Annotated in this window: 98 protein-coding genes, 1 tRNA gene and 1 other RNA gene (2 of these 100 cut by a window edge); 53 read left to right on the top strand and 47 right to left on the bottom strand. The window is 61.2% G+C overall.

Going from position 1 to position 115343, the window contains the following annotated elements; genetic code table 11:
* Together secD and secF are read left to right on the top strand one after the other, a co-directional pair.
* Positions 1-870: the 3' end of a protein translocase subunit SecD gene (gene secD, locus BUA36_RS23025; RefSeq protein ID WP_072787830.1), read on the top strand. The gene continues 999 nt to the left of window position 1, outside the view; 870 of the gene's 1869 nt are visible here — the last part of the coding sequence; its start codon lies beyond the left edge, outside the window; the stop codon is at positions 868-870.
* 15 nt (positions 871-885) lie between these two features.
* Positions 886-1908 (top strand): protein translocase subunit SecF, encoded by a 1023-nt coding sequence (gene secF, locus BUA36_RS23020; protein WP_072787828.1) that lies wholly within the window; start codon positions 886-888, stop codon positions 1906-1908.
* Between the two features lie 111 nt (positions 1909-2019).
* Here secF and BUA36_RS23015 read toward each other — a convergent pair whose 3' ends face one another.
* The 6 genes from BUA36_RS23015 to BUA36_RS22990 all read right to left on the bottom strand — a co-directional run bounded on the left by BUA36_RS23015 (position 2020) and on the right by BUA36_RS22990 (position 8062).
* Positions 2020-2868, bottom strand: a complete 849-nt coding sequence (locus BUA36_RS23015; protein ID WP_072787826.1) for a hypothetical protein — start codon at positions 2866-2868, stop codon at positions 2020-2022.
* A gap of 105 nt (positions 2869-2973) precedes the next feature.
* A complete protein-coding gene (locus BUA36_RS23010; protein ID WP_072787824.1) occupies positions 2974-3273 on the bottom strand; it encodes a hypothetical protein in 300 nt (99 codons plus the stop codon).
* A gap of 41 nt (positions 3274-3314) precedes the next feature.
* Positions 3315-3659 (bottom strand): hypothetical protein, encoded by a 345-nt coding sequence (locus BUA36_RS23005; RefSeq protein ID WP_072787823.1) that lies wholly within the window; start codon positions 3657-3659, stop codon positions 3315-3317.
* A 106-nt stretch (positions 3660-3765) separates the two neighbouring features.
* On the bottom strand, positions 3766-5088 hold the full coding sequence (locus tag BUA36_RS23000; protein WP_072787822.1) for a hypothetical protein: 1323 nt from the start codon (positions 5086-5088) through the stop codon (positions 3766-3768).
* An 81-nt stretch (positions 5089-5169) separates the two neighbouring features.
* Positions 5170-5541 carry a nuclear transport factor 2 family protein gene (locus BUA36_RS22995; RefSeq protein WP_072787821.1) on the bottom strand — a complete coding sequence of 124 codons (372 nt, stop codon included), beginning with the start codon at positions 5539-5541 and terminating at the stop codon, positions 5170-5172.
* A 70-nt stretch (positions 5542-5611) separates the two neighbouring features.
* Positions 5612-8062 (bottom strand): TIM-barrel domain-containing protein, encoded by a 2451-nt coding sequence (locus BUA36_RS22990; protein WP_072787820.1) that lies wholly within the window; start codon positions 8060-8062, stop codon positions 5612-5614.
* Positions 8063-8236: 174 nt separating this feature from the next.
* On the opposite strand from BUA36_RS22990, the gene BUA36_RS22985 reads away from it, so the two are divergent.
* From BUA36_RS22985 to BUA36_RS22975, 3 genes are all read left to right on the top strand, one after another.
* Positions 8237-9556 (top strand): MFS transporter, encoded by a 1320-nt coding sequence (locus tag BUA36_RS22985; RefSeq protein ID WP_072787818.1) that lies wholly within the window; start codon positions 8237-8239, stop codon positions 9554-9556.
* A gap of 100 nt (positions 9557-9656) precedes the next feature.
* On the top strand, positions 9657-11288 hold the full coding sequence (locus BUA36_RS22980; RefSeq protein ID WP_072787816.1) for an alpha-D-glucose phosphate-specific phosphoglucomutase: 1632 nt from the start codon (positions 9657-9659) through the stop codon (positions 11286-11288).
* A gap of 20 nt (positions 11289-11308) precedes the next feature.
* Positions 11309-12988, top strand: a complete 1680-nt coding sequence (locus BUA36_RS22975; RefSeq protein ID WP_072787814.1) for an alpha-amylase family glycosyl hydrolase — start codon at positions 11309-11311, stop codon at positions 12986-12988.
* On the opposite strand, the gene BUA36_RS22970 is transcribed toward BUA36_RS22975, so the two are convergent.
* Positions 12904-14727: a sensor domain-containing phosphodiesterase gene (locus BUA36_RS22970; protein WP_072787812.1), complete on the bottom strand. Its 1824-nt coding sequence runs from the start codon at positions 14725-14727 to the stop codon at positions 12904-12906. The genes BUA36_RS22975 and BUA36_RS22970 overlap by 85 nt on opposite strands.
* A 152-nt stretch (positions 14728-14879) precedes the next feature.
* On the bottom strand, positions 14880-17159 hold the full coding sequence (locus tag BUA36_RS22965) for a GH92 family glycosyl hydrolase (protein WP_084560302.1): 2280 nt from the start codon (positions 17157-17159) through the stop codon (positions 14880-14882).
* A gap of 175 nt (positions 17160-17334) precedes the next feature.
* On the opposite strand from BUA36_RS22965, the gene BUA36_RS22960 reads away from it, so the two are divergent.
* Positions 17335-17787 (top strand): winged helix-turn-helix transcriptional regulator, encoded by a 453-nt coding sequence (locus BUA36_RS22960; RefSeq protein ID WP_072787808.1) that lies wholly within the window; start codon positions 17335-17337, stop codon positions 17785-17787.
* Here the strand turns inward: BUA36_RS22960 and BUA36_RS22955 are convergent.
* From BUA36_RS22955 to BUA36_RS22945, 3 genes are all read right to left on the bottom strand, one after another.
* Complete coding sequence (locus BUA36_RS22955; RefSeq protein WP_072787806.1) at positions 17784-18140, bottom strand: PKD domain-containing protein; 357 nt, start codon at positions 18138-18140, stop codon at positions 17784-17786. The two genes, BUA36_RS22960 and BUA36_RS22955, sit on opposite strands and share 4 nt — an antisense overlap.
* A gap of 3 nt (positions 18141-18143) precedes the next feature.
* Positions 18144-20867, bottom strand: coding sequence for an alpha-1,6-glucosidase domain-containing protein (locus tag BUA36_RS22950; protein WP_072787804.1), 2724 nt, complete (start codon positions 20865-20867; stop codon positions 18144-18146).
* A gap of 155 nt (positions 20868-21022) precedes the next feature.
* Entirely contained in the window at positions 21023-22567 is a 1545-nt protein-coding gene (locus tag BUA36_RS22945) for a POT-type proton-dependent oligopeptide transporter (protein WP_139260675.1), read from the bottom strand.
* Positions 22568-22803: 236 nt separating this feature from the next.
* Between BUA36_RS22945 and BUA36_RS22940 the strand changes: the two genes are divergently transcribed.
* From BUA36_RS22940 to BUA36_RS22925, 4 genes are all read left to right on the top strand, one after another.
* Positions 22804-24441 carry an alpha-glucosidase gene (locus BUA36_RS22940; protein WP_072787902.1) on the top strand — a complete coding sequence of 546 codons (1638 nt, stop codon included), beginning with the start codon at positions 22804-22806 and terminating at the stop codon, positions 24439-24441.
* Between the two features lie 102 nt (positions 24442-24543).
* Entirely contained in the window at positions 24544-26418 is a 1875-nt protein-coding gene (locus BUA36_RS22935; protein ID WP_072787799.1) for a glucokinase, read from the top strand.
* 207 nt (positions 26419-26625) lie between these two features.
* Positions 26626-27165, top strand: coding sequence for a PadR family transcriptional regulator (locus tag BUA36_RS22930; protein ID WP_072787797.1), 540 nt, complete (start codon positions 26626-26628; stop codon positions 27163-27165).
* Positions 27162-28409, top strand: coding sequence for an MFS transporter (locus BUA36_RS22925; protein WP_072787796.1), 1248 nt, complete (start codon positions 27162-27164; stop codon positions 28407-28409). The genes BUA36_RS22930 and BUA36_RS22925 overlap by 4 nt, the downstream gene beginning before the upstream one ends.
* A gap of 6 nt (positions 28410-28415) precedes the next feature.
* Here the strand turns inward: BUA36_RS22925 and BUA36_RS31325 are convergent, their stop codons facing one another.
* Positions 28416-28994 carry a hypothetical protein gene (locus tag BUA36_RS31325; RefSeq protein WP_229215639.1) on the bottom strand — a complete coding sequence of 193 codons (579 nt, stop codon included), beginning with the start codon at positions 28992-28994 and terminating at the stop codon, positions 28416-28418.
* Positions 28995-29208: 214 nt separating this feature from the next.
* On the opposite strand from BUA36_RS31325, the gene BUA36_RS22915 reads away from it, so the two are divergent.
* The 5 genes from BUA36_RS22915 (at position 29209) to BUA36_RS22895 (ending at position 33172) form a co-directional block, all read left to right on the top strand.
* Positions 29209-30099, top strand: coding sequence for a 2-dehydro-3-deoxygalactonokinase (locus BUA36_RS22915; RefSeq protein WP_072787795.1), 891 nt, complete (start codon positions 29209-29211; stop codon positions 30097-30099).
* A gap of 2 nt (positions 30100-30101) precedes the next feature.
* Positions 30102-30722 (top strand): 2-dehydro-3-deoxy-6-phosphogalactonate aldolase, encoded by a 621-nt coding sequence (locus BUA36_RS22910; RefSeq protein WP_072787794.1) that lies wholly within the window; start codon positions 30102-30104, stop codon positions 30720-30722.
* Between the two features lie 32 nt (positions 30723-30754).
* The gene (locus tag BUA36_RS22905; RefSeq protein ID WP_072787793.1) at positions 30755-31636 is read left to right on the top strand and encodes an SMP-30/gluconolactonase/LRE family protein; all 882 of its coding nucleotides are present in this window, start codon (positions 30755-30757) and stop codon (positions 31634-31636) included.
* A gap of 92 nt (positions 31637-31728) precedes the next feature.
* A complete protein-coding gene (locus BUA36_RS22900) occupies positions 31729-32709 on the top strand; it encodes a glycoside hydrolase family 53 protein (RefSeq protein ID WP_072787792.1) in 981 nt (326 codons plus the stop codon).
* Between the two features lie 37 nt (positions 32710-32746).
* Positions 32747-33172, top strand: a complete 426-nt coding sequence (locus BUA36_RS22895) for a DUF7684 family protein (RefSeq protein ID WP_072787791.1) — start codon at positions 32747-32749, stop codon at positions 33170-33172.
* Between the two features lie 4 nt (positions 33173-33176).
* On the opposite strand, the gene BUA36_RS22890 is transcribed toward BUA36_RS22895, so the two are convergent.
* From BUA36_RS22890 to dgoD, 7 genes are all read right to left on the bottom strand, one after another.
* Positions 33177-33608, bottom strand: coding sequence for a VOC family protein (locus BUA36_RS22890; RefSeq protein WP_072787790.1), 432 nt, complete (start codon positions 33606-33608; stop codon positions 33177-33179).
* 197 nt (positions 33609-33805) lie between these two features.
* Entirely contained in the window at positions 33806-34963 is a 1158-nt protein-coding gene (locus tag BUA36_RS22885) for an MFS transporter (protein WP_072787789.1), read from the bottom strand.
* Positions 34964-35052: 89 nt separating this feature from the next.
* On the bottom strand, positions 35053-36702 hold the full coding sequence (groL, locus tag BUA36_RS22880) for a chaperonin GroEL (RefSeq protein ID WP_072787788.1): 1650 nt from the start codon (positions 36700-36702) through the stop codon (positions 35053-35055).
* A 47-nt stretch (positions 36703-36749) separates the two neighbouring features.
* Entirely contained in the window at positions 36750-37040 is a 291-nt protein-coding gene (gene groES, locus BUA36_RS22875; RefSeq protein WP_026637491.1) for a co-chaperone GroES, read from the bottom strand.
* A 222-nt stretch (positions 37041-37262) separates the two neighbouring features.
* Positions 37263-38036, bottom strand: a complete 774-nt coding sequence (locus BUA36_RS22870) for an SDR family oxidoreductase (protein ID WP_072787785.1) — start codon at positions 38034-38036, stop codon at positions 37263-37265.
* Between the two features lie 9 nt (positions 38037-38045).
* The gene (locus tag BUA36_RS22865; RefSeq protein WP_072787783.1) at positions 38046-40553 is read right to left on the bottom strand and encodes a beta-galactosidase; all 2508 of its coding nucleotides are present in this window, start codon (positions 40551-40553) and stop codon (positions 38046-38048) included.
* A gap of 2 nt (positions 40554-40555) precedes the next feature.
* Positions 40556-41704, bottom strand: a complete 1149-nt coding sequence (dgoD, locus tag BUA36_RS22860) for a galactonate dehydratase (RefSeq protein WP_072787780.1) — start codon at positions 41702-41704, stop codon at positions 40556-40558.
* A gap of 206 nt (positions 41705-41910) precedes the next feature.
* On the opposite strand from dgoD, the gene BUA36_RS22855 reads away from it, so the two are divergent.
* The 7 genes from BUA36_RS22855 (at position 41911) to BUA36_RS22825 (ending at position 48046) form a co-directional block, all read left to right on the top strand.
* Positions 41911-42810 (top strand): SMP-30/gluconolactonase/LRE family protein, encoded by a 900-nt coding sequence (locus BUA36_RS22855; protein WP_072787777.1) that lies wholly within the window; start codon positions 41911-41913, stop codon positions 42808-42810.
* Between the two features lie 52 nt (positions 42811-42862).
* Complete coding sequence (locus tag BUA36_RS22850; protein ID WP_072787775.1) at positions 42863-43831, top strand: LysR substrate-binding domain-containing protein; 969 nt, start codon at positions 42863-42865, stop codon at positions 43829-43831.
* A gap of 139 nt (positions 43832-43970) precedes the next feature.
* Positions 43971-46574 (top strand): TonB-dependent receptor, encoded by a 2604-nt coding sequence (locus BUA36_RS22845; RefSeq protein WP_072787773.1) that lies wholly within the window; start codon positions 43971-43973, stop codon positions 46572-46574.
* 174 nt (positions 46575-46748) lie between these two features.
* The gene (locus BUA36_RS22840; protein WP_072787771.1) at positions 46749-46991 is read left to right on the top strand and encodes a hypothetical protein; all 243 of its coding nucleotides are present in this window, start codon (positions 46749-46751) and stop codon (positions 46989-46991) included.
* On the top strand, positions 46988-47299 hold the full coding sequence (locus BUA36_RS22835) for a cell division protein ZapA (protein WP_072787769.1): 312 nt from the start codon (positions 46988-46990) through the stop codon (positions 47297-47299). The genes BUA36_RS22840 and BUA36_RS22835 overlap by 4 nt, the downstream gene beginning before the upstream one ends.
* 46 nt (positions 47300-47345) lie before the next feature.
* Positions 47346-47524, top strand: a non-coding RNA gene (gene ssrS / locus BUA36_RS22830) — 6S RNA.
* Between the two features lie 63 nt (positions 47525-47587).
* Positions 47588-48046, top strand: a complete 459-nt coding sequence (locus BUA36_RS22825) for an EVE domain-containing protein (protein ID WP_072787766.1) — start codon at positions 47588-47590, stop codon at positions 48044-48046.
* On the opposite strand, the gene lgt is transcribed toward BUA36_RS22825, so the two are convergent.
* Positions 48030-48893: a prolipoprotein diacylglyceryl transferase gene (lgt, locus tag BUA36_RS22820; protein WP_072787764.1), complete on the bottom strand. Its 864-nt coding sequence runs from the start codon at positions 48891-48893 to the stop codon at positions 48030-48032. The two genes, BUA36_RS22825 and lgt, sit on opposite strands and share 17 nt — an antisense overlap.
* Positions 48887-49795: a LysR substrate-binding domain-containing protein gene (locus BUA36_RS22815; RefSeq protein ID WP_072787762.1), complete on the bottom strand. Its 909-nt coding sequence runs from the start codon at positions 49793-49795 to the stop codon at positions 48887-48889. Before BUA36_RS22815 ends, lgt begins: the two co-directional genes overlap by 7 nt.
* Positions 49796-49952: 157 nt before the next feature.
* On the opposite strand from BUA36_RS22815, the gene ilvD reads away from it, so the two are divergent.
* Positions 49953-51815 (top strand): dihydroxy-acid dehydratase, encoded by a 1863-nt coding sequence (gene ilvD, locus BUA36_RS22810; protein WP_072787760.1) that lies wholly within the window; start codon positions 49953-49955, stop codon positions 51813-51815.
* 72 nt (positions 51816-51887) lie between these two features.
* Here the strand turns inward: ilvD and BUA36_RS22805 are convergent, their stop codons facing one another.
* The gene (locus BUA36_RS22805; RefSeq protein WP_072787758.1) at positions 51888-52109 is read right to left on the bottom strand and encodes a TIGR04438 family Trp-rich protein; all 222 of its coding nucleotides are present in this window, start codon (positions 52107-52109) and stop codon (positions 51888-51890) included.
* 141 nt (positions 52110-52250) lie between these two features.
* Here BUA36_RS22805 and BUA36_RS22800 point away from each other — a divergent pair, with 141 nt between their 5' ends.
* Positions 52251-52571 carry a c-type cytochrome gene (locus BUA36_RS22800; protein ID WP_072787755.1) on the top strand — a complete coding sequence of 107 codons (321 nt, stop codon included), beginning with the start codon at positions 52251-52253 and terminating at the stop codon, positions 52569-52571.
* A 69-nt stretch (positions 52572-52640) separates the two neighbouring features.
* Here the strand turns inward: BUA36_RS22800 and BUA36_RS22795 are convergent, their stop codons facing one another.
* The 5 genes from BUA36_RS22795 to folD all read right to left on the bottom strand — a co-directional run bounded on the left by BUA36_RS22795 (position 52641) and on the right by folD (position 57871).
* Entirely contained in the window at positions 52641-53777 is a 1137-nt protein-coding gene (locus BUA36_RS22795) for a branched-chain amino acid ABC transporter substrate-binding protein (RefSeq protein ID WP_072787753.1), read from the bottom strand.
* Between the two features lie 177 nt (positions 53778-53954).
* Complete coding sequence (locus BUA36_RS22790) at positions 53955-54332, bottom strand: DUF2486 family protein (protein ID WP_072787751.1); 378 nt, start codon at positions 54330-54332, stop codon at positions 53955-53957.
* Positions 54329-54760, bottom strand: a complete 432-nt coding sequence (locus BUA36_RS22785) for a DNA polymerase III subunit chi (RefSeq protein WP_072787748.1) — start codon at positions 54758-54760, stop codon at positions 54329-54331. Before BUA36_RS22785 ends, BUA36_RS22790 begins: the two co-directional genes overlap by 4 nt.
* A gap of 80 nt (positions 54761-54840) precedes the next feature.
* Complete coding sequence (locus BUA36_RS22780; protein ID WP_072787745.1) at positions 54841-56919, bottom strand: M3 family metallopeptidase; 2079 nt, start codon at positions 56917-56919, stop codon at positions 54841-54843.
* 103 nt (positions 56920-57022) lie between these two features.
* Positions 57023-57871, bottom strand: a complete 849-nt coding sequence (gene folD, locus BUA36_RS22775; RefSeq protein WP_072787742.1) for a bifunctional methylenetetrahydrofolate dehydrogenase/methenyltetrahydrofolate cyclohydrolase FolD — start codon at positions 57869-57871, stop codon at positions 57023-57025.
* 260 nt (positions 57872-58131) lie between these two features.
* On the opposite strand from folD, the gene aceE reads away from it, so the two are divergent.
* From aceE to BUA36_RS22755, 4 genes are read left to right on the top strand one after another with little or no spacing between them, the layout of a single operon-like run.
* Complete coding sequence (gene aceE / locus BUA36_RS22770) at positions 58132-60822, top strand: pyruvate dehydrogenase (acetyl-transferring), homodimeric type (protein ID WP_072787740.1); 2691 nt, start codon at positions 58132-58134, stop codon at positions 60820-60822.
* A 21-nt stretch (positions 60823-60843) separates the two neighbouring features.
* Positions 60844-62493, top strand: coding sequence for a dihydrolipoyllysine-residue acetyltransferase (gene aceF / locus BUA36_RS22765; RefSeq protein ID WP_072787738.1), 1650 nt, complete (start codon positions 60844-60846; stop codon positions 62491-62493).
* Positions 62494-62502: 9 nt separating this feature from the next.
* Positions 62503-64281: a dihydrolipoyl dehydrogenase gene (lpdA, locus tag BUA36_RS22760; protein ID WP_072787735.1), complete on the top strand. Its 1779-nt coding sequence runs from the start codon at positions 62503-62505 to the stop codon at positions 64279-64281.
* A gap of 54 nt (positions 64282-64335) precedes the next feature.
* Positions 64336-64659 carry a TfoX/Sxy family protein gene (locus BUA36_RS22755; protein WP_072787732.1) on the top strand — a complete coding sequence of 108 codons (324 nt, stop codon included), beginning with the start codon at positions 64336-64338 and terminating at the stop codon, positions 64657-64659.
* A 4-nt stretch (positions 64660-64663) separates the two neighbouring features.
* On the opposite strand, the gene BUA36_RS22750 is transcribed toward BUA36_RS22755, so the two are convergent.
* The 4 genes from BUA36_RS22750 to BUA36_RS22735 all read right to left on the bottom strand — a co-directional run bounded on the left by BUA36_RS22750 (position 64664) and on the right by BUA36_RS22735 (position 67149).
* Positions 64664-65080 carry a type II toxin-antitoxin system VapC family toxin gene (locus BUA36_RS22750; RefSeq protein ID WP_072787730.1) on the bottom strand — a complete coding sequence of 139 codons (417 nt, stop codon included), beginning with the start codon at positions 65078-65080 and terminating at the stop codon, positions 64664-64666.
* Positions 65080-65322 carry an AbrB/MazE/SpoVT family DNA-binding domain-containing protein gene (locus tag BUA36_RS22745; RefSeq protein ID WP_072787727.1) on the bottom strand — a complete coding sequence of 81 codons (243 nt, stop codon included), beginning with the start codon at positions 65320-65322 and terminating at the stop codon, positions 65080-65082. The genes BUA36_RS22750 and BUA36_RS22745 overlap by 1 nt, the downstream gene beginning before the upstream one ends.
* 66 nt (positions 65323-65388) lie before the next feature.
* On the bottom strand, positions 65389-66687 hold the full coding sequence (locus BUA36_RS22740; protein WP_072787725.1) for a M20/M25/M40 family metallo-hydrolase: 1299 nt from the start codon (positions 66685-66687) through the stop codon (positions 65389-65391).
* 39 nt (positions 66688-66726) lie between these two features.
* Positions 66727-67149, bottom strand: coding sequence for a PACE efflux transporter (locus tag BUA36_RS22735; RefSeq protein WP_072787723.1), 423 nt, complete (start codon positions 67147-67149; stop codon positions 66727-66729).
* Positions 67150-67244: 95 nt separating this feature from the next.
* Here BUA36_RS22735 and BUA36_RS22730 point away from each other — a divergent pair, with 95 nt between their 5' ends.
* Together BUA36_RS22730 and BUA36_RS22725 are read left to right on the top strand one after the other, a co-directional pair.
* Complete coding sequence (locus BUA36_RS22730) at positions 67245-68150, top strand: LysR family transcriptional regulator (RefSeq protein WP_072787721.1); 906 nt, start codon at positions 67245-67247, stop codon at positions 68148-68150.
* A gap of 34 nt (positions 68151-68184) precedes the next feature.
* Positions 68185-68847 carry a thiol:disulfide interchange protein DsbA/DsbL gene (locus BUA36_RS22725; protein WP_072787719.1) on the top strand — a complete coding sequence of 221 codons (663 nt, stop codon included), beginning with the start codon at positions 68185-68187 and terminating at the stop codon, positions 68845-68847.
* A 3-nt stretch (positions 68848-68850) separates the two neighbouring features.
* Here BUA36_RS22725 and BUA36_RS22720 read toward each other — a convergent pair whose 3' ends face one another.
* The 4 genes from BUA36_RS22720 to BUA36_RS22705 all read right to left on the bottom strand — a co-directional run bounded on the left by BUA36_RS22720 (position 68851) and on the right by BUA36_RS22705 (position 71286).
* On the bottom strand, positions 68851-69363 hold the full coding sequence (locus tag BUA36_RS22720) for a GNAT family N-acetyltransferase (protein WP_072787718.1): 513 nt from the start codon (positions 69361-69363) through the stop codon (positions 68851-68853).
* A complete protein-coding gene (locus BUA36_RS22715) occupies positions 69360-70298 on the bottom strand; it encodes an alpha/beta fold hydrolase (RefSeq protein WP_072787717.1) in 939 nt (312 codons plus the stop codon). Before BUA36_RS22715 ends, BUA36_RS22720 begins: the two co-directional genes overlap by 4 nt.
* 2 nt (positions 70299-70300) lie before the next feature.
* Positions 70301-70483: a hypothetical protein gene (locus tag BUA36_RS22710; protein WP_072787716.1), complete on the bottom strand. Its 183-nt coding sequence runs from the start codon at positions 70481-70483 to the stop codon at positions 70301-70303.
* A gap of 89 nt (positions 70484-70572) precedes the next feature.
* Positions 70573-71286 carry a TetR/AcrR family transcriptional regulator gene (locus BUA36_RS22705; protein WP_072787715.1) on the bottom strand — a complete coding sequence of 238 codons (714 nt, stop codon included), beginning with the start codon at positions 71284-71286 and terminating at the stop codon, positions 70573-70575.
* A 131-nt stretch (positions 71287-71417) separates the two neighbouring features.
* Here BUA36_RS22705 and BUA36_RS22700 point away from each other — a divergent pair, with 131 nt between their 5' ends.
* From BUA36_RS22700 to BUA36_RS22690, 3 genes are all read left to right on the top strand, one after another.
* On the top strand, positions 71418-72533 hold the full coding sequence (locus BUA36_RS22700) for an HlyD family secretion protein (RefSeq protein ID WP_072787714.1): 1116 nt from the start codon (positions 71418-71420) through the stop codon (positions 72531-72533).
* A gap of 14 nt (positions 72534-72547) precedes the next feature.
* Positions 72548-74173 (top strand): DHA2 family efflux MFS transporter permease subunit, encoded by a 1626-nt coding sequence (locus tag BUA36_RS22695; protein ID WP_072787713.1) that lies wholly within the window; start codon positions 72548-72550, stop codon positions 74171-74173.
* A 62-nt stretch (positions 74174-74235) separates the two neighbouring features.
* On the top strand, positions 74236-75711 hold the full coding sequence (locus tag BUA36_RS22690; RefSeq protein WP_072787712.1) for an efflux transporter outer membrane subunit: 1476 nt from the start codon (positions 74236-74238) through the stop codon (positions 75709-75711).
* An 11-nt stretch (positions 75712-75722) separates the two neighbouring features.
* Here BUA36_RS22690 and BUA36_RS22685 read toward each other — a convergent pair whose 3' ends face one another.
* Positions 75723-76643 (bottom strand): LysR family transcriptional regulator, encoded by a 921-nt coding sequence (locus BUA36_RS22685; protein WP_072787711.1) that lies wholly within the window; start codon positions 76641-76643, stop codon positions 75723-75725.
* A gap of 96 nt (positions 76644-76739) precedes the next feature.
* Between BUA36_RS22685 and BUA36_RS22680 the strand changes: the two genes are divergently transcribed.
* From BUA36_RS22680 to BUA36_RS22665, 4 genes are all read left to right on the top strand, one after another.
* A complete protein-coding gene (locus BUA36_RS22680; protein ID WP_072787710.1) occupies positions 76740-77339 on the top strand; it encodes a short chain dehydrogenase in 600 nt (199 codons plus the stop codon).
* 127 nt (positions 77340-77466) lie between these two features.
* Entirely contained in the window at positions 77467-79167 is a 1701-nt protein-coding gene (locus BUA36_RS22675) for a DUF8614 domain-containing protein (RefSeq protein WP_072787708.1), read from the top strand.
* Positions 79168-79247: 80 nt separating this feature from the next.
* Entirely contained in the window at positions 79248-79922 is a 675-nt protein-coding gene (locus tag BUA36_RS22670; protein WP_072787705.1) for a DUF2268 domain-containing putative Zn-dependent protease, read from the top strand.
* Positions 79923-80007: 85 nt separating this feature from the next.
* Positions 80008-80718: a BON domain-containing protein gene (locus BUA36_RS22665; protein WP_072787703.1), complete on the top strand. Its 711-nt coding sequence runs from the start codon at positions 80008-80010 to the stop codon at positions 80716-80718.
* 109 nt (positions 80719-80827) lie between these two features.
* Here BUA36_RS22665 and BUA36_RS22660 read toward each other — a convergent pair whose 3' ends face one another.
* Positions 80828-81358 (bottom strand): hypothetical protein, encoded by a 531-nt coding sequence (locus BUA36_RS22660; protein ID WP_072787701.1) that lies wholly within the window; start codon positions 81356-81358, stop codon positions 80828-80830.
* Positions 81359-81629: 271 nt separating this feature from the next.
* Between BUA36_RS22660 and BUA36_RS22655 the strand changes: the two genes are divergently transcribed.
* The gene (locus BUA36_RS22655) at positions 81630-82937 is read left to right on the top strand and encodes an MFS transporter (RefSeq protein ID WP_072787699.1); all 1308 of its coding nucleotides are present in this window, start codon (positions 81630-81632) and stop codon (positions 82935-82937) included.
* Positions 82938-83027: 90 nt separating this feature from the next.
* On the top strand, positions 83028-85166 hold the full coding sequence (locus BUA36_RS22650; RefSeq protein ID WP_229255787.1) for a metallophosphoesterase family protein: 2139 nt from the start codon (positions 83028-83030) through the stop codon (positions 85164-85166).
* 99 nt (positions 85167-85265) lie between these two features.
* Here the strand turns inward: BUA36_RS22650 and BUA36_RS22645 are convergent, their stop codons facing one another.
* Positions 85266-85646: an MAPEG family protein gene (locus tag BUA36_RS22645; RefSeq protein ID WP_072787694.1), complete on the bottom strand. Its 381-nt coding sequence runs from the start codon at positions 85644-85646 to the stop codon at positions 85266-85268.
* Positions 85647-85655: 9 nt separating this feature from the next.
* Positions 85656-87767: a S9 family peptidase gene (locus BUA36_RS22640; protein WP_072787692.1), complete on the bottom strand. Its 2112-nt coding sequence runs from the start codon at positions 87765-87767 to the stop codon at positions 85656-85658.
* Between the two features lie 95 nt (positions 87768-87862).
* On the opposite strand from BUA36_RS22640, the gene BUA36_RS22635 reads away from it, so the two are divergent.
* Positions 87863-88708, top strand: a complete 846-nt coding sequence (locus BUA36_RS22635; protein WP_072787689.1) for a PhzF family phenazine biosynthesis protein — start codon at positions 87863-87865, stop codon at positions 88706-88708.
* Here the strand turns inward: BUA36_RS22635 and BUA36_RS22630 are convergent.
* The 3 genes from BUA36_RS22630 to BUA36_RS22620 all read right to left on the bottom strand — a co-directional run bounded on the left by BUA36_RS22630 (position 88705) and on the right by BUA36_RS22620 (position 91177).
* Positions 88705-89472, bottom strand: a complete 768-nt coding sequence (locus BUA36_RS22630; RefSeq protein ID WP_084560301.1) for a substrate-binding periplasmic protein — start codon at positions 89470-89472, stop codon at positions 88705-88707. The genes BUA36_RS22635 and BUA36_RS22630 overlap by 4 nt on opposite strands.
* Positions 89473-89534: 62 nt before the next feature.
* Complete coding sequence (locus tag BUA36_RS22625; RefSeq protein WP_139260671.1) at positions 89535-90302, bottom strand: hypothetical protein; 768 nt, start codon at positions 90300-90302, stop codon at positions 89535-89537.
* A 92-nt stretch (positions 90303-90394) separates the two neighbouring features.
* Positions 90395-91177, bottom strand: coding sequence for a substrate-binding periplasmic protein (locus BUA36_RS22620; protein ID WP_072787684.1), 783 nt, complete (start codon positions 91175-91177; stop codon positions 90395-90397).
* A gap of 187 nt (positions 91178-91364) precedes the next feature.
* On the opposite strand from BUA36_RS22620, the gene BUA36_RS22615 reads away from it, so the two are divergent.
* The 7 genes from BUA36_RS22615 (at position 91365) to BUA36_RS22585 (ending at position 104650) form a co-directional block, all read left to right on the top strand.
* Positions 91365-92129 (top strand): carbohydrate-binding family 9-like protein, encoded by a 765-nt coding sequence (locus tag BUA36_RS22615; RefSeq protein WP_072787681.1) that lies wholly within the window; start codon positions 91365-91367, stop codon positions 92127-92129.
* 220 nt (positions 92130-92349) lie between these two features.
* Positions 92350-95442: a TonB-dependent receptor gene (locus BUA36_RS22610; RefSeq protein ID WP_084560300.1), complete on the top strand. Its 3093-nt coding sequence runs from the start codon at positions 92350-92352 to the stop codon at positions 95440-95442.
* A 61-nt stretch (positions 95443-95503) separates the two neighbouring features.
* The gene (locus tag BUA36_RS22605; RefSeq protein ID WP_072787678.1) at positions 95504-97024 is read left to right on the top strand and encodes a tryptophan halogenase family protein; all 1521 of its coding nucleotides are present in this window, start codon (positions 95504-95506) and stop codon (positions 97022-97024) included.
* Positions 96988-99699: a beta-mannosidase gene (locus BUA36_RS22600; RefSeq protein ID WP_229255786.1), complete on the top strand. Its 2712-nt coding sequence runs from the start codon at positions 96988-96990 to the stop codon at positions 99697-99699. The genes BUA36_RS22605 and BUA36_RS22600 overlap by 37 nt, the downstream gene beginning before the upstream one ends.
* Positions 99700-99772: 73 nt before the next feature.
* A complete protein-coding gene (locus BUA36_RS22595; protein WP_072787672.1) occupies positions 99773-100756 on the top strand; it encodes a LacI family DNA-binding transcriptional regulator in 984 nt (327 codons plus the stop codon).
* Positions 100757-100870: 114 nt separating this feature from the next.
* Complete coding sequence (locus BUA36_RS22590) at positions 100871-103297, top strand: GH92 family glycosyl hydrolase (RefSeq protein ID WP_084560299.1); 2427 nt, start codon at positions 100871-100873, stop codon at positions 103295-103297.
* Positions 103298-103348: 51 nt separating this feature from the next.
* On the top strand, positions 103349-104650 hold the full coding sequence (locus tag BUA36_RS22585) for a sugar MFS transporter (protein ID WP_072787668.1): 1302 nt from the start codon (positions 103349-103351) through the stop codon (positions 104648-104650).
* 42 nt (positions 104651-104692) lie between these two features.
* Here BUA36_RS22585 and BUA36_RS22580 read toward each other — a convergent pair.
* From BUA36_RS22580 to BUA36_RS22565, 4 genes are all read right to left on the bottom strand, one after another.
* Positions 104693-104768, bottom strand: a tRNA-Lys gene (locus BUA36_RS22580).
* Positions 104769-104819: 51 nt separating this feature from the next.
* Positions 104820-106622, bottom strand: coding sequence for a type IV pilus assembly ATPase TfpB (gene tfpB, locus BUA36_RS22575; RefSeq protein WP_072787896.1), 1803 nt, complete (start codon positions 106620-106622; stop codon positions 104820-104822).
* Between the two features lie 25 nt (positions 106623-106647).
* A complete protein-coding gene (locus BUA36_RS22570) occupies positions 106648-107454 on the bottom strand; it encodes a spermine/spermidine synthase domain-containing protein (RefSeq protein ID WP_072787666.1) in 807 nt (268 codons plus the stop codon).
* Between the two features lie 95 nt (positions 107455-107549).
* Complete coding sequence (locus tag BUA36_RS22565; protein WP_072787665.1) at positions 107550-108065, bottom strand: glycine zipper 2TM domain-containing protein; 516 nt, start codon at positions 108063-108065, stop codon at positions 107550-107552.
* Between the two features lie 410 nt (positions 108066-108475).
* Here BUA36_RS22565 and BUA36_RS22560 point away from each other — a divergent pair, with 410 nt between their 5' ends.
* The 6 genes from BUA36_RS22560 to BUA36_RS22530 all read left to right on the top strand — a co-directional run bounded on the left by BUA36_RS22560 (position 108476) and on the right by BUA36_RS22530 (position 115078).
* The gene (locus BUA36_RS22560; RefSeq protein ID WP_072787664.1) at positions 108476-108877 is read left to right on the top strand and encodes a barstar family protein; all 402 of its coding nucleotides are present in this window, start codon (positions 108476-108478) and stop codon (positions 108875-108877) included.
* A 123-nt stretch (positions 108878-109000) separates the two neighbouring features.
* A complete protein-coding gene (purN, locus tag BUA36_RS22555; RefSeq protein ID WP_072787663.1) occupies positions 109001-109612 on the top strand; it encodes a phosphoribosylglycinamide formyltransferase in 612 nt (203 codons plus the stop codon).
* A gap of 18 nt (positions 109613-109630) precedes the next feature.
* On the top strand, positions 109631-110920 hold the full coding sequence (locus BUA36_RS22550; RefSeq protein WP_072787662.1) for an RsmB/NOP family class I SAM-dependent RNA methyltransferase: 1290 nt from the start codon (positions 109631-109633) through the stop codon (positions 110918-110920).
* Positions 110921-110984: 64 nt separating this feature from the next.
* Positions 110985-112336, top strand: a protein-coding gene (locus BUA36_RS30450; protein WP_139260670.1) for an IS3 family transposase whose coding sequence is annotated in 2 segments (ribosomal slippage) — positions 110985-111438 and positions 111438-112336 — 1353 coding nt in all. Because the reading frame shifts where the segments join, the coding sequence is not laid out codon by codon here.
* 89 nt (positions 112337-112425) lie between these two features.
* Positions 112426-113763: a mechanosensitive ion channel family protein gene (locus BUA36_RS22535; RefSeq protein ID WP_072787658.1), complete on the top strand. Its 1338-nt coding sequence runs from the start codon at positions 112426-112428 to the stop codon at positions 113761-113763.
* A 118-nt stretch (positions 113764-113881) separates the two neighbouring features.
* Positions 113882-115078 (top strand): DesA family fatty acid desaturase, encoded by a 1197-nt coding sequence (locus tag BUA36_RS22530; protein ID WP_072787656.1) that lies wholly within the window; start codon positions 113882-113884, stop codon positions 115076-115078.
* 208 nt (positions 115079-115286) lie between these two features.
* Here the strand turns inward: BUA36_RS22530 and rpmG are convergent, their stop codons facing one another.
* Positions 115287-115343 carry the 3' portion of a 50S ribosomal protein L33 gene (rpmG, locus tag BUA36_RS22525; RefSeq protein WP_005665735.1) on the bottom strand. 111 nt of this gene lie beyond the right edge of the window, so the window shows 57 of its 168 coding nt (coding positions 112-168); the start codon falls outside the window, past its right edge; it ends in the stop codon at positions 115287-115289.

Genomic DNA, 115343 nt, shown 5'->3' with positions numbered 1-115343 from the left:
GGGGAGTACATCACAAGCGCCGTCGCGGCCTTTGACCAGAACCAGCATCCCGCCGTGAATGTGGACCTGAATAGCGAAGGCCGTCGCCGCATCAGCGAAGCTACCACCGGGAAAGTTGGCAAGCGCATGGCAATAGTGCTGTACGAAAGAACCGGAAAGCCAGAAGTGTTGTCGGTGCCGACGATTCAGCAGGAACTCAACGGCAGCGGCTTCAATATCACGGGCATGGGCACGTCCGGCAACGCTGCAGAGCTGGCGCTGCTGCTGCGTTCCGGTGCGCTGTCTGCGCCGATGGACGTGATCGAAGAACGCACCATCGGTCCTGCACTGGGCGCCGAGAACATCGCCAAGGGCATCCACTCGACCATGTATGGCTTTGCCGCGATTGCTGTCTTCATGATTGCCTACTACATGATCTTCGGCTTCTTCAGCGTGTTCGCGCTGGCGTGCAACCTGCTATTCCTGCTGGCTATCCTGTCGCAGATGCAGGTGACCCTGACCCTGCCGGGCATGGCCGCTATCGCGCTGGCGCTGGGTATGGCGATTGACTCCAACGTGCTGATTAACGAGCGTATCCGCGAAGAGCTGCGCGCGGGTGCGACGCCGCAGGCGGCGATTGCCGCCGGCTTCGAACGTGCCTGGGCCACCATCATCGACTCCAATGTCACCACGCTGATCGTCGGTGTGGCGCTGTGGGTGTTCGGTTCCGGTCCGATCCGCGGCTTCGCTGTGGTGCACACGCTGGGTATTCTGACCTCGATGTTCTCCGCCGTGTTTGTCTCGCGTGGTGTGGTCAACCTCTGGTACGGCCGCAAGAAGAAACTGCAATCGATGGCTATTGGTACCGTCTGGGTACCAGGCCAAAAATAATCAGGGGCACTGAACATGGAATTTTTCCGCATTAAAAAAGACATCCCGTTCATGCGCCACGCGCTGGTGCTCAACGTCGTTTCGGCGTTGACCTTCGTTGCGGCCGTGTTCTTCCTGATCCACAAGGGTCTGCACCTGTCGGTGGAATTCACCGGCGGTACCGTGATGGAGCTGCGCTACCAGCAGGCGGCGAATCTGGAACGCATCCGCCACACGCTGGAAACCATTGGCTACGAGCAGCCGGAAGCGACCGGCTTTGGCACCGCGCATGACGTGATGCTGCGTCTGCCGGTGGTGAAGGGCATCACGCCGAAGGATGCTTCGGCGCAGGTGTTCGACGCACTGTGCAAAGCCGAAACCGGTGGCCTGAAGCAGATCGACACCGTGACCGCCAAGGGCGAGCACGTGGTCAAGCAATCGTGCGCTGGTACTGGCGATGCCGAGCTGGTGTCGTTGCAGAAGGTGGAATTTGTTGGTCCGCAGGTGGGCGACGAGCTGACCCAGAACGGCCTGAATGCACTGGTGATGGTGGTGATCGGCGTGATGGTCTACCTGGCCATCCGCTTCGAGTGGAAGTTTGCGGTGGCAGCGATTATCGCCAACTTGCACGACGTCGTGATCATTCTCGGCTTCTTCGCGTTCTTCCAGTGGGAGTTCTCGCTGACCGTGCTGGCTGGCGTGCTGGCGGTGCTGGGTTACTCGGTGAATGAGTCGGTGGTTATCTTCGACCGTATCCGCGAAAGTTTCCGCAAGCAGCGCAAGGCCTCGGTGCATGAGGTGATCGACAACGCGATCACCTCGACCATCTCGCGTACCATCATCATCCACGGCTGTACGCAGATGATGGTGCTGTCCATGCTGTTCCTGGGCGGCCCGACCTTGCACTTCTTCGCCATGGCGCTGACCATCGGCATCTGCTTCGGTATTTACTCGTCGGTGTTCGTTGCTGCTGCAGTGGCCATGTGGCTGGGCGTGAAGCGCGAAGACCTGATCAAGCCGGTCAAGGAAAAAGACGAAACCGATGGCGCTGTAGTTTGAACTATTGCGCCAGCCTCTCCGTCTCGGGCCTCGGAATTTATTACCGAATTCGCCCCATAGCAGAAGTTTACCCTTATTTAGCCTAAGCAATCAGGTCGCTTATTTTCCGGATTATTTCTGCCCCTTGTACAAAACGCGAAATGCGGTCGAATAAGCCGTTGCCGTCATCGTTCTGCGCATAATGGAGGAAGAAACTCCGCTGTCACTCAGAGCGCTATCCTCGACTGCATGGGCGACAATCCATCCGCGTTGACACATTGCAGCCTCGCTAAGGGTTGGAGCATCGGGACGATAGCTGTAGGCATTAACCAGTTGCTCCCCATCTTTATCCGGCAAGGTCGCTGCTACCGCCTTCAGCGTTCGGACTGTGAGTGCGCTCATTACGCTGGCAACTGGGCGATCTCCACTCTTGGGATTATCTTGGCGAGAAAACTCACCTGCTATTGCGGTAGCCAGATCCGCAGAAATGCCTCTCGAATGGGCCCCAAGGAAGTCATTGCGAGCAACCAAAAGCATGTTGCCTATGTCCTCCCCGCTTCGGCTATCACAATCTGCTCGACTCAGAGCATAAACGGCATTTTGATCGTTGAGCCTCCATAGCTTTTTAACAGTGTTATCTTTCAACAAGTCAAAAGAGTCCACGAAAGCCTTGTGGTAATGGGCGTACCACATACCGACTAACTTGCCCTCCTCGACTGCCGGCTGGCTGGCTAGCCAATTTGTGAGATGCGTTCGATACGAATCCTTCGTCCAAAGTTCATCCAATAAGCTGTGGGCGAATTTACGTTCCAAATCCCCGCCACTGATGAGAGGAATTATGATGTAAGGACTCCCCGCGTCTAATCGTTTATGTAGAATAGCCTGGAAGGTCTGCCCATCAGGGCTTATTGGCTCAGCATTTGCCAAATTAAAATTAACAGCCATGCCAATGGCAAATGCACAAAAAATCTTTCGACCCATTTAGTTCTTACACCCAAAAATTTTCAGCAAAATCATATGAAAGACGCTTCTGCGTGCCAAATTAGCGCCGCGAGTCCGGCTGTTTTTGGCCGACTGCAGCAGCGTTCAAAAAAGCTGGCTTCGCACTTCCTTCCACTCTTCCCAAATCCGCTCAGGATTGAGTCGGCCAATCGGCATCTGAGCGTCCAGAGACGCATAAAACTTTTCTGCTTGCTCCGGCGTCATGTCGATGGCAACGGTAGAGTCCCGCACATGCAATACCTCAATTTTAGTGAGAGGTGAGCCCTTCTGTTTTTCCGCTGCCCAAAGCATTGCGTGCAACGGATTCAAGTAAACCTTCACTGTCTTAGCACTTGACTCAGTTACGCCTTTTTTGCTTCGCCCAAACCATCCGAATAAACCCATCTGAACTCCAATTAAATGCCAGCTTCTGGCTGCGGACGCTGTCACCTGGTAACGATATATCGAGCGACGCAGCATTTTGCTACGGTCGCGGCGGACATTGGGTCGGATTTCGCTTCCTCAGCGTATGCCTTGTAAGTAGGGTACGTCAGAAAACCAACTTGAGGCCCGCTCTCAGTTAGCCACTGCATGACTGCACCCGATTCATTGACCGTCGAAACGGCACAAAACTTCAAATTTTCTGACTTCAAAAATGGTCCGGCAAAGGCCAGGAAATCACTTACGCCTTCGCGTGAATTCTGAAATGAACGTTCTATAAAGCCATCCTTCGCCTCGACAGCCACATTGAAGCCAGAGGGAAGAATGAGGATTGCCAAGATTTTAGCCATTACGATTTTCAAAAAATTGGAGGTCTGCTGATGGCTGGTAGCAGCCTCTCAGAACTCTAACTCATCTCACAGTTCGTGTCAGGTTAAGTCTGAGCTAGTGCAATTATCACTCAGTGCAGATCGAATTCTGCACATTCAAAATGGTTGTCAACGCGGCTTCCGCTGCCGACAGCACATCGTCATCGCTGACGTCCAGCAGTGGATCGTACGTTAAGGAAAAGTTCGAGTACACAAACGGCACGGACACAAATTTCTCCTCGCCATCCACCGTCAATGTCCCGAGGCTGTCGGCGGTAGACTGGCTGACAAGCTTCATATAGGGCGGCATATCTTTGGCGGTGAGCTTGCCGCCTGCCTGCGCGGTTTTTTGCAGTTTATTGAACTCATCCCGCGCGGCTTTTGCGTAGATCGGAGTAAAAAACAGATCAAACGTCAGGCCGTATGACGAGTTTCCTGCGCTATATAACTCATTGAACAGGATATATTTTTTGTTTTCGTCCTGTGTCGATGTAAAAACTGCTATTGCGCCAATGCTGGCCAGGGCTTCGTTGATTCTTCTTTGCGTGTAGAGAACGTTGTTGATGTTGACTTCTCGCGAACCCAGGCTTCTGCAGGAGTTTTTGGTGAAGTAGTGCATCAGCTCATGCGTTTCTATCTCTTGAAAGAATGTCGCAACCAGTTCGGGCCGCTTTTTCAGATAGGATCGGGCTTTAATCGTATCGGCGAAGATCAGGACTTTTTGCTGGGGGAGTCGCTTGTCAATTTCGCCGTAGCTTCCGCAGGACTCGCTGATGCCGTCCATCGCGTAACTGCGCGTTTTCTCTATCGTCACCTTGGGTATTGCTGCGGTTTTTATTTCGTACAGATTATCCGTGACTTGGTTCTTGAAGGCGTTTTTCGTCAGGAAGGATGTAATCTCCGGTGTGACCTGTATTGGCTCTTGCTGGAAGCTGTCTGCAAAGCAGAATTCTGGAAAATACAGTGGTGGAAAGCCCTCCCTGTTTCTTGCCTTCATTGATGAGGCGATGTAATAGCCGGTGGCATCGGAGACGCCATGCAGGAAGCTGAGGAATTCCTGATTAGGTGCTGTCTCTGGTTTGATTTCGGAGTCTGAAACTTCCAGGGAGAGCAAAAACTTCTTCTCTGCGCTAATGAGCGCGTTGCTGGCATAGGCGTGGTCGGCGGCCAATTTGAGTTTTTCAAAAAACGAGACAGGCTGCTGCTTTTCGATTTGCTTGATCGAGGTGCTGAAATCGGTATAAATCGTTTGCAGGCTTTTTTCCAGCTGCGCGATGGCCGCGAGGGCTTTGTCTTTGTCCTGGGCTTTCTGGAAACCTGTTGCGTAGTAGTCCTGGCTAGTGTTTTTAATGGCGGCTTGCGTTACGCTGGTGCTGAAGAGCAGGACAACTAAGAGTGCTTTTTGAAACATGAGGTGGAGGCGGATCGATGGTTTATTTGGGCGATATTATAAAGGCAATTGTTCTTGTGGCGGCTGGCGCGAAGTGATCGTTCAGGCGATCACGGTACCTTGGTGGAAGACGATCTGCCACGCGTCGCCGGTCTGCCGCCACAGCGTTGTTCTGCGTGTCTGCCGGCCTGGCTGTATCAGGATGTAATTGAGCTGGTAGAGATCTGCGGCGATCTGGCGGAGGGTGAAGTCCGAGCAGGACCAGTCATCTGGCTCCGGCGTCTGGTAGCGCTCCAGCAGCGTCTCGATGACGAATTCGCGGTTGTAGGCCTGGCCGCTGGCGCCGATTTCCCAGAAATCGTTTGCGGTCATGTTGAGCAGGTCTTCGCGGCGCGTGCCAAATTCTCGCCGGTGAAAAATCGGCTCGCGCGCGATGAGCGTTTCACGTACCGTATCGAGATCGGATATCTGCATTTGCACCTCCCGGAGATCAGGAGATTGTAATGCGAAACTCCCCGCTGCCTGAGCGGGGAGTGGTGGTGAACTACAGGGAGATGTCGACGCTGCGGCTGGCTTGCTCGCCGGCCGGCAGCTGTACCGTGAGCTGGCTGGTTTTGTCATCCCAGCCAAACACCGCTACCTTGCCGTCCACGCGCACCGACGATGGCGCCGCCGTCACGTTGTGCACCGTCAGTGCGATGCCGCGCGCCGGGCGCTGGTATTGCTTGCCCACTTCCGATTCCACGCGCAGCGACAGTGCCTTGCCTTGCAGCTTGCTGGTGAAGTGCAGCAGTTCGTACTTGCCCTGTTCATAGGCTTGCGCGGTCAGGCCATCGTCGTCATACAGCTTGCCAGCGCCTGCGCGCACCGAGGCGTCGTGCCAGTAGTGCAGGTCGATGTGTTTGGTGCTGTAGTCGCGCGTTGATTGCACGACCTTGGCCATCGGGATGAAGGCGCCAGCGCGTACATACACCGGCACGTGGTCCGGCGACAGCGCGATGGAGCGCGTTGCGCCGCCGGCCTGCTTCTCGCCCGTGTAGAAATCAAACCACGCACTGCGTGCCGGGAAGTAGATGTCGGCGGAGGTCTGGCCTTTCTTCAGCACTGGCGTGACGAGGAAGTCCTTGCCCCACAAGTAGGTTGACGACAGTGCGCGTACCTTGGCGTTGCCCGGCTCTTCGTAAATCATCGGGCGCATCAACGGCAGGCCGTGCTGGTTGTTGTCGAAGCCCAGCGTGTAGTTGTATGGCAGCAGGCGATAGCGCAGGCGGATCGCTTCGCGTGCCAGTGCCTTGGTCTGGTCTTCGCGGTAGACCGGCTCCGCTGGCACTTCCTCCTGCGCGTGCGGACGGAACACCGGCTGGAACACGCCGTATTGCAGCCAGCGCGTGTACAGCTCATTGTCCAGCACTGCGTTGGCGAAGCCGCCCAGGTCCGAGTGCATATAGCCCACGCCCTGCATGCCCATCTGCAGAGCGATCTCCGGCTGCGATTGCAGTCCGCCCCAGCCGCGTTCGACGTCACCCGACCAAGGGATGATGCCGTAGCGCTGCGTGCCCGAGTAACCGGAGCGCATCAGGATGAAGGGACGCTCGGCCGGAAAGTCCTGCTGGTAGCCTTCCGCCACCAGGCGCGCCCACTGGTGGCCGTAGATGTTGTGCACCTGGTCGGCGGTGCCGGTGGCGTGACGCAGTTCGGTTGGATGTACCTCCGGCTCGCCCAGGTCGCCCCACACGCCGGCCACGCCTTGCTGGCGCAGGCCTTTGTAGATATCCCAGAACCAGCTCCTGCCCTGTGGGCTGAAAATGTCGATCAAGCCGGTGTGGCCGAAATAGAAGTCGTAAGCGAGCGGCTTGCCGTCAGGGCCGGTGGCCAGCACTTGCTTGTCGACGGCTTCCTGCCAGCGCTTCGAGGTGTCGAGCACAAACGGCTCGGTAATCACCACGGTTTGCACGCCTTTGGATTTGAAGTCGGCAATCATGCCTTCCGGGTTCGGGAAGCTGTCCTTGTCCCAGGCCAGGTTGCCCATGGTGCCTTTGACTTCCTTGCCGAACCAGTACAGGTCAAACACGATGCCATCGAGCGGGATGTCGTCGGCGATGAATTTGTTGATGGTGTCGCGCGCTTCCTTTTCGTTGTGATAGCCGAAGCGCATGGCGAAATTGCCGAAGGCCCAGCGCGGCGGCAATGGCTGCTTGCCGGTCAGGCTGGTGTAGTTGCCGACCACGTCTTCCCAGCTGTCGCCGGCGATCACCTGGTAGGTCTTGCGGCCGCCGATGGCTTCATAGGTCAAGCTGTTGTTTTTCTTGCTGTCGAAATCCAGGTAGCCGGTCTGTGGATTGTCGAAGTGGATCGCGTACATTTTCGACGACATGGCGATCGGCATGGAGTAGCCCATGAGTTCCGAATGGTCGCCGTAGCCGTAGTGCGCTTTGTTGTACAAGGTGTAGCGGTGGCCGCGGCGGTTCATGCCGACCGCGCGCGAGCCTGCGCCGTACAGGGCTTCGTCCTTGTCCAGTGCGAATTCGATGGCTTCCAGTTCGCGTGGCTGGCCTTTGTTGATGTCCTTGCTGCCGCTGGCCACATCGTCGCGGACGTGGATGTAGCCGCGCTTTTCAGCCACCAGCGGCTTGCCCTTGTAGGCGTAGGCGATCCTGAACGGGGATCGGGTAATCGTGACGGTGATGCCGGATGTGGCATATTCGTAGCTGCCGCCTTTTTGCTTCAAGCTGGCGTTGACCGCTGCGGGCGCCAGCACCACGGCATGCGAGGCGGGCTCGACGGTTTCGCCTTTGGGCACAAACGTTGTTTCCACGATGCCGGGGGAGTAGGGCTTGATCAGGTAGCTGCCGTCGCTGGTCTGTACTTCCAGGTGACCGTCGCGCTGGGTGATACCGTTAAACTTGCGGTCGGCATTTTGCGCCAGCGCCGGCTGGGCGGCCAACAGGACCAGGGGCGCGGCAGCGGCCAGTTTGGCAAAGGAATGGATAGTCATGTAGGTAAAAGTCTCGCTGGTCGTCTTGAATTTTGTTGTTTGGCTACATTTGACACCATGATGATGCCCTTGAAAAGCCCTGTTTCCTTCATTTTACTAGGAAGTTCTTCCAATTGACACGCATAGGGTCGCGTGTTATTTTGCTACAAATTTTAAATACTCGGGACGCGCAGCATGCATTCTTCCAGCAAAAAGCCCCTACTGTCGTTCTGGCAGTTGTGGAACATGAGTCTTGGCTTCTTTGGCATCCAATTTGGCTTCGCGCTGCAAAACGCCAACGTCAGCCGGATCTTCTCCACGCTGGGCGCCAATCCCGACGATCTTCCCCTGTTCTGGCTGGCGCCGCCGGTCACCGGCTTGCTGGTGCAGCCGATCATCGGCTACCTGAGCGACCGTACCTGGCATCCCGTGTGGGGCCGCCGCCGTCCGTTCTTCTTCATTGGCGCCTTGCTGGCGTCAATCGCCCTGTTCCTGATGCCGAATTCCTCCGCGCTGTGGATGGCTGCGATTGTGCTGTGGCTGCTGGATGGGGCGATCAATGTGTCGATGGAGCCGTTCCGCGCCTTCGTCGGCGACAAGCTGGGACCGTCGCAGCAGACCGCCGGTTTTGCGATGCAGACCTTCTTCATCGGCTGGGGCGCGGTAATCGCGTCGCTGCTGCCGACCATCTTCACGCACATGGGCGTCAGCAATATCCCGCTCAACGGCGCGATTCCTGACACCGTGCGCTATTCCTTCTATGCCGGTGGCGCCGTGTACTTCCTGGCCGTGCTGTGGACCGTGCTGACCGCCAAGGAAGCGCCGCCCGCAGACTTGGCAGCCTTCCAGGCAGAGGTGAAGGACAGCCAGGGCATGGGCCGTGCGCTGAGCGAGATCTTTGGCGGCTTCGCCAAAATGCCGAAGACCATGATGCAGCTTGCCGTGGTGCAGTTCTTCACCTGGATCGGCCTGTTCGCCATGTGGATCTACACCACCAACGGCGTGGCGGAAAACGTGTTTGGCACGACCGATGCGCAGTCGGCAGCGTTCCAGGAAGCGGGCAACCATGTGGGCGTGATGTTTGCGGTCTACAGCGGCGTCTCGGCGCTGGCGGCGTTCATCCTGCCGGTGTTTGCGCGCCACACCAGCCGCAAGGTGGTGCACCTGACCTGTTTGCTCATCGGTGGCCTCAGCCTGCTGAGCCTCTATACCATCCATGACCTGAACACGCTGTTCGTGCCGATGATCGGCGTGGGCATTGCCTGGGCCAGTATCCTGACCATGCCGTATGCGATTCTGGCCGGCGCGCTGCCGGCCAACCGCATGGGCTACTACATGGGCGTGTTCAACTTCTTCATCGTGATTCCGCAAATCGTCAGTGGCCTGCTGCTGGGTTATGTGACCAAGCACTGGTTCGCGGGCCATAGCGTCAAGACGCTGATGCTGGGCGGTTTGTGCATGGTGATAGCAGGCGTGCTGACGCTGATCGTACGCGATGAGGCGGAGCCGGCGTGATGTAATATTGTTCGCGAGACAAGTTATTTGTGCGACGCGATTTTGCCGGAACAGGTAAAACCGTTGCTATGAATCTGTCATCTACCTTAGCGGAGCGAACATGAGCATTACGACGATCAGCACCACGCCTTTCGCAGGCCAGCGGCCAGGCACCTCGGGCCTGCGCAAGAAAGTCAGCGTTTTCCAGCAGCCTCACTACCTCGAAAATTTTGTGCAAAGCGTGTTCGACACGCTGGGCGATTGCAGCGGCAAGACGCTGGTGCTGGGCGGCGATGGCCGCTTCCATAACCTCGTCGCGGTGCAGACCATCCTGCGCATGGCGGCGGCCCATGGTTTTGCCAAGGTGCTGGTGGGGCAAGGCGGCATACTGTCCACGCCGGCGGTGAGCTGCGTGATCCGCAAGCATGCGGCGCTGGGCGGCATCGTGCTGTCGGCCAGCCACAATCCCGGCGGCCCGGAGGGCGACTTCGGCATCAAGTACAACATCGCCAATGGCGGTCCGGCGCCAGAGAATGTCACCGAGGCGATCTACCATCGCACGGAAGCGGTCAGTCAATACCGCATCAGCGATGCGGCGGATATCGACCTGAATCGCCTCGGCGCCGCGCGCGTTGAAGAAATGGACGTCGAAGTGATCGACCCGGTGGCCGACTACGCGGAACTGATGCAGCAGCTGTTTGATTTCGACGCCATCCGCAAGCTGTTTGCGGGCGGCTTCCGCATGTGCTTTGACGGCATGCATGCTGTCTCGGGGCCGTACGCCAGGGCGATTATCGAAGGCCAGCTGGGCGCGCCGGCGGGGACGGTGATCAACGCCGTGCCGCTGGAGGATTTCGGCGGCCATCACCCCGACCCCAATCCCGTCAATGCCGCAGAGCTGATTGACCTGATGGCGGCGGAAAACGCGCCCGACTTCGGCGCCGCTTCCGACGGCGACGGTGACCGCAATATGATCGTCGGCCGCAACTTCGCCGTCACGCCATCGGACAGCCTGGCCGTGCTGGCCGCACATGCCACGCTGGCGCCGGGCTACCGCGCTGGCCTCAAGGGCATCGCGCGCTCCATGCCGACCTCGCAGGCGGCCGACCGCGTGGCGGAGGCGCTGGGCATCCCCTGCTATGAAACGCCGACCGGCTGGAAGTTCTTCGGCAATCTGCTGGATGCCGGCAAGGCCACGCTGTGCGGCGAAGAGAGCTACGGCACGGGCTCCAGCCACATCCGCGAAAAGGATGGCGTGTGGGCCGTGCTGTTCTGGCTAAACCTGCTGGCGGCGACCGGCAAATCGGTCGAGCAGCTGGTCAGCGAGCATTGGGCGCGCTTTGGCCGCAACTACTATTCGCGCCATGACTACGAGGCGCTGGATACCAAGGCCGCCAATGAACTCATGGCTTCCCTGCGCATCAAGCTGGCCACGCTGGCTGGCACGGACCTGGGCCATTACGTGGTCGCCCTGGCCGATGATTTTGAATACACCGATCCGGTCGATGGCTCGGTCTCAACACAGCAGGGCATACGCATCGTGATGACCAATGGCTCGCGTATCGTGTTCCGCCTGTCGGGCACGGGCACCGAGGGCGCGACCTTGCGGGTCTACCTGGAGCGTTACGAAGCTGATCCCAAGTACCACCACCTGCCTACCCAGCAGGCCCTGTCGGCGCTGATACTGATTGCCGAACAGGTCGCGGGCATCGCCGACTGGACCGGCCGCGCCCATCCCACCGTCACAACATAAACAACCATAAGGACGACAGCATGAAATTGACGACACTCGCACTGACCATGGCAATGGCGCTAGGCGCCAACGCGGTAGCGGCACCGGCAGCACCCGCCGCAGCAAAACCCAGGCCATTCCTGTGGGAGAACGCGACAGTCTATTTCCTGCTGACGGACCGTTTCAACAATGCCTTTACGGGCAATGACCTGGCCTATGACCGCCGCAAGGACGCGGCGCCGCTGCGCGGCTTTATGGGCGGCGATCTGGCAGGCGTCATCAATAAAATCAACGACGGGTATTTCGACAGCCTGGGCGTGGATGCAATATGGGTGACGCCGCCGGTGGAGCAGATCCACGAGGGCACGGATGAAGGCACGGGCAAGTCTTACGGCTTCCACGGCTACTGGGCTTCGGACTTCACTGCGGTCGATGCCAACCTCGGTACGGAGAACGATTTCCGCAACCTGGTGGAAGCGGCGCATGCGCGCGGCATCCGCGTGCTGCTGGATGTGGTGATGAACCATACCGGACCGGTAACGGAAGCCGATCCCGTGTGGCCAAAGGACTGGGTACGCACGGCGCCGCAGTGCACCTACAAGGATGCGAAGACCACCATCGAGTGCACGCTGGTGAAGAACCTGCCGGACTTCCTGACCGAGAGCGACACGCCGGTCGAACTGCCGGAGCGGCTGATGGCGAAGTGGCAGCGCGAAGGACGCTTTGAGGAAGAGGTCAAAAGCCTCAACGAGTTCTTTGCCCGCACCGGCTATCCGCGCGCGCCGCGCTACTACCTGATCAAGTGGCATACGGACTGGATACGCAAGTACGGTGTGGACGGCTTCCGCGCCGACACCGTCAAGCATGTGGAAAGCAAGGTATGGAAGGAGCTGCTCAAGGAAGCGTCGATCGCCTTTGAGGACTGGAAGAAGGCCAATCCGGACAAGAAGCTCAGCGACGACAAGTTTTACAGCACGGCGGAAGTCTACAACTACAAGGTCGCCGATGGCCTGTATCACGAGCTGGGTAGCGGGCAGAGTGTCAACTACTACCAGGCGGGCTTCAACAGCATGATCAATTTCGGGCTGGTGAAGGATGCCGAGAAGGATTATGAAACGCTCTTCAGCACTTACTCGAATACGCTGCACGGCGGCCGCCTGAATGGCTATTCGGTGCTCAACTATCTGGACTCGCACGACGACGGCGCACCGTTCGACGCCGCGCGCAAGAAGCCGTTTGAAAGCGCCAACAAGCTGCTGCTGGCGCCTGGCGCGGCGCAGATTTACTACGGCGATGAAACGGCGCGCAAGCTCGATATTGCGGAGGCTACGGGCGACGCCAGGCTGCGCTCGTTCATGAACTGGCGTGAGCTGGAGCAGAATGTGGAGCGCGACGGCTACCGGATTGCCGATGTGCGCGCGCACTGGGCCAGACTGGGTCTGTTCCGCAAGGCGCACGTGGCGGTGGGCGCAGGCGTGCATCAGCAACTGCAAGCTTCGCCCTATGTTTTCAAGCGCACCTACGACAAGGACGGCTTGCGCGACAAGGTGGTGGTGGCGCTGGACCTGCCGACCAGCAAGTCAACGACGATCAACCTGCACGGCGTGTTCGCCAACGGCCAGAAGGTCAAGGACTACTACAGCGGCAAGACGGCGGTGGTGCGCGGCGGCAGCGTCAACTTCGGCACGCGCAACGCGGTGGTGCTGATCGGGCAGGAGTAGGCGGCAAACACGTCCGCTTCCAGCGGCGCCGCGAACAGATAGCCTTGCGCCTCGTCGCAGCCCGCCAGGCGCAGGAAGTTGAGCACATCGTCATTCTCGACACCTTCGGCCACCACACGATGGCCGAGGTCCTGCGACAGCGTAATCATGGCGCGCACCAGCGCCTGGCGGCGCGTATCGTCTTCCAGGCCGCGGATGAAGGACTGGTCGATCTTGACCACGTCGGCAGGCATGGTCTGCAGGTAGGACAGGCTGCTGTAGCCGGTGCCGAAATCGTCGATGGCCAGGCCCACGCCCAGCGCGGCAATCGCAGCCAGGGTGTCGTGCGCCTTGGCCGGCTGCTGCATGATGGCGCTCTCGGTAATTTCCAGCTCCAGGCAGTCGGCGGGCAGGCGATAGCGCGCCAGGCTATCGGCCACGCTGGCGGAAAATCCGGGCTCGGTGAGATTGGCGGCCGAAACATTCACTGCCATTTGCACCGCCATGCCGGCGCTGCGCCACGCGCTTTGATGGCGCAGCGCTTCGTTCAGCACCCAGGCGGTGGTGGCCTGCGCCAGGCTAGAACGCTCGACGATGGGAATGAATTCGGCCGGGCCGATGGCGCCCAGTTCCGGATGGTTCCAGCGCAGCAGCGCTTCGGCGGCGATGCACATGCCGGTTTCGATTTCTATGCGCGGCTGGAACACCAGGCGGAGCTGGTCCGGGCTTTCCAGCGCCGCGCCAAAGTCGTTAAGCAAGCTGAAGCGGCGCTGGTACAGCGCATCCTCCACCTGCGAGTAGATGGCCACCAGCAGGCCGCGGTCGGCGGCGTCGTGGGCGGCGCTGCGTGCCTTGCGCAGCACGGACAGGCTGTCGTCGCGGCCGACATCGAACGGCACCACGCCGGCGGCCGGCGTGGCCACATAGCGCGAACGCGCGATGGCGTGCGCCTGCTGCATTTTGTCCTGCAGGCGTGGCAGCAGGCTGTCCAGCGTTTCGCCCGATGACGGCAACAGGATGAACTGGGCCGTGGCGACGTGGTAGATGCGGTGGCCGGCGCCCACCTCCGCGCGCAGCCAGCGCGCGCCGTCCGTCACCAGTTCGTCCAGATATGACGATTTCATGGCGCGCGCGGCGTGGGCCAGCTGTTCCAGCGTGGCCAGGTTGATGAGCACCGCCAGCCGTTGCTCGCCTTCTGCCGCATCCAGTTGCAGGTCCTGGAAGTCTTCGATGAACTGGTTGCGGTTGGGTAGGCCGCTGACCGGATCGACGCGGCCCAGCGCGTGCTGCAGTTCGATCTGCGCCATCACCATGCCGGCCAGGTCGCACAGTGCGCTGATTTCTTCCGGCGTGGTGTCGCGCGGTTCCGTCCCCAGCACGCACATGGCGCCGAGGCAGTGGCCATCGTGGGTGGTGAGCGGTGCGCCGGCGTAGTAGCGGATGCCGCTTTCTGCCAGCAGGCTGTCCTGGTAACAGGCGTCCTTGAGCAGGTCGGGAATCACCAGCACGTCGCTGCTGTCCGCCACCTGGCCGCAGGGCGCGCGTACGCGCGGGATGTTGTCATGTTCGACGCCGACGCGCGATTTGAACCACTGGCGGTTGGCGTCGGTGAGCGAGACGGCGGCGATGGGCAGCTTGAACAGGCTGGCCGCCATGCGCGTGATGCGGTCGAAGGCTTCACTGGGCGGCGTGTCCAGCAGGTTCAATTTGTACAGCGCGTCGAGGCGGCGCGCCTCGGTGAGGGAACAGGGTATCGTCATGTGCAGTCCGAAGCAGTTCAAGGTGCAATGCGGGTCGGGGCACTGGCGATAATCGGGAGCGGGGCAGGGCTCGGGATGGCGCGGAATTAATTTAATTTCCACATGGAAACATCATCATAGCATGATCCCGATAGCCCTGCTGTAGGTATTCGCTATGGCTGCGATAGCGAGTAAGGCGCGTCGGCGGGCGCGGTGCCGCGCTGCTGATTCGGTGTGGCGCGCATGTCGAAGTCCAGTACCGTGCCCTGGGTCAGCGCGGCGTGATCCAGCCAGTTGTGCGCGTAGGGCTTGCCGTTGACCTTGAGCGCGCCGACATAGCGTTGCTGGTCGCTGTTTGCCGGTGCGTTAATGGTGATGGTTTTGCCATTCTCCAGGTGCAGTGTGGCTTTTTTGAACAGTGGCGCTCCCACCACATATTGCGGCACGGCCGGCGTCACCGGGTAGAAGCCCAGCGCGGAGAACACATACCAGGCCGAGGTCTGGCCATTGTCCTCGTCGCCGCAGTAGCCGTCCGGCGTGGGCTTGTACAGGCGGTTCATGGTTTCGCGCACCCAGTACTGGGTCTTCCATGGCGCGCCGGCGTAGCCATACAGGTAGATCATGTGCTGGATGGGCTGGTTGCCGTGCGCGTACTGGCCCATGTCCGCAATCTGCATTTCGCGGATTTCGTGGATCACCTGGCCGTAGTAGCTCTCGTCAAACGTTGGCGGCAGGTCGAACACCTGGTCCAGTTTGGCGACGAACTTGTCGCGGCCGCCCATCAGGCCCATCAGGCCATTGACGTCCTGGAACACCGACCAGGTGTAGTGCCAGCTATTGCCCTCGGTGAAGGCGTCACCCCATTTGAACGGGTTGAATGGCGACTGGAAGCTGCCGTCCTGGTTCTTGCCGCGCATGAGGCCCGTCTCGGGATCGAACAGCTTTTTGTAGTTCATCGCGCGCTGCTTGTAGATGGCGATTTCCGACTCCGGCTTGCCGAGCGCCTTGCCCAGCTGGTAGATGGCGAAATCGTCGTAGGCATATTCCAGCGTGCGTGCGGCGTTTTCGTTGATCTTGACGTCGTATGGCACATAGCCCAATTGATTGTAGTACTTGACGCCGCGGCGGCCGACGGCATCCATCGGGCCTTCGTTGTCGGCGCCGTGCTTGAGCGCCTGCCACAGGGTTTCGATGTCGTAGCCGCGCAGGCCCTTGATGTAGGCTTCGGCCACCACCGAGGCGGAGTTGTTGCCGATCATGACGTTGGCCAGGCCGGGGCTGGACCATTCAGGCAGCCAGCCGCCTTCCTTGTAGTCGTTGACCAGGCCGGCCTGCATCTCGCGGTTGATCGACGGGTACATCAGGTTCAGGAACGGATAGAGCGCGCGGAAGGTGTCCCAGAAGCCGGTGCCGGCAAACATATAGCCGGGCAGGACCTGGCCGTTGTAAGGGCTCCAGTGAACGATCTGGTTGTTGGCGTCGATTTCGTACAGCTTGTTCGGGAAGAACAGCATGCGGTACAGGCTGGAATAAAAGGTGCGCGTCTGTTCATCGCTGCCGCCTTCGACACTGATGCGGCCCAGTGTCTTGTTCCAGACCTCCTTGCCTTTTTGCGCGGTGGCGTCGAAGCTGTCGCTGGCCAGTTCGCGCTGGAGGTTGAGCTCTGCCTGTTCTTCGCTGATGAAGGAGGAGGCCACGCGCATGCCGACCTTCTCGCCTTTTTCCGTCTTGAAGCCGACCACGGCGCCGCTATGGTTGCTGGCCAGTTCACTCACGCCGTCCACGATCTTGTCGCCGCTCCAGATGCGGGTCGAGGTGAATGGTTTGTCGAAGTAGATGACGAAGTAGTTCTTGAAATTCTTCGGCAGCGGGCCGTGGGCGTAGCGCGTGCTGTAGCCGACGATCTTGCGCTGCGCGGGCAGGACCTTGATGTAAGAACCTTTGTCGTAGGCGTCCACCACCACGTAGGCTTCATCCGTTTTCGGATAGGTGAAGCGGAACTGCGCGGCGCGCTCGGTCGGTGCGATTTCGGTGGTGACGTCGGCATCGGCCAGGTAGACGCTGTAGTAGTAAGGCTTGGCCACTTCCGCCTTGTGCGAGAACCAGCTGGCGCGGTCATCCTGTTTGAAACGCAGCTTGCCCGTCACCGGCATGATGGCGAACTGGCCGTAGTCGTTCATCCAGGGCGATGGCTGGTGGGTTTGTTTGAAGCCGCGGATTTTGTCGGCGTCGTAAGTGTAGGCCCAGCCGTCACCCATCTTGCCGGTCTGCGGCGTCCAGAAGTTCATGCCCCATGGCAGGGCGATGGTCGGGTAGGTGTTGCCGTTGGAGAGTTCGGGTTTGCTGGCGGTGCCCATCAGCGGGTTGATGAATTCAACCGGATCTTTGACGGGGGCGGCGGACGCAGCGACGGCGAGCAGCAAAGCGGGGAGTGCGAGCGTGTGCAGTTTCATGTCCTGGAGTGTGGTGGATGGTGATGACCCAGTGTAGCAGTTACCTCCTGGGCGAAAACCGGCAAGGCCGGGCAGCCGCCGTGTTTATTGGCGGATTACTAAACACGGCTGCCTGGCCAGAAAGGCCAGTGCGAAGCCATTTGCTTTATGTTGCCTGTGGTTTTAATATGCAACTATGGTTAAAAGAACGAGTCATAAAGATGTAGCGTGTGGTGTCGCGCGGCCGCTGGATGCGATCGGCGACAGCTGGTCGCTGCTGATCGTGCGCGATGCGTTCGAGGGAGCGCGGCGTTTTGGTGAATTCCAGCGCAGCCTGGGGATGGCGAAGAACATCCTGGCGGCGCGTCTGCGGCATCTGGTGGAGCACGGCATCTTCGAGGTGGTAGAGCCGGAAGATGGCGGCGCACATCTGGAATATCAGCTGACGGAGAAGGGGCGCGGCATGTTTGTGCTGCTGACCGCGCTGCGCCAGTGGGGCGAGGATTATTTTTTCGAACCAGGCGAAGCGCATGTGCATCTGGTTGACCGCAAGCGCGGCCAGCCGGTGCGCCGGCTGGAACTGGTCGCCCAGGATGGCCGCCGCCTGACGCCGGAAGACACCATGGTCAACCGTGATGGCGTGGATTAATTCGCGGTGATGGTGACGGTGGACGCCGCGCTATCGAGCTTGCCGTCGTTGACGATCAGCGTGGCGACATAGGCTCCCGGTACGTCGGCAAAGAAGGTGGGCGTGGCGACGTGGTAGTTGAGCAGCGTGGCGCCGCTGCCGGCCGGTTTGGTCAGCGTCCAGGAATAGCTGAGGATATCCTGGTCGGCGTCGGTGCCGCTGCCGGCCAGCTTGATCGCGGTACCGGCGGCCACGGTTTGCGCCGGGCCGGCCATGGCGACCGGCGCGTGATTGGCCACCGGCCCCTCAGCGCCGCCGCCGCCGCAGGCGCTCAGTATCAGCATCGGCAGAATCAGGATCAATGATTTTCGCATCCCTTAATTTTCTACGAAAACCACGGCGCTGCGTGCAGGCAGCGTGAAGGTTCCTGTGCTTTTGTCGTACTTGGCTTCACGGATCAAGCGTTTGTCCCCTGCGGCCATGCCGGCTTGCACGGGATGTAGCGCGTAGTTGCGGTTTTGCTCTTCGGCGATGGTGATTTGCTGCGCGGTTTTGTCGACGTTGATCAGGTAAGTGATGGATTTGTAGCGCGCACCCTTGTAGCCTTTGCCGTCAAGGTGGGCGGCAATCACGGTCGGCACCTGCTGCGGGCCGGTGTTGAAGAAGCGCAGGCGCTGTTTGATGTCCTGTGCCGTGCGCAGGCGGAACAGCGTGCTGCTGGCGCGGATGGCCAGCAGGTCGCGGAACACGTCGCGCGCATAGGCGATGTCCGCTGGCGCCGGTTTGATGCCGGCGTTGTTCAGCAGTGGCTTGAGCAGCGCGTAGTCCTTGCCGTTGTCGGCGGCGGGCGGCAGGCCGGTGCCGTAGTAGTTGTCCTGATAGCTCCAGTCCAGGCGATTGAACCAGTCGCCCGATTCAAAGCTGTTGCGGTCCAGCGATTTGGAACGCAGGATGTCGAAGCCGGCGTGGAAGTAGGCCACGCCCTGGCTGAAGGCATTGATGGCAGCGCCGAGCATCTGCACCTGTGCGCGTTCGCGCGCGCTGGTGGCTTGCGGCAGCTTGAAGGCGTTGATGTCGTACAGGGTCTGGTTGTCGTGGTTCTCGACGTAGTTGACGGTTTCACCCGGCTCGCTGGCATAGCCGGCCGGCTGGTTGCCGCCGTAGACCATGTCCTGCAGCGCGATGGTGCGGCCGTCGGCGATGGTCAGCGGGTAGCTGCGGATGGTGCCGGCCAGGCCGACCTTTACCATGTCGGCGGCGTGCAGCAGGTCTGCGGCAGGGCGCTGCGGCGCCTGTTCATTGGCGTCGTAGACCAGGCCATTGATGTAGCCCTGCTGGGTGATGAGCTGCACGCCACTGTCACCGGCGCCGCCGCCACGCACGGCATCGCGGCCACGGTCGCTGAAGGTGCCGATGCCGCTGCCGTTCAGCGACAGCTGGGAGGCCTGCACGAAGCGCGCACCGTCGGCCACCTCGCCGAAGTTCCAGCCTTCGCCGATCAGGTTCACATGCTTGCCTGCGGCTTTGTCGGCAGCGGCCTGCAATTGCTCCATCACCGCGCGCGGCTGGTGGCCCATCAGGTCGAAGCGGAACGAGTCGATCTTGTAGTGTTTGGCCCATAGCGCGGCCGAGTCCACCATCAGCTTGCCCATCATGAGGTTTTCGGTGGCGGTGTTGTCGCAGCAGGTGGAGCGTTCGATGGCGCCGCTGGCGTTGAGGCGGTGGTAGTAGCCGGGGACCACGCGGTCCAGTACGGACTTCTCGTTTTGTCCGGCGATGTAGGTGTGGTTGTAGACCACGTCCATGCCGACGCGCAGGCCGGTCTTGTGCAGCGCCTGCACCATCTGGCGGAATTCGACGATGCGTTTGGCGCCATCGGCGGGATTGCTGCTGTAGCTGCCCTCGGGCGCGTTGTAGTGGAACGGGTCATAGCCCCAGTTGTAGCAGTCCTTGAACTTCACCTGCTCGATGGCGGCCTGCTGCACCTCGCTGTCGGCGGCTGCGACGGCGATTTCCGGATCGACGCAACCCAGTTCGGGCACGCTGCCGATGTCATACACGGGCAGCAGGTGGATGTCGGTCATGCCGGCCTTGCTCAGCGCAGCCAGGTGTTTCATGCCGTTGGAGCCAGCCTCGGTGAAGGCCAGGTATTTGCCGCGGTTGGCGGCGCTGACGGTATTGTCGTTGACGGAAAAGTCGCGCACATGCAGTTCGTAGACGGTCATGTCGGTTTGCGCGGCGACCTTGTTGGGCGCGGGTGCCGCATCCCAGCCGGCGGGTTTGAGCCTGGCGTCATTGAGGCTGGCGATGTAGCTGCGCCTGGAGTCCGTGGTCAGGCTGATGGAATACGGATCGGTGACGAGGTTGCGTACCAGGCCTGCGGACGGCGCCACCACATCGATCAGGTATTGGTAGTACTGGCCGCTGGCGCCGGCGCGTGCAGACCAGATGCCGGTGGCGTGATCGCGCGTCATCGGTGTGATGGCGCTGGCCTTGCCGGCGCCGCTGGCGTAGGTGCAGACGGCCACGTTCTGCGCGGTCGGCGCCCACAGTTTGAAGCCGGCATCGCGCGCGCCGACAGTGACGCCAAGATCGGTGGCCTTGGCGGCGCCCGCGTAGACGTCATCCAGCGCACCGGCGATCTGCAAGGTAGTGGCGTCGCGCACGGTGCCGTTTTCCGCTTCCAGCACCAGCATCACTTGCTGGGTGAGCATGGTGGGCAGATGCGCGGTGTGGTTGGCAGCGACGGTCAGCACCGGGCCGTCGCCGGTGAACTTGAAGCGCTGCGCGGTGGCGGCAGGCAGCTCGCCGTCAAAACGCGTCAGCGTGACGACGCCATCGGCGCCGGTCACGCGCGATCCGGAGGCGGCGCGCAGCAGCGCGTTGGTGGAGTAGTACAGCTTGAAGATGCCGGCGCTGTCTGCGCCTGGCCATTTGAGCAGCTGGCGGTTCAGCCAGTAGGCGCGGGCATCGGTGACGGGCGCGGCGCGCAGCGTGGTGGCGTATGGCCCATCGCAGTCTGCCAGTGTCGGCGCTGCACAAGCCGCCGCACTAGACAGCGCTAGTGCGCTGCCCAAAGAAACCCGCCAAGCCGCCCGCATACTACCCATATCCCATCCCCCTAAACCGTCAATAGAGGTAGTGTGATTACAGTTTCATCACATCTACCCGTGAAATTGGCGGCTATGGTACTCCAGAATCTGTAGTTTCGATACGTAGTGGCATGCGCGGGCGGTCCCGTCGTCAGCTACCTTGCTTAGCTTTTGCGATAGTTATCAACCATTTTGTAGCGCAGCGCGTAGAGCGCGAACAGCGCGGCAACGATGGCGGCAAACGCGGCAAAGAAGAACATCTGGAACGCGATCGCACTCAGGCCGCTACCGGCGATCCAGGCGCCCACAATGTCGTTCTTGACGCCGGAATTGACGATCAACACCCACAGGTTGCCGACCGTGACGGCCAGGTACCAGAAGCTCAGGATGATGCCTTTCATGGAGGCGGGCGCCTGGCTGTAGGCGAATTCCAGGCCGGTGGCGGACACCAGCACTTCGCCCAAGGTCAGCAGCGCGTACGGCAGCAACTGCCACAGGATGGAGACCTTGTCGCCGCCATCCATCCACAGCTGGATCATGCCGATCCCCACCCAGGCCAGGGCCGACAGGGCGATACCCAGCCCCATGCGGCGCAGCGGCGTCGGTGTGATGCCGACCAGGCGCATGAGCGGGAACAGGGCGACGTTGTTGAACGGGATCAGCAGCATCACGAGAATCGGATTCACGGCCTGCATCTGCGCCGGCAGCAGCTTGAATTCCCAGCCCAGGATGGACAGCAGCGGGCTTTCCATGGCGTTGGCCTGGACGATCCAGGTCGAGGCTTTCTGGTCGAACAGTGACCAGAATGGCGTAATCATGGCAAACACGATCAGGATGCGCAGCACCGAGCGTACGCCTTCCACTGCGGCGTCGGTGTGCTGGCCGCGCGCGCGTTCCAGCTGCATCGAAACGCCGATGCCGCCAAATGCCAGCACCAGTACCAGTGCGGTGCAGGCGGCAATCACGAAGCCCCACGAAGGCGTCATGCACAGCGATGCCACGGCAGCGATGGCGCCGGCGCCGGCCACCATCAGGCCCGGACGCGACTGGCCCGGCGCACGCGCCAGCAGGGCGGTGCGGGCCACGCTGCTGAACGAGTCGGGATTCGGCGCCTGCGGCGGCACGTGCACGTATTTTTTGCGGCCGGCCCAGAACACGATCGTGGCAATCGCCATCAGGATGCCGGGAATGCCGAACGCCACGGCCGGGCCGTAGTCGCGCAGGAACAATGGCATCAGCAGCGAGGCAAAGAAGGAGCCGAAGTTGATGATCCAGTAGAAGGCGTCAAACACCACCTTGGCGCGGTTCTTGTTGGTCTGGTCGAACTGGTCGCCGACAAACGACACCACCAGCGGCTTGATGCCGCCGGAACCAAACGCAATCAGCGCCAGGCCAAGGTAGAAGCCTTCGAGATTGTGCTCAAAAATCGCCAGGCAGGCATGGCCGGCCACGTAGATCAGGCTGAACCAGAATACGGTTTTGTACTTGCCCCAGAAACGGTCGGCGATCCAGCCGCCCAGCAGCGGGAAGAAGTAGACGCCGATCACGAAGGTATGGAACACGTGCTTGGCTTCGGTGGTGCGGTCGCTGATCGGGATGAACAGCAGCAGGGTACTGAGCAGGAACGGCGTCAGGATGTTGCGCATGCCGTAAAAGCTGAACCGCTCGCAGCCTTCGTTGGCGATGATGTAGGGGATTTGCCGGGGCATGGGGCCGTTGCCGGCCGTGCTCATTTCGTTGCTCACTATATCTACTCCTGAAGTTGTGTAGTTTGACTACTATTTTTTATCTCAAGGATTTCGGTGAAAATCATTAAGCTTTTGTTTTTTAACGGTTATTTGTAATAATCATTAAGCTGGGTACGCATTGAAAAATTGATTTTCGTGATGTATATTGTCTACAAAATCAATATTCTCGCTTGCCAACCCCGGATTTTCTTATGATTATGACTAAGCAACTTACTCAAGTTTCCCCGCACGCTGCAGACTGGTATCGCGATGCGATCATCTACCAGGTTTATCCACGTAGTTATATGGACAGCAACGGTGACGGCGTGGGCGACTTGCCCGGGATTACGGCAAGGCTGGACTATATCGCATCGCTGGGCGTGGACATCGTCTGGATTTCGCCATTCTTCAAATCGCCGATGAAGGACTTTGGCTACGACATTGCCGATTACTGTGACGTCGATCCGCTGTTCGGCACGCTGGCCGACTTTGACGTGCTGATCGCCAAGGCGCATAGCCTGGGCCTCAAGATCATGATTGACCAGGTCATGGCGCACACGGCCGAAGAGCATTCGTGGTTCAAGGAAAGCCGCGCCAGCCGCGACAATCCCAAGGCTGACTGGTATGTGTGGGCCGATCCCAAACCGGACGGCAATCCACCGAATAACTGGCTGTCCGTGTTTGGTGGCTCCGCCTGGCAGTGGGATACGCGCCGCCGCCAGTACTACATGCACAACTTCCTCGTCAGCCAGCCGCAGCTGAACTTCCACAATCCGGAGGTACAGCAGGCGCATCTGGCAGCGCTGCGTTTCTGGCTCGAGCGCGGCGTTGACGGCATCCGTCTGGACGCCTGCAACTACCACTTCCACGACCAGCAGCTGCGCGACAACCCGCCAGCCACCAACCGCGATTCGATCACCGTGACCGACGTCAACCCGTACGGCATGCAGGCGCATGACCACGACAAGACCCAGCCGGAAAACGTGCCCTTCCTGCAGCAGCTGCGCGCGCTGCTGGACGAGTACCAGGCGGTGTCGATCGGCGAAGTAGGTTCCGACGATTCGCTGGCCACCATGGCGGAGTACACGGCCGGCGGCGACAAGCTGCACATGGCGTACAGCTTCAACCTGCTGGTCAACCTGATGTCGTCGCATTACATCCGCGAGCAGGTGGAGCAGTTCGAGGCGCGCGTCAAGGGCGGCTGGGCTTCCTGGTCGGTCGGCAATCACGATGTGCCGCGCGTGGCCTCGCGCTGGGGCGGTCCGGCGGCGCCGCAGGCGTTCGCCAAGCTGGTGCTGGCGATGCAGCTGTCGCTGAAAGGCACGCCGTGCCTGTACCAGGGCGACGAGCTGGCGTTTGCCGAAGCGGACGTGCCTTACGAACTGCTGCAAGACCCGTACGGCATCACCTTCTGGCCCGAGTTCAAGGGCCGCGACGGCTGCCGTACGCCGATCGCCTGGACCGATGGCGACAACGGCGGCTTCACGACCGGCAAGCCGTGGCTGCCGGTATCGCCGGACCACCTGGCCAAGGCGGCGTCGGTGCAGGAGCAGGACGCGGCGTCGTCGCTTGCGTTTACCCGCGCATTCACGGCGTGGCGCCGCCAGCATCCGCAACTGCTGCGTGGCGACATCGTCTTCTTCGACACGCCGGAACCGGTGCTGGCGCTGCGCCGCGATCTGGCTGGACAGCGCAGCATCACCGCCGTTTTCAACCTGGGCGGCGAGGCGGTCACGGTCGATGTGCCGGCAACGGCTGGCGCCGAGCAACTGCAAGGTTATGGCCTGCCGGGCAGCGCGCAGGATGGCAAGGTCACGCTGCCAGCGTACGGCGCCTGGTTCGGCTACGCGGCCTGAGCTGCAGCATAGGAGAAGGAAACGATAACGTTATGTATCGTTTCCTTCTTAACACCACGTATTTCAGGTATGCTTCCGCCAACTGTTTTGACTGAACCGACGATGAAACAAGCTGAAGTAGATCAAAAACTGAATCGTACCGCCTTTGCCGACGGCCCGCGCCTGCTGGCCGACATCGGCGCCACCCACGCCCGCTTCGCACTGCAGACCGCGCCGGGCGAATTCCGCGCCGTGCGGGTGCTCAAGTGCGACGACTTCCCGGATATCGTGGCCATGCTGCGCTCGTATCTGGCGGACCATGCTGGCGTCAACCTGAATCACGCGGCGCTGGCGGTGGCCAACCCGGTCAGCGGCGACTACGTGCGTATGACCAACCGCGCGTGGGAATTCTCCACCGACGAAGTGCGCCGCGCGCTCGGCCTGCACACGCTGCTGGTGGTGAACGACTTCACCGCGCTGGCGATGTCCTTGCCCGGCCTGAAACCGGCAGACCTGATGCAGGTTGGCGGCGGCAAGCCCGCCTCCAATTCCGTGATCGGCGTACTGGGACCGGGCACCGGCCTGGGCGTGTCGGGCGTGATCCCCACCGTCGATGGTTTCGTCACGCTGGGTTCCGAAGGCGGCCACACCAACTTTGCGCCGGCCGACGAGCGCGAGTACGCGATCCTGCAATACGCGTGGCAGACCTGGTCGCACGTATCGACCGAACGCCTGATCTCCGGCCCGGGCATGGAAATCATCTACCGCGCCATCGCCAAGCGCAATGGCCGCCAGGTGCGCGATCTGACCTCGCAAGAGATTATCGCCGGCGCACTGACAGACAAAGATCCGCTGTGCCTCGAAGTGCTGGAATGCTTCTGCGCCATGCTGGGCGGCGCCACCGCCAACCTGGCCGTGACGCTGGGTGCGTTTGGCGGCATGTTCATCGGCGGCGGCATTGTGCCGCGCCTGGGCGAGTGGTTCACCACCTCGCCGTTCCGCGCACGCTTTGAAGCCAAGGGCCGTTTCACCAGCTACCTGGCGGAGATCCCGACCTATGTCATCACCACGCCGAACCCGGCGTTCTATGGCGTGGCGACGATCCTGTCCGAGCACCTGCGCGGCCGCAGCGGCGCCAACACGCTGATGGAGCGCGTGCAGCATCTGCAGCACGAACTGACGCCGGCCGAGCAGCGCGTCGCGCAACTGGTGCTGGAGCAGCCGCGCCTGGTGCTGAACGAGCCGATTGCCGATATCGCGCGCCTGGCCGAAGTGAGCCAGCCGACCGTGATCCGCTTCTGCCGCTCGCTGGGCTTCCTCGGCCTGGCTGACTTCAAGCTCAAGTTTGCCAGCAGCCTGACGGGGGCGATTCCCGTGCGTCACAGCCAGGTGCGCGTGAGCGACAGCACGCACGACCTGAGCGCCAAGGTGATCGACAACACCGTGTCGGCGATCCTGAAATTCCGCGACCAGCTCGACGTGCGTTCGCTCGACAAGGCGATTGCGCTGGTGGCCAAAGCCAAGCGGGTCGAGTTCTACGCCATGGGCAATTCGCGCGTGGTGGCGCTGGATGGCCAGCACAAATTCTTCCGCTTCCGGATTCCGACCTCGGCCTATGGCGATTCGCATTTGCTGACGCTGGCGGCCGAACTGCTGAATCCGGGCGACGTGGTCATCGCCATCTCCAACTCCGGCAAGCTGCCGGATCTGCTGGCGGCAGTGGACGCGGCGCGTGCGGCGGGGGCGGATGTCATCGCCATCACCTCCAGCAACTCGCCGCTGGCGAAAAAAGCCAGCGTCTGCCTGTCGGTGGACCACACGGAAGACAGCACCACCTTCCTGTCGATGATCTCGCGCATCCTGCAACTGCTGCTGATCGACATTCTATCCGTCGGCATCTCGCTGGACGCGCAGAACTCGCGCCTCGTGGTCGAGCACAAGAGCAGCAGCGGCGAAGCCGACAACCGCCGCCTGCTGATCTCCCACCTCGACAGCTAAACGCATCTAAACATTCCGGGGTCAGGTCCGTCATTTCTACACGGACTCGGCTGTAACGCGCGTTACAGCCGAGTCCGTGTAGAAATGACGGACCTGACCCCGTTTTTTTTGTGACCCCGTTTTTTTTGCTGTTACAAATCGCTACTTGAAGTTCTTTCGCAATCAGTTAAGATATATCTTAATACGTTATATCTTAAGGAGTAGCTCATGTTTGGATTTAAACATCATCACCATCGTCCTCACGGACCGCATGGCCATCATCACCATCATGGCGGGCCGCATGGTCCGGGGCCGCGTGGCCGTGGGCCGAAAATGTTTGACGCTGGCGCGATGCGCTATGTGGTGCTGCAGCTGATCGCCGAGAAGCCGCGCCATGGCTATGAAATCATCAAGGAACTGGAGCAGCGCTCCGGTGGCGGCTATACGCCGAGCCCGGGCGCCATCTATCCCTTGCTGTCCATGCTGCTGGATATGGGCCATGTCGTTGCGACGCCGGATGGCAATAAGAAGCTGCATACCATTACGCCGGAAGGCGAGGCTTTCCTGGCGGAGAACCGCCAGTTCGTGGATGCCATTCTGGCCCGCATGGCGGAAGGCGATGAGCACCGCGAAGGCTTGCGCAGTGCGATGCATGAGCTTAAGCACGCTGCCATCGAGCAGGCCCGCGCCAGTAATCACAATCAGGAGCGGATCGAGCAGATCCGCGCCATCCTGCGCAAGGCAGTCGAGGATATCAACGCATTATGAACGCCACGCTCCCTCTCACTCCGGCGCGCGAGCGCCTGCTCCTGTGGCTGCTCGCGCTGACGCAGTTCACTGTCATCATGGACTTTATGGTCATGATGCCGCTGGCGCCGCAGCTGATGCGCGCGTTTCAGATCGAACCGGCCGCGGTCTCGGGCGCGGTGTCGGCCTATGCCTGGTGTGCCGGCATTTCCGGTCTCGCGGCGGCCATGTATATCGACCGCTTCGACCGCCGCAAGCTGCTGCTGGCGGTGTTTGCATTGTTCACGCTGTCCAATCTGGCGTGCGCTGCTGCGACCAGTTTCCATATGCTGGTGCTGTCGCGCGCGTTTGCCGGGCTGACCGGCGGCATCCTTGGCGCCATCGTCATGGCCATCATCGGCGATCTGATTCCCGCCAACCGCCGTGGCGCCGCGACGGGCGTGGTGATGACGTCGTTCAGCATGGCCTCGGTGGCGGGCGTGCCGACCGGTGTGATGCTGGCCGCCCACTATGGCTGGGCCTCGCCGTTTTACATCCTGGTCCTGTGCTCGCTGCCGATCCTGCTGCTGGCTGCGCGCGTGCTGCCGGCGATGGACGGTCATCTGGTGAACCGTCCGCCGCTGTCGGCGGTGCTGCCCAATCTGGTGGCGCTGTACCGCGAGCCCAAGCATCTCAAGGCGTTCCTGCTGTCGGCCGTGAATATGATGACGGGCATGATGGTGATTCCGTTTATCTCGCCGGTGCTGGTGAATAACGTCGGCTTGCAGCCGGCCGAGATTACCTATGTCTACCTGGCGGGCGGCCTCACCACCTTCTTCACGGCGCGCATGCTGGGCAAGTGGTCGGACCGTGCCGGCGCGCACAAGGTGTACCGCATCGTGTCGCTGCTGTTCATCCTGCCGGTGCTGTTCATGACGCATATGCCGGTGATGCCGCTGATCGGCGTGGTGCTGTTCTTCCCGTTCTTCATGGTGCTGGCGTCGGGGCGCAATATTCCCATGCAGGCGCTGATGACGACGGTGCCGGAGCCCTCGCGCCGCGGCGCTTTCCTGAGCGCGAATGCCGCCATCCAGCAGGTGGGCACGGGGCTGGGCGCGCTGCTGGGCGGGCTGACGCTGCACACGCAGGCGTCCGGCCAGATCAGCGGCTATGGCTGGAATGGCTGGATTGCTGCCGGCATGGCGCTGCTGACGGTGTTGTGGGTAGGGCAGGTACGCGGCGCTGCACCGCAGGCAGCGCCGGTCAATGGGGTGAAGGCGGCGTAGTGCGAGCTAGTTGCCCATGCTGGTGCGCTTGGCCGGATGCTTCTCGCGGCGCCAGCGTGCCAGGCTGATGACTTCGTCGTTGGTGGCGTCTTCCACCAGGATCTCGTCATCGCTGGACGATACCAGGAAGCTTTCCCAGCGCAGCGCGGATTCCGCGCTGTTTTCCACGTAGCTGAACTGCCAGTAGTTTTTGCCGTTGAGCTTGCGTGGCGCCGGATCATATTCCAGCAGGCCGCCATGGGCCTTGCCGCTGGAGTTCTTTTCAATCAGCGCCGACCATGCCTGCAGTTCCGGCAGCGCCATCAGCGCGGCCGCGCCTTGCTCCTTGGTGCGGATGGCGCGCGGTTCCGCTGGCGGAGCCGGATCCTTGATTTCAGCTGGACGGTGCGGCGCCGCCACGGACGCGGCCTTGCTGGCCGAGGCCGCGCTGCTGGCGCTGGCCGACGGCGTCACGGGGAGCTTGATTTTGACCTGTGATTCGGCCGAGGGCGCGCTGCTGAAATAGGCGGCCAAACCCAGCGCAATTACGGTCGTCGCCACGCCGGCGATGATGAATTTGCGGGAGGACTGCTTGCTTAATTCCATGAGGAGACGATGAGACGTGTGATTGACGGTCATACTAAACCAAAGGCACAGCAGGGGCAACTTTTGCCCCTTTTTTACGCGTCATAACTTGACTTTTCGACATTGTTGCGTGGCGTGCCTATATTATTTTGGTATTCATCCGGCGAGATTATTCATTGGCCGCGGTCCCGGCTTTTTCGTACCATCGGTCCAGCATCAGTAAAGGATACGCCTAGTGAACAAGCATATAGTGGGGATAGACTGGGGCACGAGCAACCGGCGCGCCTATCTCATCGATCAAAGCGGCGCCTGCCTGGCGGAGCATGAAGATGGCCAGGGCATGCTGGCCGTGGGCGGCCGCGACAAGTTCGGCGCATCGCTGGCCGGCCTGCTGGCCGCCATGCAGCTGCCGCACGATGTGCCGGTCATCCTGTCCGGCATGGTGGGCAGCGCGTCCGGCTGGCAGGAGGTGGCCTATCTCGACGCCGCTGTGCCGCTGGTCCAGCTGCCGCAGCATCTGGCGGCCGTCACCGATCCGGCCTGGGCCGGCCGCTGCCGCATCGTGCCCGGCTATGTGTACCGCGCTGGCGCGGCGGCCGATGTGATGCGCGGCGAAGAAACCCAGCTGCTCGGCGCCATCGCCCTGGGCCGGCGCGATGGCTGGATCGTACTGCCGGGCACCCATAGCAAATGGGTGCTGCTGCGCGATGGCGTGATCCAGTCCTTTGCCACCTATATGACGGGCGAGCTGTTTGCCATGCTGTCGGCGGGCGGCACCTTGGCGGCCATGATGGACGGCGACAGCAGCGATGCCGAGGGCTTTGCCATCGGCCTGCAACAGGCGGCGCGCAACGAGCCGCTGTCGAACAGCCTGTTCCGCGTGCGCGCGGGCGTGGTGTCCCGCACGGCGCCGGCCCAGCTGGCGGCGGCCACCGTGAGCGGCCTGCTGATCGGCGCCGAATTTGCCGCCGCGCGTGGCGCCGGGCAGGGCATTACCGTGATCGGTTCCGCTGCGCTGGCCGCGCGCTATGACAGCGCCGCCCGCCATTTCGGCTTGCCGTGCACGGTGCTCGATCCGCACCAGGTGTATTGCAGCGCACTTTCCCAATTCATTCAGCAGGCTTGAGCATGACGATTTCCGATCCCACCACACCCCTGGTCGCCATCCTGCGCGGCCTCAATCCTGCCGAAGCCGTGGAGGTGGCCCAGGTGCTGCACACGGCGGGTTTCCGCGCGCTGGAAGTGCCGCTGAACCGCCCGGGCGCGCTTGACGCCATTGCCGCCATCGTCAAGCTGGACTTGCCGGACACGCTGGTCGGCGGCGGCACCATGCTGAACGTCGACCATGTGGACGCGGTGCATGCGGCGGGCGGCCGCCTGCTGGTGTCGCCGAACTGCGTGCCGGCCGTGATCCGCCGCGCCGCCGACCTTGGCATGTATTGCGCGCCCGGCGTGGCCACGCCCACCGAAGCGTTTGCCGCGCTGGAGGCCGGCGCCCATGCGCTGAAACTGTTCCCGGCCGAATCCGTGGGCCACGGCGGCGTCAAGGCGCTCAAGAGCGTGCTGCCGGCCGGTACGCCGCTGTGGCCCGTGGGGGGCGTTGCGCCCGACACCATGGCTGGCTGGTTCAAGGCGGGCGCCACCGGCTTCGGGATCGGCGGCAATCTGTACACGCCCGGGGTGACGCTGGACGAACTCCGGCAGCGCGCCGATGCCTTTGTCCACACCTGGCGCGTTTTAGTCGTATGATGACGGCTGTCTAAAATCAGGGAAGCAGACCGATGAGCAAGCATGACGTGCAGTGCCTGTGGGAAGTAGGCGCACAACTGGGCGAAGGCCCGCTGTGGATGGCGGAGCAGAACCGTCTGTACTTTGTCGATCTCAAGCAGCAGATGCTGCACGCGCTGGAAGCCGGCAGCGGCCAGCGCCGCAGCTGGGCCATGCCGGACTATATGTGCTGGCTGATCGCACGCCGCGACGGCGACGGCTTCATGGCCGGCCTGCGCGATGGCATCGCCCGCATCTGGCTGGAGCCGGAGCTGCGCATCGAATACCTGCATCGTCCGTTTGCTGAAGGCAGCGGCTTGCGCATGAATGACGCCAAGGCCGACAGTGCCGGCCGGCTCTGGGCCGGCTCGATGCACAACCACGATTACCAGCAGGCCGTGGGCAAGCTGTTCCGCCTGGACCCCGACCACTCGCTGCAGGTGGCGGACGAGGGCTACCACATCTGCAATGGCCCCAGCTTCAGCCTGGATGGCGCCACCATGTACCACACCGACAGCTACGAGGGCCGCATCTACAGCTACGCGCTGGCCGCCGACGGCACGCTGGACGCGCCGCGCGTGTGGCGCGCGTTTGGCGAAGGCGAAGGTTCGCCCGACGGCATGACGGTCGACAGCGAAGGCTGCGTCTGGATCGCGCAATGGGGCGGCAGCCGCGTGTGCCGCTACTCGCCGGCCGGCGAGCTGCTGGACACCATCGCCATGCCCGTGCGCAATCCGGCCTCGTGCACCTTGGGCGGCGCCGACCTGAAAACCCTGTTCATCACCACCGCACGTGAAGACAACACGCCCGAGCAGCTGGCAGCGCATCCGCTGACCGGCGCCGTGTTTGCCGTGCGGGTCGATGTGGCTGGCGTGCCCGCCGCCCGCTTCGGCTAGCCCTACATCTCTGCTGTACCCGCTGTTGCAAGACGCTGCGCGATGCGGCGGGGATGTGTTCATCCCGTTAAAACGACAATACTGGAGACTTTATGAAACTGAAAGCATTGCTGTTCGCAGCATGCGGGCTGGCGTTCGCCCTGTCCGCGCGCAGTGCCACCTTTGCCAATGGCGCTGATGTCAGCTGGGTTAGCCAACAGGAGTCTAGTGGCTATGCGTTCTACAACAGCAGCAGCGTGAAGACCGACCCGTTTGTGCTGCTCAAGAATTTGCAGGTCAATGCGATCCGTCTGCGCGTGTGGGTCAACCCGAGCGGCGGCTGGAACGATGGCGCCGATGTGCTGTACAAGGCCAAGCGCGCCGCCGCCCAGGGCCAGCGCATCCTGATCGACTTCCATTACAGCGACAGCTGGGCCGATCCTGGCCAGCAGACCAAGCCGGCCGCGTGGGCCAGCCACACGCTGACGCAGCTCAACAGCGATGTCTACAGCCACACTTACGGCATCCTGAACTACCTCAAGACCAATGGCATAACGGTGTCGTGGGTACAGGTCGGCAATGAGATCAACAGCGGCATGCTATGGCCGGAAGGGAAGACCACAAGCTTCAGCAACCTGGCCGGTCTGATCAACAATGGCTACAGCGCGGCCAAGGCGGTGTACCCGAACGCGCAGGTGATACTGCACCTGGCCAATGGCTACGACAACGCCGTGTTCCGCTGGTTCTTTGATGGCGTCAAGGCGGCCGGCGCCAAGTGGGATGTGATCGGCATGTCGCACTATCCGCCCGCAGCGGACTGGGCCAGCTACAACAGCAAGCTCTCCACCAATATGTGGGACATGGTGGCGCGCTACGCCAAGCCGGTGATGGTGACGGAAGTGGGCATGGACTGGACCCAGGCGGCCACCTCGAAAGCCATGCTGTCCGATTTGCTGACCAAGACCAAGGCGCTGGGCGCGAATGGCCTGGGGGTGTTTTACTGGGAGCCGCAGGCGTATCCGGGCTGGCAGGGCTATACCATGGGCGCGCTGGATGCGAGCGGCAAGTTCACGGTGGCGCTGGACCCGTTCTAAGCTTGCGGGACGGGGCGGATCAGGCGAAAATGCCGTCATGCTGAATTCCGCCCTCAAATATCTGCACCTGAGCCCTGCCAGCGACCTGCCGGCGCTGGAGGGCTTGCGCCAATTTAAAGCCGTCGTGGTGGTTGACACCGACGTTCATGAAACCATGATGTGGGACGTCAGCCGCTGGCTTATCGATTCCGGCTGCCTGTATGCGCTGGTCTGGGGCAAGGACTGCGAGCAGTGGCGCGAAGCTATTGACGACGCCGCGCAGGAAGCGGTGCATTATGAAGACGTGCCGGAAGCGCAGCGCGTCTTCATCACCGCGCACGAAGACGAGGAACTGGAAGAAGCGTTCTGGTTCGCCCGGCATCGCGCCATCCATCCCGCCCACGACCTCAATCTCACGCTGATCCTGCACATCGCCGACGTTCCACGCCGCGAAGAGCTCGAAGCGGCTTACCACGACGCCTGACGGCTTAGCTGTTGTGCTGCATGGCGACGCTCAGGGACCAGGCAACGCCAAAGCGGTCGGTCAGCATGCCGAACAGCTGCGTCCATTGGGCTGGCGCCAGCGGCACGGTGATGGTGGCGCCGTTGGCGATCTTGTCCCAGTAAGCGCTGAGCTGTTCCGGCGTCTGCGTTTCCAGCGCCACCAGAAAGGCGTTCTGGCCGGGATTGTAAGGCGTGGCCGATGGCACGTCGTAGGCCATGATGCGGAAGCCGTTGTCTGCCGCGACCTGACCCCAGATCAGCTGGTCTGCTTCCGCCTCGTTGCTCACCTGGCCGAAATCCTTGTAGCTCATGGCCATGACTTCACCGCCAAATACGGACTGGTAAAAATGGAGCGCCTCGCGCGCCTCGCCACGGAAGTTGAGGTGGGCGACAGCGCTGACAGTGGCTGGTTTCATTGAAGGTCTCCTGAAAGAAAAGTGAAACTCATTCTATTCAGTAGACCTGTCAGTTTATGTCAGTAGTGCGTCAGAACGTGATGTGCACTGACGGGGCGCTGCGTTTGGCTGCGCCGTTGACTCACCGGGCTGCGACGCTGGTGAATTTCGTTGGCCTCCATGCTGCGCTCCTTGAAGGTCGGGCAGCCGATTTTGGCTCAGAGTGCTTTTTGCACGCGCCACGATAGTGGCAAGGTCAGCAGCAGGATCGCCGCCAGCGACAGCAGCGCCACCGGCACGCCCATCACATCGCCGACGCGGCCAAACAGCACCGGCGACAGGGCGCCCGCGCCGATCGTACCGGTATAGAACAATGCGAACGCCTGTTCGCGCTTGCCTGGCGCCGCCAGTTCCGGCACCGCGCCATACAGCACCGACGAGGTGCCGTTCAACGCCAGGCCCAGCAGCGGCAGAATTCCCATCACGGCCGTCAGCGGCAGGAACACGGCCGCCACGATGCACAGCGAGGTGGCCGACTCGGTGACCCACACCGTTTTCATCATGCCGATGCGCGCGCCCAGATAGCCGCACAGCAGTTTGCCGAACGCGCCGCCGACAAACAGCAGCGACAGCGCGATGCCGATACCGGCCGTGCCGGCGCCCTTGCTTTTCAGCAGAAACGGCAGGAAGGTAAGAAAGCCCATGCGGACCGTGCTGTCCAGCGTGCCAGTCGCCAGCAGCGCGTGCAGGCCGCTGGCCGAACCCTTGCCGCGCGCGGCCTTGGCCGCATGCTGCGCATGTGCTGGCAGTTCGGCCGGCGCGGGGATCAGCCACCACAGCAGCAGTGCCGCCGCCAGGCCGAGCACGCCGATCAGGGTCACGCTGGTCTGCCAGCTTACGACCACTAGCAGCAGGCCGACCGCACCCGGTATCAGGGTCTTGCCGATGTCGCCGGCGAAGTTGTAGGTGGACAGCGCTTCCTTGACGCCACCGCCCGGCTCGTAGGCATCGGTGACCAGCGACGAAGCCAGCGGATGCTGCGTGCTGGCGCCCAGTCCGCCCAGCATCAGCGCCAGCAGCAGCACGGTGAGGCCGCCCGCCTGGCCGGCGATCAGATACGCCACGCCAGCCAGCGCGGTACCGCCGATCAGCATGCGTTCGCGTCCCCAGCGCCGCGCCAGGCGGCTGGCCAGCAACTGGAAACCCGCCATCACGCCCGAGTAGGATGCGCGCAGCAGGCCGATCATGGCGTAGCTGATGGCAAACTGGGTCTGCCAGATCGGCAGCAACACATAGATCAGATCAGTGAGGCCATCGTGCACGGCGTGCGCGCTGCTGGCGGCGAGGAGGGAACGGCGGCGGACTGAAGTAGACATCGCGCCAGTTTAGCAGACGTAAAAAAAGCCCGCGAGGCCGAGGCCAACGCGGGCTTTTTGTCTGGCAGGCTGAATCAGCCGGCCGGCATTTACATCATGCCGTCCATGCCGCCCATACCACCCATACCGCCCATGCCACCCATACCGCCGGCTGGCTTGTCTTCGGTGATTTCAGCGATCATGCAGTCGGTGGTCAGCATCAGGCCAGCGATCGATGCGGCATTTTGCAGCGCCGAGCGGGTGACTTTGGCTGGATCCAGCACGCCCATTTCAACCATGTCGCCGTAGGTGCCGTTCGATGCGTTGTAGCCGAAGTTGCCTTCGCCTGCCAGCACTGCGTTCACGACGACCGACGATTCTTCGCCAGCGTTTTGAACGATCATGCGCAGTGGCTCTTCCATGGCGCGCAGCACGATCTTGATGCCGGCGTCCTGGTCAGCGTTGTCGCCTTTCAGCGATTTGATCTGAGCGCGGGCGCGCAGCAGGGCTACGCCGCCGCCTGGCACGATGCCTTCTTCCACTGCTGCACGGGTAGCGTGCAGTGCATCTTCAACGCGGGCTTTTTTCTCTTTCATTTCAACTTCGGTGGCTGCACCGACTTTGATCACAGCAACGCCGCCAGCCAGTTTGGCCACGCGCTCTTGCAGTTTTTCACGGTCGTAGTCCGAGGTTGCTTCTTCGATTTGCACGCGGATCTGTTTGACGCGGGCTTCGATGGCTTCGGCCTGGCCAGCACCGTCGATAACGATGGTGTTTTCTTTGCCGACTTCGATACGCTTGGCTTGGCCCAGTTCTTCCAGCGATACTTTTTCCAGGGTCAGGCCGACTTCTTCAGCAACCACTTGACCGCCGGTCAGGATCGCGATGTCTTCCAGCATGGCTTTACGACGGTCGCCGAAGCCTGGGGCTTTCACAGCAACGGTTTTCAGGATGCCGCGGATGTTGTTGACCACCAGGGTTGCCAGTGCTTCGCCTTCGATGTCTTCAGCGATGATCAGCAGTGGACGGCCCGATTTGGCGATCTGTTCCAGGATCGGCAGCAGGTCACGGATGTTCGAGATTTTCTTGTCGCACAGCAGAACGAATGGGTTGTCCAGAGCGGCAACCTGTTTGTCCTGGTTGTTGATGAAGTATGGCGACAGGTAGCCGCGGTCGAACTGCATACCTTCAACGATGTCCAGCTCGTCGTTCAGCGATTTGCCGTCTTCCACGGTGATCACGCCTTCTTTGCCGACTTTTTCCATCGCTTCAGCGATACGCTCGCCGATCGAGTGGTCCGAGTTGGCCGAGATCGAACCAACCTGGGCGATTTCCTTGGTGGTGGTGCATGGACGGGCGATGGCAGCGATCTGCTCGACGGTGGCGGCAACAGCTTTGTCGATACCGCGTTTCAGGTCCATTGGGTTCATGCCGGCGGCAACGAACTTCATGCCTTCGCGAACCAGGGCTTGTGCCAGCACGGTTGCGGTGGTGGTGCCGTCACCGGCGTTGTCCGAAGTCTTGGAAGCGACTTCCTTGACCATCTGCGCGCCCATGTTCTGCAGCTTGTCTTTCAGTTCGACTTCCTTGGCGACCGAAACACCGTCCTTGGTCACGGTCGGGGCGCCGAACGAGCGCTCCAGTACCACGTTACGGCCTTTAGGGCCCAGGGTGACTTTGACTGCGTTAGCCAGAATGTTAACGCCTTCAACCATTTTGGCGCGCGCTGCGTCGCCGAAGATTACTTCTTTAGCTGCCATGTTATTTACTCCTGTGAGGTATTAAGTGGGATCGGTTCGGCCAAGTCTTACTTGGTGACGATCGCCATGATGTCTTCTTCGCGCATGACCATCAGTTCCTGGCCGTCGATCTTGACGGTCTGGCCGGCGTATTTGCCGAACAGGACGCGGTCGCCTACTTTGACATCCAGAGGACGTACTTTGCCGTCTTCAAGGATCTTGCCATTGCCAACTGCCAGTACCTCGCCTTGATCTGGCTTCTCAGCAGCAGCATCAGGGATGATCAGGCCGGACGCAGTTTTGGTTTCCTGGTCGAGGCGTTTGACGATTACGCGATCGTTCAAAGGGCGAAGGTTCATACAAAACTCCTTAATTTTAACAATGGTACAGTTTGTTGTCGTTTCAATCAGATTGCTACGACGGAAATATTAACGATGAGGTTGTTAGCACTCCATCGCATCGAGTGCCAATTATAGGGACGACCTTGTTGCATTTCAAGGCACATGCCTTGCGAGCGGTCAAAAAAATGAGGGATTTGACCACGCGCAGCGCAAAAAGCGCTGCTACGTGGTCTGGAAATGTTACTCGTGGTACAACTGTGAGCGGCCGCCGTCGATCAGGATGTCGGTGGCGTTGATGAAGGGTGCTTCGTCGCTGGCCAGGAACAGGGCGGTGGCGGCGACTTCTTCCGGCTTGCCGAGGCGCTTGCACGGCAGCAGGGCGGCCTGGCGCTCGCGCTCCGCCTGCGGGTCGGGACAGGCCGCAAAGTGGCGTTCGATCATGTCGGTGACGATCAGGCCCGGCGAAATCGAATTGACGCGGATGCCGCGCGCCGCGTACTCCAGGCCCAGCGCGCGCGTCATGCCGATCAGTGCATGCTTGGCTACCGGGTAGGGGAAGCAGCCGGGGATGATCTTGTGGCCGTGTACCGAGGCGATATTGACGATGCTGCCCGCGCCTTGCGCCAGCATCGACGGCAGCACGGCGCGCGCGCCATTCCACGCGCCCTCCAGGTCCACGGCAAAGCAGCGCCGCCAGTCTTCCTCGCTGAGCGCGAGCGGATCGTCAAACACATTCATGCCGGCGTTGTTGATGAGGATATCGACTTTGCCGAAGCGCTCGATGGTGCGCGCGGCCAGCGTCTCCATGGCGGCGCGGTCGGCCACGTCGGCGTGCACGAACAGGCTGCGCTGCGGTCCCAGTTCGGCGGTGATGGCCTGCGCGGCTTCATCGTCGCGGTGGCTGTTGAGGGTGACCATGGCGCCTTCGGCGGCAAAGCGGCGCGCGATGGCCAGACCTATGCCTTGGGTGGAACCGGTGACGATGGCGACTTTGCCTTTGAGGCGTTCAGACATGACTACTCCTTATGGGGTGATGCGCAGCTGGTACACGGGAATCACGCGGACGGCGCGCACCGTGGCCATTTGCGTGGCGCCGCCGAAGTCGGGACGCGCTTCTTTTGGCAGGTAGACTGGCGCATCGGCGCGCAGTGGCAGCACCGATACGGTCAGCGGCTGGTCCAGCACGGCGGCTTGCTGGCGCAGGCCGTATTGCCATGGATAGCCGCTGTAGTACCAGTCGTCCAGCATGCGGGTGCCGGCGTACAGGCGGCCGATGTCGCCGACAAAATCGATTTGCAGCAGGGCGTCGTCCAGGCCTTTGAGCTGCTCGCGCGGCACGTTGACCTGCCATGCGGCGGCGGCCTTGAAGCTTTCCGGCAGCGGCTGAACCGCAGCCCTGGCGGTACCGCCGATGACGACCGGCGGCGCGTCCTGCGCGTTGCGCGTTTGCGTGACGCTGGCCTTGACATCGCGTGCAGGCAGCACGGCTTCGAAGGTCTGGAAGATGCCGTCGTTGCCGGCGGCGCGCAGGGCGACTGTGGCGGCGCGCGGCGCTGCTGTCCACGCGGCGCCGGTGGTCGTCGCTTTCGGTGTGGCGGCCAGGGCCGGGTAGATGGCGAAGCGGAATGTGTTGTCGCCAGTGGCGCGCATCTGCAACGCCTTGCCATCGGCGTAAGCCTGTTGTGCGGTGAGTAGCAGGCGGCGCTGGCCGGCCAGTTCCACAACGCTGAGCTGCTGCGATTGTTCCGGCGTCAGTACGACGATGGTCAGCGGGCGTTTGCCATCGCGTTGCACCGTCACGGCCGCGCCGGCGCCAGGCTGCACACCGGTGACCAGCGTGTGGCCGTCAGCGTTGCTGATCTGCGCGCCGCCCGCCGCCGCAACGCGTGCGCCGGCGTCAAAGGACAGCTCGACCGGCACGCCGGCACTGGCGGCAAACACCGCGACCACGCCAGCCTTGCCTTGGTCCAGCAAGGTCACCGGCTGCGCGGTGGCGTAGTGCAGGTTGCTGCCGTCCAGATCCAGATTCAGCGGCCAGATAAAGTAAGCGCCATCGGCGATGTCGACGGGCTGGCTTGGCAGCGTGATGCTCTGGCCTGGCAGCCTGACGGAGAACTGCGTGGTCTTCTGCGCGGCCATCGGATACTGGCGTACGTGGTTGTTCACGAACAGGAAGCCGCGATCACCTTCACTGCGCACGGCAAAGCGCGCGGTGGTGAGATCATCCGGCCTGGCGGGCGACAGCGCAGGTTTGCGCACCGTCATGGGCGCCAGGCGCGCGCCGTAAGCGTGCAGGAACAGGTGATAAGGACGCAGCTTTTCCAGCACCTTGCGCTGCTGGCCATCCGGGCCAAGCGGCGCCTGGAAGTCGTAGCTGATCATGGTGGTGTCGTTGTAGCCGCCACTGAGCGTGCTTTCTTCCATGCCGGTGCCGCCAAGGCTGAGTGGATTGCGGCCGCCATGGAACATATAGTAGCCCATCAGGTTTACGCCGGAGCCCAGCTGCACCGGCAGCATGGCGGCGATATCGTCGGCCGACACCACGGTGCGGCGGCGGTACATGAACGGCAGGCCCGCGCCATATTCGGCGCCGAGGAATGGGGTTACCTCCTTGTCGGTTTCCGCCGTGCCTGGCGCATGCGCGGCGGTCTGCGCACCGAGGTCGCCGCTGACGCGCGTATCGAAGCGGAAGGCATAGGTTTCCTTGGGCGGCAGCTCCCTGGTGCTGACACCCCAAGGTTCGTCGGGATAGCCGCCAAACACCGGCGTCACTTCGCCGGCCGGATAAATCGTGCCGTCCCATCCTGTGACGGTGTAGTAGGGCACATCCATGCCCGCCTTGAGCGCCAGCTTTTTCAGCGCGGCGATGTGGGCGGCGCCCTTGTCCGGGCCATCAAGGTTGTATTCGTTTTCCAGCTGGATGCCGATGACGTGGCCGCCATCCTTCCACAGCTGGCCCTTGAGCTGCTGGCCGATCTGGCCATACAGGCGCTCGACGAAAGCCATGTATTGCGGATCGTTGGCGCGTGTCGGCATGGTGTTGACCACCCAGTCCGGAATGCCGCCGTAGCGCACCTCGGCGTGTGCCCACGGCCCCACGCGCACCACCACATTCAGCCCGGCCCTGGTGGCCAGTTGGACGAAGCGGCGCAGGTCGCGGTTGCCGGACCAGTCGAATTTGCCCTGCACTTCTTCGTGGTGGTTCCACATGACGTAGCTGGCGACGATGTCGATGCCGGCCGCTTTCATCTTGCGCAGTTCCGCTTCCCACATCGACGCGGGCGTGCGGCTGTAGTGGAATTCACCCATGACCGGCAGCCATGGTGCGCCGTTGCGGGTGAGGTAGCGGGCGTTGGCGCCCAGCGTGTCGCCGTTTGGCGCCCTGGCGCTGCCGAGGCGTAGCGCGGCGGCCAATGGGGCCGGTGTGGCGGCGCTGGCGTCGATGGACAGTGTGTCAGCCGTGGCGGTGCTGGTAGCAAGGACGCCAGCGATCAAGGCTGCGCACGCGCGGCGGTGCAGAGGTGGGAACATGCTTACCATTCCGCGACGCTGCCGTCTGCATGGCGCCATACCGGATTGCGCCAGTCCGGTGCGTGCTGGCTGGCCGCGATGACGCGCTCTTCATCCACTTCCACGCCCAGGCCCGGCTTGGGCAGCGGCTTGCAGTAACCGTCGACGATCTTGAAGTCTTCCTTGTTGATGACGTAGTCCAGCAGCTCGCCGCCCTGGTTGTAGTGGATGCCCATGCTCTGCTCCTGCAGCACGGCGTTGTACGAGACAAAGTCCACTTGCAGGCACGAGGCCAGCGCCACCGGACCCAGAGGGCAGTGCGGCGCCAGTGTAATGTCGTAGGCTTCCGCCATCGAGGCGATCTTGAGGCATTCGGTAATGCCGCCGGCGTGCGACAGGTCCGGCTGCACGATGGACAGGCCGCCCGCTGCAAACACGTTCTTGAATTCAAAGCGCGAGTACATGCGCTCACCGGCAGCCAGCGGAATCGAGGTCATCTCGGCCAGGCGCGGGTAGTACTCGGCCTGCTCGGCCAGTACCGGTTCTTCCACAAACAGCGGGCGGTAAGGTTCCAGTTCGCGCAGCAGCGTCTTGGCCATCGGTGCGGCCACGCGGCCATGGAAGTCGAGGCCGAATTCAATCGTGCTGCCGAAGGCTTCGCGGATCTCGGCCACGCGGCGCACGGCGTCGTCCACTTTGGCCGACGTGTCCAGCATGCCCAGTTCCTCGGTGCCGTTCATCTTGAAGGTGTTGAAGCCGCCTTGTTGCAGCGTGCGGATTTGTTCGATGATGTCCGACGGACGGTCGCCGCCGACCCAGCTATACATCTTCATGCGGTCGCGTACCAGGCCGCCCAGCAGCTCGTACACCGGCTTGTCCAGCACCTTGCCCTTGATGTCCCACAGCGCCTGGTCGATGCCGGCGATGGCGCTCATCAGGATCGCGCCGCCACGATAGAAACCGGCGCGGTACATGGTCTGCCACAGGTCGTTGATGCGCGACGGGTCCTGGCCGATCAGATACGGTTCCATTTCCTGCACTGCGGTTTCCACGGTGCGGGCGCGGCCTTCGATGACCGGTTCCCCCCAGCCGACGACGCCTTCATCGGTTTCGATTTTGAGCAGCATCCAGCGCGGTGGTACACGGTAGGTCGTCAGTTTGATGATTTTCATAGGATCGGGATGAGGTTCACGGAACAACGCTCAGTCTAAGCCCGGCCGCTAGACTGGAAATATGATTAATTCGCGGGGAGCCATATCAATATCAGATAGCACAATGCCGCTATCCGATATTGGCATGGCAGGGCGGGGTTTATTCATAGCTGCGGCGGGCGAGGCTCGCTTAGACTTGGCCAGTCTCCCATCGTTTCAGGACCCGTATGAATGCAGTCAGCACCGCCGTCGCCACCATGTTCGTCCGGGCGGGGCAAACGGGATGCACGCTGCGCTGGAGTAAAGTACACGCCTGCTGGCGCTGGCTCGATCCGGCGCGCCGCCAGCTGTACGCCTGGGCGCCATCCTTCACCGCGCCGGTCGCCGCGCGCCTGCTGGAAGGCGCCTCGCTCATGGCCAGTTGTGCTTCCGGCGGCATGCTGCTGGGCGTGGGCAAGCGCCTCGGCATGCTGGAGCTGCCAGTGCCCGGCCAGGCCAGCCGCCCCCTGCAGACGCAGGTACTGGTCACCATTGACGCCGCTGAACCGCGTACCGGCATCAGCGACGGCTGTGTCGACCGTGCCGGCAATTTCGTGTTCGGCACCGCCAATATGGCGCGTGACCAGCGTCCTATCGGCAGCTTCTACCAGTACTCGCAGCGCCACGGCTTGCGTCGTCTGGCCTTGCCTGCGGTGGCGCGCGCCGCCAGCATCGCGTTCAGCCCCGATGGCCGCCGCATGTATTTTGCCGACGCCGCCCACGGCGCGATCCGGCAGTGCGATTACGATGCCGAACAGGCAAGGATTGGTGCGATAACAACGTTTGCTGAATTGTTGGCGCCTGGCGCCGGCATGGCGGTGACCGATAGCGCGGCGCAGCTGTGGAGCGTGCAGGGCGGGCTGCTGGTGCAGTATGGCGGCGACGGCCAGCCGCTGCGGCAGATCGCGCTGCCGTGCGAGGCCGTGTCCAGCGTCGCCTTCGGCGGCGAGGGCCTGGAACAGCTGCGGATACTGGGCGCACTCGGCGGTCTGTATGGCTTGCCGGGCGCCTCGGCAGCCGGTGTGGCCGACACTTTATTTCTCGATAACGGTAGCGCTTCCAGCACCAGCGCATGCGCGCAACGGTGATTGACGCTGGTTCAGCCCGCATTTATGATGGGCGATCAACCCTATCGCCCATATGACTGATCCCCGCTCGGACCGCTTTGTCCGCTCCCACCTGAAAACCCGTCATCTCGTCCTGCTGGTCGAACTTGGCCGGCATGGTTCCATCGCCCATGCCGCGCAAGCGGCCAACCTGACGCAGCCCGGCGCCTCCAAGTTGTTGGGCGAGCTGGAACACGCGCTGGGCGTGCAGTTGTTCGAGCGCCTGTCGCGCGGTGTCGCGCCGACCTGGTATGGCAAGGTGCTGATACGCCGCGCCGGCGCCGCGCTGGCGGAGATGGATGCAGCGCACCAGGAAGTGATGGAGCTGCTGTCCGGTTTGCGCGGCCGCGTCGGCGTGGGCACGGTGCTGACGCCAGCGACCGGGCTGGTGCCCAAGGCGATCAATCTGCTCAAGGCGCGTCACGCGCGTGTGCATGTGTCGGTGAATATGTCCACCAGCAAAGCGCTGGTGGAGCGCCTGCGCAGCGGCGAGCTGGATCTGGTGGTGGGCCGCATCCTCGATACCGAGGCGGCGGATGAACTGAACTTTGAACCGTTGACTGACGAACCGCATGTGCTGATTGCGCGCGCCAGCCATCCGCTGATGGAACGCGATGACCTCAAGCTGGACGATTTGATGGAGCAATGCTGGATACTGCCGCCGGCAGGCTCGATACTGCGCGACCGTCTCACCGCGCTGTTCCTGTCGCATGGCCTGGAGCAGCCGGCGGAAACCGTGGAAACGCTGGACATGCCGGTGGTTGCCAGCCTGCTGCTGAATAACGACATGATCGTGGCGCTACCGGCGGAAGCCGTGCAGCCCTATCTGGATGTGGGCTTGCTGAGGGTGGTGCCGTTCGATCTGGGCGTGAGCATGGATTCGTTCGGCATTGTGACGCGCAAACGACACCAGCTGTCGCCTGGCGCCGATGCCATGCTGACTGCGCTGCGCGACGCCGCAGCCAGCATCTACCCTCACTACCGCATACCGGCGCGGGACTGACAGGGTTCCTGATATACGAACTTGGTATGGCCTGAGCTAAATTAGCTATTGGTTTGTAAATTCGTGTTTCGTTAGCATCCGGTTATCCGTCCACATCTTCATCAGAGACGGGACAAAATACAAACACTGGAGATGCACAATGAAACATAAAAAAATGAGCTGGCTCATCGCCACGCTCTTTACCTCCCCACTGCTCGTCCAGGACGCCCTGGCGCAAGAAGCGGCTGGCGATATCCAGCAGGTCAACGTGACCGGCATCCGCGCCTCGGTGCGCAATGCGCTGGCAGCCAAGGAGGCCTCCAACAGCATCGTGGAAGTAGTGTCGTCGGAAGACATCGGCAAGCTGCCGGATACCACCATCGCTGAATCGCTGGCGCGTCTGCCAGGCTTGTCGTCGGGCCTGGACCGTGGCAACGCCAGCCAGATCATTGCGCGCGGCATGGGACCACGCTTTATCGGCGCCACACTGAATGGCCGCGAGCTGGCCTCGTCGGAGCCTAACCGCGCCGTGCGTTTCGAGCAGTTCCCATCCGAATCCATCAGCGGCGCGACAGTCTATAAAACGCAGAACGCCGAGCTGGCGGAAGGCGGCATCGCCACCACCATCGATCTGCAAACCGTGTCGCCGCTGAAGTACAACGGCCGCCAGATTTCGCTCAAGGCCGATGCGCTGTACTACCCGCTGGCCAAGGACATCCAGGGCGCCGACAAAACCGCACCGCGTCTGGGCGGCGTGTATATCGACCAATTCGCCAACAAGACCATCGGCGCGGCAGTGGCGTTCAGCTACCAGGACCAGCCTTCAGTACAGAAGAACAAGCGCCACTGGGGCTTTAATGACAGCGGCTACGATCTGAATGGCGATGGCAAAACTGAAAAGGCGCCGTGGGGCTTCCAGGATGAGGCCCGTCACGGCAAGGACAAGCGCGCCAGTGTGCTGGGCAAGCTGGAATGGAAACCGAACAGCGATGTGCAGATCACTGCCGACACCTACTACGCCGAGGCCAAGATCAAGGAGCGCGGCCTGCAGCACTGGGCCGATGGCCTGGGCAACTGGGGCGGCACCAATGGGGCGGCTTATAGCAACCTGGATATCCGCAATGGCTATCTGGCCGGCGGCACCATCAGCAACGCGAGCCTGATTAACAATGACTTCGTCTACGTGCAGGACACCAGCGTGGCCGCGACCGGCCTGAATGGCAAGTTCAACGCGGGCGACTGGAAGATCGACGCCGACCTGTCGACTTCGCACGCGCGGCGCGGCAGCGCATGGCGCGACCTGCGCCAGTATGCCAACGGCAGTGTGCCTGTCACGTGGTCCTTCACCGGCGACGAAAAGCAGGACTACAGCTTTGGCATCGATAGCGGCAACCCTGCCAACTTCGGCACGCCGACCCTGTATGTCGATACCGATGGTCACGTGAAGGATCTGCTGAATGCCGCCAGTGTGAGCGCATCGCGCCCGCTCGACAACAGCATCTTCAGCCGCATCAAGGTGGGCGTGCGCGCGACCGACCGTGAGAAGAGCTACCACCAGACCACCTGGACGCTGGCGCAGAAATCGCCGATTCCGGCATCGGCTTATGAGACGGTGAACGTCAGCGGCTATCCGGCCTTTATCGCGCTGAAGGATTTCGACGGCAGCATTGCGTCCGCCTTTGGTCCTGACGCTTTCAATCCGAATGGCCAGGTGCAGGAAGGGTGGCAGATTCAGAATGACCAGCTGGCCGGCTGGAAGGTCAAGGAGCGCAGCAGCTCGGCCTTTGTGCAGGGCGACCTGGAAGGTGAAGCGCTGGGCAAGAGCTATCGCGGCAATGTGGGCGTGCGTCTGGTGCACACCACGCAAACCGGCTATGGCATGCAGTCGCTGAACGGCGCGGCGCCGACGGCGGTGTCAGATGGCGTCTCGTACACCGAAATCCTGCCGAGCATGAACCTGATCGTCAATCTGGACGAAGCGCAGCAACGCCAGCTGCGCTTCAGCGTGGCGCGCGCGATGTCGCGTGCACCGCTGGACGAGATGCGCAGCTCCCGCAACCTGAGCGTCAACAACACGGATACCAGCCAGCCGATCACCGGCAGTGCAGGCAATCCTCAGTTGAAGCCGATGATGGCCAACCAGGTGGACCTGTCCTACCAGTGGTACTTCAACAAGGGTTCGCTGCTGTCGGCCGGCGCATTCTATAAAAAGGTAACGCGCTACATCGCCATCGAAAGCGACACCACCACGCTGAATGGCCGCACGGCGACCATCACCCGTTCGGTGAACGGCGAGGGCGGCGACATCCGTGGTCTGGAACTGGTGTACCAGCAGGCCTTCACTTCGCTGCCGGCGCCGTTCGACGGCCTGGGTATCGCCAGCAACTATGCCTACACCACCAGCAATATCCATGAGCAGACGCCGGTCGGCAGTCCTTATCCGATTGAAGGCCTGATGAAGCATAACGGCGGCGTCACGCTGTGGTACGAGAAGGCAGGCTATGAAGCGCGCCTGTCGGCCAATTATCACAGCGCGTTTGCGCGTAACCCGACCTGGGGCGCCGGCCAGTTGATCATGAACGAAGCGGAAACCTATGTCACGCTGAACCTGGCGAAGCAGCTGACGTCCAATATCCAACTGCGCTTTGGTATCGACAATCTGACCAACCAGAAAGCGGTGTACACCAGCGCGAACATTCCGGTGCAGCAGGAAGTGACGGAATTCGGCCGCCGCTTCAATCTGGGCCTGTCCTTCAAACTGTAACTCCCCTTTGTCGTGGTTTGACGGAGCGGTGCGTGATGGCGCTGCTCCGTTTTTTTATTGGGGAGTCCATAGAGGCGGGCAACTAATTGACGTCGAGTAAATAAATCACGTGCTTGTTGGTTGCAAATACGCGATTCGGTTGACGGCTTCCCGCGCGCTGCCTATAGTGGCGGGATGATTTCCGAATTCCAAGAACTCTCCGACAAAATCGACCAGCTGGCTGAAATGGTGCTTGTCTTGCGCCGTGAAAATGCGCAGTTGCGTCAGTCCAATGTTAATCTCGCCGTGGAGACGATGGATTATCGGCGCCGCCTGAGCGAGGCATCCGAGCGGGTGGCAGCGTTGTTGCAGCATATCCCTCCACTGCAAGGTGAGAGCGGCGCAGAGACCCAGCCTGAAAAAGAGGATGCACAATGATCCATCTTGACGTGACCATCATGGGGCAGGCGTACAAGCTCGCCTGCAGGGAAGATGAAGAACGTGCGCTACGCGAAGCAGCCTCCTTCCTGGACAAAAAAATGTGCGCCATCCGTGACGCCGGCAAAGTCAAGGGCAACGACCGCATCGCCGTGATGGCGGCGCTGGGCGTGGCGGCCGAGTTCCTGTCGATGAAAACCTCGCGCGGCCCTTGGTCGGATATGTCCATGCTGGAAGTGCAGACCAAGATGGCGGCCATGCACAAGGTACTGGACTCCGCACTGACACCGCAAGAAACCCTGTTTTAATTTGTGACAGGCCTTCCTTTGCGGCGCACAAGAGAGTAAACTCCTAATCACCCTGCAGTGTTCGAGACTTGTCATATATTCCTTGAACCATTTGTTTGCACCGGTTACGGAAATTTGTTCGATGGGCGAGAGCGTCGCTAGTCCGATGAACCCGAAATTGAACTAACTGTGACCACCTGAGCCTTAGGTTCGGGATGCCGGCAAGACGGCACAGGCGGGGCCTTATTTATCGAGAAGCGGTTGCAAGCATGTGAATGCGCAGCCGCTTTTTTTCGTCTGGAGATCCGCATGCAATATTGGTTGATGAAATCCGAGCCGGATGAAGTCAGTATGGACGACGTCATGGCATCGCAAGCGCAGACCACGCCGTGGTTCGGCGTACGCAACTACCAGGCGCGCAATTTCATGCGCGACCAGATGCAGGTCGGCGATGGCGTGTTGTTCTACCATTCGAGCTGCCCGGAGCCGGGCATTGCCGGGGTGGCGGAAATCGTCAGCGCACCGTATCCCGATGCGACGCAGTTCGATGAAGACAGTAAATACTACGATGCCAAGGCGACGCAGGAGCAGCCGCGCTGGATTTCGATTGATGTGAAGGGCACGCAGAAAACGCGTTTGCTGTCGCTGGCGGAGATGCGGACCATCCCCGCGCTGGAAGACATGATTGTGCTGCAGAAGGGCAGCCGCCTGTCCATCACGCCGGTCACGCCGGCGCAATGGAAGGCGATCGTCAAGCTTTTGAAGTAGCCAGTACCGGTGCGCGGCCCTTTTGATTTGCTTTGTACGACCACGCCAGCATCGCCAGCGCGCCAACGATCATCGGCAGCGATAGCACTTGTCCCGATGTGATCGGCATGCCCAGAACCGTGGTCTCCCAGTCCGGCGTGCGGAAGTACTCGGTGAAGAATCGCGCGCAGCCATACAGCAGGGTGTACATGGCGCCCACTGCCAGGCGTGGACGTTCCTTGCGCGCGAAGAACCACAAGATCACAAACACCAGCAAGCCATCGATCAGCAACTGATAGAGCGGCGACGGATGGCGCAGGCCTTCCAGGAACACCGGATTCGGATGCAGCGGGAAACGGATGTCCGGCCATTGCATGGCCCATGGCAGCGTCGGATCGCTGACCACGCGGCCCGGCAGTTCGGCGTTGATGAAGTTGCCCATGCGGCCAGCGGCATAGCCCAGCGGCACCAGCGGCGCGATGAAGTCGTACACGTCCAGCAGATTGCGGCCCGCCTTGCGCGCCCACAGCGACATCGCAATCAGCACGCCGAGGAAGCCGCCGTGGAAGGACATGCCGCCGTGCCAGACCTTGAAAATCTCGATCGGGTCGGAGAAGTATTTGACCGGTTCGTAGAACAGCACCTCGCCCAGGCGGCCGCCGATGATCACGCCCATCATGCCGTAGAACAGCATATCGTCCAGATCCTCTTTCTTCCACTGCTGCGCGGCGATGTGCGGCTGCCGGATGCGGATGCGGCCCAGCGCGATAAACATGGCAAAGGCCAGCACATACATCAGGCCATACCAGTGTATGGCGACCGGCCCCAGTTGCAGGGCGATGGGATCGGGCATCGGGTGTATCAGCATAAGACGCTTTTCCTTAATTCTTTCCGTAATAATTCCAAAAAGCCGTGCAGCACGGGCGAAGCGTTATCGCGCCGCCAGGCCAGGCCGGTTTCCACCAAGGGCGTGGCATCGGCCAGCGCCCGGTATTCTACCCCGGTCCGCATCAGGTTGGAGACGGACTGCGGGACCAGTGCCATGCCGATGCCGGCCGACACCAGGCTGACAATGGTTTGCATCTGGATGGCTTCCTGGCCGATCTGCGGCGTCATGCCGGCGTCATGGAACACCGACAGGATGGCGTCATGCAGCGCCGGTGAAATCGCGCGCGGGAAGATGATGAGCGGTAGCGGCGGCAGCGCCGACAGTTTCAGCTTGCCTTTTTTCTTCAGCACGGGCAGGCCGGAGGGCAGGGCCAGCACCAGCGGTTCGTTCAGTACGGGCAGGTAGTCGAGTTCCTGCCGGGCCTTGTCGGGCAGCGGCGGGATCAGCAGGCCGGCGTCGATGCGGTGGTGCAGCAGGTCGTCCAGCTGCAGGTCGGAGGTGGCTTCCTGCAGCGTGATCTGCACTTGCGGATAGGCGGCGCGATAGGCGCGCAGGAACGGCGGCAGGACGCTATAGTCGGCCGAGGAGACGAAGGCCAGTGTCAGGCGGCCGACCTCACCGGCGGCCGCGCGCTGCACCAGCTGCGGCAGCTCCTGCGCTTGCGCCAGCATGCGGCGCGCTTCCGGCAGCAGCGCGCTGCCGGCGGGCGTCAGCGCGACGCCGCGGCGGTTGCGCTCGAACAGCGCGGCGCCCAGCGCTTCCTCCAGCGCCTGGATGGTCTGCGACAGTGGCGGCTGCGTCATGTGCAGGCGCAGCGCGGCCTTGCCGAAGTGGAGTTCTTCGGCCACGGTGACGAAGTAGCGCAGCTGGCGTAATTCCATATGGTTTACTGTTGAATTTGCTCTCTGTGATATTTTATACGACTCACAGCTATGGAAATCATATATTTGACACTGCCGCATGGGCAACGCAAACTCCTAGACTAAGCCAGCAGATTTAAGCTCGCCTTAGTAGCCGAGCAACACCAGGAGAAACATCATGCCGCAATACCGTTCCCGCACCACCACCCACGGCCGCAACATGGCCGGCGCCCGCGCCCTGTGGCGCGCCACCGGCATGAAAGACGGCGACTTCGATAAACCGATCGTCGCCGTGGTCAACTCCTTCACGCAGTTCGTGCCTGGCCACGTACACCTCAAGGATCTGGGCCAGCTGGTGGCGCGCGAGATTGAAAAGGCGGGCGGCGTGGCCAAGGAATTCAACACCATCGCCGTCGATGACGGCATCGCCATGGGGCACGGCGGCATGCTGTATTCGCTGCCATCGCGCGACCTGATTGCCGACTCGGTCGAGTACATGGTCAACGCGCACTGCGCCGACGCCATGGTCTGCATTTCCAACTGCGACAAGATCACGCCGGGCATGCTGATGGCTGCCATGCGCCTGAATATTCCGGTGGTCTTCGTATCGGGCGGCCCGATGGAAGCGGGCAAGGTGGTCAAGGTCGTCAACGGCGGCCAGAAGATCATCAAGCTGGATCTGGTGGATGCCATGATCAAGGCCGGCGACAGCACGGTCAGCGATGCGGATGTGGCGGAGATTGAGCGTTCGGCCTGTCCTACCTGCGGTTCGTGCTCGGGCATGTTCACGGCGAACTCGATGAACTGTCTGACCGAAGCACTGGGCCTGTCGCTGCCGGGTAACGGCACCATCGTCGCCACGCATGCGGACCGCGAGCAGCTGTTCCTGCGTGCCGGCCGTCTGATCGTGGAACTGGCCAAACGTCACTACGAGCAGGACGACTATTCCATCCTGCCGCGCACCATCGCCAACAAGGCGACCTTTGAAAATGCGATGGCGCTGGATGTGTCCATGGGCGGTTCGACCAACACCGTGCTGCACTTGCTGGCGGCAGCGCACGAAGCGGGCGTGGACTTCACCATGGCCGACATCGACCGTATCTCGCGCAAAGTGCCATGCCTGTGCAAGGTGGCGCCGATGACGGACAAGTTCCACATCGAAGACGTGCACCGCGCAGGCGGCATCATTTCGATCCTGGGCGAGCTGGCGCGCGCCGGTTTGCTGGACACTTCGCGTCCTACCGTGCACGCGCCGACCATGGCGGACGCGATTGAACGCAACGACATCAAGCGCAGCGACGACCAGGCCGTGCATCAGCTGTTCCGCGCCGCGCCAGGCGGCGTGCCGACGCAGGTGGCGTTCTCGCAAGCGGAACGTTATGACACGCTGGATCTGGACCGCGTTGCGGGCTGCATCCGCGACAAGGAGCATGCATATTCGCAGGACGGTGGTCTGGCGGTCTTGTACGGTAACCTGGCGGTGAATGGCTGCATCGTGAAGACCGCAGGCGTGGATGAGAGCATCCTGAAGTTCAGCGGCAAGGCGCGCGTGTTTGAATCGCAGGATGCGGCGGTGGAAGCCATTCTCGGTGACACCGTACATGAAGGCGATGTGGTCATCATCCGCTACGAAGGTCCGAAGGGTGGCCCGGGGATGCAGGAGATGCTGTATCCAACCTCGTACATCAAGTCGAAAGGACTGGGCAAGGCTTGCGCGCTGTTCACGGACGGCCGTTTCTCCGGTGGTTCGTCGGGCCTGGTGATTGGCCATGCTTCGCCGGAAGCAGCGGAAGGTGGCGCGATCGGCCTGGTGGAGGAGGGCGATATGATCGACATCGACATCCCTCACCGCACCATCAACCTGCGTATCAGCGATGAGGCGCTGGCCGCCCGCCGCGCAGCGATGGAAGCCAAAGGTGCGGATGCATGGCAGCCGGTCAACCGTGAGCGCTATGTTTCGCAGGCGCTGCAAGCGTATGCGGCGCTGACCACCTCCGCTGACCGCGGCGCAGTACGCGATCTGTCGCAGCTGAAGCGTTAACCCGCAACCCTGACGCGAGGGTCTGACCCCGTACGGGGTCAGACCCCTTCTGGCCGCCGTGCGGGTTTGATTTTATTTCTTGTCGAAGGTCTGCTTGACGCGGTCTTTGCGGCGCTTTTCATCTTCGTTATGGGCGCGGCGCTTGTCGAAGCCCATCATGGGCTCGAGGAATTCAAACCACAGGAAAGCCAGTACCATGATGGCGCCGATGGCCCACCAGGACAGCTCCGCAAACTTCCAGACCTCAAAGTAACGCAGTACACACAGGGCAACGATTAATAGGATAATCGGCATGATGTCCTCCTCTCCCCTCCATCTTACAAGCAATATTCCGGCAATAGTCAACCTTTCCTTGATTTAAGCGTTAAATGCATAAGGGCAAAAAGCGGTAGAATGACTAGCAGAATTTAGCGGTACTAACCTGGAGAATACACAATGAAACGCAATTTGATGATGGTTGGCGTAATCGCCGCATCGGCCTTCGCTTCGTCGGCCGCGCTGGCTGATCCAGGCCTGGACCTGGCCAAGGCGAAAAACTGCATGGCTTGCCACGCTGTCGCCACCAAGCTGGTCGGTCCTGCCTACAAGGATGTGGCTGCCAAATACGCTGGCCAGAAAGATGCCGAAGCCAAGCTGGTTGCCAAAGTGATGAAAGGCGGCTCGGGTGTCTGGGGTGCGATCCCGATGCCAGCCAATCCGCAGGTGAATGAAGCGGAAACCAAAACCCTGGTGAAATGGGTGTTGGCTCAGAAATGAAGCTGACGTAAAAAGCCCCATCAGCCTGAACGCGCACAAGGCCGCGCTCAGTGCTGATGGGGCTTTTTTTTATTTGATGACCTCTTGCTTGGTCTTCTTGCCGTCGTTGTAGTTGAACAGCGTCAGTGAACCATCCTTGATGTCGCCCTTGGCATCAAACGAGATCAGGCCGGTCACGCCCTGATATTTGATCTTCTGCAGCACCGGCAGATACTTGGCCGGCTGGGCTGAATTGGCCTGCTGCATTGCGGCCGCCATCGTCATCACCGCGTCGTAGACGTAAGGTGCATACAGCTTCACGTTGTCGTTGTATTTCTTCTGGTAGCGCGCCGAGAAATCATCCATGGCCTTCTGTTCGTCGCCGGTCACGCCGCCTGCTTCAGCGCAGGTCACGGTGCCGGTCACTGCGGCAACGCCCGCCAGCTTCGGCAGCGATTCGGTGCAAGTGCCATCGCCGCTCACGAACTTGGCTTTGATGCCCAGCGCCTTCATCTGGCGCAGCAGCGGGCCGCCGACCGAGTCCATGCCACCGAAGAACACCAGGTCCGGATTCTTGCCGCGGATGGTGGTCAGGATGGCGTTGAAGTCGGTAGCTTTGTCGGTGGTGAATTCCTTGGCGACGATCTGTACGCCTGGCTGCGCTTTCTTGGCGCCTTTGACGAATTCTTCGGCGACGCCCTGGCCGTAAGCGGTACGGTCATCGATCACGGCGATCTTCGTGGCGCCCATCTTGCCGACCGCGTAGCCGCCCAATGCACCGCCGAGCTTGGCGTCATTGGCGACCACGCGGAAGGTCGAGTTGAAGCCCTGCTGCGTGTATTTGGTCTGGGTGGTGGCTGGCGAGATTTGCGGGATGCCGGCGTCGTAATAAATCTTGGAGGCGGGGATGGAGGTGCCGGAGTTCAGGTGGCCGATCACGCCGTTGACCTTGGCATCGACGAGTTTCTGCGCGACCGCCGTACCTTGCTTGGGATCGCCACCATCGTCTTCCAGTTGCAACACAAATTTGACCGGCTTGCCATCGATCTTGATGCCCTTGGCGTTCAATTCTTCGATCGCCATCTTGGCGCCGTTTTCATTGTCCTTGCCAAGGTGCGCGGAGGGACCGGAGACCGGCGCGACGTGGCCAATCTTGATGATTTCCTGCGCACCGGCGCTGCCGGCAAATGCCAGGGCGATGGCGAGTGGAATGAACTTGAACTGCATGGGCGATCTCCAATAGTTTGTATTCAAGGCCACCAAGGTACAACAAATTATTCCTGGCGCAAAGCTGGAAACGTGGAGTTTTGTACTTTTTTGGAGCGTTTCCCCGATTTGATGCAGGGATGCTTCGGGGAGGTGCGATCCGTGCACCAGCATGGGCACGGATCGGGAGGGCGGGGCTTACTTTTTCTGCGCTTGCAGATGGGTCAGTTCCTGGGCGACGGCGCGCGACACAATCTTCTCGATGGTGTCATGCAGACCGATGCGGATTTCGTTGGTCAGATCATGCAAGGCATGGCTCAGCACTTCGGCCATGCTGTCCTTGATGCGCTGCTCCAGCACAAAATCCACGCGCGACTGCAGCTGGTGCATGATGCGTACCGACAAGCGGTGTTCCATGACCGCCCATTCCGCATCGGTCCAGCCGTCGATGGCGTCCGCTTCCAGTTGTTCCGCAGCCGAGATAGGGGGCGGTGGTGCGCCCTCGTCGCTCAGCGGCTCCGCTTTGAGTACTTCCGTCAAGACAGGGATACTTGCGTCAAACGATGCTTGGCTCATGATTTTCCTGCGACAAAGTGGGTCAGTGGATAGTCTTGCTGCTTGTATGCGACATAACGCTTGCGGCCGGCAGCCGCATCATCCTCTTGCGAGGAAATCACTTCGATCATGCGCGCAAACTGTGTCACGTTACGTGGCGTGCGGCGCGACAAATTGACCAATAATTCTTTGTGCGTGTGTGGTAATTCCGCCTCATCATTGTCTGTCAGCAGGATCGGCGTCTGCGTTGCCAGCGCATCATCGGCGAGCACGTGTGGCAGGAAGTCGGTCGCGGAAAATGTCCACATTGCCGCGTCAAGTTCTGCCAGTTGCTGCGCATCTTCCGTCATCAGCACCACGCGGTTGTTCGCGGCCCAGGCCTTGCGCACGAGGCGGCAGGCGTAGGCGAGTTTGTCCGGTACATTGGTGTGGAAGTCGATGCGGGTCATGGTGAATCCAGTGTATGCGAAAACGCCGGAAACCGCTGGCATCGATGTTGCTACCGTGCGGCTTCCGGCGTGGAGATTTGTTACGCGGCCATGCCGCTGTGGCGCAGCAGTGCGTCGATGCTCGGCTCACGGCCGCGGAAGGCGGTGAACGATTCCAGTGCAGGGCGGGAGCCACCGACTGACAGAATTTCCGCAAGGTAGCGTTTACCGGTTTCCGACACGGCGGCCGGCCCCAGTTTCTGTGCTTCCTCGAATGCAGCGTAGGCATCGGCGGACAATACTTCTGCCCACTTGTAGCTGTAGTAGCCTGCTGCATAACCACCCGCGAAGATGTGGCCGAAGGAATTCTGGAAGCGGTTGAACGATGGCGGGATCACCAGCGAGAATTTGCTGCGCACTTCGTCGATCAATTGCTGTACCGTCTTGCCGGTGCTGGCGTCGTAGTCGTAGTGCAAGTGCATGTCCAGCAGCGAGAACTCGACCTGGCGCAGCGTCTGCAGGCCGGACTGATAGTTCTTGGCGGCCAGCATCTTGTCGTACAGCGCGCGCGGCAGTGGTTCACCCGTGACAGCGTGCGCGGTCATATGTTCCAGCACTTCCCATTCCCAGCAGAAGTTTTCCATGAACTGCGATGGCAGCTCGACCGCATCCCATTCCACGCCCGAGATGCCGGACACGCCCAGCTCATCGACCTGCGTCAGCATGTGGTGCAGGCCGTGGCCGAATTCGTGGAACAGCGTGGTCACTTCATCGTGCGTGAAAAGCGACGGCCTGGTGACGCCATCGACCACCGCTGGCTCGGTGAAGTTGCAGGTCAGGTAAGCCACTGGGGTTTGCACATTGGTGGCGTCGGCGCGGCGGCCGCGGGCATCGTCCATCCAGGCGCCGCCGCTCTTGCCCGGACGTGCATACAGGTCCAGGTAGAACTGGCCGATCAGCTTGCCGTTGCGTTCGATGCGGTAGAAGCGTACGTCCTTATGCCAGACCGGCGCGTCGTCGGTTTTGATCTCGACGTTGAACAGGTTCTGGATCAGATGGAACAGGCCATCAACGACTTTGTGCTCCGGGAAGTACTGCTTCACTTCCTGGGCGGAGAAGGCGTAGCGGCGTTCCTGCAGCTTCTCCGATGCGTACGGGATGTCCCAGGCTTTGAGGTCTTCAATACCCAGCTCGTCCTTGGCGAATTGCTTCAGCTCGGCCAGGTCTTTTTCCGCGAACGGACGCGCGCGTTTGGCCAGGTCTTCCAGGAAGGCGATCACTTCGTCAGGCGACTTGGCCATCTTCGGCACCAGCGATACTTCGGCAAAGTTTTTGTAGCCCAGCAGCTGCGCTTCTTCTTCGCGCAGCTTCAGCAGTGTGACGATGTTTTGCGTATTGTCCCAGTCCTCTTTTTTGCTGAACACATCGCCTTGCTCTGACGCCTTGGTGGCGTTGGCGCGGTAAATGGTTTCGCGCAGCGCGCGCTTGTCGGCAAATTGCAGGATAGGGTAGTAGGACGGGAAGTGCAGCGAAAATTCCCAGCCTTGCTTGTTTTCTTTTTCAGCGGCAGCGCGTGCGGCGGCCTTGACGTCGTCCGGCAGGCCGGCCAGGTCGGCTTCGTCAGTCACCAGCAGCTTGTAGTCGTTGGTGGCGTCCAGCACGTTTTCCGAGAAGCGCGTGGAGGTCATCGCGTGTTCTTCCTGGATGGCGGCGAAGCGCGGCTTTTTATCTTCCGGCAGTTCGGCGCCGCCCATGCGGAAGTCGCGGATGGCGTTGTCAATGATGCGCTTGCGGGCGGGCGTCAGCGTGTTGAATTCGGCCGAGGCGCGCAGCGCTTTGTATTTGGCGAACAGGGCTTCGTTCTGGCCCAGTTCGGTCCAGAATTCGGTGACCTTGGGCTGGTTCTCGTTGTAGACGGCGCGCAGTTCCGGCGTGTCCACCACGTTGTTGAGATGACTGACGATACCCCAGGCGCGGCCCAGCAGTTCGGTGGCGTTTTCCAGCGGCGTGACAAAGCTGTCCCAGCTGACGGTATCCGAAGGTGCTTGCAGCTGTTCGACCACGGCGCGGCTCTTGACCAGCAGGTCATCGATGGCCGGTGTGACGTGCTCTGGTTTGATGGCGTCGAAACGTGGCAGACCCGAAAAATCGAGCAGGGGGTTGGTAGCGTCTATAGTCATTGTCAGATCCAGTTAATTTACGTGCGTGTGCTGCACAGTTTTACCCCGCACACCGCCTACTGGGGTCTGACCCCGCACGGGGTCAGACCCCTGCCGTCAGGGGTTAAGCAGTGCGCTCGGCCGCTTCTACCGTGTTCATGAGCAGCATGGTAATGGTCATCGGACCCACACCGCCCGGTACCGGGGTGATGTGCGATGCCACTTCCTTGATGCCGTCGAAGTCGACGTCGCCGCACAGCTTGCCTTCTTCATTGCGGTTGATGCCGACGTCGATCACGATCGCGCCAGGTTTCACCATATCAGCAGTCAGGGTGTTGCGGCGGCCGGTTGCGGCCACGACCACATCCGCCTGGCGCGTGTACACGCCGATGTCCGGGGTCGCACTATGGCAGATGGTGACGGTAGCATTGGCTTGCAAGAGCAGCAGCGCCATTGGTTTGCCCACCGTGTTGCTACGGCCGATCACCACCGCATGCTTGCCGCGCAGGTCGACGCCGGTGCTTTCGATGAGTTTCATGCAGCCATATGGGGTGCAGGGACGGAAGCCGTCCAGGCCGGTCATCAGCTCGCCGGCGCTCAGCACGGCGTAGCCATCCACGTCCTTCTTGACCGAAATCGCCTCGATCACCTTGTGTGCGTTGATGTGTTTAGGCAGCGGCATTTGCACCAGGATGCCGTGAATCGCCGGATCGGCGTTGAGCGAGGCGATGCGCTCCAACAGCGCGGCTTCGGTCAGGTCGGCCGGGTATTCTTCCTTGAGCGAGTAAAAACCGGCATCTTCGCAAGCCTTGACCTTGTTGCGTACATACACATGGCTGGCAGGGTCGTCGCCAACAATAATCACCGCCAGACCAGGCTGTTTGCCTTTGGCGGTGAGGGCGGCAGCACGTGCAGCAATTTCAGCACGCAGTTTTTTAGAGAGGGCGACTCCGTCGATCAGTTGAGCTGGCATGATTTACACAAGGTGGTAGAGGGAAAACGAGATTATAAGGCCGCAAGGCGCATCCCGCCTCGTTTTCCACGATATGCGCATGTTGCGCTGCACAAGTTTTTCATAGTGTTATTTCATAATATGGAATGTCTTATCGCAATTTGAAAAAGCCTAAAATCGCTGCTAGAATCCCCACACGTCATTAAAGTATTAGTAAATAATCAGCGAACTCTTATCCCGAAAGCCGCATGGTTCGGGCACCTCAACTCAGGAGACTTCACATGTCAGCAGTAGAAAACCAGGTAACGGCAAACACCGACCCTGATGCACAAGAAACCAAAGAATGGCTGGACGCACTGGCCGCCGTGTTGGAGCAAGAGGGTCCTGAACGTGCTCATTACCTGATGGAGCGTCTGATTGATCTGGCCCGCCAAAGCGGTTCCGACATTCCGTTCTCCGCAAATACTGCTTACGTCAACACCATTCCTGCGCACCTGGAAACCCACTGCCCGGGCAATCTGGAATACGAAGAGAAGCTGCGCTCGTGGATGCGCTGGAACGCCATGGCCATGGTGGTCAAGGCCAACCGCGTTGACGGCGACCTCGGTGGCCACCTGTCCTCGTTCGCCTCGCTGGCCAACATGCTGGGCATCGGCTTCAACCACTTCTGGAAAGCGCCGAGCGACACCCACGGCGGCGACCTGCTGTACATCCAGGGCCATTCCTCGCCAGGCGTCTACGCCCGCGCATTCCTGGAAGGCCGCCTGACCGAAGACCAACTGCTGCACTTCCGCCGTGAAGTTGACGGTGGCGGCCTGTCGTCGTACCCGCACCCGAAACTGATGCCGAACTTCTGGCAGTTCCCGACCGTGTCGATGGGCCTTGGCCCGCTGATGGCCATTTATCAGGCACGCTTCCTCAAGTATCTGCACGCACGCTCGATCGCTGACACCACTGACCGTAAAGTCTGGGCATTCTGCGGCGATGGCGAGATGGACGAACCGGAATCGCTGGGCGCCATCGGCATGGCGGCACGCGAAAAACTGGACAACCTGGTCATCGTGGTCAACTGCAACCTGCAGCGTCTGGATGGTCCGGTACGCGGCAACGGCAAGATCATCCAAGAGCTGGAAGCGGACTTCCGCGGCGCCGGCTGGAACGTGGTCAAGGTTATCTGGGGCCCAGGCTGGGACGCGCTGCTGCAAAAGGACAAGGAAGGCATCCTGCGCAAAGTGATGATGGAAACCGTCGACGGCGAATACCAGAACTACAAAGCCAAAGACGGCGCCTACGTGCGCAAGCACTTCTTCGGCAAGCATCCAAAGCTGCTGGAGATGGTTGCCAACATGACCGACGACGACATCTGGCGCCTGACGCGTGGCGGTCACGATCCACACAAGATCTACGCTGCATTCAAAGTGGCGCAAGAACACAAAGGCCAACCGACCGTCCTGCTGGTGAAAACCATCAAGGGCTTCGGCATGGGCAAGCACGGCGAAGCGCGCAACACCGCGCACAACACCAAGAAGCTGACCGACGAAGCCGTGCGCGAAATGCGCGACCGCTACTCGATCCCTATTCCGGACGACAAGCTGGCCGACATCCCGTTCTACAAGCCTGCCGATGACGCGCCTGAGATCAAGTACCTGCACGAGCGCCGCGCTGCGCTGGGCGGCTACCTGCCAGCCCGCCGCCAGCAAGCCGACGAGAAGCTGGCCGTGCCGCCACTGTCCGCATTCCAGAACGTGCTGGACGCGACTGCCGAAGGCCGTGAAGTATCGTCGACCCAGGCTTACGTGCGTATCCTGACCACGCTGCTGAAAGACTCCAGCGTTGGTGCACGTATCGTGCCGGTGCTGGTGGATGAATCGCGTACCTTCGGTATGGAAGGCCTGTTCCGCCAGGTCGGTATCTTCAACCAGCAAGGCCAGTTGTACGAGCCAGTCGATAAAGACCAGGTGATGTACTACCGCGAAGACAAAGCCGGCCAGATCCTGCAAGAGGGTATCAACGAAGCCGGTGGTATGAGCTCGTGGATCGCTGCCGCGACCTCGTACTCGACCAATAACCGCGTGATGGTGCCGTTCTACACCTACTACTCGATGTTCGGTATGCAGCGTATCGGCGACCTGGTATGGGCCGCTGCCGACATGCGCGCCCGTGGCTTCCTGATGGGCGGTACTGCCGGTCGTACCACGCTGAACGGCGAAGGCCTGCAGCACGAAGATGGTCATAGCCATCTGTTCGCCGCCGCTGTGCCGAACTGCCTGCCATACGACCCGACCTTCGGCCACGAGCTGGCAGTGATTATTCAGGACGGTATGCGCCGGATGGTGGAAGACCAGGAAGATGTGTTCTACTACATCACCATCATGAACGAGAACTACGCTCACCCAGGCATCAAGCCAGGCCAGGAAGAGGGTATTCTGAAAGGTATGTACCTGCTGCAGAAAGGCGATGAGTCGCTGAAACAGCGCGTGCAGCTGATCGGCTCGGGCACGATCCTGCGTGAATCGATCTTCGCGGCTGAACTGCTGAAGAACGACTGGAACATCGCCGCTGACATCTGGTCCGCACCGTCGCTGACCCTGGTGGCGCGCGACGGCCAGGACGCCGAACGCTGGAACCTGGTCAACCCGACCAAAGAGCAGCGCGTGCCATACGTGGCGCAGCTGCTGAAAGATACCTCGGGTCCGATCGTGGCGACCACCGACTACATGCGTGCGTTTGCTGAGCAGATCCGCGCCTTCATTCCGAAGGACCGCACCTACCGCGTGCTGGGTACCGATGGTTTCGGCCGTTCGGACAGCCGCGCCAAGCTGCGTGAGTTCTTCGAGGTGAACCGTTACTACATCACGGTCGCTGCGCTGAAATCGCTGGCAGAAGAAGGTAAGATCGATGTGAAGGTCGTGGAGCAAGCTGTGACCAAGTACAACCTCGATCCGAACAAGCCAAATCCGGTGACCCAATAAATAAAATACGGAGCAAACGCTATGAGCATTGTGGAAGTTAAAGTCCCGGATATCGGTGATTTCAAGGAAGTTGAGATCATCGAAGTGATGATCAAGGTCGGCGACACCATCAAGGTAGACCAGTCGCTGATTACCGTTGAATCGGATAAGGCATCGATGGAGATTCCTTCGTCCGCCGCTGGCGTGGTCAAAGAGATCAAGGTCAAGGTGGGCGACAAGGTGGCCATGGGCTCGCTGGTGCTGCTGCTGGAGGGCGAGGGCGCCGCTGCTGCTCCTGCCGCCGCCGCGCCTGCACCGGCCCCTGTGGCTGCCGCGCCGGCACCTGCACCAGCGCCGGCTGCTGCGCCAGCTGCTGCTGCCGGCCCGGTCGACATCAAGGTGCCGGACATCGGCGACTTCAAGGAAGTGGAAGTCATCGAAGTCATGGTCAAGGTTGGCGATACCATCAAGGTCGACCAGTCGCTGCTGACCGTTGAATCGGACAAGGCCAGCATGGAAATCCCATCGTCGCACGCCGGCGTGGTGAAGGAAGTGAAGGTCAAGGTTGGCGACAAGGTTGCCATGGGTTCGCTGGTGTTCGTGGTGGAAGCCACCGGCGCTGCTGCACCTGCTGCTGCAGCCTCGGCTCCAGCAGCGGCCGCTGCACCTGCTGCGGCGCCATCGCCTGCACCAGCTGCTGCTCCTGCTGCCGCCGCCCCGGCCGCATCGCAAGGCTCCGTGCAGACCGGCAAACTGGCGCACGCTTCGCCATCGATCCGCAAGTTCGCCCGCGAACTGGGTGTGGACCTGGGCAAGGTGCCTGGTTCCGGTCCTAAAGGCCGCATCACCCAGCTGGACGTGCAGAACTTCGTCAAAGGTGTGATGGCTGGTACCGTGGCTTCGCCTGCTGGCGCAGCTGCTGGTGGCGCGGTTGGCGGTGGCGGCAACTTCAGCGTGCTGCCATGGCCGTCGCTGGACTTCAGCAAATTCGGCGAAACCGAACTGCTGCCGCTGTCGCGCATCAAGAAGATCTCCGGTCCTAACCTGCACCGCAACTGGGTACAGATCCCGCACGTCACGCAGTTCGACGATGCCGACATCACCGACCTGGAAGCGTTCCGCGTTGAATCCAACGCCGCTACCGCCAAGAACAAGGACGCGACCAAGCTGACCATGCTGGCGTTCGTGATCAAGGCATCGGTGGCCGCGCTGAAGAAATTCCCGACCTTCAATTCGTCGCTGGACGAAAAGGGCGAGAACCTGATTCTGAAGAAGTACTACAACATCGGCTTCGCAGCGGATACGCCGAATGGCCTGGTGGTCCCAGTGATCAAAAACGCTGACCAGAAATCGGTCACGCAGATCGCCAAGGAAATGACCGAGCTGTCGCTGCAAGCGCGCGAAGGCAAGCTGAAACCGACCGATATGCAAGGCGCGACCTTCACCATTTCGTCGCTGGGCGGCATTGGCGGCACGCACTTCACGCCGATCGTCAACGCGCCGGAAGTGGCGATCCTGGGCTTGTCCAAGGCATCGCTCAAGCCAGTGTGGGATGGCAAGGCCTTCCAGCCACGCCTGTTGATGGGCACCTCGCTGTCCTACGACCACCGCGTGGTCGACGGCGCGATGGGCGCGCGCTTCTCCGTGTACCTGAGCGAAGTGCTCGGCGACATGCGTAAAATTCTGCTGTAAGGAGCCACTATGAGCACAGAAGTAAAAGTGCCGAATATCGGCGACTTCGCGGAAGTAGAAGTAATCGAAGTGATGGTCAAGGTTGGCGACACGATCAAGGTTGATCAGTCGCTGATTACCGTGGAATCGGACAAGGCCAGCATGGAAATCCCGTCGACACATGGCGGCGTGGTGAAGGAACTGCGCGTCAAGGTGGGCGACAAGGTCAAGGAAGGCGTGACGCTGCTGGTGGTGGAAGCCACTGACGGTGCTGCCGCTCCTGCGCCTGCCGCCGCTGCGCCGGCTGCTGCTGCACCGGCCCCTGCGCCAGCTGCAGCGCCAGCGCCGATCGTCGCGCCAGCCGGTAGCAGCTACACCGGCCAGGTCGACGTCGACTGCGACATGATGGTGCTGGGCGGCGGTCCTGGCGGTTACTCGGCTGCCTTCCGCGCTGCGGACCTGGGCCTGAACACCGTCATCGTGGAGCGTTACGAAACGCTGGGCGGCGTGTGCCTGAACGTGGGTTGCATCCCATCGAAAGCACTGCTGCACGTGGCGTCCGTGATCGACGAAACCTCGCATATGTCCAACACCGGCGTGACCTTCGCCAAGCCGGCCATCGACATCGACCAGGTACGCGAGTACAAGGAGGGCGTCATCAAGAACATGACCGGCGGTCTGGCTGGCATGGCCAAAGCCCGCAAGACGCAAGTCGTCACCGGCGCTGGCCAGTTCCTGAGCGCGAACCACATCGAAGTCACCGCCAAGGACGGCAGCAAGAAAGTGGTGCAGTTCAAGCAGGCCATCATCGCTGCCGGTTCGTCGGTCGTGAAACTGCCGTTCGTACCGGAAGATCCACGCATCGTCGATTCGACCGGCGCGCTGGAGCTGCGCCAGATCCCCAAGCGCATGCTGGTGATCGGCGGCGGCATCATCGGCCTGGAAATGGCCACCGTGTACTCCACCTTCGGCGCGCGCATCGACGTGGTCGAAATGATGGATGGCCTGATGCAGGGCGCGGACCGCGATGCCGTCAAGGTCTGGCAGAAGTACAACGAAGCCCGCTTCGACAACATCATGACCAAGACAAAAACCGTTGGCGTTGAAGCGCTGCCGGAAGGGATCAAGGTCACGTTCGAAGCAGCGGAAGCTGGCGCAGCAGCGCCTGCACCACAGGTCTACGACCTGGTGCTGGTGGCCGTAGGCCGCAGCCCGAACGGCAAGAAGATCGCTGCCGACAAGGCAGGTGTGGCGGTAACCGACCGTGGCTTCATTCCGGTCGACAGCCAGATGCGCACCAACGTGCCGAACATCTTCGCCATCGGCGACCTGGTGGGCCAGCCGATGCTGGCGCACAAGGCGGTGCACGAAGGCCACGTCGCTGCGGAAGCGGCAGCCGGCCAGAAGTCGCACTTCGATGTGAAGGTGATTCCATCGGTGGCCTACACCGATCCGGAAGTGGCATGGGCCGGCATCACCGAAGACGAAGCGAAAGCCAAGGGCATCAAGGTCGAGAAGGGCCACTTCCCTTGGGCAGCCAGTGGCCGCGCCGTGGCCAATGGCCGTGCGGAAGGCTTCACCAAGCTGCTGTTCGACGCTGAGACCCACCGCATCATCGGCGGCACCATCGTCGGCACCCACGCTGGCGATATGATCGGCGAGATCGCGCTGGCAATCGAGATGGGTTGCGACGGTACCGACATCGGCAAGACGATCCACCCGCACCCGACGCTGGGCGAGTCGATCGGCATGGCCGCAGAAGTCTATGAAGGGGTCTGCACCGATTTGCCACCGCCGCGCAAGCGCTAAGCAGTATCATAAAAGCCGGGACGAGTTCCCGGCTTTTTTTATCTGGAGACGTGCATGTCAGCGAACAAGGAATTTGTCAGTTACATCGAAGAACAGCTTGCGCCGCTTGGCTTCCTGAGTACGGGACCATTTTTCGGCGGCCGCGATATCAAATATCACGGCAATCAGTTTGCCTGGATCATCGGCAGCACGCTCTACCTGCGCGTCAGCGACATTACGCGTCCTGAATTTGAAGCAGAAGGCGCGCAGCCATTCAAATATATGACCAAGAAGGGCGAAGTCACCGTGCGCAAGTTCTACACCGCGCCCGAATTCCTGCTGGACGACACAGAACAGCTGCTGGCCTGGTCCCGCCGCGCCATCGAAAGTGCTGCTTGAATTCCTAGCGCAGAACGATGACCGGCGGATGCAATCCCAACGCTGCGATGCGTCGCGCAAATTTGCGGTCATCAAACGTAACCATCGTGTCACAGGTCCGGTAACTGGCATGATGCATAGCATCGGCGAAGGCGATTCCGCTCTGATAATTTTTCAAGGCTTGAATTACCGTTGGGGCATCTTCAATTCTGATATTGGGGCGACTTAGCAAGTGGCGTACAACGGCAATAAACTGAACTTGGTCATGATGATAGTAGCCTCGCATCAGCCACTCCAGCTCCAGGAGAACGGTTTTGCTAATATAAAGCTGTGCCTCGGAATCAATCAGACTCTGAGCTAGCGGGCGCTGCCGTGTCGCCTCAATGTCAGTGTCATCGATAACGTAGTAGCGCGCCAAGACATTGGTGTCGATCCCGACCATTATTTGAGTAACTCGGCTGGGTCGAAATCCACAGGAACGGCAGGCCTTTTGCTCTGGATCATGCCATAACCGCTTTTCGGCACGTCTGGATAATCCGGCCGTTTTGCACCTTGCACGCGCACTTCCAATTGGTATCCTGCGACGAAGAATTCTACTATTGCGCCGGTATGGATACCGAGGTTTTCACATATTGCTTTGGGAATAGTAACTGTACCGTCATCGTTGACTTTTGAGGTTTCCATGGCGTCCTCCGGATAGATTCAGCCATGGTAGCAGCACTCACTGTTTTTGCAGGGATTGATCCAGGCTTAACGTGTCAGGCGGTACAACAGGATGGCGGTGCGGATGGTGGCGCGTTCGATCGAGGCGATTTCCAGGTCTTCGTCGGGCGAGTGGGCGCCGTTGCCGGTGGCGCCCAGGCCATCCAGGCTGTCCAGCAGCGGCGCGACGAACTGTACGTCGCCTGCGCCGCGCTGGCCTGGTGGCAGGGCAGGGATCTCGCCCAGGCCTGCGTCCCGGCTGGCTTGCGAATACACTTTCAGCACAGCCAGATTGCCCGGCGTTTGCGACATCGGCGGATAGGCGTCATGGAAGCTGATGCTGGCGCTGGTGCCTGGCAAGTTTTGTGCGACGATGGCTTTCATCTTCGCGTGCGCGCGGTCGCGCTGTTCGTAGCTAAGGTAGCGCAGGTCCCCTTCCACCGTGGCGGTGCGCGAGATGACGTTGGTCTTGCCGGCCGCCTGCCCGGTGGTGCCCAGCGCGTTGGTGCCGGCGTCCGTACCGCCGACGATCAGGCCCGGGCTGAAGGTCAGATCCTGCTCCGCCAACTGCTGGCGGAAGCCATCCACAATGCGCGCAGCTTCGTAGATAGCGCCATAGCCCGCGCCCTCCGTAAAGATACCGCTGGAGTGTCCTTGCTTGCCTGTGACTTTCAATTCCCACGACGACGAAGCGCGGCGGCCGATGGTGCCGGTATCCTTGCCGTCCTTGTTGCGCACCGTGGCCTCGAAGGCGAGGGCGAGGTCGCTGCGTTTGGCGGCATTCACCATGTCCGCGCGCGAGAGCTCAATCGGATCGCCAGCGTTTTCCTCATCGCCGCTGAAGACGACGGTGATGCTGGTGTTGTCCAGCGCGCCCACGCGCTGCAAGGCGCGCAGCGCTTCGACGATGATGACGTCGCCGCCCTTCATGTCATTGACACCCTGGCCGCGCACACGGTCGCCATTGCGCTGCCATAGCTGTACAGGGCTGTCCTTTTCAAACACGGTATCGAGATGGCCGATCAGCAGCAGGCGCTTGCCTTGCTTGCCCTCGCGCGTGGCGATCAGGTGGCCGGCACGCTGCATCGCAGCCGGCATCTCCGACCAGCGGGTCTTGAAGCCCAGTTGCTCGAACTGCTCGCCAAAGACTTTGCCGACAGCGCGTACGCCGTCGTGATTCATGGTGCCGCTATTGATATTGACCGAGCGCTCCAGCAGCTGCAAGCCTTGCTCCGAATGCGCTTTCACTTCGGCGACAATTTTCTGCTCAAGAGGCGAGAGCCCGTCAGCGCGCGCCGCGCCTAACGTCAGGGCCAGAACTGCGAAAGCGAACGGTTTCAACTTCATGCGGCATTCCTCCGTAGGTGGTATGCCGCTGATTGTAGCCTAGCCTTGCGCCGATGCGGGCAAGCCGAAGATGCGGTCGAAGGCGAGCGTGAACACATAGGTGTAGACCATGAAGAACACCAGCAGGCCCATGTCCAGCACCAGCGCTTCCCATAGCGAGATGTCCAGCCACCACGCGAACAGCGGCACGATGGCCAGTACCAGGCCGCCCTCAAAGCCGATGGCGTGGGCGACGCGGCGTTTCCAGTTGCGGCCACGCGTAGGCTGGCGCGCTTCCCAGGATTCGAACATCCCGTTGAAAATGAAGTTCCAGATAATCGCCAGCATCGAGGAAGCAACGGCGGCGGCGCCAGCATGGCCAGGCGCCGAGCCAGCGAGGAGCATCAGGGCGCTACTGGTCAGCGCGATGGCGATCAACTCGAACAGGGAGACGTAGACGATTTTGCGTTTCAAACCTTGCATGATATTTCCTTTTTTATTGCACTGACATGCATGGTATGGGAGTTTTTCTGATCGAAAAAGTCAGCAGCTTTCGATTTTTATGATAGATTGGCGTTATGGCTTTTTCATCTGACAATATTGCGGTCTTTCTGGCGGTGCTGGACCACGGTTCGTTCTCGGCGGCCGCGCGGGCGCTGGGGCGGGTGCCGTCGGCAGTCAGCATGGCGATAGGCCTGCTGGAGGCGGAGCTGGGTCTGACGCTGTTCGAACGCAGTTCGCGCGAAGTACGGCCCACGGAATCGGCGCGTGCGCTGGAAGCGGAGGCGCGGCAGATGGCGGGACAGCTGCGGCGCTTGCAGGCGCACGCGCTGTCGCTGCATCAGGGACTGGAGCGACGCCTGACGCTGACCATCGCGCCAGAGCTGCTATCGGCGCCCTGGAGCGAGCCCTTGGCGCTGCTGGCCGAAGAGTTTCCGTCGCTGGAAGTGGAAGTGCTGTCCGTGCCGCAGGACCAGGCCTTGCGCATGCTGCACGACGGTGTTGCGCAACTGGCGATGATCTACGAGCGTGCCCGCGTGGATGACCGCGAGAGCTTTCAGGAGCTGGGCAGCGAAGTACTGGTGCCCGTGATCTCGCCGCGTCACAAGCTGGCGCAGACACGGCTCAAAAGCCTGGAAAGCCTGATCGATTCAAGGCAGATCGCGATTGTCAGCCGCGAGTTGCAGGAGGCCGACCAGCGCGTGCTCATCTCGCGCAACGTGTGGCGCACCGACAGCCATCTGGCGGCACTGAGCCTGGTACGCGCTGGCCTGGGCTGGGCCTATCTGCCGCGCCGCCAGATCCAGCCCTTGCTGGACAACGGCGAACTGCTGCACATCAGCTTTGCCAATATGAGCAATGAGCTGCGGCTGTGGGTGGACGTGGTGTGGACCAACGACCGTCCGTTAGGTCTGGGCGCCAAGCGGCTGATCGCGCTGATGCAGGATATTTCAGGATTGGAAGCGCGCCTGCCGCAGAAGTGATAATCTGCTGTCTTTGCTTTTTTAGAGGAACATCATGCGTTTGTTGAAGATTGTCCTGGTGGTCGCCGGCCTGTGTGCTGCTACCGCGTTTGCCTCGCCGACTGCGCCACGCAACGGCGCCGAGTACACCACCCTGAAAACCCCGCAGCCGGTGCAGGCGCAGGGCAAAAAGGTTGAGGTGATCGAGTTCTTCATGTACCACTGCCCGGCGTGCTATGCGCTGGAACCGGCCATGCTGGAATGGGTGAAGAAGCAGGGCGACAACATCTCCTTCCGTCGCATCCACCTGCCGCTGACCGGCGAGAACGATCCAGAAGCGCATATGTTCCTGACGCTGGAAGCGATGAAGCTGGAAGAAGGCCTGCACGCCAAGATCCTGAGCACCTGGCACGTTGAGCGCAAACGTCTGAAGAGCGATGCGGACAATATCGATTGGGCCGTAAAGAACGGTGTCGATAAAGAGAAATATACTGCGACCTACAACTCGTTCGCCGTGATGACGCGCCTGAAAAACGCCGGCCGCGTAGCCAGCACCTATGAGGTCAACAGCACGCCGACCATGATCGTCGACGGCCGCTATCTGACCAACCCGACGATGGTCGATAGCGCCAACCCTGGCATCCCCCGTCCACAGCTGGGCGCTGCCACGTTGCAGGTGCTGGACGCGCTGGTTGAGCAGGCGCGCAAAGGCAAGTAAGTCTTACAGGCGGCACTGGTACAGGTGGGAGGCGTGATCCGCGCCGTTCACCTGGACCACCACCGGCGCCGCCAGCGCATCGCGCGTGAAACTGCATTTATCCATTACGCGCCTTGATCCCGCATTTTGTTCTGATATCCATGCGTTGAGGATGCGCAGGCCGTATTGTGTGCGCGCCAGTTCCTGCAGGTGCATCAACGCGCCGCTGGCCAATCCCTTGCGCGCCTCCCTGTGGGCGATGCGGTAGCCCACTTCTCCCGTGCCGGCCTCGCGGTTGATGTGGCGCAGGTTGGCGCGGCCGATGATGGCAGTGCCGTCATCGCTGGTCAGTACGCAGGGATGCATGGCGCCTGCTGCATGGCTGGAGAGGTAGTCGGCGATGTGCGCAGCCACGCCAGCATGCGAGTAGAACGATGGATCGCGGGCTTCCACATGCTGTTCAAACCAGCTGCGGTTTTCCAGTTCGAACGCCAGCAGGCGTTCGACGTCGTCGGTTTGGAGTGTGCGGATTTTCATGGGTGAGCTGCGAGGTAGGCCAGCATGTGCTGGTTGAAGGTAGCGGCTTGCTCCATCTGCGGCAGGTGGCCGGACTGGTCGATCTCGGTGTATTCCAGCGACGGAATGGCCTGGCGGATGTGCGCGGACTGCGCGACGGCGATGGTGGGGTCTTGTTTGCCCCACACCAGATGCACCGGCGTGCCCGCGCGTGCGATGGCGGCATAGATGTCTTCAAAATTTTCCTGCGCCAGGCTGAGACGCGAGCGATAGAGCGCGCGGCCAAACCCTTTGTATTGCATTTGCGGGCGATAGCGGTCGGCCCAGCCGGGGAATTGTTCGGGCAGCAGGAAGTCGCTGTTTTGATTGTCGGCCATGCCCGGCACCACGCCGACCTGGAACAGATAAGGCCCCAGCCATGGCGTGGCGAACTGCCATGGGAGCTTGGGTGCGCTGTTGGAAGGATCGACCAGGTTCAGCGTGCGAATGCGCTGCGGGTGCGTGGACGCGTAGTGCGCGCTGACGTAGCCGCCAAAGGACAATCCAAACAAATCAATCTTGCCGTCGACCTTGAGCGCCTTGAGCAGGTCATCCAGTTGCTGGTCGTAGAAAGCGCCATCGTAGGCGGCATCCGGGCGGTCGGACAGGCCGCGGCCAAACAGGTCGTAGCGGATAACGCGGTAGCCGGCGTCGCGCAGCGCGGCAAAAGTTGGGTCCCAGATGTAGGCCGGGACGGAAAATCCGTGCACCAGCACCGCCACGCGGCCATCGGCCGGACCGGCTACTTCGTAATGCGTTACGCCGTCCGTGAGCGTGGCGTAAGCGCCGCTGGCATTGGCGCGCGCACGCGCGGCGGCATCCAGCACATGCTGTTCGGGATTTTTATACTGGTAGTAGCCAGTGGCGCCAACGCCAGCCAGCACCAGGGCCAGCACGGCCCAGCGCAGGGCTTTCATGTTTAGTTGACAGTGAAGCGGGCAGGGATTTCGATGCCGCCGCTGCGCGCTGCTTCTGCGTAGGCTTTCAGTTCGGTGACGACGGCATCCAGCTGCTCCTGGCCAGGATTGGCCTGGAAGTTCTTGATGCGCTCATTCATGAGCGTGATTTGCTTGCTCCAGTCCAGACGATTCGTTTTGCTCATGTGTGCTCCTATTTCCAAAAAATTAGTATAGAACAAATGGCAAAAGTTTGGCGGCTTTTAATGTGCGCTGGCGTACTAAGTCATGTGGATCAGCGTCGCACGCCGTGCAGGAACAGGTCCAGCCCCTCGGCTGCCCGGCTGCGCAGTTCGTCGATCGACGGCGCTTCGACGATGGGGAACAGCAGGCGCGACATATGGTCACCCATGATGCAGTTCAGCAGGAACACCGGCAGCAATTCCGGGCGCAGGTCGGGACGCAACTGGGCGCGGATATCCGGGCGCGCGAAGAAGCGGCCCAGCTCAATCCGCGTGCGCTGCGGGCCCGCCTCGAAAAACGTCTCGGCCAGTTCCGGCGTGGTCCGGGCTTCGGCCACCACCATGCGGTGCAGGCTGCAGAAGGTGGGAATGGAGATCAGCTCCAGGAAGCGCAGCGCGAAGTCGCGCAGGATGTCTTCCATCGGACGCGGATCGGTTTCCATATCCTCCATGCTGCCGAAGAATTGCGCGCGGCCGTCGGCAATCACGGCGTTCAGCAAACCGGCTTTGCCGCCGAACTTGACGTAGATGGTACGCACGGCCACATGGGCTTCGCGCGCAATCATCTCCAGGCTGACTTTGCTGTAGCCTTTTTCCAGGAACAGGCGGCCGGCAGTGTGCAGCAGCGCGGCGCGGCGGGCTGCTTTGTCGGCGGCGCGTGGGCGGCCAGCCGCCTTGCCGAAGCACGGCGAATCCGGGGAGTAGTTGCCGTCCGGGCAATCTTGCTCGTCCAGTGCGGCTGCGTCATTAAGTTCGGTGGTATTCATGGCGGGAGAATGATATCGAATGCCGCCATGCTAGTCCAAAAAAAAATGAAATGCAATCGTTTCATTTCTTGACTTTGCGCAGAAACTGGCCATAATGCACCTATCTCATTTCATTTTTCTGGAGCTCCTTCATGTCCGCCCAAGAACAAAAAATCAGTGCCGTGCCTGCCGCTCCAGCCGCTGCGCCGGCAGCCCCGGCCCAGCAACCTAACCGCCGCGTGCTGGTGATTGCCGCCGTGGTTGCGCTGGCTGCCCTGGCCGCCGGTGGCCGCATGTGGTACCGCAGCCACTACTATGTCGAGACGGAAAATGCCTACGTGGCTGGCCACGTGCATCCGGTATCGACGCGTATCGCGGGTGTGGTCACCAAGGTGTTCATCGACGATAACCAGTTGGTCAAGGAAGGCGACGTGATCGCCGAGCTGGATCCGTTCGACCAGGGCGTGAAAGTGGAGCAGATCCAGGCGCAGATCGCCTCGGCCCAGCAGCAAGTGATCCAGGCTGACGCGCAGATCCTGCAAGTGCAGGCCCAGGCCAGCGCTTCGGCCGCGCAAGTCGCGCAGTCGGAAGCCCAACTGGTGCGCGCCAAGCAGGATGCCGACCGTTTCGGCCAGCTGTATAACAGCCAGATGAAAGCCGTATCGAAAGCGGAACTGGATGCCGCAGTCGCCACCCGCGCCAGCGCGACCGCCGACGTCGCCGCCCGCAAGGACAGCGCTGCCGCTGCCAAGGCACAGATTACTGCCGCCAAATCCGCACGTGATGTGCTGAACGCCCAGGTCGGCGTGCTGCAAGTGCAACTGAAGGACGCCAAGCAGCAACTGGCCTACAACAAAGTGCTGGCGCCAGTGTCGGGCCGTATCGGCAAGCGCACCATCGAAGTGGGCCAGCGCGTACAGCCTGGCCAGCAGCTGACTGCCATCGTGCAGGAAAACGTCTGGCTGACTGCCAACTTCAAGGAAACCCAGCTGGCTGAAATGAAGCCGGGCCAGGAAGTCAAAGTGACCATCGATGCGCTGCCAGGCAAAGAGCTGATCGGCAAAGTGGACAGCTTCGCACCGGCATCGGGCGCGCAGTTCTCGCTGCTGCCACCGGATAACGCCACCGGTAACTTCACCAAGATCGTGCAGCGCGTGCCGGTCAAAGTCGTGTTCAAGCCTGAAGATGTGAAAGCCCTGAGTGGCCGTCTGGTGCCGGGCATGTCGGCGGTCGCTGAAGTAGCGATCAACCAGAAAGACGCTAAGTAATCAAGGAGCCTCTCATGGCTAGTACGACTATTGATACGCCGGGCGGCGGGGGCACGCACACCCCTGCATTCGTGCCGCCGGCGCCGAGCGAGAAGGTCTCCGGCCGCACCTGGCTGGCGGTGGCTGCCGGTATGCTGGGCGCCTTCATGGCGGTGCTGGATATCCAGATCACCAACTCGTCGCTGAAAGATATTCTCGGCACGCTGTCCGCCACGCAGGAAGAAGGTTCGTGGATCGCCACGGCTTACCTGGTGGCGGAGATCATCGTGATTCCGATGACCGGCCTGTTCGTGCGCGTGTTTGGCATGCGCGCCTACATGATGGGGACTACCGCGCTGTTCCTCGTCTTCTCGACGCTGTGCGGCTTTGCCTGGAACCTGCCAAGCATGATCGCCTTCCGGATGCTGCAAGGCTTTACTGGCGGCGCGCTGATCCCGATGGCGATGACGCTGGTCATGGCCAAGCTGCCGCCGTCCAAGCGCGCTACAGGTATGGCGATCTTCGGTTTGACCGCCACGCTGGCGCCTTCGATGGGGCCAACGCTGGGTGGTTACCTGAGCGAGCTGTATGGCTGGCCTTCGATCTTCTACATCAACTGGGTGCCAGGCCTGTTGCTGATCGGCGGTATCGCGGTTGGCCTGGACAAGGAAAAGCGCAATCTGTCGCTGCTGTTCACGGCGGACTGGCTGGGCATCTTCTTCATGGCACTGGGTCTGGGCAGCCTGACCATCTTCCTGGAAGAGGGCAATACCAAGGACTGGTTCGACTCAGCCTTCATCAAGACCTTTGCCGCGCTGGCCATTATTGGTCTGCTGGGCTGGGTAGTGACGAGCGCCACGCGCAAGCAGCCGTTTGTGAATCTGGGCCTGTACGGCAAGCGTAACTTTGCCGCAGCCACCGCGCTGTCGATGGCGATGGGCATGGGCCTGTATGGTTCGGCCTTCATCCTGCCGCTGTTCCTGGCGCAGATTCCTGGCTACTCGCCGATGCAGATTGGTGAAGTGATTATGTGGGCCGGCCTGCCGCAGCTGTTCATCATGCCGTTCGTGGCCAAGCTGTCGTCCAAGATCGACAACCGCATCCTGTGCACCTTCGGCCTGCTGCTGTTCGGCGGCTCCTGCCTGATGAATGCCTATATGGACGCGACCACCGGCTACGACCAGCTGCTGCTGTCGCAGATCGTCCGCGCGCTGGGCCAGCCGTTCGTGATGCTGACCTTGTCGAACTTTGCGATGAACGGCATCCAGCCTAAAGACATGCCATCGGCATCGAGCCTGATCAACATGACCCGTAACCTGGGCGGTTCGATCGGTATCGCACTGCTGGCGACGGCGCTGACCAACCGCGAGCACTTCCACTCGGCGCGCATCGGCGAGTCGGTGACCGGCTTTGCGCTGGCCACGCAGGAACGCCTGGACGCGCTGACGTCATCCTTCATCGGCAAGGGTTTCGATTCGGCGACGGCGGCGGATATGGCACTCAAGGCAGTCGACAACGTGGTGCGCCGCGAGGCTTATGTGATGGCGTACAACGACGGCTTCTTCCTGGTTGCAGCCGTGCTGTTTGCCTGCATCGGCGTGCTGTGGTTCTCGGACAAGGTCAAAGCACCATCCGCCGGTGGTGGCGGTGGCGCGCACTAAATAAGAAAGTGTTCTCCCCGCCGCGCGGGGAGAACGCAATATCAATCAAAAGTGAGGTAATCATGTTGAATTCAGCTCTGAAGCGCCTGACGCTCGCTGTTTCTGTAACGCTGGCAGTCACTGGCTGCGCCACGGTCGGCACCGACTTTAAAGCTCCGGCCAATGTCGCCGACGCTTCGTTCCGCCATCTGCCGCAAGCTGGCGCCAATGAAGCACGCTTGCCGACCCAATGGTGGACGGTGTTTAACGATGCCACCCTGAACCAGCTGGAAGAAACCGCACTGCGCGACAATCCAAGCGTGAAGGCAGCGGCACAACGCCTGGTGCAGGCGCTGGAACAGGCTGGCGTGACGCGCGCCAACGAACAACCGCAGTTGAGTGTCAACGCTGGCATCTCGAACTCGCGCACCTCGGCCGAGACTTCGCAAGGCCTGGCGCTGGGCCATCGCTCGATCAAGGGTAATAACTACTCGGTCGGTTCCAACTTCTCGTATGAAGTGGACTTGCTGGGCCGCGTGCGCCGTCTGGTGGAAGCCTCCGATGCACAGGCGCTGGTGGCGGAAGCTGACCGCGACGGCGTGCTGCTGATGCTGTCCTCGCAACTGGCCACCACCTACTGGCAGCTGCGCGGCCTGGATGCGGAAATCGCCATCCTGAACGGCGCGCTGGATACCCGCCGCGAAACCGAAGAGCTGGTGACCGCGCGCTTTGACGCCGGCCTGTCGAATGAGCTGGACGTGTCGCGTGCCCGCATCGAGCGCGCCAATGCGCAAGCGGACCTGCATGAAGTGCAGCGTCAGCGCAATTTGCTGGAACACAGCCTGGCCACGCTGGTCGGCAAATCGCCATCGGCGATGCTGACTGCGGCAAACGCCAATACGGCCGTGCTGCCGCAACCGCCTGCCATTCCAGTCGGCCTGCCTGCAAGCCTGCTGGCACAGCGTCCTGACCTGGCAGGCAGCGTCGCCAACCTGCGCGCCAACAATGCGCAGATCGGTGTGGCGGAAGGTGCGTTTTACCCATCGTTCTCGCTGACCGGTAACTTCGGTTTTGCGTCGGAAAGCCTGAGCAACCTGTCCAAGGGCGATGCGCGCCAGTTCAGCGTAGGTCCGCTGGCGCTGTCGCTGCCGATCTTTGACGGTGGCCGCAACAAGGCCAACCTGGCAATCGCCAAGGCGCGTTACGAAGAAGCGCTGGCAAACCACGAGACCAAGCTGCTGACCGCACTGCGCGAAGTGGAAGATGCGCTGTCGGACGTACAGCAACGCCAGTTGCAGGGTGATGCACAGAAGGCCTCGCAAGTGGCGGCAGCACGTGGCTACCTGGTGGCGCGCGCACGCTATGAACGCGGCGTATCGACCTACCTCGACGTGACCGATGCCCAGCGCAGCGCGCTGGCTGCGGACCGCGCGGCAGTGCAGATCAATACCCAGCGCCTGCTGGCTGCCGTGTCGGTGGCGCGCTCGCTGGGTGCTGGCTGGCAGCCTTCGGCGCAGCTGGCGCAGGTCGCACAGAACGGCGCCATCAAGGCGCAGTAAGCGCCATCCCTTTACGCGGAAGAGGCCAGCGGCAAACGTGCCGCTGGTCCGAAGCGTTCCACCACAAAATCCACAAACGTCGTCAGCTTGGGCGTGGCCAGCCGGTCGCGCGGATAGACCAGCTGCATCGGCCGCGGTGCGGGCAGGTAATCGCACAGTATCGGCACCAGCCGGCCGGCGGCGATATCCTGCGCCACCAGTATCTCCGCCTGCATCACAATCCCGAACCCCTGCAGCGCCGCCATGCGCAGCGCCAGGCCGTTGTTGGCGCGGAAGCGGCACTCGGGCAAGGTGCGCTTGCCGTTCTGGTCGCGCATGGTCTGCATGCGCCAGTGGATGCCTACCATGCCGACGATGAAGTCCAGGCATTCATGATCGGCCAGTTCGGCCAGCGTTTGCGGCGTGCCGTGCTTGCGCAGATACGCCGGCGAAGCGCAGATCGCCATGCCGTAGTGGCGCATCGGCCGTGCGATCATGCTGGAATCCTCGAGTGTGGCGATGCGAACGGCGACGTCATAGCCTTCCTCTACCAGATCAACCATGCGGTCATTCAGGTTCAGATCCACGCTGACCTCCTGATGCAGTTGCAGGTAGTCGGCGATCACGGGCGCCAGCCATTCGCTGCCGAAGGAGGTGGGGGCGGTGATGCGCAGACGGCCGCGCGGCGTGTTGCGCATCGCCTCCGCGCCGCTTTCGGCAGCGCTGATCTGGGCCAGGATGCTGCGGCATTGTTCGGCGTACTGGCTGCCGATTTCGGTGAGGCTCTGGCGGCGCGTGGTGCGCGTCAACAAGCTGGCGCCCAGTGTCGCCTCGAGCTGGGCGATGTGCTTGCCCACCATGACGGGCGAGAGATTGAAGCGCGACGCGGCGGCCGTGAAATTGCCGGCATCCACCACGGCGACGAAGATTTCCATGCTACGCAGCTTGTCCATCGATTGCTAACTGTGGGTTGGTAATGATCTAAATATTAGCTCATTTATTCCTTTGGCGAAGCAGAACATACTGGCGTTTTCTAACGGAGGTACAGCATGAAAGTCATCGTGATCGGCGCCACGGGCGCAGTAGGCAAGGCAGTGGTTGAGGAACTGGGCAAACGCCACGACGTGGTGACGGTGGGCGCGCGCGGCGGCCAGTATCAAGTCGACTTCGCCGACATCGGCAGCGTGCGCGGCCTGTTTGCCAAGGTTGGCAAAGTGGATGCGGTGGTGGTCACGGCCGGCGTGCTGCATTTCGCGCCGCTGACCAGCTTCACGCCGGAGCAGTTCTACGTGGGCCTGAACAGCAAGTTGATGGGGCAGGTGAACGTGGCGCTGGTGGCGCAGGAATATCTGAACGACGGCGGCTCGATCACGCTCACCAGCGGCATCCTGGCGGATGAGCCAATTCGTCAAGGCGCCAGCGCCACCATGGTCAATGCCGCCATTGAAGGCTTCGCGCGCGGCGCGGCGATTGAACTGCCGCGTGGCATCCGTATCAACGTTGTCAGCCCTACAGTATTGCAGGAATCGATGGACGCCTACGGCGCCTTCTTCATCGGCTTCGAGCCCGTGACGGCAAGCCGCGCCGCGTTGTCCTATGCACGCAGCGTCGATGGCGCGCAGACCGGCCAGGTGTACCGCGCACTGTAACGCTCTCCGAACAACAGCTGGAAGATCATGCATGCTGAAGGATGTCTGCTACAGCGTGATGTTCCGGCTATATGTGCCTGCTTTACGCTGCATTACAATGTGTTCCTCACTCTACCCGAGGAACACAATGAAAAAAATCCTGCTTCCACTGGCGCTGGCTGTCGCTTGCGCCACTGCCTTTGCTGCACCGGCTGACGTCAATCAACTCAACAAGATGAGCAAGCGTTATGCGCCGATCGCGCTGACCGCTGACACCAGCAAGCTCTCCGCCGGCGACAAGAAAGCCATCGCCAAACTGATCGAAGCCGCCAAGATCATCGACGTGCTGCAGTTGCGCCAGCGCTGGTCCGGCAATGAGGCGCTGTGGGCTGCGCTGCAAAAGGACACCACGCCATTGGGCAAGGCACGCCTGAACTACTTCTGGCTCAACAAAGGTCCATGGTCCATCCTCGACGACCACCAGTCCATCCTGCCCGCGGACGTGGGCGGCGTTGCAGTGCCAGCCAAGAAGCCGGAAGCCGGCAACTTCTATCCGGAAGGCGCCACCAAGGCCGAACTGGAAACCTGGATGAACGCCTTGCCTGCGGTCGATAAAGAGCAGGCGCAATGGTTCTTCACCGTGATCCGCAAGAACAAGGATGGCCTGTTCACCACCGTGAAGTATGCCGAAGAATACAAGCCGGAACTGGAGAAGGCCGCCGCGCTGCTGAAGCAGGCCGCTGCCGATACCGATAACGCCTCGCTGAAAAAATTCTTGAGCCTGCGCGCCGACGCCTTCCTCAGCAACGACTACTTGGAGTCCGATTTCGCCTGGATGGACCTGGATTCGCCAGTCGATATCACCATCGGCCCTTACGAGACCTACAACGACGAACTGTTTGGCTACAAGGCCGCGTTTGAAGCGTATGTGAGCATCCGCGACCAGAAAGAAACGCAGAAGCTCGACTTCTTCGCCAAGCATATGCAGGAGCTGGAAGATAATCTGCCGCTGGATGCGCAGTACCGCAATCCGAAAGTCGGTGCGCTGGCGCCGATGGTGGTCGTGAACCAGGTCTACGGCGCAGGCGATGGCAATATGGGCGTACAGACCGCCGCCTACAACCTGCCCAACGATGAGCGCATCATTAGCCAGCGCGGTTCTAAGCGCGTGATGCTGAAGAACGTGCAGCAGGCCAAATTCAAATCGACGCTGACGCCGATTTCCAAGCTGGTACTGCGCCCAGCCGATCAAAAGGACGTGGATTTTGATTCCTTCTTCACCCATATCCTGGCGCACGAAATCACCCACGGCCTGGGTCCGCACATCACCAAAAACGATGGCAAGGAATCGACGCCGCGCCAGGATCTGAAAGAAGCCTATTCGACCATCGAAGAAGCCAAGGCTGACATCACCGGCCTGTTTGCACTGGCCTACATGATGGACAAGGGCCAGCTCAAAGGCACACTGGGGCAGGGCGATGCAGCGGAGCGCAAGCTGTACACCACCTTCCTCGCATCGGCGTTCCGCACGCTGCACTTCGGCCTGACCGATTCGCACGCGCGGGGCATGGCGATCCAGATGAACTACCTGCTGGACAAGGGCGGTTTTGTGTCGCATGGCGACGGCACCTTCTCGGTCGACTTCAAGAAGATCAAGCAGGCCGTGATCGATCTGGACCGCGAGTTCCTGACCATTGAAGCGACCGGCGACTACGCGCGCGCCAAAGACATGATGAGCAAGTACGTGGTGATCCGTCCGGACGTGCAGAAGGCGCTGGATAAAATGAAATCTGTACCGAATGACATCCGTCCGGAATTCAAGACGGCCAACAGCTTGTTGGGCCGTTAATCATTCAGCTTTTTCTACGTAGTAATATAGCTGCCACCGGGCAATAATTATTGCCCGGTGCATGCTACAGTTTGATCACTATGATCAAGCGCGCCTTCCTCCCCCTGCTGCTGTTGACGTCCGGCCTGGCCTCCGCCGCCGAGCTGACCGACATGGAAATCCGCTGGCTGCAAGCCGGTTCCGCCGTGCTGGCCTATGCCAAGCAGGAACTGAAGCTGCCGCTTGATATCACCGTCCAGCCCCAGGCCGGCCCCAACGATGTGCCGCTGGCGCTGGGCTACCAGAACGGCCGCTGCAAGCTGGTGCTGTCGATGCGCGGCAACGCGAATGCGGAAGATATCCTGTCCACTGTGCCTGCCGCGCAACGGCCGCTGATGATTGAAGCGATGGTGGCGCACGAAATTGGCCACTGCTGGCGCTACACGCAAGGCATCTGGCACATGATGCCGTCCGGCTTTGTGGAAAGCCAGCCACAGCCGGACTCTGGCGCCGCCGAAGCACTGCGCGACACGCGCCGCGAAGAAGGCTATGCCGATCTGGTCGCTCTGGCCTGGACACAGCAGCGTCATCCCGCCGATTACGCTGCGGTGGCCGCATGGATCCGCGCGGTGCGCCAGCCATCGCTTGCCACCGGCTCGCACAGCACGCTGGCCTGGCTGGAACAGGCGCCGACCGGGGCCGCCTTTGCGCCGGGTGTGGCGGTATTTGAACAGGCCAGCCAGCTGTGGCGGCAGGGCCTGTTGCTCGACAGGTAAATCTGATCTGTGTACGTCTCCGCACAGAGCACGCGGCCGTACAGGCGTTTAATGTGTCCATCAACCACCACAAGAGGGACACATCATGAACAAATTACTCTGCTTCGTACTGGCTACCGCTGCCAGCGCTGCCTTCGCTGCTACCCCTAACAACGATACCGTTGCCTACAAAGCTGCAATCAACAAGTCGGACGCTGACTACAAAGCTGCCAAGGGCGCCTGCGATGCACAATCGGGTAATGCCAAGGATGTCTGCCAGGAGCAGGCCAAGGTCAGCCGCGCCAACGCCGAATCGACCGCCGCCCTGCAATACAAGAATGATAAAAAATCAGTCGAAAAAGCCCAGATCAATGTGGCCGATGCCAACTACGACCTCGCCAAAGCCCAGTGCGCCAACCGCACCGGCGCTGACAAGGACAGCTGCCTGAGCGGCGCCAAAGCCCAGCACACTGCGTGGGTGAAAGACGCCAAGGCTGGCAAGAAAGCCGCTGACGTGGCCCAGACCGGCATCGACTGCAGCGCCATGACGGGCAGCGACAAGGCATCGTGCGAAGCCCGCTCGAAAACCGAGCTGACCAAGGACGCGCTGGCGGACACCACCATCACCACCAAGGTGAAAACCGAACTGCTGGCCGAGCCTGCACTGAAATCGCTGGACGTGCACGTGGAAACCACCAACGGCACCGTGATGCTGAGCGGCTTCGTGCCATCGCAAGCGGAAGTTGACAAGGCAGTCGATGTCGCGCGCAACGTCAAGGGCGTGAACAAAGTTCAAAGCTCGCTGCGCATCAAGTAAAGGGCAGTGCGGGCTAGCCCCCCATGCCCGCTCGCCCCGGCGCCCGGCCGCGTTCCCCCACGCCGCCGGGCGCCGCCTCGTTCAGCTTATCGCGTGCTTATGTGCGTGCTTATTTTTGATGGTGCGTCGCATACAGCCGATACAGCCACAGCCAGTTCCCTTCGGCATCTGACATATCAGTAAAATAGTTCTCACTATTTTGTTCGAAGGGCTGCGGGATGGTCTTACTCCCGGCATACCGTCCAAATTTCGTCGTCACTGTGGTCCCGCTGGTCGTTACATAGATTGTGAACAGAGAATCTTTCTGTTCTTTGGTCGGGCCGATATGAATAAAAGCGACGCGTTCGGGTTCACCTTTTTCCACGCGTATCAGGTCGAAATCACCGATCGGTGCGGTAGACCAATTGCCGGTGCCTTGAGGGCCGTCATCCAGCACGAATTTCAGGGGAACCGTGATATCCCTGCCGCGGCTAAAACAAGGGGTCTTGGGATTGTCAGGATTATCGTCTACGGAATTAATGTATAAGCCGTCCGGATAAGCTTGCTTCAATGCCCAAATGCGAATAACCGGAATGCGGGGAAGCGCGAAAGACCGCTCGCCAAAGCCAGTGGATGGAAGTGCAGTAATATGTAGTGACATGTTTTACCTTATAAGGGTGAGTTGACGAAGTGCCATACAATGAACCTTGCATCTGACAATCGCCTGGTGACACCAGGCCCGGGGCGCACGTGGCAAACGTGCTGCGTCAACTATATGCCCAAATAAGTAGCAAAAAATACACGTATTGTCACTATTGCACCGTATTGGCGCAGCGCCGGTGGAGGCAAGTTTTCCTTGTATTCATTATGGTCGTAATCTAAAATGGCGGCAAGCGCGCCTTCCGGCACGCATTGCCATTGTGAGGACCACCATGTTTGCACAAGCTGTATCGACCTGGCTGCAGCGCCGCGGCCTGCATTTTTCGTGGGTGATGGTTGCCCTGACGTTTTTGACGGGGCTGTCATCGGCGGCTGCCCTGGGCCTGCCCGGCGCCCTGTTGCAGCCGCTGTCCAGGGAATTCGGCTGGGACGTGGAGCAGATCTCCTCGGCGCTGGCGGTGCGCTTCGCCCTGTTCGGCCTGATGGGGCCGTTTGCAGCCATCTTCATGGAGCGCTTCGGCTTGCGCAACGTGGTGGTCACGGCGCTGACGCTGGTTGCCTCCGGCATGGCGCTGGCCACGCAGATGACGCAGTTCTGGCACCTGGTACTATTCTGGGGAATCATGCTGGGCGTGGGCTCCGGCATGACCGCGCTGGTGCTCAGCGCCGTGGTGTCCAACCGCTGGTTCGAGCGCCATCGCGGCCTGGTGGTGGGCATCCTGACCGCCAGCTCGGCGACGGGCCAGCTGATCTTTCTGCCGGTCGGCGCGTGGATGATCGAGCACATGGGCTGGCGCCTGGCGGTGGTGCCGGTGTTTGCCGCTTGCGCGCTGATGGCCGTGGCGGTGTTGCTGCTGATGCGCAACCGCCCCAGCGATGTCGGCCTGGCGCCGTTTGGCGCCGCCCCGGGCACGCCGACAGCCGCGCCGCCTGCCATGCACGTCACGCTGGCGACGCCGTTCAAGATTCTGGCCGAGGCCTCGCGCAGCAGCGTGTTCTGGATACTGGCCGCCACCTTCTTCATCTGCGGCCTCAGCACCAATGGCCTGATCCAGACCCACTTCATTTCGCTGTGCGGCGATGCCGGCCTCGGCCCCGTGCCTGCCGCCTCCGTGCTGGCCATGATGGGCGCATTCGACCTGATCGGCACCATCGGCTCCGGCTGGCTGTCAGACCGCTATGACAACCGCAAGCTGCTGCTGATGTATTACGGCTTGCGCGGCCTGTCGCTGCTGTGGCTGCCGTATTCGGAATTCACGCTGTATGGCCTGTCCACCTTTGCCATGTTCTACGGCCTGGACTGGATCGCCACCGTGCCGCCAACCGTGCGCCTGACCGCCGCCACCTTCGGCAAGGAAAAAGCCGGCATGGTGTTTGGCTGGATCTTTGCCGCCCACCAGCTCGGTGCAGCGGTGGCAGCCTACGGCGCCGGCCGCGTGCGGACCCTGCTGCTGACCTACAATCCGGCGCTATTTGCGGCAGGCGCCGCCTGTCTGGTGGCGGCGGCCATCATCATGATGATCCGTCGTCCCGCAGCAGCCAGCACGGCGATGCCAGCGACCCCGGCCAAGGCCGCATAAAAAAAGTGGTAGCGCTTCCAAAATGTAATCAGCCTGTCATTTGCCAAATTTACACTGCGGCGAATTTCAACCAGCCTGATGGAGTTTTGTATGCGTTACGCCTTACCTGCGGCGGCCCTCGCGGCGGCCGCCGTGGCCGCCTTATTGGCCGCTTGCGGCAGCGATGGCCTGCCGGTCACGGAAACCAATCCGGGCGACGGTTTCAACGCCACGGGCGTCGCCTTCATGAGCGACGTCCACTTCGAGAACATCTACGGCGACCTCAAGAGCAGCCAGTTCTCCGGCATTCCCACCAAGGACGGCAAGAACGCCACCATCCGCACCATGTACGCGGAGCTGACCTCGACCCGGCTGTTCAACGAAAACTACTTCGCGTTCCGCGCCGCACTGGATGATGCCTACGCCAAAGGCCTGCGCCTGGTGGCGCTGCCGGGCGACATTTCGGACGACGCCCAGCCCATCAACATCGACGGCCTGGCCGACATCCTGCATGAGTACCAGGCCAAGGGCATGCGCTTCTTCATTGCGCCGGGCAACCACGACCCGAACGAACCGTACGACGATGACGAAGCCGGCAAGAACGACTTCCTGACCAGGGATGGCAAGGAACAGAAAATCTATGCCGTCAACAACAGCGCCTGCAAAGCCAAAGATCCCAGCGTGGTCTGCACCAACCAGCTCATGGAACAGGGCTACGAAAAACTGCTGACCAAGCTGGCGGAATTCGGCTACGTGCCCAACAAGAACGACGTCTACTGGGAAACCCCGTTCACCACCTACACCGACGGCAAATACAGCTACGATGCCGCGACCGCAGCGGCCGACCTGGGCAAGCGCCAGTTTGAAATCTGCGCCGAAGGCGAGGGCGGCAAATACAAAGTGGCGGGCAAGACCTACAGCCGCTGCACCAGCATCATCGACGCCAGCTATCTGGTGGAACCGGTGAAAGGCATCTGGCTGCTGGCGCTGGACGCCAATGTGCATGTGCCGAATGCGAACTTCGACCCGGCCAACCCGAAAAACTTCAAAGGCTTCGACAACGCCGGCGACGCTGGCTGGAACAAAGTGCAGACCCACAAAATCCACCAGATGGAGTGGATCAAATCCGTGGCCGCACGCGCCAAGGCGCAAGGCAAGCAACTGATGGCGTTCTCGCACTATCCGACCATGGACTTCTACGCCAACCAGACCGATGCGATGAAAGCCGTATTCAAATCGGGCGCGTTCCAGGTGACGCGCATGCCGGCTGCGGCGACCACCTCCGCCATGGTGGCGACCGGCCTGCCGCTGCATATCGGCGGCCACATGCATTTCAACGGCACCAACGACGTCAAGGATAGCGCGGGCAACTACCTGGTCAACGTGCAGTCGCCATCGCTGGCCGTGTTTGGCGCGGCGTACAAAATCGTCAGCTACCAGAGCAAAGACCTGATCGACGTGCAGACCGTGGGCCTGAACACCGTCGCGCGCCATAACGAACTGTTCCCGTACTACCAGGTCGAGTACGACTACCTGCAAGGCAGCACGGCAGCCAGCGACATCGCCAAGCGCTGGAACCGCAGCATCCTCGACAGCAAATCGTATGGTGAATTTACGCGCACCTACTTCGGCGAACTGTCACGCCTGCGCTTCATGGGCGACTACTGGCCGTGCGAGATGAAAGAAGCGGCGATGTCGCTCGATCTGCGCCAAATGCTGATCCTGTCGCAGCTGCAAACCAAAGTCACGCTGGCGCAGCTGAAAGACAATCCATCGGTACTGCCGATCACCGCAACGTGCGCGGCCAAAGGTACGCCATCGGGTGACGCGGTGGCGGCGAGCCAGCTGACGGCCGACTGGGCGGCAGCCACGGCCAAAGCCGAGCAGGTAGCGGCAGCGGCCAACCTGAAACTGGCCGACTTCGCCAAAGTCAGCGCTTACGAATTCTACGGCGACTTCCACCGTACCGTGTACGCCGGCGAGCTGGCCTTGCGCGACATGGGCGCGGAGCGGGTAGCGCAGTACAAAGTGTTGATGAGCGCATTCCCGGCATCGCCAGCGGCCATCGTCAAAGTGGGGGATCAACTGTCCGACCAGAACCCGGTACAGGTGGCGTTCCAGTCGCAGTTCAAGCAAGTATTCGCGATCCTGAAAGGCCTCGGTTCCGGCAAGCCGAGCGACCACTTCACGATCGACCTCAAAGCGCAAAAGCTGAACAACGTCAGCAATAGCGGCCTGAGCTTCAACTAAAAAACTCCGGGGTCAGGTCCGTCATTTCTACACGGCCTCTACCGTAGCGTGCGCTACGGTAGAGGCCGTGTAGAAATGACGGACCTGACCCCGGATTGTTTAGCTCAACAGGAGGATGGCGATGCTGATCCCTAGTCCGCTGATCCACACCAGCGTGCGCAGGATGTGGATGTTGGCAAGGTAGACGGCGATGTACACCAGCCGCACGGCGATGAAGCTGATCGCCAGCATGTCGATGCTTGCCTGGTCTGCATGCGCCTGCTGGGCCAGTACGACGGCGGCGATGAACAGCGGCAGTGCTTCAAAGCCGTTCAGCTGCGCGGCGTTGGCGCGGGATTTCCAGCCTGTCAGTCCCGCGACCCAGTCGCGCGGACGCTTGTTGTTGTAGCTGTCCGCGCCACGTGATGCCACTTTTGCCAAGCCGACGGTGGCCATCGGCAATATGCAGGCTATCAACACGCACCAGTTTGCATTCGTCATGCTGTCTCCTTAGTTGAGGTATTTCGCCAGCCAGGCATGGACCTCGCTGTAGAAGTAGCGGCTGTTCTCGCCTTTGAGTATCCAGTGATTTTCGTCCGGGAATACTAACAGCTTGCTGGGCACGTTCAGACGTTGCTGGGTGGCGAAGTTCATGAGCGCGTTGTTGGCCGGCACGCGGTAGTCGAGTTCGCCTACGGAGATCAGGATCGGCGTCTTGAAGCCGGTGCCTTTTTCGTGATTGCCCGCCTGCAGTACCGGGCTTTGTTCGCGCCACACGGCTTTGTCGCCCCACACCGGGCCGCCGCTGTTCACTTCACGGCCCCACACGCTGTCGCTGGTGCCCCATTGCATGATCAGGTCCATTTCGCCCGCGTGCGAGACGATGGCTTTGTAGCGCGTGGTGGTGGCCTGCAGCCAGTTGGCCAGGTGGCCGCCGTAGCTGGCGCCGCCTGCGGCCAGTTTGCTGCCGTCGATGTAGCTGTATTTTTTGACGGCTTCGTCGACCGCTTCGTTGACTTCGTCGCCTGGGCCTTTCAGCGGGTCGCCCTGGATCGCACGGGCGAATTCTTCGCCGTAGCCGGTCGAGCCTTTGTAGTCGGTCAGCAGGACGACGTAGCCGGGCTGGGCCAGCAGGTGGTAGTTCCAGCGCAGTACGAACTGGTCGCGCCACATATTGGCCGCGCCGCCGTGGATGACGGCAAACAGCGGGTATTTTTTGTTGGGGTCAAAGTTGGCGGGTTTGACGATCATGTTGTGGATCATGCGGCCGTCGCTGGCTTTGAACCAGAAGTGCTCTGGCGCTTGCCAGTCGATACCGCCAGCGCGTTCGGTGTTGAACGAGGTCAGGCGTTTTGGCGCGCCGTTGCCGAAGGCGTAGATCTCGGGCGGGTTGATGGCTGATTCCCACACGCCGACCAGCGCCTTGCCGCCGGCGTTGAGCGAGTTGATGCTGCCGGTCGGCAGCGATGCTTCGTCACGCAGGTCGCCGCCCGCGTAGTTAATCGAGTGCAGCTGTTCCAGTCCGGCGTGCTCGTAGCTGAACACCACGCGGTTGCTGCCGGCTGGCAGCGCGTAGCGCGAGATCGAGCGGTCCAGCGACGCGGTCAGGATCTTTGGCGCTGGATTGGTCACGGGCCATGCCAGGCTGGCGATGCGGCTGACGTCGTACACTTTGCCGGGCTCTTCCGCTTCGGTCAGTGTGAACAGGGTCTTGCCGTCATGGCTGAATTTGAGGTTGCTGTAGGTGTGCTTGTCGGCGGTGAGCTGGCTGGCTTCGCCACCGGCCACGGGCACGCTGAAGAGTTGCGTGTAGCCGGCTGCGCGCGCCAGTTCGTCGCGGTTGGTCGAGGCGGAGAACACCACGGCTTTGCCATCCGGCGCCCAGATCGCGTCCAGCGACTGGCCTTCGTCGCCCTGGCCGCCGCCAAAGCCTGGCTGTGCGGCCAGTTTGGTGGCGCTGAGCAGGTCGCGCGGCGCGGCGCCAATCTCGGCGTTCATGACGAACAGGCGGACTTTTTTGTCGTCCAGCCATTTGTCGAAGAAGCGTGGCGGGAAGCTTTCGTAAGCGCGTGCCGAGTATTTGCGGTCCTTGCGTTCTTTCGCCGTTTTCTTGACGTCTTCTTCGGTGACGTTGCCAGGGAAGATGTCGCTGACGAACAGGATCTGCTTGCCGTCCGGGCTGAATTTCGGCTGGCGTGCACCCAGCGTCAGCGTGGTCAGGCGCTGGGCCTCGCCGCCGCCGGCGACGTCGATGCGGTAGATCTGGCCGGCCTCGTCGCCTTCGCGCTTGGCAACGAAGATCAGCTGCTTGCTGTCCGGCGACCAGTTGATGCTGCCTTCGCCGCCTTTGCTGAAGGTCAGGCGGCGTGCCGGCGTGTCGTCGCTCAGCGATTTGATCCACAGGTCCGACCATTGGTCCTTGCTGTCATACGCAGGATCGGTGACGGAGAACACGGCCCATTTTCCGTCCGGGCTGGGCTGCGGTGCGCCAACGCGCTTCATCAGCCAGACGTCCTCGTGGGTGATGGCGTGTTTGGCCGGCGCGGTATCCGCTGCCAGGGCCTGGCCCGTCAATTGGGCCGAAATGATGAAGGCAAGAAGGGAAAGTCGCGGTATAGTCATGGCGAGTTCGCTTAGAAGTCAGTGAAACAACGATAGTGGCCATAACCGTCATTGCTGTCAATCAAGTTTTCCATCCTTCAGATTTCGGAGACAACATGCAGACCATTACCAAAGTTCACAAAGTTGCCGCCTTCACCGCAGGGGAAGAGGGCGGCAACCCGGCCGGCGTCATGATCCGCGCCGCGCTGCCGGAGGAGCCTGCCATGCAGCGCATTGCCACCGAGATGGGCTATTCGGAAACCGTCTTTGCCGCGCCCCATGAAGATGGCTGGCGCGTGCGCTATTTTTCGCCGGATGGCGAGATCGCTTTCTGCGGCCATGCCACCATTGCGCTGGGCGCCGTGCTGGCGCAGCAGAATGGCGACGGGATTTTTCCGCTCACCACCAACCACGCCCGCGTGACGGTGGAGGGCCGCCGCCAGGACCGGGGCGCGACCGCCGCGCTGCAGTCGCCGCCGACCTCCAGTTCGCCTGCTTCGCCGGCGCTGGTGCAGGAGGCGCTGGCGCTGTTTGGCTACCGGCTGTCCGATCTGGATGACCGCATTCCGCCGGCGGTGGCCAACGGCGGCGTGCACCATCTGGTGCTGGCGCTGAACAGCCGCGACCGGCTGCGCGCCATGCAGTACAAGCTCGATGCGGGCCGCAGCCTGATGCAGCGCTATGGCCTGACCACGATTTCGCTGGTGCACGCGGAAACGCCGCAGCGCTTCCATGCGCGCAATCCATTTGCGTCAAGCGGCGTGTATGAAGATCCGGCCACCGGTGCGGCAGCGGCGGCGCTGGCGGGGTATCTGCGTGACCTGGATTGGCCGCATGGCGGCGCCATCGACATCATTCAGGGCGAAGACATGGGGGCGCCTTGCCATCTGCAAGTGCAGATCCCGGACCAGCCGGGCAGTTCGATCCGCGTCTCGGGTAACGCCCGGATGATCGGCGATTAGTCCCACTTCCTGAACAGGCGCGCCAGCTCGCCGGATTTTTCCAGCTGCTCCACGGCGCGCTGCACGCGCTGGCGCACGGCCGGATCGACGTGCGTGCCCAGCGCCATGTAGACATCCACGGTGGCCATCACGGCGGGCAGGATTTTGACCTTGCTGGTGGCGCCGGCGCGCTCGATAAAGCCTTGCATGCCCGGCGCGCGGTGCAGGAAGAAGCGGCCGCGTCCGGCAATCAGCTTTTGCAGGTTGGCGGACGGCGTGCTGGAGCTGGCATCGACCTGCAGGCCGCCGATGCGATCCAGCATGCCCGGCGCGGTATAGCCGCGGTTGGTGAGGATCACGCCGTTGGCGCCCAGCTTGCGGACGTCATCCCAGCTGTTGATGGCGGCCGTATCGCCGGCGCGCGCAATCAGCTGGTAGCGGAACTGGAAGATGGCCGGCTCGAGAAAGCTATACTGGCGGGTGCGCTCCTCGGTGCGCTGCACGGCGCACAAGGCGTCATGCTCGTGGCTGGCCAGTTGCGACAGCGCTTGCAGCGCCGGCGTCCATTGCTGGTCGCCGACAAACACCACGCTGGGCTCAATCCGTTCGATGGCGCGGTACAGGTCCACGCACAGCCCGACCACGCGGCCGATGCCGGCCGGAATGTACTTGGGTTCCGTGCCTTCCTGTGCCACGACTTTCAGCTCCGTGGGCGCCGCCCAGACATGCGTACCCAGCAATGCACACAGCAGCGTCAGTCCGCAGCGCAATCCCTTCGGCAGCATCTCACCCCCGTACCCGTGTTCGTAAAATGGCAGTATAGAGCAGAGCGGGCTGAGTCGGGGGATTAGGGCTTGAGCAGACGTGGAATGCCTTCTGTTACGGCTTGGCGCAGCAAATGGTCCAGATAATCAGATTTCTCTTTGGCGCTCAGTGCGGCCCAGGTGCGCACGTTGCGGTCTTCGGCATTTTGCGCGTAGGTGACCAGTTCGCTTTGTTTGAGCCGCACTTCGCGCTGCACGGCCAGCGTGTCAGCGTCAATCAGGCGCAGCTTGATATAAGCGAATGGCATCAGCACGCCTTGTGTGCTTTCGCTGGATTTTTCTTTATGGGCGACCACTTCCACCAAATTGTCCATGTAAAAGCCCAGACCTTCGATCTTGCCGGTGCCACCGGACTCGTGCATGAATTTCAGGTCGGTATCGGCGCGGTACTTGGTCACCAGGATCACATGGGTCAAGCCCTTGTCTTTCCACAGCGTTTTCAGGAAATCACGGTTGGCCTGATTGCTGGACGGCTCATCGAACATGGTGTTTTGAGCCTTGTGCAGCTCGGCGTCGGTGGTCAACATCAGGAAGCGTCCGGCCTCGGGCTGGGTTGCCTGGATTGCGGCGCTGGTGGCGCGAATGGCGGCTTCGTCAAAGAAGGTGTTGTCACCCAGCGAGTAGACTTGCTTGTCATTGGCATCCAGCTTGGTGCCCGTTTCCGGCACATAGGTGATGGTGGAAATGCTATCGCCCACCAGCGACAGGATGCCGTATTTGCGTGGCGCTTCGGCGGCGTGCGCCGCGTTGGACAGCAATAAGGCGGCAGCAAGTAATAGAGATTTTTTCATCGGGAGTGAGAATAAAACGAAATGCTCGCGATTTTATCAATATTAACTTGAGGAAATACTCACAAATTATCACGTCCGCGATTTCAAGCGCATCAATCCCATTTGCGCATCAGCTTGTCCAGTTCGCCTTTTTTCTCCAGCACAAACAGCGCGCTGGCGATGCGGTCGAGCACTTTGCTGTCGAGCTGCTTGCGGGTGGCAAAGTAGAGTTTGGCGCTGTACATCACCTGCGGCAGAATTTTCACTTTATCGGTAGTGCCGGTGCGTTCCAGCAGTCGTTGCAGGCCGGGGCCGCGGTGGAAATACAGGCGACCGCGGCCGGCGATGAGTTTTTGCAGGTTCAGTTCCTGCTGGGTGGAACGCGCGTCGATTTCAATTCCGCCCATGGCGGCAATGATGTCGCCGGCGGCAAAGCCGCGGTTGACCAGCACCACGTTGTTGGGCGCCAGCTTGCGCACATCGTCCCATGAGCTGATGCTGATGTCGTCATTGGCGCGTACCAGGAAATGGTATTCGATGGTGAACAGGGCCGGACCGATGAAGTTGTATTTCTTCTCGCGCTCAGGCGTGCGCTGGACCGCGCATTGGATGTCTTCGACGCCGGTTTCCAGTTCGGAGTAAGCGCGGATCAGCGGCTTCCAGCGCTGGTCGCCGACGAAGCGCAGGCCTGGATCGATTTGCTCGACAGCGCGCATGATGTCCACGCACAGGCCGGTGACGCGGTCCTTGCCGGCCGGGATGAATTTGGGCTCGGTGCCTTCTTGGGCGGCCGTGCGTAGCTGGACCACGGGGTCGGCCGGCGCGGCAGCGGCCAGCAATGGAATGCAGCAAGCTCCCGCAAGCAGGTAGTGCAGTCCCTTGTCCCAGCCTCTCATACGATCCCCAAAAAATCCGGCGTGTTGACGCTCTTGGCCCACTAGCTTACACGAAGCTCGGGCGAAGACAATCCCCCGATTCTTGTTTACTAAAGTTCACTAAAAACGCCCGGAAATGCCAAAAGGGTTTGAAGTGGTATTGGCTGCTTGTTAAATTTTGGGGATCACAGGTGCTAGGAGTTTTGGGATGAAAACAGGCGCGAAAATATGCATGGTGTCGTTGCTGGCGACGACGGCAGCGGCGGCCGAATTGCCGGCGCCACTGGCCTATGAATGCCTCAGGGCGGCCGCACCCATCCATATCGACGGCAAGCTGGACGACCCGGCCTGGCAGCAGGCGCCGTGGACTTCGGACTTCGTGGACATCGAAGGCGACAGCAAGCCCCGTCCCAAGTTCCGCACCCGCGTAAAAATGCTGTGGGACGATCAGTACCTCTACATCGCCGCCGAGCTTGAAGAGCCGGACGTCAAGGCCACGCTGACCGAGCGCGATTCCGTGATCTTCAAGGACAATGATTTCGAGGTGTTCATCAAGCCGCTGCCGGAGACTGCAAGCTATTACGAGTTTGAGATCAACGCACTCAATACCGGCTGGGACCTGTTTCTGCCCAAGCCCTACAACCAGGACGGCCAGCCCGATAACAGCTGGGATATTGCCGGCCTGAAGACGGCAATTGCCGTGCAGGGCACGCTGAACAGGTCGTCAGACAAAGACCATGGCTGGACCGTGGAAATTGCCTATCCCTTGTCCGCGTTTGCCAACCGCCAGAGCGTGCTGCAGCCCCGGGATGGCAGCACCTGGCGCATCAATTTCAGCCGCGTCGAGTGGACCGCCGGCAAACCCAATGAAGACAACTGGGTCTGGTCGCCCCAGGGCGTGATCGATATGCACGTGCCGGAACGCTGGGGCTATCTGCATTTTTCATCGCGCACGGCGGCAAAAAAGAAATAACTATCGCCATAGGTAAATGTCGTAAATCAGCCTCATTTCAGTTTACTAAAGCTCACTAAACTTCGCCCGTTTTCTCGAAGTCTGTTGAACCGCCATAGTTTCCTTTGTATAAACCTTTCTGGGAGTAGTGATAGACCCAGCGACATACAGGCGGCAAATTGGTCGTTTAGTAAATCGCCGAAATAACAAGCCCTACGCAGGGCATCACAAGGAGACATACATGACGTCCAACATCCACCACAACTCACTGCAGAGCCGCTGCCGCGTTACGCCGATCGCGATGGCGGTGGGCGCTGCACTGCTGACCCTGACCAGCGCCCACGCGCAAACCGCCGCCACCGAGAAGAAAGCCGACCCGAACCAGGAAACCACCGTGGTCGTGACCGGCTACCGCTACGCGATCGAGAAAAGCCTGGACCAGAAACGTGACGCCAACGCCATCGTTGACGTGGTGACCGCCGAAGACATCGGCAAATTCCCCGACAAGAACGTGGCTGACGCGCTGCAGCGCGTACCGGGCGTCATCATCGACCGCAGCGGCGGCGAGGGCAAGAACGTCAGCGTGCGCGGCCTGTCGTCGGAACTGACACTGACCCAGCTGAACGGCAACTACATCGCGACCGCCGAGTCCAACGGCGATCCGACCCGCTCGTTCAACTACATGCTGATGCCATCGAATATGCTGTCCAGCGCCGAGCTGTTCAAAACGCCGGAAGCGCGCATCGACGAAGGCGGCATCGGCGGCACCGTGATCCTGCACACGCGCCGTCCGCTGGATGTGAAGTCGGGCACCGGCTTCGTGTCCGCCGAAGGCACCTGGGCCGACACCACCAAGAAGACCGACGGCCAGTTCTCCGGCCAGTATGCGTGGCACGACGAGAGCAACCGTTTTGGTGTGCTGGTCGGCTACACCCAGCAGAAACGCACCACGCGCACCATGGGCGCCAGCACCGAGAACTGGCAGTGGTACAGCGATAACAACAAAACCCATCCCGCGACCGACGTCAACGGCAAACCGTCGGGCATGAACAGCTACTGGTGGGGCCAATCCGGCTTCTACGACCAGAGCGGCAAGTACTACAGCAACTTCATGATGCCGACCTCGGTCAACTTTGACGTCAAGACCGAAGACCGCGAACGCAAGGGCGGCCAGCTGACCATGCAGCTGAAGCCGGTGCGCAACCTGACCCTGACCGGTAACTACTTCCGTTTCGACCTGTCGCAGAACTCGCAGACCAACACGCTCAAGATTCCGGAATGGAACCTGGCCCGCTATGACGGCGACGGCAACTGGGCCGGCGGCCGCATGCTCGACGGCCTGAGCTTCGACCCAAGCAAGACCATCGTCACGGGCGCCCAGTACAGCGCGCACGCCGGCAAGGGCTACTATTGCAGCGAAGCGCAGGCCAAGGCCGGCGGCCAGAAACCTGGCGGCTGGGGGCCGGACGACTGCACCATTCCAACGCCGCAGATCACCGGCAGCTACAACCGCGAAAAAGCCCTGTCGCAAACCTTCGATCTCGAAGCCGAATGGCATGGCGAGACGGTGGACGCCATCTTCAAGGGCGGCCGTACCTGGGCTGGCGGTGGACCGGACCTGCAATTCACCTTGCCGATCAAGCCGCGCATGCAAAACGCCGACGGCAGCTGGACGCTGGGCAATTACGCCAGCGCCTGGAACCTGAACGGCACGCCGAGCATGACCTTCTCGCCAGAGCTGATGGCCAATCTGCAAAAGGGCATCGGCGAGATCGACCTCGGTTCGACCCAGTCCTCGTGGACCCGCAACACCACCCAGCAGAAGTACGCCCAGGCCGACCTTACCTGGCATACCGATTACAAGTGGCTGGACTCGCTGCAATTCGGCGGCAAGTACCGTGACGGCGGCACCCACCGCAGCACCGGCAACAACTACTGGGCGTGCAAGGGCACGGACCCAAGCAACTACGACAACCGCTACCAGGCCGGTTGCGATCCGACCGCCAACAAGTTCCAGCCGCAGTTCCTGTACTCGCAATCGCTGGACAACCTGGCGGGCGGCATCAACGCCAGCGCCTTCCCGGCGATTAACTATCCGGCCTACATCGCCTACCTGGGCCAGACCTATGGCGCGATGCAGACCCGTAACGAAGACAACTTCATCTTCAACGTCAACGAGAAGATTGCCTCGGCTTATCTGCAGGCCAACATCAAGACCGACCGCCTGCGCGGCAACGTCGGTCTGCGTGTGGTGCGGACCCGCCAGCATGCCGATTCGACCGACAGCATCGACAACTACAGCGACTACTTCTACAACGTCAACGGTGCACCGGCGCCTTGCCTGGCGGGTGGCGCACCAGCCGTGGGCGCACCATCGGGTTCGGGCTGTATCAGCGGTTTCACCACGCTGCCGGACAGCATTGCGCATACCAAGTCGTTTGCGGTGAGCTCGCTGGACCGTACCTACAACGATGTGCTGCCTAGCTTCAATCTGGCCTACGACATCACCCACGACCTGCTGCTGCGTGCCGCTGCGTCCAAAGTGATTTCGCGTCCGAGCTATGGCGACATCGCCGCACCGGGCGGCCTGCAGTACTACAGCCAGGAATACGTCAACGACCGCCGTCTGATCGGTGGCGGCGACAAGCAGGGCTGGTTTGGTGCAGGCAGCAACAAGAGCCTGGAACCGTACAAGGCTAACCAGTTCGATATCGGCCTGGAGTGGTACTTCCACCGCGGCTCGGTGCTGGGTGCCGACCTGTTCCGCAAGAACGTCAGCAACTTCTCGGTGCCAGTGGTGCGTGACGTGACCATGAACGTGGGCGGCCAGAGTGTCACCGTGCAGAACTACTCGACCACTGCCGGCGGCCGCAACGGCGTGTCGCAGGGCGTTGAGCTGTATGCGCAGCACACGCTGTCGTCGGGCATTGGTTTCCAGGTCAACTACACCTACAACAAGACCAACCAGGCGGCCATCACGCTGGAAGACGGCACCAACATCGGCAAGTCGCCGCTGGTGGGCAGCGCCAAGAACCAGGCCAACGTCACCGTGTTCTACGAAACCGACCAGTACCTGCTGCGCGCGTCGTACAACCGTCGCGGCGAAGTGGTGGACGGCCTGATGAACGGCTTGAACGTGTATGAAGATCCGTACAGCCAGGTGGACTTGAACGTGGCCTACAACTTCAGCAAGCAACTGAGCCTGACCGCTTCGGTGCTCAACGTGACCAAGCAGGAAACCCGTTCGCACCTGGGCAACGACACCAACGACCGCTTCTACTCCAACGGTTACGCTGGACGCATCGCGTACTTCGGCCTGAACTACAAGTTCTAAGCCCTTCCGTTTCCTCCCCGTGCCGCAAGGCCGGGGAGGTCTTTTTCTTTGGAGTGCTGCGATGAACACGCTCAACCGTATCAACCACATCACCGTCGTCGGCGGTGGCAGCGCGGGCTGGATGGCCGCCACGGCGCTGGCCACTTACCTGGGCAAGGGCGCGACGATCCGTCTGATCGAGTCGGAAGAAATCGGCATTGTCGGCGTGGGCGAGGCCAGCGTTCCGCACATCAAACTGTTCAACGGACAATGGCTGGGCATCGACGAAGCCGAGTTCGTCAAACGTACGCAGGGCACGGTCAAGCTCGGCATTCAATTCAATGACTGGGGCCGGATTGGCGACAGTTATATCCACGGTTTTGGCGCGATCGGGCGTTCGATGGGGCCGCTGCCGTTCCACCAGTTCTGGCTCAAGCAGTTCCTGGCTGGCCGCGCGCCGGATATCGGCCATTACACGCCGCAGACGGTGATGGCGCCGCAGGGCCGGTTTGCGCCGGGCGACCGCAATGCGCCGCCGCATTCGCCGCTGGCGGACATTGCCTACGCCTATCACTTTGACGCCACACTGTACGCGCGCTACCTGCGCGAGCTGGCCGAACAGCGCGGCGTGCAGCGTATCGAAGGCAAGATCGTCAGCGTGCAGCAGCGTGCCGACGACGGTCACATCGAATCGGTCACGCTGGAAAGCGGCCAGGTGGTCGAGGGCGAACTGTTCATCGACTGCTCGGGTTTCCGCGGCCTGCTGATCGAGCAGACCCTCAAGACCGGCTATGTCGACTGGACCCACTGGCTGCCGTGCGACCGCGCCATGGCCGTGCCGAGCGCCAGCGTCGAACCGATCACGCCGTACACGCGCGCCACCGCCCGGGCGGCAGGCTGGCAGTGGCGCATTCCGCTGCAGCACCGCATCGGCAATGGCTATGTGTATTCCAGCCGGCACATCAGCGACGATGAAGCGGCCGCGACGCTGCTGGCCAACCTGGATGGCGAGGCGCTGGCCGAACCGCGTCCACTGCGCTTCACGACGGGCATGCGCAAGAAATTCTGGAACAAGAATGTGGTGGCGCTGGGACTGGCAAGCGGCTTCCTGGAACCGCTGGAATCGACCAGCATTTATCTCGCACAGTCCGGCATCACCCGTTTGCTGAGCCTGTTCCCGAAGCGCGATTTCAACCCGCTGCTGGCTGCACGCTACAACCGCGAATCGGCATTTGAATATGAACGTGTGCGCGATTTCCTGATCCTGCACTACAACGCCACCGAGCGTAACGACACACCGTTCTGGGACGATTGCCGCACCATGTCGATCCCGGACAGTCTGCGTGAAGCCGTCGAGCTGTTCCGCGCAGATGGCCGCTACTTCCGCAACGGCGAGGATTTCTTCGCGTTGCCAAGCTGGGTGCAGGTCATGCTGGGCCAGCGTATCATGCCGCAGAGCTACCATCCCATCGTGGATGAGATGCCAGAGGACAAGCTGATCGAGCAGGTAGACGGCATGCGCGCCATGCTGGCGCATGCGGTGGCCAGCATGCCCACGCATCAGGAATGGATCAACCGATACTGGAAAGCGTCTGCACCATGAGTATGCGTTTTCTTTTGCAGTCCCTGTTGCAGTCCCTATTGCGGCTGCTGTTTGGTCTGTGGCTGGTGGCCGGCGCGGCGTCGGCCATGGCGCAGACGCCCGGTGAACTGGTGATTGGCAAGGGCTGGACCTTCCGCCTCTTGCCCGGCAATGCGCAGCTGGCTTCCCACCCGGAAGCGGCGGCATGGAAGGCAGCGGCGGTACCCGGCACGGTACACACCGACCTGTTTGCCAACAAGCTGGTCCCCGATCCCTACGTGGGCGCACCGGAAGCCAGCCTGCAATGGATCGGCCTGGCGGACTGGGAATACCGCACGCGTTTCGATGCGCCGCGTGCCGCCCAGGGCAGCGCGCGCAGCGATCTGGTGTTTGAGGGCCTCGATACCTACGCCGAAGTCTGGCTCAATGGCGACCGGCTGCTGGCGGCCGACAACGCTTTCCGCACCTGGCGCGTGCCGGTGCAGGGCAAGCTGCGCGCCAAGGGCAATGAACTGCGCATCGTGCTGCGCTCGCCCATCACCAGGCTGCTGCCGCAGGTGCAAGCCATGCCGCACAAGCTGGCGGGCAACTATCCTTCACCGTATGGCGATGAACCGGCCGATGCGATGACCGGCAACTTTGCACGCAAGCCGGGCTATCACTATGGCTGGGACTGGGGGCCGCGCTATGTAACCGCCGGCATCTGGAAACCGGTCGTGCTGCAAAGCTGGGACGTGGTACGCATCGCTGACTTGCAACTGCGTCAGGATCACGTCGATGCCGCGCGCGCCGAGATGACCGCCGTGTTGTCGGCCGATGTCGTGCGCGGCGGCAGCTTTGACCTGCGCCTGTGGCAGACCGCGCCGGATGGCAAGCGTTCGCTGGCGGCCCAGCAGCGCGCGCTATTGCGTGCCGGCGACAACCGCGTCGAGCTGCCGGTGCATGTCGATCATCCGCAGCGCTGGTTCCCGAACGGCTACGGCGCGCAGGCGCTGTACCGCTACACGCTGGAGATCAGTGACGGCAAGGCAGTGGTGGCCAGCAAGAGCACGCGCACCGGCTTGCGTAGCATTGCCTTGCGCCGTGATGCCGATGACAAGGGCCGGAGTTTCTACTTCACCGTCAACGACATTCCCGTATTTGCCAAGGGCGCCAATACCATTCCGTTCGACATGTTCCAGCCGCGCGTGAGCAAGGCGCAGTTGCGCAGCGTGCTGCAATCAGCGCGCGATGCGAACATGAACTTCCTGCGCAGCTGGGGCGGTGGCTATTACGAAAGCGATGAGTTCTTTGACCTGGCCGACGAGCTGGGCCTGCTGGTCTGGCAGGACTTCATGTTTGGCGGCGGCATGCCGCCAGCCTACGAAGACGCCTTCCGCGCCAACGTCATCGCCGAAGCGCGCGATAACGTACGCCGCCTGCGCAACCATCCGAGCATCGCGCTGTGGTGTGGCAATAACGAGGAGGAAATCGCCTGGAAATATTGGGGACCCGGACAGGCCATGATGAAAGCCGATCCGGCGTTTGCCACCAAAGTATGGAGTGGCTATGTGCAGCTGTTTGGCACGGACCTGCGCAAGGTGGTGGCGGAAGAGGGCGGCGGCGTCGCCTACTGGGCCAGCTCGCCAAGCGATGATCTGGCCGAAGCTGCCAATACCCCAGCCAGCGGCGACATGCATTACTGGGAAGTGTGGGGCAACCCGGCCCATCCGCCGTCGAAGTATCTGGAAATTACGCCGCGCTTCATGTCGGAATACGGCCTGCAGGCCTGGCCGGTGCAGCGCACCATCGACGCGTTTGCCAAACGCGGCGAACAGGGGATTGCCACGCCGGTCATCGAGGCGCATCAGAAGTTCCTGGCCGGTAAAGGCAATGAACGGCTCATGAAATATGTGGACTACGAGTTTGGCGAGACCAGTGACTTCAACGCCTTCGTTTACCTGAGCCAGGCCGCGCAGGCGGAGGGCATCGAACTGGCGGCGCTGCATCACCGCGCCAACCGGCCGTTCACCATGGGCTCGTTGTACTGGCAGCTCAACGATGTGTGGCCGGGCGCTTCATGGTCCAGCGTGGACTGGTTCGGGCGCTGGAAGGCGCTGCAATTCCATGCGCGCCGTTTCTACGCGCCGGTCGCGGTGGCCGCCTTGCGTGATACGGCGGGCCACACCACGGTCAGCCTGCTCAATGACCGTCCGCATGCGGTACGCGGCGAGTTGCGCCTGCGCGTGATGACGGTCGATGGCAAGCTGCTGCGCGAAGAGCGTAAGCCGGTCGAGCTGGCGCCGCTGTCGGCCACCCGGATGGCGGAGTACGCCGATGCCGACTTGCTGGCCGGCGCCGCTCCCGCCAGCACCATCGCCGCGTTTGACTTGCAGGTGGTCGGCGAACCGGCCGCGCGCGGTGTCGTCTATTTCAAGGCCGCAAAGCAGATGACGTGGAACGATCCCCGCTTGCAGGCGACGCTGCGCAGCAGCAGCGATGGCTATGTGCTGGACCTGCATGCGGACCAGTTGGCACGCGCGGTATGGATCGATTTCGGTGACATCGATGCTGACGTCGCCGACAACGCCGTCACGCTGCTGCCAGGCGAAAGCCTGTCCCTGCGGGTACGCTCGAAGGCCGGCCTTGCCAGCTTGCGCAAGTCGCTGCGGGTGCGTACGCTGGCCGATATACTGGCTGGCCCAGCTGGACTTTAATCAATCGAATTGTGGAGACTTTTATGCACCTGATTTCGCTGCACAGCCGGACGCATTGCGCCAAGGAGCAGCTGTGAGCCAGGTTACGCTGCGTGATATTGCGCAGACCACCGGACTGTCGATCGGCACCGTATCGCGGGCGCTGAAAAACCAGGCTGGCATGACGGAAACGACGCGCAACACGGTGCGCGAGGCCGCGCTGCGCCTGGGGTATGACTTCTCGCAGCTGAAGAAGGGACGCATCCGCCGGATTGCCTTCCTGCTGCACAGCCAGCACAACACGCTGGCATCGAGCCCGTTCTTTTCGGCTGTGCTGCATGGTGCGGAAGAGGCTTGCCGGCGCGAAGGCATTGCGCTGTCCTTCATCGTGGTCGGCCCGGCGGAACCGGTGCTGGACCAGATCCGGCTGCACCAGCCCGATGCGATCCTGTGCGCGGGTTTTTTCGAACCCGAAGTGCTGACCGCGCTGCAGCAGGTTGGCAAACCGCTGGTGCTGGTGGATATGTACCGGCGCGGTTTTACCTCGGTCAATCCCGACAATATGCGCGGCGGCTATCTGGCCACCCAGCACCTGCTGCGCTGCGGCCGCAAGCGCATCGCCATGCTGTCCGGTTCGTTGGCGCACTACAGTATCCAGCAGCGTAACCGCGGCTTCCGCCAGGCGCTGTTTGACGCCAAGGTCCACGCCGACCCCGATCTGGAAGTGGTGGTGCCCACCATGGGCGAAGGCGATGAGGGCGTGATGGAAGCCATGCGCAACCTGCTGAGCCTGCCCCGGCGTGCCGATGCCGTGTTCTGCTACAACGACAGCACCGCGCTGGCGGTCATGAAGTACTGCCTTGGCGAGGGCCTCAAGATTCCGCATGACATCGCCATCGTCGGCTTCGACGACATCGCCGCTGCGGCCGCCGCGATTCCGCCGCTCAGCACCGTGCGCGTGGACAAGGAGGCGCTGGGCCGCGCCGGCGTCGAGCTGTTGCTCAACAAGGCCGACGAGGAACCGTCGCAGATCACGGTGCCGGTCGAGATGGTCGTGCGCGAGAGCAGTGAGGACTAGCGCGCCAGCCGCAAGCCACGCTTTCCCGAACTTTTGCAGCCTCGCCGCGCGCCTGCCGCGACGAGGCCCACCCGCTGCGTCCCTGGCGTCAGCGTAATGAAAGGAGCTGTAACCATGTTCATGTTTTCCCATTCACGCTTCGTCAGCCTGAGCACGTTGCTGGCGGCGTTCATGCTGCCCGCCGCGCATGGCGCCGCGCCGCTTGACGCCACGCCGGTCAACACCTTCATCGGCACGCAGGACGAAGGCAATACCTTCCCCGGTGCGTCGGCGCCGTTCGGCATGATCCAGGTCAGCCCGACCAGCGAACACTACGCCGGCTATCGTTACAGCGATGCGCGCATCCGCGGCTTTGGCCACTCGTATATTTCCGGCGCCGGCTGCTGGGAGCAGGGCGGCCAGCTACAGGTACTGCCGGTGACGGGGCTGATCGGCCCGGGCGGCGACTTCGATACCGGCAAGGCCGCCAGCTTCGATTACAAGCGCTATGCCGCCACTTACAGCCATGACGGCGAAGTGGGGCAGGCGGGCTACTACAAGGTGCAGCTGTCCAGCTATGGCGGCATCACGGCCGAAGCGACTGCGCTGACGCGCGCGGCGGCCGAACGCTATACGTTTGCCGCCGGCACCACCACCGGCCACGTGCTGCTCAACGTGGGCCAGGCCAATGAGCGCCATTCGGTGGTCGGCAGTGAAGTGCAGGTGCTGGACGACCGCAGTGTGGAAGGCAAGATCACCACCAAGAGCTTCTGCGGCGGCGCCCAGTACACCACCTGGTTCCGCATCACGTTTGACCAGCCTTTCGTCACGCACGGCGTCTGGGATGACCGTGGCGGCTGGCCGGGCGCGCGTGGTCCCAGCCAGCAGGGCGAGGCCCGCCCGCATGGCGTGTGGCTGAGTTTTGATCTCAAGCGCGGCACGGCGGTAACGGCGGTCAGCGCGATCTCGCACGTGGACATCGAAGGCGCCCGCGCCAACCTCAAGGCGGAAGGCATGGCCGGCGGCCAGGTGCTGGGCTTTGACGCCATGCGCAAGCAGGCGCAGGCTACCTGGCAGCGTGAGCTGAACAGCGTGCGTATCCTGGGCGGCAGCAATGATGACCGCACGGTGTTCTACACGGCCCTGTACCACGCGCTGCTGCAGCCGATGACGGGCAATGATGTGGACGGCCGTTATCGCGGCTACGACAACGCCATCCATACCGCCAGGGACTGGACTTACTACGAATACTTCTCGCTGTGGGATACCTACCGCGCGCAGAACCAGCTGCTGGCGCTGTTGCGTCCACAGCGCGCACGCGATATCGCCAATTCGGTGCTGAAGATCCGCGAGCAGGGCGGCTGGCTGCCACGCTGGGGTTACGCCAACTTCGAGACCAACATCATGACGGGCGATCCGGTCACCCCATTCCTGGTGGACCTGTGGCGCTATGGCGCACTGAAAGGACGCGAGGCGGAAGCCTACACCGCGCTGCGCGAGAACGCGTTTGGCGTGCCGCCGCATGGGATACGTGCGCAGGGCCGCGCAGGTAATCTGAATTACCTGAGCAAAGGCTATGTGCAGTATGACCGCAGCTTCATCTCCAAAGGCATGGACGTCGATCCGCACCACGGCGCTTCGTCCACGCTGGAATATGCGCTGGCGGATAGCGCACTGGCGGTGATGGCCAAATCGCTGGGCCATGCCGATGACGCCAAGCTGCTGGAGCAGCGCGCGCTCAACTGGCGCAATGTGTGGGATGCGAGCGTGGTCGATGCGCCGACTGGCCTGCGCGGCTTCCCGCGTCCGCGCCAGATCGATGGCGGCTGGTTCTCTGACGTCGATGGCACTTACGATCCACGCAGCGAGCGTGGCTTCCACGAAGGCACGGCGTGGCAATACCAGTGGCTGGTTGGGCAGGATGTGCCTGGCCTGGCCGCAGCGATGGGCGGCCAGAAGCAGGCGCTGCAACGTCTGGACCTGTTCTTTGACCATGATGCGCTGGTGACCGATCCAGGCGCCGTGCGCAAGTCGTGGGTGGTGGGACCTTATAGCTACTACAGCCAGTTCCGCTACAACCCGAACAACGAACCTGACCTGCACGCGCCGTGGATGTACACGCTAATGGGCCAGCCGTGGAAGACCACTACCGTGCTGCGCGCGGCGGAAACGCTGTTCGGCAATGGTCCCGGCGGCGTGACGGGCAACGATGACCTGGGCACGATGTCGGCGTGGTATCTGTTCAGCGCGCTGGGCATTTATCCGGACGCGCCAGGCAGCGGTCGCTTCCTGTTGCATGCACCGCGCTTTGCACGCGCCGAGATCGATCTGCCGAAAGGCCGTACGCTGCGTATCGAGGCGCCTGCCGCCAAACCGGGCGAGCGTAGCTACGTGCAGTCAGTCAGCGTGGATGGCCGTGCGCAGTCGCGCGTGTGGCTGGACTGGGAGCAGCTGCAAGCTGCTGGCAAGCTGGAATTCCGCCTGTCGCCGCAGCCGGATACGGCGGGCTGGGGCACGCATGGCCGTGACCTGCCGCGTCCACCTGCCGATGCTGCGCCGTAAGCGGACCAGCGATAAAAAACGATTGATAACAATACGACTGGAGACTCCCGTATGGAACACATTTCGCAGCGCACCCCGCTGCACGCGTCGCACGCGCAGACCGGCAACACCGGGCCGCTGGTCATCATCACCACGCTGTTCTTCATGTGGGGACTGCTCACGGCGCTGAACGACGTGCTGATACCGCACCTGAAGGCGCTGTACACGCTGAGCTACGTACAGGCCATGATGGTGCAGTTCTGCTTCTTCGGCGCCTACTTCCTGGTATCGCTGCCGGCCGGTATGTTGATCCGCAAGATCGGCTACCAGAAAGGCGCGGTAGCCGGCCTGATTACGGCGGCCATCGGCTGTGCGCTGTTCTATCCGGCATCGAAGAGCGGCTATGCGCTGTTCCTGTTTGGCTTCTTCGTGCTGGCGTCGGGGATTACGATTTTGCAGGTTGCTGCCAATCCCTATGTGACCGTGCTGGGCGCACCGCAGACTGCATCGAGCCGGCTGACGCTGACGCAGGCATTCAACTCGCTGGGCACCACGGTGGCGCCGACGCTGGGCGGCATTCTGATTCTGTCGGAAAGCACGCTGGGCGTGGCGGAACTGGCGCAGATGGAACCGGCGCAGCAGGCCGCGTACCGCGCGACGCAGGCCGCCAGTGTGCAAGGTCCTTACCTGGCGCTGGCCGCAGCGCTGCTGTTGCTGGCGCTGATGTTCGCGTTTGCCCGCCTGCCGAAAATCGACCATGCAGAGGAGGCGACGCCGCAGGCTGACAGTGAGTCGCAGCGTTCGGTGCTGACGCATCCGCCGCTGTTGCTGGGCGCGATTGGCATTTTCCTGTATGTGGGCGGCGAGGTGAGCATCGGCAGCTTCCTCATCAACTTCCTCGGCGAGCCGGAGATTGCCGGTCTGACGCCAGCAGCAGCGGCGCATTACGTCAGCTACTACTGGGGCGGCGCCATGATCGGCCGCTTCATCGGCTTTGCCGTGATGCGCTATGTCAGCCCGGGCAAGGCACTGGCCTTCAATGCGGCCAGCACCATGGTGCTGATCCTGGTGGCGATCTTTGGCCAGGGCCAGACGGCGATGTGGGCGATACTGGCGGTCGGTCTGTTCAATTCCATCATGTTCCCGACCATCTTCAGCATGGCGCTGTATCGCCTGGGCAGCCGTACCGGCCAGGCCTCCGGCATTCTGTGCATGGCGATTGTGGGCGGCGCCGTGGTGCCGTTCATACAGGGCGTGCTGGCGGATGCGATGGGACCGCAGCGTTCCTTCCTGGTGCCGGCGGCGTGCTACGCCTTCATTCTGTATTTCGGCCTGAAGTTTGCGGGGATGTACAAGGAGGACGCGAAGGCGTAAATGAAAAAAGGCTTCCAGATGGAAGCCTTTTTAGGAATTCGGTGGTAGGCCGTGCGGGATTCGAACCTGCGACCAACGGATTAAAAGTCCGCTGCTCTACCAGCTGAGCTAACGACCCCCGAAAGAGGCCGTATTATATACAGCCTCGCGGCAATTGCAAAGCGCTTTTTTATTTCATGCCCAGCGCGGCGGTCGCTTTCAGCACCTCATCGGCGGTGGTGACGCCTTCCTGTATCTTGAGCGCGCCGGCGATGCGCAGCGGTTTCATGCCGTCGGCCATGCTCTGGCGGCGCAGCGCCTGGATGTCGGTTTCCTCCTGCACCTGCGCGCTGAAGGCCTCGGTGACGGTGAGCAGTTCATACAGACCGGTGCGGCCGCGATAGCCGGTCTGGCGGCATTCGGGACAGCCGACAGGCTTGTAGATGGTGGCGGGCTTCGACAGATTCCATTCGCCGGCGAGGCTGGCCCAGATATCGTCACTGAGTTCGCCGCCGGCGGTTTTGCAGTCGGCGCATAGCGTGCGGACCAGGCGCTGCGCCATGATGCCAATGAGCGTGGCTTCGAGCAGGTAGTAAGGCACGCCCAGTTCCAGCAGGCGCATGACGGCCGACGGCGCGTCGTTGGTGTGCAGCGTGGACAGCACCAGGTGGCCCGTCAGCGCGGCCTGTATCGCCATTTCGGCCGTGGCCAGGTCGCGGATCTCGCCGACCATGATGATGTCCGGGTCCTGCCGCATCAGCGCACGCACGCCGTCGGCAAAGGTCAGGTCGATGCTGGACTGAATCTGCATCTGGTTGAACGCCGGCTCCACCATCTCGATCGGATCTTCCACGGTGCAGACATTGACCTCGGACGTGGCCAGCGCCTTGAGCGTGGTGTACAGCGTGGTGGTCTTGCCGGAGCCGGTCGGGCCGGTGACGAGGATGATGCCGTGCGGCCGCTGCGTCAGGGCGTCCCAGCGTTCAGCGTCGTCTTCGGGGAAGCCCAGTTCGGGCAGGGTCTTGACCACCACGTCAGGATCGAAAATACGCATCACCAGTTTTTCGCCAAACGCGGTGGGCAGCGTGGACAGGCGCAGCTCCACTTCCTGGCCGCCCGCCGTGCGCGTCTTGATGCGGCCGTCCTGCGGGCGGCGCTTTTCGATCACGTCCATGCGCCCCAGCAGCTTGATGCGCGCGGTCATGGCAATCATCACCACCGCCGGCACCTGGTAGACCTGGTGCAGCACGCCGTCAATGCGGAAACGGATCGCCGCCATGTCGCGCTTGGGTTCCAGGTGGATGTCGGAGGCGCGCTGCTCAAACGCGTACTGCCACAGCCAGTCGACGATGTTGATGACGTGCTGGTCGTTGGCATCGACCTGTTTGTTGCTCTTGCCAAGTTCGACCAGCTGTTCGAAGTTGTTGCGCAGGGCCAGGTCGTTGCCGCTGGATTTGTTGGCCTTCTTGATCGACTTGGCCAGGCTGAAGAACTGCGTGATGTACTGCGCGATGTCGAGCGGGTTGGCGATGACCTGCCGCACCACGCGGCGCGAGATCTTGGCGATTTCCGCTTCCCACTCGTGCGAGTAGGGATCGGCGGTGGCCACCACCAGCGTGTCGGCATTCAGTTCCACCGGCAGGATGTTGAAGCGCGCCGCGTAGCTGGCCGACATGACGTCCGCCACCTTGGTGAAATCAATCCTCAGCGGATCGATGCGGATGAAGGGCAGGCCGACGCGCTGCGCCAGCCATTCGCACAGCGCGTCCAGCGTCAGCATCTTGTGCGGCGGCTGCGCCGACAGCAGCTTGGCATGTGCCACCGCGCACAAGGGATGCATATAGCCGCTGGTGTTCTTGAGGATGGCCTGGCTCTGCGCGTACAGCTCCTTGACCTCGGCCTTGCGTATCATGCCGTCGGCCAGCAGCCAGGTGTAGATCTGCTGCAGGTCGAGTGGGGCCGCTTTGCTCGTCGTGGTTGGGACTGAACTCATCTTGCGGCCACCTTTCAAAAAGGATTTACTTCATGCTGCTGGCGATGCCCTTGACCCAGGATTTCGCCGGCAGCCTGGTGTCGGCAACGATCTGCGCGGCCCGCCCGGTCAGTGCGGCGAGGTCGATTTTGCGCTCGCGCCGGAAGGCGATCGCAACCACGTTACCATCATGTACCTGCGGCAGGCAAATCACCTGCGCGAACGCGAATTTCATGGCCTTGAGATTGCGAGCGTAGCTGGGGTGGTCGCCGAACAGGTTGACGGTCATCACGCCATCGTCGCTGAGGCAGCTGTTGCAGGCCTGGTAGAACTCGGGCGTGTCCAGCACCGGGCCGCGCGCGGTGGCGTCGTACAGGTCGACCTGCAGCACGTCCAGCGTGCCGTGATGGGCTTTGTCGTTGACGTAGTCGAGCGCATCCATCTCCAGCACCTGCAGGCGCTCGTCGTTGGGCGGCAGCTTGAACATGGACTCGCAGATCGTGATGACGGACGGATTCAGTTCAATTGCCGTGACCTGTGCCGCGGGGAAGCTGGCGTAGCAGAACTTGGTCAGCGCGGCCGTACCCAGGCCCAGCTGGGTGATGTGCCGGGGCTGCTCCAGCCACAGCATCCACGCCATCATCTGCTGGGCGTATTCGAGCTCTGGCCAGTTGGGCTTGCGCAGGCGCATGGCGCCCTGCACCCATTCCGTGCCGAAATGCAGATAGCGCACACCATCCAGCTCCGACAGCGTCACGGGCGCGTATTTGGGCTTGCGCACCTTGGCGGGCGCTGGCGCCGAGGCCGGGCGCGAGGATTCGACTTTTTCGATGGATTTGCGTTTGATTAACATTGGACAGGTGGGGGCAGGAGGTGAACCGGCATTATCTGAAAACAACAATGCCGGCGCAAGGCCGGCATTGAGGCGGGAGGAGAGAGGCTGCCCGATTAACGCTGCATCGGTTCGACCACCACGCGCAGGCGCACGCGCTCGCCCGGGTCGTAGGACATGATGTTGGTGTAGTTGCGGCCACGGTAATCGTAGGTCACTTCATAGCCCGAGGTGCGCGATTCCCAGTGATCCACGGTGCGGCACTGTTTCACCGCCTGTTCCTGGACGCCGCCGCTGCTTGGGGTATCGGAATTGTCGACGCGGTCGCCGACCAGCGCGCCAGCGATGGCGCCGGCTGCGGTGGCCACCGAGCGGCCCGTGCCGCCGCCAACCTGGTTACCGGCCAGACCGCCGACCAGACCGCCGATGATGGCGCCGCCCACGCTGCGCTGCGGCGCAGGCTGCTGGACCTGGACGTATTCGGTGCGGCATTCCTGGCGCGGACGGTTGATCTGTTCCACTTGCGGGGTGACGCGCACCACGCGGCCGAAATCTTCAAAATCGGCAGCTTGTGCAAAAGGCAAGGCGCTCAGGCACAGGGCCGATGCGATCAATTTAGCTTGCAAGTTCATTTGGTACCTCATTTATCGTTCAGGGTGTCTATCAGGGAAATTCTGATATCGCATGATGCCTATGGTAATCCGGCTGACTGGCCTCGGCTAGTGCCAGACTGGTATCTGTGGCAACAAATTGTAACAGCCGCGTTATTCGGTTTCCTGAGGGTGAATTGTGCCGATTTGGCCCCTAAAACCAGCAAAAATCTTCTGTTTTTAACAAATATTGCGTTAGACATCACATACGTGTTGATCTGGAAGGAACAACACGTTACCCTAATATGCGTATGGGATTGAATGGCTGGCGCCGACCTGCTGGCCATGTTTAGTGGACAGGTGCTCAAATTATTTACTCTTTAATACACAAATTAGGCACACCTGACAGCAAAGTGGACACTCCGTACGTACCGGGTCAAGTTGAGGGGAACATGAGCTTGCTGATGAGCGTGCCGCCCAATCTTGTGCAATCGATCCGCGCCTTCCGCGTGGTAGAGCTGCAGGAGGAAGCAGCGCGTCTGGGCCAGCACTTCCTGTATGCGCACTGCATCGCCGGTGCCACCAAACAGCAAGTACTCGGCATTATTTCGGAATCGTTCCAGTTTCCCAAAGGTGTAGGCAAGAACTTCGACGGGCTGCGTGAAACGCTGACCGACACCATGTTCAAGGCCAGCGGCGAACATACGGGCTTTCTGATCGTCCTGGAGCAACTGCCCAACACCCAGAAATTTGACAAGGAAGCAAGGGAAACCCTGCTGGACGTCTTCCGTGACGCTGCTGATTACTGGGCCGACAAAAAAGTTCCTTTCCGCGTGTTTTACTCGTTCGAGTAAGCCGCGGCACGCCGTGCGCCAGTGGCGCAGCGGGCTGCCACGGTCACGCCTTGCCTGCTGCATTGCAACATATCTTGCCGTTGGAGTGGCCCTGAGCCTGTGGACAAGGTACAATGCCGGGTTATGAAAAACATCGTCATCCTTATTTCCGGTCGTGGCAGCAACATGGAAGCGATCGTGCATGCGCTCGCATCCGAGGGCTGGCCGGCCCGGATTGCCGCCGTTATCAGCAACCGTGCCGATGCGCCCGGCCTGAGCTTTGCTGCCGAGCACGGTATCGCCACGGCGGTGGTGGCCAATAAGGATTACGCCAGCCGCGCCGAGTTCGACGCCGCCCTGCAGACTGTGATTGACGGCTTTGCGCCCGATCTGGTGGTGCTGGCCGGTTTCATGCGCATCCTGACCGAGCCGTTCGTCACGCATTACGCGGGACGCATGCTCAATATCCATCCGTCGCTGCTGCCGCTGTTCCCTGGCCTGGCGACACATGCGCAGGCGCTGGCCGCCGGCGTGCAGGAACATGGCGCCACGGTGCATTTTGTAACGGCCGAACTCGATCACGGGCCGATGGTATTGCAGGCCCCGGTGCCAGTGCTGCCGGAAGATACGGTCGAAACCCTGTCAGCCCGGGTGCTGGCGCAGGAACATGTCATTTATCCACGCGCCGTGCGCTGGTTTGTAGAAGACAGGTTGACGCTAGCAGCGGGCGCGGTCCAGGTGGACCACAGCCAGTAAAACTAACCAAGGAATTCCATGAGATTGCCTCCAGCGATACTCGCCAACGCCGAAGAAGTGTTGCGCGAGATTTTGCGCTTTGCCGCGCCAGCCGACACCACCCTGTCGCGCTATTTTAAAGATCACCCCCGCTTGGGCGGCCGCGAGCGCGGCGCCATTGCCGAGTGCGTGTACAACGTGCTGCGCAACAAGAACTTCTACACCGACTTCTCCGAGCAGGGCGGCGGCGCCACCATGCGTCGCCTGACGCTGCTGGGCATGACCGATGCGGTCGGCCTGGAGTCGCTGGGCGGCGTGTCCGAAGATGAAGTGGCGTGGGTCACCCGCATCATGGAAATCGACCGCAAGCTGATGCACAAGTCCAGCCGTTCCAACATGCCGAAATGGCTGTTCGACAAGCTGGTCGAGCAAATGGGCGAAGAAGAAACGCTGGCGCTGGCTGACGGCATGAACAAGCCGGCGCCGCTGGACCTGCGCGTCAACACGCTCAAGGACAACCGCGACGACGTCATCGCCAAGCTGGCCGAAGCGCCAATCAAGGCCGAGCCGACCCCGTTCGCGCCGCTGGGCCTGCGTATCCAGACCAAGCCGCAGCTGCAAAACCTGCCGCTGTTCAAGGATGGCCATATCGAAGTGCAGGACGAAGGCAGCCAGATCCTGTCGGCGCTGGTGGCGGCCAAGCGTGGCGAGATGGTGGTGGACTTCTGCGCTGGCGCTGGCGGCAAGACGCTGTCGCTGGGTGCGACCATGCGCAACACCGGTCGCCTGTATGCGTTCGATGTGTCGGAAAAGCGTTTGACCAAGCTGAAGCCACGCCTGGCGCGCAGTGGCCTGTCGAACGTGCATCCCGTGGTGATCGCGCACGAGCGCGACGCCAAGATCAAGCGCCTGGCCGGCAAGATCGACCGCGTGCTGGTCGATGCACCTTGCTCGGGCCTGGGCACCTTGCGCCGTAATCCGGACGTGAAATGGCGCCAGCAGCCAAGCGCCATCGGCGAACTGCAAATCAAGCAGGCAGCGATTCTGGACGGCGCCGCGCGCCTGGTCAAAGGCGGCGGTCGCCTGGTTTATGCGACCTGCTCGGTGCTGGAAGACGAGAATGACTTCATCGCCAAGCAATTCCTGGAAACCCACCCGGACTTCGAACTGATCCCGATGCACCAGGCGCTGGCCGAGCAGAAGATCGAGCTGGAAATGGGCGACTACCTGAAGCTGCTGCCGCACAAGCACCAGACCGACGGCTTCTTTGCCGCGGTATTCGAGCGCAAGCCGATGCCGAAAAAGGCCAAGGAAGAAGACGCAGAGTAAGTCAAAAGGCCGGAGCTTTTGAACTGAACCCCGAAAGTTGGACACCAACTTTCGGGGTTTTTTCATGACCAAATACGATGTTCGGCTCAAGTTAAAAGCAGTCAAGGCATACATCACGGGAACGCAAGGTTTCGAACTCGTAGCGCGACGCTATGGTGTTTCAAGGCGGAGGTTAAGGAGCTGGGTAGCCGCCTACCAAGTCCACGGTGCCGATGGTCTGCGTAAGAAGCACAGCCTTTATGATGCGGCGTTCCGGCTGCAAGTACTACAGCACATGTGGAATAATGGGCTCTCGTACAGTCAAGCCGCAGCCCAATTTGACATCCGCAACTCTGGCATTCTCGGTGTGTGGGAGCGCGAATACCGGGCTGGAGGCTTGGCTCGACTAGTATCACGACCGCGAGGACGTCCCAAAATGCCCACATCGCTACCACAACCAGAGCCGAAGAAGGATGAGGAGAAATCACGTGAAGAGCTCATTGCAGAGCTGAACCACGTGCGAATGGAGTTGGCTTACCGAAAAAAGTTGCAAGCCTTGGTTCAGGCGAATCAGACGGCAGCGCACGGGAAAAAGCGCAAGTCATCCTCGAACTAAGGCTAGACTTCCCCTTGACGGAACTACTGCAGATCGCTCAGTTGGCGCGCAGTACGTTCTACTATCAGGTCAAACTTATCACTGCTGGCGACCGCCATCAGCCTGTGAAGCTCCAGATCAGCGAGCTCTATCATACTCACAAGGGCCGCTACGGCTATCGTCGCGTGACGGCGAGCTTGCAGCAGCAAGGCATGGTGATCAATCACAAAAAGGTTCAACGACTGATGGGCGAGATGGGGCTTAAGTCACTAGTACGCCCCAAGAAATACCGCTCCTACAAGGGCGAAATCAGTGCCATTTCCCCCAATGTCCTGAAGCGCCACTTTAGGGCCGATGCGCCAAATGAGAAGTGGGTTACGGACGTCACCGAATTTCGGGTCGGAGCGAATAAACTTTATCTGTCGCCGATACTTGATTTGTACAACGATGAAATCGTGGCGTTTCAGATGGCCCGGCGCCCAAGCTTTGATCTAGACTCAATGCTCAAGAAAGCGTTCAGCAAACTACATCCAATGGAACGTCCGCTGCTCCATTCGGATCAGGGCTGGCAGTACCAAATGCCAGCATACCGACGACAACTCCAACAACGTGAACTCACTCAAAGCATGTCCAGAAAAGGCAATTGCCATGACAACGCGGCGATGGAATCATTCTTTGGCACACTTAAGTCCGAGATGTTTTACCTGGAGAGCTTCACCAATCTGGACCAACTCGAAACCAGTATCAGTGAGTACATCTACTACTACAATCACATTCGAATTAAACAGAAACTAAAAGGGCTGAGTCCTGTGCAATACAGAACTCAGCCCTTGGCTTCCTAGCAAACTAAACTGTCCAACTATTTGGGGTCAGTTCACTTCTCCGGCCTTTTTGTTAAGCTACGCACCTCAACCATTCAGACTTGAATCCAATGCAACAACAGCCACTCATTAACCTCATCGAAGACCTTACCGGCGACCTCAGCGATCCTAGAGTGCTGTGGCAGTTGGCCGCCATCATCGTATCGGTGGTGATTGGCTTTGGCATGGCCCGGCTGTTGAAGAAGCGCTTCGGCCGACAGGAAGTGCATAGCGGCGTGCTGGGCTTTGGTGTCGAGAGTTTCGGCCGCGTGATGGCGCCGCTGATGGTGGTGGTGCTGCTGGCGCTTGCCCGCCTGGCGCTGCGCAAATATCACTTCCATGTCAACTGGCTGGATGTCGCCCAGCCGATTTTTGGCTCGCTGGTGGTGATCCGCTTTACCTTCTACCTGATCCGCCGTGTATTTGCGCGCAATGGCCGCACCATCAGCGCTACCATGCTGGCGTTTGAAAAAGTGTTCCAGTTGCTGGTGTGGCTGGCCTTCGTGCTGTACGTGACGGGCATGTGGGTGGATGTGCTCGACATCCTGGAAAACACCACGCTGCCAGTGGGCAAGCACAGGGTGACGGTGGCCGATATCCTGCAGGCCAGCGCCTCCGTGGTGGTGCTGCTGATGCTGGCGCTGTGGGCCGGTGCGGCGCTGGAAGAATGGCTCATGAAAGTGCAGGGCATGCACACCAATCTGCGCGTGGTGGTGTCGCGCACGGCGCGTGCCGTGCTGATCCTGGTTTCGGTGTTGATGAGCCTGTCACTGGTGGGCATCGACCTCACCGTGCTGTCGGTGTTTGGCGGCGCGCTCGGTGTGGGTCTGGGCCTGGGTTTGCAGAAGATCGCCAGCAACTACGTGTCGGGCTTTGTGATTCTGCTGGACCGCAGCCTGACCATCGGCGACATGATTACGGTCGATAAATACAGCGGCCGCGTGACGCAGATCAATACGCGCTACACCGTGCTGCAAAGCCTGGATGGCATGGAATCCATCGTGCCTAACGAGATGCTGGTGTCGGGCGCGGTGCAGAACTCCTCGCTGTCCAACAGCAATGTGAATATTTCAACCAAGGTGTCGGTGGCTTACGATACCGATGTCGATTTCGCCATCCAGCTGCTGACGGATGCCGCCCTGTCGGTGGAACGCGTGCTGAAAGATAAACCGCCGTCGGTGAACCTGACCACTTTTGGCGCGGACGGACTGGACCTGACCGTCAACTTCTGGATTAGCGATCCGGAAAACGGCCGCGGCGGCGTGACTTCCGACGTCAACCGCGCGATCTGGCGCGCGCTCAAGGAAAACAATATCTCTGTCCCATTCCCGCAACGGGAGATGCGCATTCTGGGGCCGGTGCCGACGCCCGTGACTGGGCAAGAAAGCACGACCGTGCTTAAGGAATAGTCAGTGATTGAGGGAACGCTTCCTCAAATCCGGGTTAATTCGTCGTACAATATCGTCCAAAAGTCGGAACGGCGGGCGACGCACGCCTGTAAAAAATACAATCTTGGTTGGAGTAGTAATGAGTTTATACGCAGTATTGGATTTCCTGTCGAACGGCATCACCCGTTTCACAGGTTGGGAAGTATTCTTCTACACCATGGTGGTGACCCACATCACCATCGCCAGCGTGACGATATACCTGCACCGTTGCCAGGCGCACCGCGCGCTGGACCTGCATCCTATCGTCAGCCACTTCTTCCGTTTCTGGCTGTGGCTGACCACGGGCCAGGTGACCAAGGAGTGGGCCTCGATCCACCGCAAACACCACGCCAAGTGCGATACCGAAGAAGATCCGCACAGCCCGGTAACGCGCGGCATCAAGAAAGTGTTCTGGGAAGGCGCCGAGCTGTACCGTGCGGAATCGAAGAACAAGGAAACCATGGAAAAGTACGGCCATGGCACGCCGGACGACTGGATGGAGCGCAACGTCTACACCCGCCACAGCGCGCTGGGCGTGGCGTCGCTGCTGGTCATCAACGTCGCGCTGTTTGGCGTGATCGGCATTACCGTGTGGGCCGTGCAGATGCTGTGGATCCCGATTACCGCCGCCGGCATCATCAACGGCATCGGCCACTACTGGGGCTACCGCAACTACGATTGCGCCGACGCAGCCACCAACATCATCCCGCTGGGGCTGCTGATCGGCGGCGAAGAGCTGCACAACAACCACCACACCTTTGCCACCTCTGCCAAGCTGTCGTCGAAGTGGTACGAGTTTGACATCGGCTGGGGCTACATCCGTGCACTGGAAATGGTGGGCCTGGCCAAAGTGAAAAAACGCGCACCGGAGCCGAAGTTCGCCAAAGGCAAACTGGAAGCCGACTTCGACACACTGCAATCGGTGATCGCCAACCGCTACGACGTGATGGCCAAGTACGCCAAATCGATCAAGAGCGCCTGGAAAGAAGAGCTGGAGCACCTGAAAGACAAGGCCCAGCTGGAAGCGCGCTTCCTGAAATCGTCGCGCAAGCTGCTGCAGCGCGAGCCGGGCAAGCTGGAAGCGCCGCAGCAGGAGCAGCTGTCCGAACTGTTCCAGCACAGCAAAGCGCTGGAAACCATGCACAATATGCGCGTCGAACTGGGCGTGATCTGGGAACGTTCGCACTTCACGCGCGACCAGCTGCTGCACAAGCTGCAAGACTGGTGCAACCGCGCGGAAGCGTCCGGCATCAAATCCCTGCAAGACTTCTCGCTGCGCCTGCGTAGCTACGCATAAAGCAACACCGCGCAAACAAAAAATGGCCCTACGGGGCCATTTTTCATTCCAGGGTCACATTCCGGGGGCAGGTCCGTCATTTCTACACGACCTCAACCATAACGCTGCGTTAATGTCGAGCTTGTGTAGAAATGACGGACCTGACCCCGGAGTTGGGGTAATAAAAAAGCCACTCGGAGAGTGGCTTTTTCGGAGAAGCGAAGAGCAATTACTTGATCTTGGTTTCTTTGTAGATCACGTGCTTGCGTGCTTTAGGATCAAACTT

Source organism: Duganella sacchari (assembly GCF_900143065.1).
GTDB lineage: Bacteria > Pseudomonadota > Gammaproteobacteria > Burkholderiales > Burkholderiaceae_D > Rugamonas > Rugamonas sacchari.
This window is presented reverse-complemented; position numbering and strand designations above follow the sequence as displayed.

Coding starts and splice junctions, on each gene's coding strand:
- secF (WP_072787828.1), top strand. CDS start 886: ATGGAATTTTTCCGCATTAAAAAAGACATCCCGTTCATGCGCCACGCG.
- BUA36_RS23015 (WP_072787826.1), bottom strand. CDS start 2,868: ATGGGTCGAAAGATTTTTTGTGCATTTGCCATTGGCATGGCTGTTAAT.
- BUA36_RS23010 (WP_072787824.1), bottom strand. CDS start 3,273: ATGGGTTTATTCGGATGGTTTGGGCGAAGCAAAAAAGGCGTAACTGAG.
- BUA36_RS23005 (WP_072787823.1), bottom strand. CDS start 3,659: ATGGCTAAAATCTTGGCAATCCTCATTCTTCCCTCTGGCTTCAATGTG.
- BUA36_RS23000 (WP_072787822.1), bottom strand. CDS start 5,088: ATGTTTCAAAAAGCACTCTTAGTTGTCCTGCTCTTCAGCACCAGCGTA.
- BUA36_RS22995 (WP_072787821.1), bottom strand. CDS start 5,541: ATGCAGATATCCGATCTCGATACGGTACGTGAAACGCTCATCGCGCGC.
- BUA36_RS22990 (WP_072787820.1), bottom strand. CDS start 8,062: ATGACTATCCATTCCTTTGCCAAACTGGCCGCTGCCGCGCCCCTGGTC.
- BUA36_RS22985 (WP_072787818.1), top strand. CDS start 8,237: ATGCATTCTTCCAGCAAAAAGCCCCTACTGTCGTTCTGGCAGTTGTGG.
- BUA36_RS22980 (WP_072787816.1), top strand. CDS start 9,657: ATGAGCATTACGACGATCAGCACCACGCCTTTCGCAGGCCAGCGGCCA.
- BUA36_RS22975 (WP_072787814.1), top strand. CDS start 11,309: ATGAAATTGACGACACTCGCACTGACCATGGCAATGGCGCTAGGCGCC.
- BUA36_RS22970 (WP_072787812.1), bottom strand. CDS start 14,727: ATGACGATACCCTGTTCCCTCACCGAGGCGCGCCGCCTCGACGCGCTG.
- BUA36_RS22965 (WP_084560302.1), bottom strand. CDS start 17,159: ATGAAACTGCACACGCTCGCACTCCCCGCTTTGCTGCTCGCCGTCGCT.
- BUA36_RS22960 (WP_072787808.1), top strand. CDS start 17,335: ATGGTTAAAAGAACGAGTCATAAAGATGTAGCGTGTGGTGTCGCGCGG.
- BUA36_RS22955 (WP_072787806.1), bottom strand. CDS start 18,140: ATGCGAAAATCATTGATCCTGATTCTGCCGATGCTGATACTGAGCGCC.
- BUA36_RS22950 (WP_072787804.1), bottom strand. CDS start 20,867: ATGCGGGCGGCTTGGCGGGTTTCTTTGGGCAGCGCACTAGCGCTGTCT.
- BUA36_RS22945 (WP_139260675.1), bottom strand. CDS start 22,567: ATGCCCCGGCAAATCCCCTACATCATCGCCAACGAAGGCTGCGAGCGG.
- BUA36_RS22940 (WP_072787902.1), top strand. CDS start 22,804: ATGACTAAGCAACTTACTCAAGTTTCCCCGCACGCTGCAGACTGGTAT.
- BUA36_RS22935 (WP_072787799.1), top strand. CDS start 24,544: ATGAAACAAGCTGAAGTAGATCAAAAACTGAATCGTACCGCCTTTGCC.
- BUA36_RS22930 (WP_072787797.1), top strand. CDS start 26,626: ATGTTTGGATTTAAACATCATCACCATCGTCCTCACGGACCGCATGGC.
- BUA36_RS22925 (WP_072787796.1), top strand. CDS start 27,162: ATGAACGCCACGCTCCCTCTCACTCCGGCGCGCGAGCGCCTGCTCCTG.
- BUA36_RS31325 (WP_229215639.1), bottom strand. CDS start 28,994: ATGGAATTAAGCAAGCAGTCCTCCCGCAAATTCATCATCGCCGGCGTG.
- BUA36_RS22910 (WP_072787794.1), top strand. CDS start 30,102: ATGACGATTTCCGATCCCACCACACCCCTGGTCGCCATCCTGCGCGGC.
- BUA36_RS22905 (WP_072787793.1), top strand. CDS start 30,755: ATGAGCAAGCATGACGTGCAGTGCCTGTGGGAAGTAGGCGCACAACTG.
- BUA36_RS22900 (WP_072787792.1), top strand. CDS start 31,729: ATGAAACTGAAAGCATTGCTGTTCGCAGCATGCGGGCTGGCGTTCGCC.
- BUA36_RS22895 (WP_072787791.1), top strand. CDS start 32,747: ATGCTGAATTCCGCCCTCAAATATCTGCACCTGAGCCCTGCCAGCGAC.
- BUA36_RS22890 (WP_072787790.1), bottom strand. CDS start 33,608: ATGAAACCAGCCACTGTCAGCGCTGTCGCCCACCTCAACTTCCGTGGC.
- BUA36_RS22885 (WP_072787789.1), bottom strand. CDS start 34,963: ATGTCTACTTCAGTCCGCCGCCGTTCCCTCCTCGCCGCCAGCAGCGCG.
- groL (WP_072787788.1), bottom strand. CDS start 36,702: ATGGCAGCTAAAGAAGTAATCTTCGGCGACGCAGCGCGCGCCAAAATG.
- groES (WP_026637491.1), bottom strand. CDS start 37,040: ATGAACCTTCGCCCTTTGAACGATCGCGTAATCGTCAAACGCCTCGAC.
- BUA36_RS22870 (WP_072787785.1), bottom strand. CDS start 38,036: ATGTCTGAACGCCTCAAAGGCAAAGTCGCCATCGTCACCGGTTCCACC.
- BUA36_RS22865 (WP_072787783.1), bottom strand. CDS start 40,553: ATGTTCCCACCTCTGCACCGCCGCGCGTGCGCAGCCTTGATCGCTGGC.
- dgoD (WP_072787780.1), bottom strand. CDS start 41,704: ATGAAAATCATCAAACTGACGACCTACCGTGTACCACCGCGCTGGATG.
- BUA36_RS22855 (WP_072787777.1), top strand. CDS start 41,911: ATGAATGCAGTCAGCACCGCCGTCGCCACCATGTTCGTCCGGGCGGGG.
- BUA36_RS22850 (WP_072787775.1), top strand. CDS start 42,863: ATGACTGATCCCCGCTCGGACCGCTTTGTCCGCTCCCACCTGAAAACC.
- BUA36_RS22845 (WP_072787773.1), top strand. CDS start 43,971: ATGAAACATAAAAAAATGAGCTGGCTCATCGCCACGCTCTTTACCTCC.
- BUA36_RS22840 (WP_072787771.1), top strand. CDS start 46,749: ATGATTTCCGAATTCCAAGAACTCTCCGACAAAATCGACCAGCTGGCT.
- BUA36_RS22835 (WP_072787769.1), top strand. CDS start 46,988: ATGATCCATCTTGACGTGACCATCATGGGGCAGGCGTACAAGCTCGCC.
- BUA36_RS22825 (WP_072787766.1), top strand. CDS start 47,588: ATGCAATATTGGTTGATGAAATCCGAGCCGGATGAAGTCAGTATGGAC.
- lgt (WP_072787764.1), bottom strand. CDS start 48,893: ATGCTGATACACCCGATGCCCGATCCCATCGCCCTGCAACTGGGGCCG.
- BUA36_RS22815 (WP_072787762.1), bottom strand. CDS start 49,795: ATGGAATTACGCCAGCTGCGCTACTTCGTCACCGTGGCCGAAGAACTC.
- ilvD (WP_072787760.1), top strand. CDS start 49,953: ATGCCGCAATACCGTTCCCGCACCACCACCCACGGCCGCAACATGGCC.
- BUA36_RS22805 (WP_072787758.1), bottom strand. CDS start 52,109: ATGCCGATTATCCTATTAATCGTTGCCCTGTGTGTACTGCGTTACTTT.
- BUA36_RS22800 (WP_072787755.1), top strand. CDS start 52,251: ATGAAACGCAATTTGATGATGGTTGGCGTAATCGCCGCATCGGCCTTC.
- BUA36_RS22795 (WP_072787753.1), bottom strand. CDS start 53,777: ATGCAGTTCAAGTTCATTCCACTCGCCATCGCCCTGGCATTTGCCGGC.
- BUA36_RS22790 (WP_072787751.1), bottom strand. CDS start 54,332: ATGAGCCAAGCATCGTTTGACGCAAGTATCCCTGTCTTGACGGAAGTA.
- BUA36_RS22785 (WP_072787748.1), bottom strand. CDS start 54,760: ATGACCCGCATCGACTTCCACACCAATGTACCGGACAAACTCGCCTAC.
- BUA36_RS22780 (WP_072787745.1), bottom strand. CDS start 56,919: ATGACTATAGACGCTACCAACCCCCTGCTCGATTTTTCGGGTCTGCCA.
- folD (WP_072787742.1), bottom strand. CDS start 57,871: ATGCCAGCTCAACTGATCGACGGAGTCGCCCTCTCTAAAAAACTGCGT.
- aceE (WP_072787740.1), top strand. CDS start 58,132: ATGTCAGCAGTAGAAAACCAGGTAACGGCAAACACCGACCCTGATGCA.
- aceF (WP_072787738.1), top strand. CDS start 60,844: ATGAGCATTGTGGAAGTTAAAGTCCCGGATATCGGTGATTTCAAGGAA.
- lpdA (WP_072787735.1), top strand. CDS start 62,503: ATGAGCACAGAAGTAAAAGTGCCGAATATCGGCGACTTCGCGGAAGTA.
- BUA36_RS22755 (WP_072787732.1), top strand. CDS start 64,336: ATGTCAGCGAACAAGGAATTTGTCAGTTACATCGAAGAACAGCTTGCG.
- BUA36_RS22750 (WP_072787730.1), bottom strand. CDS start 65,080: ATGGTCGGGATCGACACCAATGTCTTGGCGCGCTACTACGTTATCGAT.
- BUA36_RS22745 (WP_072787727.1), bottom strand. CDS start 65,322: ATGGAAACCTCAAAAGTCAACGATGACGGTACAGTTACTATTCCCAAA.
- BUA36_RS22740 (WP_072787725.1), bottom strand. CDS start 66,687: ATGAAGTTGAAACCGTTCGCTTTCGCAGTTCTGGCCCTGACGTTAGGC.
- BUA36_RS22735 (WP_072787723.1), bottom strand. CDS start 67,149: ATGCAAGGTTTGAAACGCAAAATCGTCTACGTCTCCCTGTTCGAGTTG.
- BUA36_RS22730 (WP_072787721.1), top strand. CDS start 67,245: ATGGCTTTTTCATCTGACAATATTGCGGTCTTTCTGGCGGTGCTGGAC.
- BUA36_RS22725 (WP_072787719.1), top strand. CDS start 68,185: ATGCGTTTGTTGAAGATTGTCCTGGTGGTCGCCGGCCTGTGTGCTGCT.
- BUA36_RS22720 (WP_072787718.1), bottom strand. CDS start 69,363: ATGAAAATCCGCACACTCCAAACCGACGACGTCGAACGCCTGCTGGCG.
- BUA36_RS22715 (WP_072787717.1), bottom strand. CDS start 70,298: ATGAAAGCCCTGCGCTGGGCCGTGCTGGCCCTGGTGCTGGCTGGCGTT.
- BUA36_RS22710 (WP_072787716.1), bottom strand. CDS start 70,483: ATGAGCAAAACGAATCGTCTGGACTGGAGCAAGCAAATCACGCTCATG.
- BUA36_RS22705 (WP_072787715.1), bottom strand. CDS start 71,286: ATGAATACCACCGAACTTAATGACGCAGCCGCACTGGACGAGCAAGAT.
- BUA36_RS22700 (WP_072787714.1), top strand. CDS start 71,418: ATGTCCGCCCAAGAACAAAAAATCAGTGCCGTGCCTGCCGCTCCAGCC.
- BUA36_RS22695 (WP_072787713.1), top strand. CDS start 72,548: ATGGCTAGTACGACTATTGATACGCCGGGCGGCGGGGGCACGCACACC.
- BUA36_RS22690 (WP_072787712.1), top strand. CDS start 74,236: ATGTTGAATTCAGCTCTGAAGCGCCTGACGCTCGCTGTTTCTGTAACG.
- BUA36_RS22685 (WP_072787711.1), bottom strand. CDS start 76,643: ATGGACAAGCTGCGTAGCATGGAAATCTTCGTCGCCGTGGTGGATGCC.
- BUA36_RS22680 (WP_072787710.1), top strand. CDS start 76,740: ATGAAAGTCATCGTGATCGGCGCCACGGGCGCAGTAGGCAAGGCAGTG.
- BUA36_RS22675 (WP_072787708.1), top strand. CDS start 77,467: ATGAAAAAAATCCTGCTTCCACTGGCGCTGGCTGTCGCTTGCGCCACT.
- BUA36_RS22670 (WP_072787705.1), top strand. CDS start 79,248: ATGATCAAGCGCGCCTTCCTCCCCCTGCTGCTGTTGACGTCCGGCCTG.
- BUA36_RS22665 (WP_072787703.1), top strand. CDS start 80,008: ATGAACAAATTACTCTGCTTCGTACTGGCTACCGCTGCCAGCGCTGCC.
- BUA36_RS22660 (WP_072787701.1), bottom strand. CDS start 81,358: ATGTCACTACATATTACTGCACTTCCATCCACTGGCTTTGGCGAGCGG.
- BUA36_RS22655 (WP_072787699.1), top strand. CDS start 81,630: ATGTTTGCACAAGCTGTATCGACCTGGCTGCAGCGCCGCGGCCTGCAT.
- BUA36_RS22650 (WP_229255787.1), top strand. CDS start 83,028: ATGCGTTACGCCTTACCTGCGGCGGCCCTCGCGGCGGCCGCCGTGGCC.
- BUA36_RS22645 (WP_072787694.1), bottom strand. CDS start 85,646: ATGACGAATGCAAACTGGTGCGTGTTGATAGCCTGCATATTGCCGATG.
- BUA36_RS22640 (WP_072787692.1), bottom strand. CDS start 87,767: ATGACTATACCGCGACTTTCCCTTCTTGCCTTCATCATTTCGGCCCAA.
- BUA36_RS22635 (WP_072787689.1), top strand. CDS start 87,863: ATGCAGACCATTACCAAAGTTCACAAAGTTGCCGCCTTCACCGCAGGG.
- BUA36_RS22630 (WP_084560301.1), bottom strand. CDS start 89,472: ATGCTGCCGAAGGGATTGCGCTGCGGACTGACGCTGCTGTGTGCATTG.
- BUA36_RS22625 (WP_139260671.1), bottom strand. CDS start 90,302: ATGAAAAAATCTCTATTACTTGCTGCCGCCTTATTGCTGTCCAACGCG.
- BUA36_RS22620 (WP_072787684.1), bottom strand. CDS start 91,177: ATGAGAGGCTGGGACAAGGGACTGCACTACCTGCTTGCGGGAGCTTGC.
- BUA36_RS22615 (WP_072787681.1), top strand. CDS start 91,365: ATGAAAACAGGCGCGAAAATATGCATGGTGTCGTTGCTGGCGACGACG.
- BUA36_RS22610 (WP_084560300.1), top strand. CDS start 92,350: ATGACGTCCAACATCCACCACAACTCACTGCAGAGCCGCTGCCGCGTT.
- BUA36_RS22605 (WP_072787678.1), top strand. CDS start 95,504: ATGAACACGCTCAACCGTATCAACCACATCACCGTCGTCGGCGGTGGC.
- BUA36_RS22600 (WP_229255786.1), top strand. CDS start 96,988: ATGGATCAACCGATACTGGAAAGCGTCTGCACCATGAGTATGCGTTTT.
- BUA36_RS22590 (WP_084560299.1), top strand. CDS start 100,871: ATGTTCATGTTTTCCCATTCACGCTTCGTCAGCCTGAGCACGTTGCTG.
- BUA36_RS22585 (WP_072787668.1), top strand. CDS start 103,349: ATGGAACACATTTCGCAGCGCACCCCGCTGCACGCGTCGCACGCGCAG.
- tfpB (WP_072787896.1), bottom strand. CDS start 106,622: ATGAGTTCAGTCCCAACCACGACGAGCAAAGCGGCCCCACTCGACCTG.
- BUA36_RS22570 (WP_072787666.1), bottom strand. CDS start 107,454: ATGTTAATCAAACGCAAATCCATCGAAAAAGTCGAATCCTCGCGCCCG.
- BUA36_RS22565 (WP_072787665.1), bottom strand. CDS start 108,065: ATGAACTTGCAAGCTAAATTGATCGCATCGGCCCTGTGCCTGAGCGCC.
- BUA36_RS22560 (WP_072787664.1), top strand. CDS start 108,476: ATGAGCTTGCTGATGAGCGTGCCGCCCAATCTTGTGCAATCGATCCGC.
- purN (WP_072787663.1), top strand. CDS start 109,001: ATGAAAAACATCGTCATCCTTATTTCCGGTCGTGGCAGCAACATGGAA.
- BUA36_RS22550 (WP_072787662.1), top strand. CDS start 109,631: ATGAGATTGCCTCCAGCGATACTCGCCAACGCCGAAGAAGTGTTGCGC.
- BUA36_RS22535 (WP_072787658.1), top strand. CDS start 112,426: ATGCAACAACAGCCACTCATTAACCTCATCGAAGACCTTACCGGCGAC.
- BUA36_RS22530 (WP_072787656.1), top strand. CDS start 113,882: ATGAGTTTATACGCAGTATTGGATTTCCTGTCGAACGGCATCACCCGT.